Here is a 113,194-nt window from a genome sequence, read left to right on the forward strand (position 1 = left end):
AGCAGGTGCGCGCGTTCTGGTCGTTCCTGACCTTCCTGCTCAACGGCGCACTCTTCGTCCTGGTCGGCATCGAGGCGATGGTCGCCGCACGCGCGCTCGACCCCGCCGACCTGCTGCGCGGGACCGGCATCGTCTTCGCGGTCGCGGTGCTGCTCGTCATCGTGCGGTTCGCGTTCCTGAACGCCGCGGGCGGGACCATCTGGCTCGTCACCCGACGCACCGGCGGGGAACCCCGCGAGGGCCACCGCGACCGGCTCGTCAGCGGGTTCGCCGGGTTCCGGGGCGCGGTGTCACTCGCCATGGCCGTCGCCGTCCCGCGGACGCTCGAGTCCGGCGGTGACTTCCCCGAGCGCGACCTCATCGTCTTCGTCACCGCCGGCGTGGTCATCGTCACGATCGTCGGGCAGGCGCTCGTGCTGCCGGCCGTCCTGCGTCGGGCCGCGCTGCCCGAGGACGAGTCCGTCAGCGAGGAACGTCGCTACGCCGAACGCACCGCGATCGAGGAGGCGCTCGATGCGCTCCCCCGTCTCGCACGGTCGACCGGAGCCGATCGTGCGACCGTCGATCGCCTGCGGAAGGAGTACGAGGCGCATCTCGACGTGATCGAAGCCCGCGAAGGGGACGACGACGACCACCCGGCGCTGCAGCGGCACGACAACGCGGTCGCCCTCGAGCTCGCACTCGTCCAGCACAAGGCGAGGACCCTGTTGCGCCTGCGCGACGCCGACGAGATCGACGACCTGGTGCTGCGTCAGGTGCGCGCTGGGTACGACGCCGAAGAGGCGCGGCTGGGCGGCATCGAATCGGTGGCCTCACCGCCTTCGTCGTCGTAGGGCGAATCCGGGCACACCTGGTCGAATCGGGCGTACCCGGTCTGTCGTTCTGCCCAGGTACGCCCGTTTCCTGTTCCCATTGCAGCCGTGAGGGGAAGGAACGCTCTCGCTCGGCCGGTCGGTCAGGGCCGCGCGTCGAACCGTCGGCGGTAGCTCGAGGGCGTGCTGCCGAAGGCCACGGCGAAGTTCTGCCGCAGCGTGACCGGGTTGCCGAACCCGCACGCTGCGGCGATACGGTCGACGGGCAGGTCGGTGGTCTCGAGCAACCGACGGGCCTCGTCCAGACGGCGACTCCGTACCCAGGCTGCCGGGGTGGTGCCGGTCGACACCCTGAAGGCCCGGACGAAGCTGCGGCGGCTCATGTGGGCCGCCGCAGCGAGTCGGTCGACGCCGAGCTCCTCATCCAGGTGCTCGACCGCCCAGGCCGATGCCGTCGCCACCGGGTCGTCGCCCCTGTGCTGCACGACCGGCCGCTCGATGTACTGGGCCTGCCCGCCTTCGCGGTGCGGCGCGACGACCAGGCTCCGCGCGACCCGGTTCGCCGCCTCGGCGCCCAACCGCGTCCGCACGACGTGCAGGCACGCGTCCAGCCCGGAGGCCGTGCCCGCCGAGGTCAGCACGTCCCCGTGATCGACGTAGAGCACGTCGGCGTTAACGGTGACGTCGGGGTGCGCGGCGGTGAGCCGGTCGACCTCGCGCCAGTGCGTGACGGCGCTGCGTCCCGCGAGGAGCCCGGCACCGGCGACCGCGATCGACCCGAGGCACAGACCGACCACGACCGATCCCCGCGCGTGCGCCTCGACGACCGCCCGCTCCGTCGGTGTCGGCAGGCGGGTTCCGTCGTCGGTCCAGGACGGCACCACGACCAGGTCGGCGTCCGCCGCGGCGTCGAGCCCCTGAACCGGGCCGAGCGTCAGCCCCTCGGCAGTCCGGACCGAACCGGGCCGGTCGGAGAAGACGACGGTCTGCCAGTCGTCGAGCCCGAGGCGGGTGACCTCGTCGAACACCATCTGCGGGACCGACAGGTGGAACATCGTGATGCCGTCGAAGGCGTAGATGGCGATCCGCACGCGGGACTCCTCCGGTTTGGCCTGGATCCATCGTACCGTTGCACACGTGCCAATCGCACCGAGCGCATCGAAGGACGAGGATCGTCGAGTACGCCCACCGACCCAAGGAGCTCCCGTGTCCGATCCCCAGCGCGCCCTCGTCCTCGTCGACATCCAGCTGGAGTACTTCAGCGGTCCGCTCGAGGTCCGGTTCCCGCCCGTCCGCGACGCACTCGCGCAGATCACGACCGCGATCGACGCCGCGACCGCTGCCGGCACGCCGATCGTCGTCGTCCAGCACACCGCCGGCGACGCTGCGCCGGTGTTCAACCCGACGACGGAGGCGTTCGCCCTGCACCCCGAGATCGAGCGACGACGGACCCCCGAGTGGCACCAGGTCACGAAGCAGTTCAGCTCGATCTTCGCCCACACGGACCTGCTCGCCTGGCTGCAGGAGCGGTCGGTCGACACGGTCACCCTGGTCGGCTTCATGACGAACAACTGCATCATCGCCTCGGCCGCCGAGGCGGAGGCGCTCGGCGTCGCGGTCGAGGTGCTGTCCGACGCGACCGGGGCGATCAACATCGTCAACGCCGGCGGGGCCGTGTCCGCCGAGACGGTGCACCGCACGCTGATGGCACTGCTGCAGTCGAACCTCGCCGCCGTCGCACCGACCGCGGAGTGGACATCGGCGCTCGCCGCCGGAGTGGCGATCCCCCGTGACGCCCTGCCGACGTCGGCCACCGCGGGCGCCCAGCGCTTCCCCGCCTGACATCGGTTCTCATCTATAAATGTATTGCAACTTCTGCATGTGTGATCTACGCTGAGGGCATCCCAACCGACGATCAGCAGGAGGTCACCATGGCCGAGCACGAGAACAGCGCAGAGCACACCATCGCCGAGCACACCCACCAGGACGGCTGCGGCCACGAGGCGGTCCAGCACGAGGACCACGTCGACTTCGTCCACGACGGTCACAAGCACGCCCAGCACGGCGACCACTACGACGAGCACTGATCCTGATCAGCGCAGGCCCGTGATCAGCACCGATCAACGGACCTGCACGACGGCCCCGACGCACCGCGCCGGGGCCGTCGTGTTGCATGCACGTATGCGCGTGCGCTTACATGAGTCCATGTCAGACGGGATCGAAGCAGCGGCCGAACTCTTCAAGGCGCTGTCCTCGCCCGCCCGACTCCGGATCCTGTCGGCGTTGATCTCCCAGTCTTCCGACGTCGGCTCCCTCACCGAAGCGACCGGGCTCTCGCAGCCCCTGGTGTCCCAGCACCTCCGCACGCTGCGGCTCGCGGGCATCGTGCAGGTCGAGCGCCTCGGGCGGAACGCCGTGTACTCGCTGCACGACGAGCACATCGCCCACATCGTCGGCGATGCCGTCAGCCACGTGCGCGAGGCCGAAGCCGGCTGAGCTCCCGATCGCCGTCGGACACCGCTCAACAGCAGTCGCAGCCGTCGCCCTCGCGCTCCCCCGTCAGGGCCGAGACGGGCTGCTTGCACGAGTCTCCACGCCAGGCCTCGAGCCCCTCGCGCACGGCGAAGACCACCACGACGAGTCCGGCGAGCGGATCGGCCCACCACCAGCCGAACAGGCTGTTCGCCAGCAGGCCGAGCAGCACCGCCGCCGACAGGTAGCTGCAGATCAGCGTCTGCTTCGAGTCGGCGATCGCCGATGCCGAGCCGAGTTCGCGTCCGGTCCGCCGTTCGACCAGGCTCAGGAACGGCATGACCGCCAAGCTCACCGCCGCCAGGACGATGCCGACCGGACTGTGCTCCGGGGACCGGACACCCGTGAAGGTCAGGACGGCATCGACACCGACCACGACGGCGAGCCCGAAGAACGAGACCGCGATCACCTGCAGCGCCGTTCGTTCCCGGGCCTCCGGGTCGCGCCCGGCGAACTGCCATGCGACGGCCGCTGCCGACAGGACCTCGACGATCGAGTCGAGCCCGAAGCCGATCAGCGCGGTGGAGGAGGCAACCGAGCCGGCGGCGATCGCCACGACGGCCTCGATCACGTTGTAGGCGATGGTCGCCGCGACGATCCACCGGATCCGCCGCCGCAGCACCACGACGCGGACGGGCGAGAGCGACAGCGCAGCGGTGGTCACCGCTCGACCGCGCATCCGTCGTCCGCGGTCCGGCCGTCGTCGGCGACGTCCACCGCCAGCACCACGTCGACCAGGGACTCGAGCGCGCGGGTGAGGTTGCGGTCCGCGATCTCGTACCGCGTCCGACGCCCCTCGGGCACGGCGACGACGATCCCGCAGCCGCGCAGGCACGCCAGGTGGTTCGACACGTTCGTCCGCGTCAGCTCGAGTTCCTCGGCGAGCCGCGCCGGGTAGCCGGGTTCGTCGAGCAGCCGGAGCAGGATCCGCGCACGCGTGGGGTCGGAGAGGGCCCGCCCGAGACGGTTCAGCACGTCGTGCCGCGAGGCAATGGTCAGCATCTGCTGACCATACCCGTGCCGTGCCGTGCCCTGGACGCCACCGTTCGGGACGACGCGTGACGCACCCGGACAGCGCTCCGGCTCAGACGTCGGAGAGCCGCCGCCCGGTCAGCGCGTCGTTCCAACTCGTCCGGGCGCCGGGAGCACGCGACTCGTGCACGCCTTCGTGGCCGCGTGGTCGATCACACCGCCAGCGGTCGAAGACGCTGCGGCAGCGGTGGTCGGACTGGTGGTCGGTGTCGGGGTTGTCGTGCATCGCACCGATGAGACGTGACGACGCGCCATTTCGTCACGTACCGCCGCGGATCTTCCTGCACCGCGGACGATGGTGAGCAGGAACGGTCGAGTCCCCCTTCAGCACCCGACCGTTCCTGCTCACCAAGCGCCCGCGACGCGAGCGCCCGGCGACGCGATCCACGGCGCCTAGCGCTTCAGGTTCGTCAGCTCCTGCAACACCTCGTCCGAGGTGGTGATGATGCGGGCGTTCGCCTGGAACCCGCGCTGCGCGACGATCAGGTTCGTGAACTCCTGCGACAGGTCGACGTTCGACATCTCGAGCGTCCCCGCCGCGAGCGAACCGACGCCCGCCGAGCCGGGACCGCCGACCGTCGCGCCACCCGAGTTCGCCGTGGCACGGTAGCCCGACGCCCCGGTCTTCTCGAGGCCGGCCGGGTTGGCGAACGTGGCCAGCGCGATGCGGCCGAGGGCGAGCGACGCGCCGTTCGAGAACGTGCCGGTGACGGTGCCGTCCTTCGAGATCGAGTAGCCCTGCAGCGCCCCGGCCTCGCGGCCGTTCTGCGAGCCGATCGCCGCCGTGTTGAGCGAGGCGAACCCGGTCAGGTCGCCCATGTCGACCCGGATGCCACCGACGGCGAGGGTGCCGCCGGTGGTCAGCTTGCCGTCGGTGCCGAAGGTCAGCGAGGTCGTCGCCGTGGTGCCCTGGCCGTTGCGCCCGGTGACGTCCCAGCCGTCGGCGGTGCGCGTGTAGGCGAGCGACATCGTGTGCTTCGCACCCGAGGCGTCGTACACGGTGGCCTCGCGCGTGATGGTCTGGCCGACGGCGGTCTCGGACGGCAGGTTGCCGGCGACGGTGGCGGCGGTGGTGCGGACCGCCGGGGCTGCTGCTTCGAGCGGCAGCGTGATGTCGGACAGCTGGCCGTTCTCGTTGACGACGCCGTTCGTGGCCGGGTAGCCCTGCACGATCTTGCCGTCGGCGGTGACCAGGCGGCCGTCCGCGTCGAAGTCGAACGCACCCGCGCGGGTGTAGACGGTGTCGTTGCCCAGGCGGGTGACGAAGAAGCCGTCGCCCGAGATCATCAGGTCGGTCGCCTTGCCGGTGGCCTGCGCCGAGCCCTGGGAGAAGTTCGTGGAGACCCCGGCGACCTGCACGCCCAGGCCGATCTGGGCCGGGTTCGTGCCGCCGATGCCGGTCTGCGGTCCGCCGGCACCCTGGGTCATCTGCGACAGGGTGTCCTGGAAGACGGTGGTCGACGACTTGAAGCCGACGGTGTTGACGTTGGCGATGTTGTTGCCGGTGACGTCGAGCATCTGCTGGTGGGAGCGGAGGCCGGAGATCCCGGAGTAGAGCGAGCGGAGCATGGTGCGTCCTTTCGGAGAGGCAGGAAGTGCGAGGAAGTACGAGGAAAGAGGAGCGGGCGTCAGGACGCCGGAGCGGTGGTGGTGATGCCGGAGATCACGTCGAGAGCGACCTCCTTCCCGTTCACGGTGACCGTGGGGACGCTGTTCGCGTACGACACCGCCGAGGCGGTCCCGGTGACGGACTTGCCCGAGTCGGCGTCGGTGTAACTGACCTGCTTGCCGACGAGGTTCGCTGCGGCGATGCGCATCTGGAGCGAGAAGTTCTCGTTCCCCGTCGTGGTCTGGTTGGTGATCTGCTCCATCATCGCGAGCTGCGTCTGCTGGCCGATCATCTGGTTGGTGTCCATCGGCGACGACGGGTCCTGGTTGCGCAGCTGCGTGACGAGCAGCTTCATGAAGACCTCGGAGTCCATCGTCTGGGACTTCTGGGCGGTGGAGTTCGCGGCGAGGGCCGCGGCCTGCGCGGTCGGGTCCACGCTGCCGGTGATGCCGTCGATGGGCATGGTGCGTTCCTGTTCGTGAGCCGGATCAGGCGAGGACGTCGAGTCCCGCGGTGCGGATGGAGGGCGTGTGGGCGGTGGGCTGCGGACGCGGGGTGACCCGCGCCTCCAGGCCGGGGTCGCCAGGCAGTGCACGCGTACCCGGACGCTCGTCGCGACCCGGCGCGTCCTGCGGCTGGTTCTGCGACGACAGGTCGAGCGTGGTGCTCACGCCGGTGCCCGCCGCGTCGCGCCGCAGGTCCGGCAGGACCTGGCGGACGGCCTCGCGGCCGGCGTCCGACGCGGCGAACAGCTCGACGTGCATGCCGTGCGCGGTGACGTGCGCGCGGACCGTGACCGGGCCGAGGCTGTCCGGCACGACCTGCACGGTGACGACGTGCTCGCCGGGGCCGGCCTGTGCGAGCGAGAACACCGGTCGCGCCAGCTGCTGGGCGAGCGGTGGCGGAGTCGGCGTGGTCGTCGCGGCGGGCGCGGTGGTCGGCGTCGTCGACATGACGAACGGCGTCTCGCCACCGCGCGTCGGAGTGACGGCCGGGAGGCCCGGATCACCCGGCGTCGACGCCTGCTGCTCCGTCCCGTGGCCGGCTCGGGAGCCGGGGCCGGCCGCCGGGGCGGCCGTGACGACCGGCGCCTGGCCCGGCGTCACGGTGGCAGTGTCGCCGTCAGCGGTGCGCGTGGCGGCGGGGGCCGCGATGGCGGCAGCGGCCGTCGGGGTGGTGGTCGCCGCGTCGGTCGCGGCGGTGGTCGTCGAGACAGCGGTCGTCGAGACGGCGGTCGTCGCGGCGGTGGTGGTCGCGGGGGTGGCGCCCGCGACGATCGTCGCGGCGGCGACCGGAGACGCGGTGCCGGCGGGCGGCACGGCGGGGGTCGCCGCGGCCGTGGTCGCCATGCCCGTCGTCGCTCCGGCAGCGTTCTGCCGTGCCCCACCCGACGCCGGCGCCTGCTGCGGGGTCGCCCTGCCGAGGGCGGTGGTCGGTGCCGGGGTCGACGGGACCGGCGTCGAGGCGTCCTCGTTGACCGACGCCGGTGTCGCGGTCGTTCCGGCGGTCACCCCCGGGGCCACGACGACGTGCTGGTCGCCGGCGGGCGTCTCGGCGGCGCCGGTGACCGACTGGTCCCCCGTGCCACTCGCGAGGCCCGCCGGAGCGGTCGGTGCGGCCACGGCCACGAGTCGGGCGGCGAGCAGCGCCTGCGCGTCGCCCGACGGGGAACCGGTCGCGGGCATCGACTGGTCCGACGCGGACGCGGACGGCGTGGCGGCGGTGCTCGGCGTCGCGGCCGAGCCGTCCGCCGTGCGGCCGTCGGTGTCGTCCCGCCCGGCCGCACCGTCTCCGGGGCGCCGCTCGGTCGCGACGGCGGCGGTCAGTGCTGCGCCGAAGGACCCGGCAGCAGCGAGGTCGGACGATGCACCCCGGGTGGAGCCCGGTGCGGTGGGCAGGGACGGCTGGGTGGCGATGGTCAGGCTCATGCGGCGCTCCCGGACTGCATCATGGACAGCAGCGCGGCGGTCTGCAGGTCGGTCGCGGAGCGCGCTGCCGAGGCGCTCGGCGCGGCGACGGCCGCCGGGGCCGCCTGCGCGGGGACGATCCGGCGGATGGTCGCGATGTCGGCGTCGGAGTACCAGTTGTCGACGATCCGGACGTCCTTGCCGGGGCGCGGCGCGTGCAGCACCTTGCCGTCGCCGACGTAGATGACGACGTGGCCCTCGCCCTTCGGGATGATCAGGTCGCCGGGCTGCGCGTCCTTCAGGGAGCCGACCTCGACGCCCATCTTCGCCTGGTCCGGCACGACCCGGGGCATCGTGACCCCGAGGTCCTTGAAGACCGTCTGCACCAGGCCCGAGCAGTCCATGCCCGCGGTCGTCTCCCCGCCGAACACGTACGGCACGCCGAGGTACTTCTTCGCATCGGCCACCACGTCGGCCCCGGTCGCACCGCTGCCGGTGGCGAGGGTGCCGGCCCCGGCGTCGACCGAGGTCGCGGGGGCACGGGTGGCAGTCGGGCTCGCTGCGGCGGTCGCACCGGCAGCGCTCGCGGCGCCGGTCGTGCCGTCGGCGGTGGCGAGGGCGTCGGCGAAGGCCGAGGACCCTGCGGCGCCGCTGGTGGCCGAGGCGGTCGGGGTAGCCGTGGCCGTCCCGCCACGCAGCGTGTCGATCTGGGACCGGATCTCCGAGATCCGGGAGAGCACCGCTTCGACGCTCATCGGGCACCACCTTCCGTGCGGCGTCGTGCCGCGATCTCGTCGAGGGCGTTCTGTTCGGTTCGGAGTTCCTCGGCCGCCTGCTGCTCGGTGTGCTTGCCCTCGAGCTTCTCGAGGCCGACGGCGGCACGACGGGCGGCGGTGTACTCCTGCTGCGCCCGGTCGGCGTCGGCACGGCGGTTCTGCACCACGGCGTCGAGCTCCTCGAGCATCCCGCGGGTCGCGGCACGGGCTGCGGCGACGGCGCTCAGGGTGGCGGCGTCCTGGATGGGCTGGGCGTCCTCGCTGTCGGCGAGGCTGCGGCGTGCGGCGATCCGGGCGTCGGCCGCGTCACGGACGCGTTCGTTCGCGGCGGCCAGCGTGGCGGCGGCACGGTCCTGTTCGGTGTGGCGCAGGCGCAGGAGTCCGGCGAGCGGGAAACGGCGGGCCATCACGACACCCCCAGCTGCTGCACCAGGCCACCGAGGCGCTGCCAGGAAGCGTCGGCGGTCGCCCGCTCGTCCATGCCCTGGCGCAGGAACGCGTCGATCGATCCCTGGTGGTCGACGGCCGCGTCCACGAGCGGGTTCGATCCGCGCTGGTATGCACCGACGTCGAGCAGGTCCTGGGCGCCGGCACGGGCGGCCATCACCTTCCGCAGCGCGGTGGCGGCGGCACGCTGCTCGGGTCGGGTGACCTTCGAGGCGACGCGGGACACCGAGCCGAGGGCGTCGACCGACGGGAAGTGTCCGGTGATCGCGAGCGTGCGGTCGAGCACGACGTGGCCGTCCAGGATGCTCCGGGCTGCGTCGGCGATCGGCTCGTTGTGGTCGTCGCCGTCGACCAGCACGGTGTACATGCCGGTGATGCTGCCGACCCGGTCGGTCCCGGCGCGCTCGAGCAGTCCCGCGAGCACCGAGAACGTCGACGGCGGGTAGCCCCGGGTGGCCGGCGGCTCCCCCACCGACAGGCCGATCTCGCGCTGCGCCATCGCGACGCGGGTGAGCGAGTCCATCATGAGCACGACGTCCTGCCCGGCGTCGCGGAACGACTCAGCGATGCGGGTGGCCACGAACGCGGCGCGCAGGCGCATCAGCGCTGGTTCGTCGGAGGTCGACACGACGACGATCGAGCGGGCGAGCCCCTCGGGTCCCAGGTCGTCCTCCAGGAACTCGCGCACCTCACGGCCGCGCTCCCCCACCAGGGCGATGACGTTGACGGCCGCGTCGCTCCCGCGCGCGATCATCGACAGCAGCGAGGACTTGCCCACGCCGGACCCGGCGAACAGGCCCATGCGCTGCCCGCGGCCGACGGTGGTCAGGGTGTCGAGCACGCGGACGCCGAGCTGCATCGGGGTGTCGATGCGGGTCCGGGCCATCGCGCTCGGGGTGTCGTGGTCGAGCGGGACCCGGGTGACCGGTTCGCCGCCGGGGCCCGCGAGCGGGCCGCGGTCGTCGATCGGTCGGCCGAGTCCGTCGAGCACGCGGCCGAACAGACCGGGTCCGGTCGGCACGAGCACCGGACGGCCGGTCGGACGCGCCGGGGTGCCCGCGGTCACGCCGGTCAGGCGGCCGAGCGGCATGCAGCGGACGCCGGAGGCATCGGTGGCGACGACCTCGACCGCGGTCTGTTCGCCGTCCTCGGTGCCGACCGTGACGACCTCGCCGACGCGGGCGTCGAGTCCGGCGATCGTCAGCCCCAGGCCGACGGCGCTCGTGACGACACCGACCCGCTGGGGTGCGGCCCGCAGGAGCGCCTCGTCGAGACCCCGCGGACGGAGCAGCGTGGCGGTCACCGGCCGGCTCCCGACGCGTCGACTCCGAGGGCGGTGCGTGCGCGGTCGAGCGCTGTGGCGATGCGCGCGTCGAGCATGCCGTCCGGCAGGTCGACGACGGCGTCGCCGTCGCGCAGGGCGCCGTCCGCGACGACCGGCACCGGCAGCTCGAGGCCGGCGACGCGCGCGGCGTCCGCCGGGCTCAGCCGGACGGCCACCGGGACCGTGCGGTCCACGGACGCGAGCGCCCGCCGGACGGTGACTTCGGCGCCGGACGCGATCCGGGCCTCCCGGCTGCCCTGTCCGTCCGGACCGTCGGTGACGGTCGCGTCGTGGGCGGGCCTGGAGGCGCGGACCACGTTGCCGACGATCGCCTCGGCCAGGTCGACTGCCGCACTCGCGACGGACGCCTCGGCGTCCGCCAGGACGGGTGCGACCGTGGAGAGCATGGCGTTCGTGGCAGCGTCGAGGACCGCGATCCGGCGTGCCGTGTCGGCCTGCAGGGCGGTGATCCGCGCGGCGTGCTCGGCCTCGAGCCGGGCGCGCAGGGCGTCGGTCTCGGCCTGCGCGGCCCGCAGGCCGGCGGTGTAGCCGGCCGCGTGCCCGCGGACGTCCGCGCTCGACGCGCGCTCGCGGCCGGCGGCGTCGGCGAGCACCGGGAAGTCGACGCGGTGCACGACGGTGTCAGTCAACGAGCTCGTCCTCCTCGGCGCGGTGCACGGTGACGACGCCCTGTGCCTCGAGCTCGCGCACGGACCGGACGACCTCGGCGCGGGCTTCCTCGACCTGCGAGACGCGGACCGGACCCATGGCCTGCAGTTCGTCGTCGAGCAGTTCGCGGTTGCGCTCGGACACGTTCGCGCGGATGGTCTCGACGACCGGCCCGGGTGCGCCCTTCATGGCGGTCGCGAGGATCTTCGAGTCGATGCCGCGCAGCACCTGCTGGATGTCGCGGGACTCGAGCTTCACGATGTCCTCGAAGGTCAGCATGCGGGAGCGGATGTCCTCCGCGAGCTCCGGGTCGCGGGCTTCGAGTCCCTCGAGCACGGCCTTCTCGGTCGCGACGTCCGAGCGGTTGATGATGTCGACCAGGGGCGCGATGCCACCGACGACCTCGACGCTCTCGCGCGGCGACACGACCGCCCCGGCGCGCTGGCGCAGCACACCGGCGACGATGCCGACGGCCTCGGGGGTCGCGCTGCCCATGGTCGCGAAGGCCTGGGCGACGTCGGTGCGGACGCGCTCGTCGATCCCGGCGAGCACGGCACTGGCCTGCCCGGGGCCCAGGTGGGCGAGCACGAGCGCGATCGTCTGCGGCAGCTCGCCCTCGAGCAGGGAGATGACCTGGCCGGGTTCGGCGTCGTCGAGGAAGTCGAACGACTGGCCGGCGAGGTTCGAGGCCAGACGGTCCATCACGCCGGCGGCCCGCTCGGCGCCGAACGACGCCTCGAGCAGCCCGAGGGCGGTCTCCTTGCCGCCGCGCTTCTGCAGCCGGCCGCTCATCGTGATCCGGTGGAACTCCGACAGCGTCTGGTCGACGACGGTGTCCTCGACGCGGCGCATCCGGACGATCTCGGCGGAGATCTCCTCGGCCTCCATCTCGGTGAACTGCTTCATCACCTCGGCGGCGCGGTCGGTCTCCATCTGCATGAGGATGAGCGCGACCTTCTGCGCACCGGTCAGGGCACGGTCGCTCGGTCCGGAACCGCCGCCGGGGCTCGGCACGAGCGCGCTCACACCGGTGCCCGGTCGTCCAGCAGCCCGCGCAGGAGCTCGGCGGTGCGCTTCGGGTCGCGCTCGGCCAGGGCGGAGATGTCCTGACGGCGGCGCTCGGCGGTGATCTCCTCGGTCGTGAGCACCTCGGTGGGGGCGTCGCCGGCGGGCATCGCCGACAGCACGGCGGTCGGGGCGTCACCGGCGCCGAGCGTGGCGCGGTCGTCGACGCCGTCCATCGCGAGGGGCAGCTGGAACGTCTCGCCGGCGAAGGCGTCGAGCTCGCCGAGGTCGACGGCCTCGCGCTCCTGCTTCCGGTTGCGGCGGGCGACGAAGAACATGACCGCGATGACGGCGAGGACGATGCCGATCACGATCCCGGCGGTGCGGATCGACGACCACAGTGCTTCCTGCTGGTCGGCCTTCTGCTGCGCCTCGAGGGCCTTGGCGGCCTGGTCGGAGGCGCTCGTGTCGAAGTCCATCATCGCGACCTTGACCTGGTCGCCACGGTTCTGGTCGACACCCGCGGCGGCCGAGACCAGGTCGTTGATGCTCTGCAGGTTCGCGTTCTGCACGGCGGCGGCCTTCGAGTTCAGCGCGACCGAGATGGTCTGCCGGTCGAGCCCGCCCGAGGGGATCTGCGTGGTCTCGGTGGTGTGGTCGACGGCGTTGTTCTTCGTCGCCGACTCGTTCTTGTACCCGTCGTCGCCGGTGCCGCTCGTCGCGGTGCCGTTCGGGACGGCGATGTTGTCCGGGCCGAGGACCCCCGTCGCGCCGCTCCCTGCGCCCGAGCCCGCGCCGTACTCCTCGGTGGTGCTCGACTCGTTCAGTGCGACCGGGCCCGACGTGGGAGACGTGTAGCTCTCGGACGTCCGGGTGCCGGACTCCTGGTTCATCGTCCCGGAGACCACGACGGTCGCGTTGCCGACGCCGAGCGTGGTGTCGAGCAGGTCCTGGATCTTCTTGCTCGTCGCCGCGTCGTAGTCGGCGGCCTGGTCGGCGCCGCTGCCGGTCGCACCGGTGCCGACCGCGGACAGGGTCTGGCCCTTCGCGTCGACGACCGAGACGTCGGTGGGCTGCATGCCCTCGACCGAGGCGCTCGTCAGGTGCACGATGGCCTGCACCTGGTCGGTGCTCAGCTGCGTGCCGTTCTCGGTCGCGATGAACACCGACGCGGTCGGGTCCTTCTCCTCGGAGACGAACACCGACTTCTCCGGGATCGCGAGCTGCACGGTGGCGGTCTGCACGCCGTCCATCGCACCGATGGTCTTGGCGAGCTCGCCCTCCATCGCGCGCTTGTAGGTGACGTCCTGCTGGAACTCCGAGCTCGTCACGCCCATCTTGTCGAGCAGCGAGTAGCCACCCTCGTTCGACGACGGCAGGCCGTTCGACGCCGCCTTGAGCCGCTCCGAGTACACCTGCGCCTGCGGCACGAGGATCGTCGCACCGCCGTCGGTGAGCTGGAACGGCACGCCGTCGGTCTGCAGCTGGTCCGTGATGGAGCTCGCGTCGGCCGCGGCGAGCCCGGTGAAGAGCGGGGCGTAGGACGCCTTGCCGAGCCAGGACGCGAGGGCGATCCCACCGAGCACGAGCGCCGCGATCGCCAGGATCGCGATGGTGCGCTGGGCGGCGGAGAAGCCCTTCACGTAGGCGCTGAGGCGCGCGAAGACGTTCTTGACGGCGACGGGCATCAGGCCTGCATCCTCATGATCTCGTTGAAGGCGTCGACGCCCTTGTTGCGGACGGCGGAGACGAGCTCGAGCGTGACCTGCGCGCGGGTGGCGGCGATCGTGGCGTCGTGGATGTCGTCGAGGTTGCCGGTCACGGCCTTGAGCGCGAGGGTCTTCGAGTCGCTCTGCAGCGACTGCAGCCCGTCGACGGCGTTGCCGAGGCTCGCGGCGAACCCGCTGCCGTCGGTCGTCGCGCCGGCGGCTGCGGTGGCGTTCGTGCTGTCGCTGGACGTCCCCGACACACTCGTCAGGGCGTTCGTCATCGCGTTGGTGGTCACACCGTTCACGGCGTCGATGGGCATCAGTTCTTCCCGATCTGCAGTGCCGCCTCGTAGGCGGTCTTGGCACGGTCCACCACGGCGGCGTTCGCCTGGTAGCCGCGCTGGGCCATGATGAGGTCCGCCATCTGCGTGCCGAGGTCGATGTCGGGCATGCGGACGTAGCCCTCCTCGTTGGCGAGCGGGTTGTCCGGGTCGTAGGTCACACGGCCGGCGGCGCTGCCGAACGCGGCGCCCTTGACGTAGGCGCCCGAGACGCCGGCGCCCTCCTGCACCTCGACGTACCGCGCCTGGAACGCGGTGTCGTCCATCGACTTCACGGTGTTCGCGTTGGCGATGTTGTCCGAGACGGCGTCGAGCCACTTCCGGTGCACGGTCAGGCCGGTGCTCGCGATGCCGATCGCGTCGAAGGTCGTCACGAGTTCGTCCGCATCGCCGCACGGACGCTCGTGAGCTCGGAGTTCATCGCCTGCGTGGCGAACTGGTACCGCAGCACGGTGTCGATGTTCGACAGCGTCTCCTCGTCGAGGTTGACGTTGTTGCCGTTCGTGTTCGTCGGCTCGAGGCTGCGCGCCATCGTCGGCGTGGTGGCGCCGTCGCCGTCCACGATCGACTTCGCCAGGGCGTCCTCGAACTGGACCTTCTCGGCGTGGTAGTTCGTCGTGTTGATGTTCGCGATGTTGTTCGCGATCACCTTCTGGCGCATCGACAGACCGTCGAGTGCGCTCTGCAGCGCGACGCTCGTCACGGAATCGAACACGGGGGTCCCCTCGTCAGGCGTCGTCGGTGCGACGTCGCCGTGCGGTGGTGGCCGATCCCTGGCCGAACTGGTGAGCGATCCGTGCTCGAGTGGCGCTATCGGAGCCCGCCGTCCGCCGCGTTAGGCGTCGCCCCGAACGGGGGGCGGGTACTGCGGGGCGGAGCACTCGAGATGCGACAGAGCACCCGTCGATCGACGGGTGCTCTGTCGCAGAACTGGTGTGGGGGCGCGGGTCAGGCGGAAGCGTCGAGGTACACGGAGCCGCGGGGCTCGCGCGTGGCGTCGACGGCGCGCAGGGCACCGAGGTGCTCCAGCGTCGAGCGGCGGTCCGCCTCGAGCACCGTCATGCGGTCCCGCTGCGCGGCGAGCAGCCGGGAGGCCCGTCCCACCAGGTCACGCGGCAGCGGTCCCAGCCCGGCCGGCTCCGACCACCCGGCCACGGCCGTGGGATCGGCCGCCTGCCCGGCGGCGTCGTGCTCCATGGAGGTGAGGAGGGCCTCCCATGCGGCTCGTCCGTCCGTCTGCTCAGGCGACAGCTCTTCGGAGGGATCAGGCGACACCGAGGGCTCCCCCGGTCGGCTGCTGCGTGGCGGGCGTCGCGGGGAGCGACGCGGCCGCCTCGTGCCACGACTGGCGGAGCGGCTCGAGGATCCGGATGCAGTCGCGGGTGGCCTGCACGTCGCGGTGCACGTTCGCCGTGATGAGCGAGGTGGAGGCGTAGTTGTAGACGGCGAGCAGCCCCTCACCGCCGTCCCAGACGTCGATCCGGAGGGTGCTCGAGAGTTCGCCGACGATCGCCTGGGCGTGCAGGAGCTGCTCGCGGGCGGCCTCCCAGTCGGCGGCGACCTGCGCGGCCTCGGCACGGTGCAGGTCGAGCAGCAGCCGGTCGTAGAGCATCGTCACGAGCTGCGCCGGCGTCGCCGACAGCACGGCCTCGTTCGTGTACTGAGCGCGACGCTGGTCGGTGACGGTGCGCGGCTGGGCGGCCTGGCGGAAGGCGGCTGCCTGGAAGTCGAAGGTCATGGTCGTTCCCGTCAGCTCGACGTCGAGGCCAGCTGGCTGGCGAGCCAACTCGACTGCGACTGGAGCTTGCTGAGGCTGGTCTCGAGGGATGAGTAGAGGGTCTGCAGGGCGGCCCGGCGCATCGTCAGCCGGTCGGTCCAGCTGTCGATCTGGGTGTTGAGGTCCTTGGCGACGGCCTGTTGTCCGGTGATGGACGTGGTGACCGAGCCGTCGTACTTGTCGGAGGCGGCGGTGGCCGCGGCGCCGACGTTCGCGGCGACCCCGGAGAGCATCGCCTGGGTGGCCTTCGGGTCGGCGGCGAGTGCCTTCTGGAAGACCTCGGGGTCGAAGGTGAAGCTGCCGTCCTTAGTGATCACGATGCCGATCGTCGACGGCGACTTGCCGTCGACCGGGGCGGACATCGTGCTCGTGAGCCGCTGCACGGCATCGCGGGACGCACCGTCGCCGAGCAGGACGCCGGCCTTCGTCGTCGTGGTGCCGCTCGTCGCGCTGGTCGAGCTCGACACCGCGGTGTTCGTCTTGTAGTAGGCCGCGACCGCGTTCATCGCGTCGACGAGCCCGGAGGCCACGGACTGGGCCTTGGTGGTGTCCTGCGCGACCGTCACCGTGACCGGGTCGGTGGTGACCTTCGACACGGTGACGTCGAGCCCGGGGACGAGTCCGGTGAAGGTGTTCGTGGCGCTGGTGACCGTCTGCGCGGCGGCGGTGCCGGCCCAGAGGGTGACGCTGGCGTCGGTGGCCGCGGTGACGACGGCGGCACCGGTCTCGCTGAGGACGTTCGTCGCGGTGCCCGCTGCCACGTCGTCGGCGCCGCCCCGGTACACCTGGAAGCCACCGGCCGAGCCGGTCTTGGCGGACGTGAGCTGCAGGCGGTAGAGCTTGGTGCCGTCGGCGTCGGTGCCGGCGGAGACCTTCGTCGCGGTGACGCCCGCACCGGACTTGTTCAGGGCGGACACGGCGTCGTCGAGCGAACCGGACGCCGGTGTCACGGTGGTGGACTTGCCATCCGCGCCGACGATCGTGATCGGCTGCGCACCGGTCGACCACGACGACATCGCGGCCGTCACCCCGACCTGGGCCGAGGCGGTCGAACCGACGGTGAAGCTGATGGAGCCGGCGGTCGCCCCGGTCCCGGTGACGGCGGTGACGGTCGGCGCGGTGCTCGTCGCGGCGAAGAGGTCGAGCGACGAGGCCTTCGCGGCGTCCGCGGCCTTGGTGGCGAGGCCCTGGATCAACCCGTTGAGCGTCTGCAGTGACGAGATGAACGAGTTGGTGGTGGTCAGCTTGTTCTTGAGCAGGGTCTGCGGGACCCCCTCGACGCTCATCAGCGAGTTGATGAGGTCGGTCGTCTTGAGACCGCTGACCAGACCGTCGATCGCGAGGCTGGTGCTCGAGGACACGGACGAGGACATCGTCGACACTCCCTGGCGTCGTGGAGGTGGTCAGGACGGCGGGATTCGCCCTCCGCGCCCGAAGGGGCCCGGAGGGCGAACCACGTGATGGCTAGCGCAGGAGCGAGAGCACGCCCTGGGTGCTCTGGTTCGCCTGCGCGAGCATCGAGGTGCCGGCCTGGCTGAGGATGTTGTCGCGCGTGTACTTGACCATCTCCTCCGCCATGTCGACGTCGGTGATGCGCGAGGAGGCAGCGGTGAGGTTCTCCTTGGCCACGTTCGTCACGTTGATGGCGTGGTCGAAGCGGTTCTGGACGGCACCGATGCTCGAACGAGCCGAGGAGACGTACTTGATCTGCTCGTCGATCGCGGTGATGGCGGCCTGAGCGTTCGTCGCCGAGTCGAAGGTGAGCGCGCCGACCGCGGTCGACACGGACTCCACGTTCGACTTCGACAGGTCCACGTCGATCTGGCTCGCCGCGTCGCCGTTCGCGCCGACCTGGAACTTCAGGACGCCTGCGGTGCCGGCGGAGCCGTCGAGCAGGTTGATGCCGTTGAAGTTGGTCGACTCCGAGATGCGGGTGAGCTCCTTGGTGAGCTCGCCGACCTCGGTGGTGATCGCTGCGCGGGAGTCCTCGTTGTTCGAGTCGTTGCCGGCCTGCACTGCCAGGTCGCGCATGCGCTGGAGGATCGAGTGGGTCTCGGTGAGGCCACCTTCAGCGGTCTGCACGACGGAGATGCCGTCCTGCGCGTTGCGGGCGGCGACCGTGAGGCCACCGACCTGGGACTTCAGCCCCTCGGAGATCGACAGACCGGCAGCGTCGTCGGCAGCACGGTTGATGCGGAGACCCGACGAGAGCTTCTCGAGGGACTTCGACAGGTCGTTCTGCGTCGCGTTGAGGTTCCGGTACGTGTTGAGTGCCGAGAGGTTGGTGTTGATGGACATACCCATGGTGGTTTCCTCCGTGAATGTGGGTCGTGCGTCGGCCCGTCCGTGGGCTGACATGGATGACTCTCGACCGGTTGCCGGGAGTCGTTAGGGGATCGGCGGAGAAGTTTCCGCCGACGTCTCAACTCGCCGCGACGGCCGGGCCGGACGCGGCGTCGTGCACGGCACGGGCGACACCGGCGGCGGCGTTCGTGGCGACACGGGCGAGGTAGGCGCTCCGGCGGGCCGCGGTGGTGCGGCTCGCCGGCTCGACGGTCGTGCCGTCGCCGTAGTGGGCGGCGAGTCCGTCGTGCAGCAGGCGCATCGCCTCGGAGCGCTGCTGCGAGACGGCCGAGTGCGTGATGCCGAGCTCGGCGGCGACGTCGGTGACCGAACGGTCGCCGAAGTACACGGCCTCGACGATGAAGCGCATCCGCTCCGGCAGGGCCTCGACCGCGGCGCGGAGGTACCGGCGCTTCTCGGTCTCGAGCAGGTCGTCCCCGGGCAGCGGCAGGTCCGCGGCCACGAGGTCGTGGACGCTCTCGTCGAGCGGCGCGACCGTCCGGGCGGCGTCGCTCATCGCGTCCACGGCGGTCTGCTTGTCGACACCCATGGCGTCCGCGATCTCCTGCGCACCGACGCTCCGGCCGAGGCGTGCCGACAGCGCCTCCTGCGTGGCCAGGGTCTCGCGGATCCGCTTCCGGGTGCCGCGGGACGCCCAGTCGGCCGAGCGCATGTCGTCGGCCAGCGCACCGGCGATCCGGGTGCGGGCGTAGGCGCCGAACGGCACGCCGAGGGTGGGATCGAAGGCCTCGGCCGCTGCGACGAGTGCGAGCGAGCCGACGGCGGCGAGGTCGTCGCGGTCCAGGTGCGTCGCCCGGGAGCGGACGTCGGCCACGATGTAGCCCACGAGCGGGAGGTGCTCCACGATCATCGCGTTGCGTTCGGTGCGGTCCATGCTGTTCCCCTGGTCGACCTGACGTGTGTCGGCTCACCCGTCCGTGGGCGCGACGGACGCCGGCCTCGGATGGCCGGTACGTACGCCGAAGAGCCGCTCGGGTCCCTCCGAGCGGTGCACGCCGCATCGTTGCCGAGCGGTTCCGGGTGTCCCCCGGGGTGCGTTCCGAATGTATCGGCTGGCAATGCGCTGTACGGGGGTGGATCAGTCCCCAGTGCGGGGGTGTTCCCGGTGTTTCGCGGTCGGCATTTGTGGGGACTCCGGGAAGAGAACGGTCGTTCTCGTCCCCCAACTGGGGCCGTCGGGGCATGCGCGGGCCGATGTCCGGTCCACGCACTCCCCGGCGGGGCTTACGGCCCGTGCAGGGACGTCGATAGATCCCGTTGTCCGCAGGATGACGGACCGGGGACCACCCCCGACGAACCACCACCCGGGAGGAGCTGATGAGCGTGAACGACCTGTCCGCCGTGCTCTGGCGCGAACGCGAGCTGCTCGAACTGCTGACCTTCAAGCTCGAGGAGGAGCAGCTGCTGCTCACCGCGGGCCGCTCCCGCTGGGTGTCGCACGCCAGCCGCGAGGTCGAGCAGGTCCTCGACCGGCTCCGCAGCACCGGCCTCGAGCGTGCCGCGCAGAGCGCCGAGGTCGCCGAGGAGTGGGGCGTCCCCGCCGACGCTCCCCTGCGCGACGTCGTCGCCGCTGCACCGAACGGGCCGTGGGGCGAGATCCTGTCGTCGCACCTCACCGCGATGGTCGAACTGACCACTCAGATCGGCGCCCTGCGCGACGAGAACGACCGGTTCCTGCGTGCCGCCGCCCAGGCCACCGAGGAGACCCTGGCGGGGACCGTCACCGGCGCCGCCACCTACGACGCCAGTGGCACGTCCGGCGCGGGCCAGGACGGCGCACGCCTGTTCGAGGGGACGCTGTAGCACCGTGGTCAGCACCTTCGGATCCCTCGCGACCGCGTACTCCGGCCTCGCCGCGGCCCGTGCCGGCATCGACGTCACCGGCCAGAACATCGCGAACGCCGGCACCGCCGGCTACACGCGACAGCGCGTCACGCAGAACTCGATCCCCGCGACCCAGACCGGGTTCATGCGGGGCACCGCGGCCCTCGCCGGCCAGGGCGTCTCGGTCGACGGCATCGCCCGCCTGGCATCGCTGACCCTCGACGCCGGCCTCCGCGTCGCCGCCGGTTCGTCGGCCTACGCCGATGCCCGTGCCACGGCGCTCTCCGCCCTCGAGACCGGGTTGCACGAGCCCGGCAAGGACAGCCTGAGCGCCAAGCTCGACGCGTTCTGGTCGTCCTGGAGCGAACTCGCCAGCCACCCCGACGACCCGGGTGCCGCCAGTGCCGTGCTCGGGGCCGCCGGCACCGTCGTCGCCGCCCTGGCCGCCGGTTCGAAGGCCGTCGACGCGCAGTGGTCCTCGGTGCGCGGCACCCTGACCGGACAGGTCGCGCAGCTGAACGGCGCCGCGGAGCAGGTCGCCGACCTCAACGGCCGGATCCGCACCGCGCTCGCCTCGGGCGGCAACGCGAACGAGCTGCTCGACCAGCGTGACCAGCTCACGCAGCAGATCGCCACGCTCGCCGGCGGCACCACCCGGACGAACGCCGACGGCACCGTCGACGTGCTCCTCGGAGGCAACCCGATCGTGCAGGGCACCGACGCCCGCTCGGTCGCCCTCGGTGGCGGCGAGCGTCTGGCCGACGGCACAGCGGTCACCCTGACCTGGACCACCGGTACGGCCGGGGCGGTCGGGCTGAGCGGCGGGTCGATCGGTGGAGCACTCGCGGTCCTCGCACCCGCGTCCGGCACCGGTACCGGCGGCGCACTCGCCGAGGCCGCCGCGTCCTACGACGCCGTGGCCACGCGACTCGCCACCACCGTGAACGTCCTGCACGCCGCCGGGACCACCCCGGCCGGCACCACCGGCGCACCCTTCTTCTCCGTGGCGGCCGGAGTCCCCGCCGCCCAGGCACTCGGCGTCGTCCCCACGGACGCCAGCGGGCTGGCGACGCGGAACGCGGCGGGGGAACTCGACGACTCGTTCGCCGATGCGCTCGCGCGACTCGGGGCGTCGTCGGACGGTGCCGACCAGGTCTGGGCGACGTTCGTGGCGGGGGTGGGCACCGCCTCCAGGTCGGCGACGTCGGAATCGACGATGACCGGGCTCGCGCTCACCAACGCGCGCAACCAGCAGCAGTCGAACGCGGGCGTCGACCTCGACGAGGAGAACGTCAACCTGCTGAGCTACCAGCACGCGTACCAGGGCGCGGCGCGCGTCCTGACGGCGGTCGACGAGATGCTCGACACCATCATCAACCGCGTCGGACTCGTCGGGAGGGGCTGATCGTGATCACCCGTGTGACCACCCAGATGTCGATGGCGGCCGCCTCGGCCCGGCTGCAGGCCGGTGCCGCGCGGGTCGCCGAGCTCACCGACCAGGCCACGACGCTGCGTGCGATCCAGAAGCCCTCGGACGACCCGGTCGGCACCGCGTCGTCGATGCAGGTGCGCAAGGAGCAGGCCGCAGCCGCCCAGTACTCGCGGAACGCGAACGACGCCGCGGCGTGGCTCGCGACCACGGACAGCGCGCTGTCCGGCGTGTACTCGGTGCTCAACAACGTCCGCGACCTCACGGTGCAGGCCGCGAACTCGGGCACCATGAGCGACACCGACCGCGACGCGTTCATCACGCAGTTCCGGTCGCTCAAGGCCGACCTCGAGGCACGTGCCAACACCACCTACGGCACCCGTTCGGTGTTCGCGGGATCGTCGACCGCCGCTGTCGCCTACGACCCCGCGACGGGTTGGGCGGCATCGGGCACCGACGTGTCCCGTCGGGTCGGCGACGGCACCACGGTGCGGGTCGACACCGCCGGCACCGCGGTCTTCGGGCCCGGCGACGACTCGGTGTTCGGCATGATCGACTCCATCGTCAGTGACCTGCAGAACGGGGTGAACGTGAACGCTCGCATCGGGGACGTCGACACGGCGCTCGGGACCGTCCGCGGCGCCCAGGCCGACGTCGGCGTCCGGCACGCCGCCGCACTCGCGGCGCAGGACTCGCTGAAGTCCGCGACCGTCTCGCTCGAGACCCGCCGTGCGGGCATCGAGGACGTGGACCTCGCGAAGGCCGTCCTCGACCTGCAGGTGCAGCAGACCAACTACCAGGCAGCCCTCGCCGTCACCGCGAAGGTCCTGCAGCCGACCCTGATGGACTACCTCCGATGAGCATCTCCCTGACCTTCGCCGTCCCGCCGTTCGGGCTCGCCCCCGCCGCGGCCTTCGAGCTGTCGCCGGTCGACGGTGCCGAGGGGCTGTTCACGCTCGTCGGCGACGACGCACGGCTGTTCCTGCTCGACGCCGCGGTGCACCTGCCGACGTACGCGCCGGAACTCACCGACGAGCAGGCCGCCGGGCTCGGGCTGACCGACCCCGTCGACGCGATGCTGCTCGTCGTCGCGAACCCCGGCGCGTCCGGCACCACGGTGAACCTGCTCGCGCCGATCGTCGTGAACGCCCGGACGGCCGTGGGCGCGCAGGTCATCCTCGAGGAGCAGGACCTGCCGCTGCGGGCGGAGCTCGCGCGGGTGTAGCCGCGGGCGGTGCGGTGCGCTGCGCGGCGCTGCGCGGCTTCGCACGCGTTCTGCGACATTCCACCAGTCGTTCGACGCGTGGATCGTCGCAAGATGCACGCGCATTGCAGCTGATCAGTCCTGCACAGGTCATCGTCGCCGGCCGGCCCTCCACAGATCCGGCGATGGCGAGTGCTGGGCCACGAGGTTCGGCGAGCCTGGTGCCATGTCCAGAGCGAACGACGTCGAACTGATCCGCACGACGGGTGCGACCTCCGCCGAACGCCGTGCACTCGAGCGCGATGTCCGCCGCGGACGGTACGAACGCCTCCGCCCCGGCGTCCTCGTCCGCCCGGACGCACTCGACGGGATGCATCCCGGCGAGCAGCACCACGTGCTCGTCCGAGCCTCGGCGCACCGACTCCGAGCAACCGATGTCGTCTCACACCAGTCTGCGTGCGCAGTCCTCGGACTCCCGCTGGTCGGGACAGCACCACCCAAGGTGCACCTCGCCGATCCGACCACGACGCACACCCGCGTCACGGCGTGGTTCGTCCGGCACGGTGCACAGGGGCGGCCACCCGGAGTCCTCGTCGATCAGCAGGCGACACCCGTGACGACGGCCGCGAGGACCGCCATCGACGTCGCTGCGACGCGCTCCTTGCTCGAAGCACTCCCCGTCGTCGATGCCGTGCTCTCCCGTGGGCTCGCCGACCGTGAGGCGCTGGACGCGGAACACGCGTCGCTGGCCTCGGCCCGGACCAAGACGGGGATCGCGGTGGGGATGGGGTCGGCGCTGTAGGGGTCACCGGCGGAGTCGGTGTGCCGCGTGCGCTTCCGGGAACTCGGGGTGCCGGAACCGGTGCAGCAGCACGTGTTCGCCCGGGCCGGATCGATCACGGCGATCGTGGACTTCTGGTTCCCCGACCAGGGCGTCGTGGTCGAGGTCGACGGCCGCGCGAAGTACGAGGACCCCGCGCTGCTCGACGGGCGATCCACCTCCGACGCGCACTGGCGCGAGAAACGTCGTGAGGACTTCATCCGGTCGTTCCCCGAGGTCAGGGCGGTCGTGCGGCTCTCGTGGGCGGACCTGATGCAGCCCGACCGGGTGTGGGCTGCCCTCCGGCGCGCGGGCGTCCCGTGCTGAGGGTGCGTGCCCGACGATCAGCTCGGGCGGTGTGGCGCATCCGGGCGGTGCGGCGCATCCGGGTGGTACCTGCGCTGACGCTCGACCGTCGGCCGAGCGGACGATCCCCCGGTGTCCACCGCCCCGGTGCCCACCACCCCACCGACCACCACCTCGCCGACTCCCACGCGCACGCCGCGGATCGGCCCGGTGCCCTTGATAACACCGCCGCGGTGGTCCGGGTCGGGTTCGCGGTGGTCGCCGCCCTCCTCGAGCTCGACGTCCCGCACGGACACCGGCCCGAGCACCTGCGCCCCCGCGCCGATGCGAGCCGGCCCCTCGACGAGACACCCTGCGGTCAGGCGAGCCCGACCACCGACCAGGACGTCGGACCCGTCCGCGACGATGGTCACCGGTCCCGGACCGAGTTCGGCTCCCTCGCCGATGTGCACGGCCGCCGCCGACGCGACGACGGTCACGGATCCGGGGCCCAGGCGTGCCCCGGATGCCACCGTGATCGCCCCACCGTGCCGGGTCTCGAGCGTCGTGGACGGGTACAGCACCACGCCGGGCAGGACCGACACGCCCCTTCCGACCAGGACGGACGCCGGGTCGAGCACCCGGACCGCGGGCGCGAGGGCGGTGACCTCTGCGACGGGCAGGAACCCGGCTGCACGACGGGCATCGTCGAGGGCTGGCTGCGCGGGGTCGGTGTCCATCCAGCGACCCTCTCACGTGCGCGGCGTACGGTGAACCCATGGCCCGAGCCCCGAAGGACCAGTCGATCGTGCCCCTGCCGACCGCACCGGTCTCCCCCTCCCCGTCCGCCCCCCGTACGCAGCAGGTCCAGCCCACCGGCTGGGCGAAGTGGCTCGACCGGGTCATCAGCGTGCAGCGCCCCGTCGTGGTCGCGCACGTCAACGCGATCCGTCGTCGCAAGCCCGACGCGACCCCCGCCGAGGTGATCCAGATCCTCGAGCGGCAGTACCTGGCCGCGGTCACCACCGGTGGCGCCGCGGTCGGTGCGAGTGCGGTGATCCCCGGCGTCGGGATGGCCGCCGCGCTCGGCCTGAGCGGTGCCGAGACGGTCGGGTTCCTCGAGACCACCGCGCTGTTCGCACAGTCGGTGACCGAGGTGCACGGCATCGCGCTGGACGACCCGGAACGGGCCCGCACACTCGTGATGGCGATGATCCTCGGCGCGCCGGGCACGCAGCTCATCAAGCAGCTCGCCGGACAGGCGGCCGGCGGTCAGGCCCGGACGGCGTTCTGGGGGGAGATGGTGACGTCCTCGCTGCCGAAGCAGGTGGTCAACGGCATCGGCGGACAGGTCCGTGACCAGTTCATCAAGCGATTCGCCGTCCGGCAGGGCGGTTCCGTCCTCGGACGGGCGCTGCCGTTCGGCATCGGCGCGGCCGTCGGTGGACTGGGGAACCACGCACTCGGGCGCAAGGTGATCCAGGCGTCGCGGACCGGGTTCGGCATGCCGCCGGCGGAGTTCCCGATCGTCCTGACCGTGACCCCCGCGGCGGAGAAGACCCGCCGCGCCCTGCCGTGGAAGCGTGGCGCGGGCGGGGACCAGGACCTCTGGACCGAGCCGGGCCAGGACGACGCCCGCTCGAAGCGTTAGCCGAGACGACCGAGAGGGGCCCGGGCCCGGATGCTGAGCAGCCGAGCCCGGGCCGTTCGTGCAACGGCGCCTAGAAGGACCGCACCGGCGTCGTCACGACCTGGCCGGCGTGGGCGAACCCGCCACCGAACCCGAACAGCAGCGCAGGCACCCCCTCCGGCAGGTCACCACGCTCCCACGCCTTCGACAGCCCGAGCGGCACACTCGCCGCCGAGGTGTTGCCGGACTCGACGACGTCGCGGATGACGAACTTCGACTCCCCGCCGAGCGCGGTGACGAGCGGCTCGATGATCCGCAGGTTCGCCTGGTGGAACGCGAACACCTCGATCTCGTCCATCGAGAGCCCGGCGGCCTCGACGACCTTGCGGGCGTGCCCCTCGGCCTCGGTGATCGCCCACCGGTAGATCGAACGCCCCTCCTGGTTGAAGCGCCCCGGCGACCCCTCCACACGGACGGCGTCGAGCAGGTGCGGCACGCTCCCCCACGACACCGGGCCGATCTCCGGCGTCTCGGCGACCCCGAGCACGGCGGCACCGGCCCCGTCGCCGACGAGCACGCACGTCGACCGGTCGGTCCAGTCGGCGATCCCGGACAGCACCTCCGACCCGATGACCAGGGCGACGTCGGCCGAACCGGTGCGGATGGACTGGTCGGCGAGCCCGAGCGCGTACTCGAACCCACTGCACGCGGTGTTGATGTCGATCGGCGCCGGACCGTTCGTCATGCCCAGCGCGGCGGCCACCCGACCTGCCGTGTACGGTGCGCGGTCCTGGTGGGTCGTGGAGGCGACGATGACGAGTCCGACGGCCGAAGGTGACACCCCGGCGTCGGCGAGGGCACGGCGTCCGGCCTCGACGGCCATCGACGTGACGGTGTCGTCGGGCCCGGCGATCCGACGGGTCTGGATGCCGGTCCGTGTGCGGATCCACTCGTCGTTCGTGTCGACCATCGTCGAGAGCTCGTCGTTGGTCAGGACGCGTTCGGGCTGGTGGTGACCGAACCCGAGGATCCGGCTGCCGCGGAGTGCTGGGATGTTCATCGTCGGCACGTTACCCCCTCACGCCACCGCCGCATGCCGACCCGGGAATGGACGGGCCTCACCCGCCGTCACTTCCGCGCAGCAGCGGTCGCTCGGTCGTTCGCCCTGCCGATCGCCTCGACCAGCTCGTCCTTCGTCATCTTCGAGCGGCCGCTGACGTCGAGCCGTTTCGCGACGTCCATCAGGTGCGCCTTCGAGGCGTTCGCGTCGACACCGCCCTCGGTCTTGCCGGAACCGCGGGAGCCGGCGGCTCCGGAATCGGACGGCCCGGAGGACTCCTTCTCCTCCCAGTGGTCGCCGACCTTCTCGTACTCGTGCTTGACGGCGGCGAACGCTGTGCGGTGCGCCCGCTCGCCCGGGCCGTACGTCTCGTTCGCCGAGTCCAGGGTCTTCTCGAAGATCTCCTGCGCGTGCTCCGGGGACCGCTGCAGGGTGCTGGGGATCTCGTCCTTGGCTGGCATGGCTGCTCCTCTCGAGTGATCCCCCCTGACTACTCCGACCAGCACAACGAGCACCAAGCACGGACGAGCACGGGCACCGGGCACCGGGCACCGGCCACCAGCCACCAGCCACCAGCCACCAGCCGCCGACCGGTACTCCCAGGGCCTGGCGCCACCAGCGCGTCACGAGTAGACCCGTCTCATGGACTACACACACCTCGGTCGCACCGGTCTGTCGGTCTCCCGCGCCGTGCTCGGCACGATGAACTTCGGCCCGGAGACCAGCGAGGACGACTCGCACGCGATCATGGACCGGGCCCACGAGCTCGGCGTCAACTTCTTCGACACCGCCAACGGCTACGGCGGCTCGGTGGGCAAGGGTGCCACCGAGGAGATCATCGGACGGTGGTTCGCCAAGGGTGGCGGTCGCCGCGAGAAGACGGTCCTCGCCACGAAGGTCTACGGCGACATGACCGACTGGCCGAACGGCGGCAAGCTCAGCGCCCTGAACATCCGGCAGTCGCTCGACGCGAGCCTGCAGCGGCTGCAGACCGACCACATCGACCTGTACCAGTTCCACCACGTCGACCGTGCGACGCCGTGGGACGAGATCTGGCAGGCGATCGACGTCGCCGTCCAGCAGGGCAAGGTCCTGTACGTCGGCTCGTCGAACTTCGCCGGGTGGCACATCGCCCAGGCGCAGGAGGCCGCGAAGCGCCGGGACACCTTCGGCCTGGTCAGCGAGCAGTCGATCTACAACCTCGTGGTCCGCGACGTCGAGCGCGAGGTCCTGCCGGCCGCGCGTGCGTACGGCCTCGGCGTGATCCCCTGGTCGCCACTGCAGGGCGGTCTGCTCGGCGGCGTCATCGAGAAGACCGAGAACGGCTCGCGTCGCCTGTCCGGCCGCAGCGCCGAGTACGTGGACGCCCACCGCGACCAGCTGCATTCCTACGAGTCGTTCGCGAAGGAGCTCGGCCACACGCCGGGCGAGCTGGCCCTCGCCTGGCTGCTGCACCAGCCCGGCGTCACCGCGCCGATCACCGGCCCCCGCACGATGGAGCAGTGGGAGTCCGCGGTCCGTGCCGTCGACATCCGCCTCGACCAGCGTGCGCTGGACCGTCTCGACGAGATCTTCCCGGGGCACCAGACGTCACCGGAGGACTACGCCTGGTGACGGGACCGGCGGGACCACCGGAACCGACGGAACCGACGGAACCGACGGAACCGACGGGACCGACGGGACCGACGGGACCGACGGGTCGCTGACGCGACCAGCTGCCTGGAGGCGCGGGGGGGGGGCGCCCCCCCCCCCCCCCCCCCCCCCGTTGAGGTCCTCCCCTCCGGGTCCGGTCGCGCTTCTGGTGGCGGGTGCCCTCGTCGAGTGAGCAGAACGCGCCGAGTCGGGGCGGGTGATCCGACGTCTTCTGCTCACTCGGCGCACGACGCAGCCGTCCAGTGCGGTACCGTCCGTTCCCGAGCAGGACACCTCGACCCCCTAGGATCACGGGCCGGTCGTCCCGCACGCGACCGGGAAGAGGCCTCGATGACCACCGGCACCGGGAACGCGCAGCTCGAACTCGCCCGCGGCGGCGACGCACCCGCACCACGGACCCTGTTCGACGTCCTGGCGGCGACCGCGGCGACCCACCCGGACGCGACCGCCCTCGAGGACCCTGCCGGCAGCGTCGACTACGCCTCCCTGCTCGACCTCGTGCGCGCGCATGCCGACGACCTCGCCCGCCGCGGCGTCCGACGGGGAGACCGGGTCGGGGTGCGGATCCCCTCCGGCGGACGTGACCTGTACCTGTCGATCCTCGCCGTGCTCGCCGCCGGAGCGGCGTACGTGCCGGTCGACGCCGACGACCCCGAGGAGCGCGCCACCCTGGTGTTCGGCGAGGCCGGTGTCGTCGGGGTGATCGGCGCGGGCGGCGTCCTGCGAGACCGTGCCGGCGCCGAGCTGCCGGTGACGGACCCTGCGGCGAGCGCCGAACTCCCCCGCGAGACCGATGACGCGTGGATCATCTTCACGTCCGGGTCGACCGGGGTGCCGAAGGGCGTGGCGGTCACTCACCGCAGTGCAGCGGCGTTCGTGGACGCCGAGGCGCGGATGTTCCTGCAGGCGGCGCCGATCGGTCCGGGCGACCGGGTGCTGGCGGGGTTGAGCGTGGCGTTCGACGCGTCGTGCGAGGAGATGTGGCTGGCGTGGGGGCACGGCGCGGCGCTGGTGCCGGCGCCCCGGTCGCTCGTGCGGACGGGTGTGGACCTGGGGCCGTGGCTCATCGCGCACACGATCACGGTGGTGTCGACGGTGCCGACGCTCGCGGCCCTGTGGCCGGACGACGCGCTCGAGCAGGTGCGGCTCGTCATCTTCGGTGGTGAGGCGTGCCCGCCGGAGCTGGCGGCGCGCATCGCCTCGCGCGATCGGGAGCTCTGGAACACGTACGGTCCGACCGAGGCCACCGTCGTCGCGTGCGGCGCGCTGATGGACGGCGGGTCACCGGTGCGGATCGGGCTGCCGCTGGACGGGTGGGACCTGGCCGTCGTCGATGCGTCGGGAGCCCGTGTTGCGCCTGGGGACGTCGGTGAGCTGGTGATCGGTGGTGTCGGGCTGGGGCGGTACCTGGACCCGGCGAAGGACGCCGAGAAGTACGCGCCGTTCCCCGAGCTCGGGTGGGAGCGGGCGTACCGGAGCGGCGACCTGGTGCGGTACGACCCGGAGGGGCTGGTGTTCCAGGGCCGTGCGGACGACCAGGTCAAGCTCGGTGGTCGTCGGATCGAGCTGGGCGAGATCGAGGCGGCGCTGCAGGCGCTGGACGACGTCGCGGGCGGTGCCGCGGTGGTGCAGCGGACCCCGGCGGGCAACCAGGTGCTGGTCGGCTACGTCGCCCCGGTGGCGGGGGCGACGGTGGACGTGACTGCCGCGAACGCGCGGTTGCGTGAGGAGCTTCCGGCGGCGCTGGTGCCGTTGGTCGCGGTGGTGGAGTCGCTGCCGACGCGCACCTCGGGCAAGGTCGACCGGGCAGCGCTGCCCTGGCCGCTACCTGGAGCGTCCGAGGCGGCGATGCTGCCGGACACGGTCGCGTGGATCGCCGAGCGGTGGTCGGCGATCCTCGGGGTGCCGGTGGCGAGTGTCGACGACGACTTCTTCGCGCACGGCGGCGGGTCGTTGACGGCGGCGCAGCTGGTGTCGGCGATCCGGGAGCGGTTCCCGTCGACGACGGTGGCGGACGTGTACGACCATCCGCGGATCGGTGCGCTGGCGGCGGCGCTCGACGAGTCGGGTCCGGTGGCGGCGTCCTCGCGGGACGTCGCTCCGGTGCCTCCGGCGACCGGGCTGCTCATGACGCTGCTCGGGTTGCCGGTGCAGGTGCTCCGGGGGCTGCGTGTCCTGACGTGGACGGCCGTGGTGGCTGCGGTGCTGCACGCGACGACGCTGCCGTTCCTGCCGGTGCTGCCCTGGCCGGTGCTCGTGCTCGCGGTGCTGGTGTTCGTGACGCCGATCGGCAAGATGGCGCTGACGGTGGTGCTGGCGCGGCTGCTGCTCGCCGGGGTCCGGCCGGGGTCGTACCCCCGTGGCGGTCCGGTGCACCTGCGGGTGTGGCTGGCCGAGCGCATCGCCGAGGCCGTCGACGGCCCCTCGACGGCGGGCGCCCCGTGGATCAGCTACTACGCCCGGGCACTCGGTGCGCGGATCGGCAGGGACGTCGACCTGCACACGCTGCCACCCGTGACCGGGATGCTCACGATCGGCAAGCGTGCGTCGATCGAGCCCGAGGTCGACCTGGCCGGGCACTGGCTCGACGGCGACGTGTTCCACCTGGGGCACGTCCGCATCGACGAGGACGCCGTGGTGCGCAGCCGGACGACGCTGCTGCCCGGGGCGCACGTCGGTGCGGGTGCCGAGATCACCGCGGGTTCCGCCGTCGGCGGCCCGGTGCCCGCGGGCGAACGCTGGGCAGGGGCGCCTGCGGAGCGCACCGGGTCGGCTCGCGACGACCGGGAGGCCCGCCCCCCGACCCGCAGACGCTGGCTGCTCGCGTACGGGGCCGGGTCCCTGGCCGTGGCCGGGTTGCCGGTGGTCGGTGTCGCGGTCGGACTGCTGGTCGCCCTCGCCCTGGTCGGGCGGGCGTCGACCCTCGGGGACGCGGTGCTCCGCGCGCTGCTGACGGTCCCCCTGGCGACGGTCGTCGCCGGTGCGGTGTACGCGCTGCTGGTGGTGGTCGCGGTGCGGCTGCTCGGCATCGGCCTGCACGAGGGGCGGCACCCGGTGCGCTCCCGGATCGGCTGGCAGGTGTGGTCGACCGAGCGGGTGCTCGATGCGGCGCGCACCCTGCTGTTCCCGCTGTACGCCTCGCTCGTGACGCCGGTGTGGCTGCGGCTGCTCGGCGCCCGGGTCGGTCGGGACACCGAGATCTCGACGGTGCTGCTCATCCCCGCGCTGACGCAGATCGCTTCGGGAGCGTTCCTGGCCGACGACACGATGGTGGCGACGTACGAGCTCGGCGGCGGTCGGGTGCGGATCGGTCGCTCGAAGGTCGGCCGTCGGGCGTTCCTCGGCAACAGCGGGATGACGGGCGCCGGACGCTCAGTGCCGCGCGAGGCCCTGGTGGCGGTGCTGTCCGCGGTGCCGAAGAAGGCCAAGCGCGGCTCGTCCTGGCTCGGGTCGCCCCCGGTGCGGCTGCGACGTGCGGCGACGGAGTTCGACGAGGCGCGCACGTTCCGTCCGTCCAGGCGGCTGAAGGTCGCCCGCGGCTGCTGGGAGCTGCTGCGCCTGGTCGCCCCGATGGTGTCCGCCGCCATCGCGCTCGGCGTCGCCGGAGCCCTGCTGGCGCTGTGGTCGGCCGTCGGGATCGGGTGGACGGTGCTGCTCGCCGGGCCGGTGCTCATCGCCGCCGGTGCCGTCGCCGCCGTGGTCTCGACGATCGCGAAGTGGGCGTTCGTCGGCCGGATCACGGCCCGGGAGCACCCGCTGTGGTCGTCGTTCGTGTGGCGCAACGAGGTGCAGGACACGTTCGTCGAGACCGTCGCGCGCCCCTGGTTCGCCGAGCAGGCCACCGGCACCCCCGCGCTGGCCGTCTGGCTCCGGAGCCTCGGTGCGACGATCGGCCGCGGCACCTGGCTCGAGACGTACTGGCTGCCCGAGGCCGACCTCGTGACCATCGGCTCCGGGGCGTCGGTGGCGCGCGGCACGGTCGTCCAGACGCACCTGTTCCACGACCGCGTGATGCAGCTCGACACCGTCCGACTCGACGCGGGCGCGACGCTCGGGCCGCACAGCGTGGTCCTGCCGGCGGCCGGCATCGGTGCGGGGGCGACCGTCGGGCCGTCCTCGCTCGTCATGCGCGGTGAGCAGGTACCGACGGGCTCCCGCTGGTCCGGCAACCCGATCGCTCCGTGGACATCGGCAGCCCCCTCGGTGACCGCCCCACCGGCGCCATGAGGTTGACTGTCCCCGTGCCCTCCGATCCCGCCGCAGACCCGTACACCCCGCACAGCGGCGACCGACGGTGGAGCGCCGAGCACTACGAGCTCCGTCTCGACTACCGCGTCGCCACGAACCGGCTGGACGGCACCGCCACGATCACCGCGCGCGCCCTCGAGCCGCTCGACAAGGTCGTGATCGACCTGCACGGGCTCACGGTCGACCGGGTCGACGTCGACGGACGCCGGGCCAAGAAGGTCTCGACCGCGACGCACAAGGTGACGGTCACCCCGGCCGACCCCATCGCCGCCGACACCGTGTTCAGCGTGCACCTGCGGTACCGCGGCACCCCGCACCCCGTCCGGAGCGCATGGGGGCAGGTCGGCTGGGAAGAACTGTCCGACGGCGTCATCGTCGCCGCGCAGCCCACGGGGGCGCCCTCGTGGTTCCCGTGCAACGACCGCCCCGACGACAAGGCCACGTACCGGATCGAGATCGCGGCCGAGGCGGCGTACGACGTCCTGGCGAACGGGGAGCTGCTCGCCAAGGAGCGCGACCGTGTCGGCACCCGCTGGACCTACGCCACCACCGAGCCGATGGCGACCTACCTGGCGACCGTGCAGATCGGCCGGTACCGCACCACGAAGCTGCGCACGAGCGGGGTGCCCGTCACGCTGCACCACCCCGCCGACCTCGCCGCCGCCGCGAAGACCGACTTCGGACAGGTGCCGCAGATGCTCACGCTGTTCGGTGACCGGTTCGGCCCGTATCCGTTCGCGGCGTACGGCGTCGTGGTGACCGACGACGACCTGGAGATCCCACTCGAGGCCCACGGCCTGGCGGTGTTCGGCCGGAACCACGTCGACGGCGAGCACGGCACCGACCGCCTCATCGCCCACGAGCTCGCCCACCAGTGGTTCGGCAACTCCGTCACGGTCGCCCGGTGGCAGGACATCTGGCTGCACGAGGGGTTCGCCTGCTACGCCGAGTGGCTGTGGTCCGAGGACCGCGGCGACGACACCGCGGACCAGCTGGCCGAGCGGTACCGGCAGGGACTGCTCGAGCAGCCGGAGGACCTGGTGGTCGGTGACCCGGGCGCGGAGGACATGTTCGACGACCGCGTCTACAAGCGCGGCGCCCTCGCCCTGCACGCCGTCCGCCGCACGATCGGCGACGGCGCCTTCTTCACCGGGCTGCGGAGCATCACCGAGCGGCACCGGCACGGATCCGTCACCGTGCCCGACGTGCTCGGTGCGTTCGCGGATGCGGCCGGCAGTTCCGTCGCTCACGTCCGTGCGGTGGCCGGGCCCTGGATCGACGAGGCGTCGGTGCCGGCGCTGCCCGCTGGCGAGCAGGCTCCGCCGCGTCGGCTGGCAGGCTCCGCCGCCGCGTCGGCTAGCCGGCCAGCTCGCCGTCGACCGGGTCACAGCTGACCTCGGACCACACCGCGTCGAGCGACAGCCCGACCACACCGGCGACCGACGCGATGGTCGAGAACGCCGGCGTCGCGATGCGGCCGGTCTCGATCTTCCGGAGCGTCTCCGGCGAGATCCCCGCGGCCAGGGCGATGTCCACGATCGATCGCGGACCACGGGCACGACGGAGCAGCGCACCGAGGCGACGACCACGCGCGACCTCGTCGGGGCGGAGTGGGAGACGGACCATGACCACATAGTAATACCGGTATGATCATCCGCGTGATCGAGATCCTGACCCCCGCCGAGGTCGACAAGGGCCGCGCCACCGGAGCCCTCGTCGGCACGATCCTGCACACCCTGCGCGAACGCACCCGCGTCGGCACGAACCTGCTCGAGATCGACCGGTGGGCGAAGCAGATGATCGAGGCCGCTGGCGCCGACTCCTGCTACGTCGACTACGCACCCTCGTTCGGCCGCGGTCCCTTCGGCCACCACATCTGCACGGCCGTGAACGACGCCGTCCTGCACGGGCTGCCGCACGACCAGGCGCTGCAGGACGGCGACCTGCTGACCCTCGACCTCGCGGTGTCCCTGGACGGCATCGCCGCGGACGCCGCGATCAGCTTCGTCGTCGGCACCGCACGCCCCGAGGACCTCGCACTCATCGACGCCACCGAACGCGCGCTGGCCGCGGGCATCGCCGCCGCCGGACCGGGCGCCCGCATCGGTGACCTGTCCCACGCGATCGGCACCGTGCTCAAGTCCGCCGGCTACCCGGTGAACGTCGAGTTCGGCGGACACGGCATCGGCTCGACCATGCACCAGGACCCGCACGTGTCGAACACCGGGCGCGCCGGTCGCGGCTACACGCTCCGGCCCGGGCTCCTGCTCGCGCTCGAACCGTGGGTGATGGCGGACACCGACGTCCTGGTCACCGACGCCGACGGCTGGACCCTGCGGAGCGCCACCGGAGCGCGGACCGCCCACACCGAGCACACGATCGCGATCACCGAGGACGGCGCCGAGGTGCTCACGCTCCCCCGCTGACCGTCCCGACGACCTCGACGGGCAGGCCACCCGCCGCGACGACGAGCACCACGTCCGGCGCGGGGTACAGCACGGTGAGCGGTCGTTCGACGCCCTCGAACCGGGCCGTGCCGGCGGCCACGTCGACCTCCACCGCGATCGGGTCGACGCGCAGCCCGCGTCCGTCGCGTTTCAGCACGGCCTCCTTCGCCGCCCACGCTGCGGCGAGGAGCGCCGGATCCCCGTCGGCTCGACGGAGTTCGTCCGGAGTGAAGACGTCGAGCGGCGCAGCGGCGACCCGCGACACCCGTTCGACGTCGACGCCGAGCGCCGACGGACCGACCGCGAGGGCGACGACCCCCGGCGCGCGCGACAGGCTCACGCCGACCGGGACGCCCGCGGCGGTCGCCCACGGACGACCGTGGTCGGTCCCCGCACAGTGCGGGCAGACGCGCCCCGCGCGCACCACGACCGGGTCGACGCCGGTCGCCGACGCGACGGCAGCGAGCAGCGCCTCCCGGTCGTCCGCGCGGTCAGCAGCCGACGTCCGGAGCGTCACCGTGACGGTCTGGAGGCACGACCCGTCGACCGGGGCAGCGCCCGTCGGTCGCGTGGTCGCGCCCAGGGCGGATCAGGCGTGCGTCAGCGCGATGAGCGCGACGTTCATGGTGCTGTACAGGCCTTCGGAGCGGGTCGCCTGGCGAACTCGTCCGCGCAGGACCTCGTAGCGACCGTCGTGCTCGCGCACGAAACCGATCACGCCCGTCGCCGGAGTCGACACCCGGTGGTAGCCGTCCTCGAGCGGGACGACCTCGGTGCTCGTGGTGCGTTCCATCGTTCTTCCCCTTCCGTTCATCCTCGAACAGTGGCGCCAGCATACCCCGGTCCGGGGGACAAGACGTCCACAGGAAGCACGGTCCGGAGCGTTCCCCCAGAGTCTGTCCGTGCCCCTGCGTGGCCTGGATAGACTCCGGGCGACAGCGCACTCGTGGCGCGGTCCGGGGCGGTGCCACGGGGTACCGACCGGCGACGGACGGAGGACGGATGCGAGCGGTCCAGCACGGATCGGGCACGGACGGATCGATCGGGCGCAGGGGGACAACGCGGCTGTGGAGCCGCGTGACGGCCGCCCTCGTCGCCATGCTGATCGTCCTGGCTCCGGCAGCGACCGCCCACGCCACGGCACCCGTCGACCTGGGCGGCGCGTACGTCCTCGACGAGGCCGACGCGTTGACCGCATCCCAGCAGGCGCGGGTCGAGCAGGCCGTGCAGGACCTGTACTCCGACACCCAGACGCAGCTGTTCGTCGTGTTCGTACCGTCCTTCACCGACCCCACCGACCACACCGAGTGGGGTCGGGCCGTGCTCGAGCAGAACCAGATCGACACCGACGGCATCCTGCTCTCGGTCGCGGTCGACGAGCGGAACTACGACGTCCAGCAGACGAACGAGACCGCGATCTCCTCGTCCGACGTCGAGAACGCCGTCAACGACTCGCTGCTCCCCGAGCTCAAGCAGGGCGACTGGTCCGGAGCCGCCGTGGCCTTCGCCGACGGGCTGACCCAGTCGCAGGCCCCGGTCGACCTCACCTGGCTGTGGATCCTGCTGCTCGTCGTGGTCGTCGGGCTCATCGTCGTGGTCCTGGTCATCCGGACCCGGAACAAGCGCCGCACCGCCGCAGCCACCGAGGCGCAGGAGGCCTCGCTCGCCGACCTCGAACGCACCGCCGGCGGCGCCCTGGTCACCATCGACGACGAACTCCGCACCGCCGAGCAAGAGGTCGGGTTCGCGAGCGCGCAGTTCGGCCCGGACGCCGCCAAGCCCTTCGCCGACGCCGTACAGGCCGCCCAGCGCGAGGTCCGCAAGGCCTTCGCGATCCGGCAGCAGCTCGACGACGAGGTCCCCGACACCCCGCAGCAGCGCGCTGAGTGGGCGAACCAGATCATCGTCATCTGCGAACGCGCGCACGCCGCGATCGAGGAGCAGACCGAGGCGTTCGACCAGCTCCGCTCGCTCGAGGACGGCATCGAGGACGCAGCCGCGTCGCTCGCCCAGGCCGTGGCCGCCGCACCGGCCTCGGTCGGCGCCGCCGCCGCTGCCCTCGACCGCGTCCGCGCCCGCTACACCGGTCGCACCCTCGCCACCGTGTCGGACAACGTCGATCAGGCCCACCAGGTGCTCGCCTTCGCCACCGAACGGTCGAACGCCGCCACCGCGTCGATCGCCGCCGGTGACAAGGGCGAGGCGGTCGTCGCCGTCCGCGACGCCCAGCACGCGCTCGCCCAGGTGCAGCAGCTCACCGACGGCGCACTCGCCGCCGAGCAGTCCTTCGACGAGGCCACCGCCCGCGCCGAGGCGATGCGCATCGACATCCAGGGGGACGTCGCCGCCGCCCGCAGCCTGCGCTCGGGCGGGCCGGACCTCGCCGCCGCGGTCACCCGTGCCGAGGCCGTGCTCCGCCAGGGGCTCGACCCGAGGGACCCGGTGGCGGCCGTCGACGCGCTGACCCGGGCGAACACCGAGATCGACCAGGCCATCGCCGCGGCGCGGGGTGCCGAGGAACAGCGCCAGCGCGCCACCCAGGCGCTCGACGCGGCCCTGCGCGACGCCCGCAACCGCATCAGCCAGGCCCGTGACTACGTGTCCCTGCACCGCGGCGGCATCGGACCGACCGCTCGGACCCGGCTGTCCGAGGCCCAGCGTGCCTACGACGACGCCGTCGAGCTCGCCCCGAGCAACCCCGGACAGGCGCTCAACGCCGCCCGCGCGGCCGAGCAGTACGCGGCCGCAGCGATGGACGCCGCGAACGACGACCTCGGCGGCTGGGGTGGCGGCCAGGGCGGCGGCGGTGCCCAGCTGGGTGGTCTCGTCACCGGACTCGTCCTCGGCGGCCTGCTCGGCGGTCGCGGCGGCAGCTACGGCGGCGGCTCCTTCGGGGGCGGGGGCTTCGGCGGAGGCGGGGGCTTCAGCGGCGGGGGCGGCTTCGGCGGAGGCGGCGGCGGGGGTGGCGGCGGCTTCTCCGGCGGCGGCCGCTTCTGACCCGACCGGCTTCCCCGGCACCCCAGAACCAGACCAGACCCGACCCGACCACACCGTCCACAGGACTTCCACGAAAGGGAACAGCAATGGCCAAGCAGACCATCTTCGGACGCATCTCCACCCTCGTGCGCGCGAACATCAACCAGATCATCGACGACGCCGAGGACCCGCAGAAGATGCTGGACCAGCTCGTCCGCGACTACACGAACAACATCGCCGACGCGAAGACCGCGATCGCGCAGACCATCGGCAACGTGCGCCTGCTCGAGCAGGACCACGAAGAGGACAAGAAGGCCGCGGTCGAGTGGGGCCAGAAAGCCGCCAACGCCTCCGCCGCAGCCGACAAGTACCGCTCCGAGGGCAAGTCGGCCGAGGCGGACAAGTTCGACAACCTCGCGAAGATCGCGATCGGCAAGCAGATCGCCGCCGAGCAGGAGGTCAAGGACGCGGAGCCGAACCTGGCGTCGCAGAACGAGGCCGTCGAGAAGCTCAAGTCCGGTCTCGCCGGCATGGAGCAGAAGCTCGAGCAGCTCCGCGCGAAGCGGGACAACCTCGTCGCCCGCTCGAAGACCGCCGAGGCGCAGTCCCGCGTCAACGACGCTCTCGGCAACATCGACGTGCTCGACCCGACGAGCGACCTCGGCCGCTTCGAGGAGAAGGTCCGCCGCGAAGAGGCGAAGGTGCTCGGCCAGCAGGAGCTGCAGTCGTCCAGCCTCGACGCCCAGTTCGAGAGCCTCGAGGACGTCGGCAAGGACGCCGAGGTCGAGGCACGACTCGCCGCGCTGAAGTCCGGCGGATCCTCGAGCATCTGACGAACGCCCTGACGACGCCGGACCCCAGCTGACAGACTGAGACGATGCACTTCCTCGTGGTCGGTCAGTGGCAGGGTTCGGCGTCGTCGCGCGCGATGCGACTCGGGGACGGCGCGTCGGCGATCGCGGCCGACCTCCCCCGGGCGTCCACCACCGTGGTCGACGTCCCGGCCGGAGCAGGTGACCGCCTCGAGACCGCCGTCGCCCGCTACACCTCGGTGCTCGCCGTCGCCGAACGCGTCGCGGAAGAGACCGCCGTCGCCACGGAACCGGTGCTCGTCGTCGGCGGTGACGGCGCCAGTGTCCTCGGCGCGACCGCCGCCCTCGCACCGGACACCGCGTTCGTCCGCATCTCCGGCTCCGGCGGGTACCGCGCGCTCAACCGGGCCCAGCCCGTCGCCGCCGAGACGGCCGCCCTGCGCCTGCTGGTCGACCGCCCCGACGACCTGTTCCCCGGCCTGCCGGTGGTGCCGGCGTCCTCGGTCGTCGTCGCCGGGGTCCGCGGCGTCGAGGACGCCGAACGGGCCGCCCTCGACAAGGCCGGGATCGTGCACCTCGACGTCGACGCCGCCACCCCGGACGCCCTCGCCGCAGCGGTCGAACGGACCGGTGCCGCATCGGTCTTCGTGCACGTCGACCTGGACGTCCTCGACCCGTCCGAGGTCGACGGACTCCTCGAACCCGTCCCGTTCGGCCTCGACGGCGCAGCGCTCGTCGAGCGCATCCAGGCCGCGACCCGCGGCCGGCGCCTCGTCGGCGCTGCGCTCACCGGGTTCGCCCCCGTCGACCCGGACCGGGCGGTGGACGACCTCGGCGTGATCCTGCGCGTCGTCGGAGCGGTGACCAGCGCCTCCCGGGTGGGCTGACCACCGGCACGACGCAACCGGCGGACCCCCTGCCGTTCCGCGTACGCTCGGGAGCATGACGGACTACGACCTCATCGTGATCGGAGCCGGCGCTGTCGGCGAGAACGTGGCGGACTACGCCAGGAAGCGCGACCTGTCGGTCGCGATCGTGGAGGCCGAGCTCGTCGGCGGCGAGTGCTCCTACTGGGCGTGCATGCCCTCGAAGGCGCTCCTGCGCAGCGGACACGCCCTCGCCGCGGCGAAGCGGCTCGACGGTGCGAAGCAGGCCGTGACCGGCACGCTCGACGCCGCCCACGTGCTCGCCCGACGCAACTCGTTCACCTCGGACTGGAAGGACGACAGCCAGGTCTCGTGGCTCGAGTCCGCCGGCATCGACCTGATCCGCGGGCACGCCCGCATCACCGGCCCGAAGACCATCGACGTCGACGGTGCGACGCACACCGCGCGCGCCGCCGTCGCGGTCGTCACCGGTTCCCTGCACACGTTGCCGCCCGTGCCCGGTCTCGCCGACGCGAAGCCGTGGGGCACCCGCGAGGGCACCAGCGCCCAGCAGGTCCCCGAGAGCCTGCTCGTCATCGGCGGCGGCGTCTCCGGCACCGAGCTCGCGACAGCGTGGGCATCCCTCGGCGCGAAGGTCACCCTCGTCGCCCGGCACGGTCTGCTCGGCGGCATGGAGCCCTTCGCCGGAGAACTCGTCGCCGACTCCCTGCGCGAACTCGGCGTCGACGTCCGCACCGGCGTCAACCCCGTCCGGGTCGACCGCGACGAGCACGGTCTCGTCACCACGGAGCTCGACGACGGCACCACGGTGATCACGAGCGAGGTGCTCGCCGCCACCGGTCGTGCCGCACACACGCGTGACCTCGGGCTCGAGACCGTCGGCCTGACCGCGGGCGACTGGCTCGACGTCGACGACACCATGCTCGTGCACGGCACCGACTGGCTGTACGCGGTGGGTGACGTCAACCACCGCGTCCTGCTCACGCACCAGGGCAAGTACCAGGCGCGTGCCGCCGGTGAGGCGATCGCCGCGCGGTACCAGGGCACGCCGCTCCACACCGAGCCGTGGGGTGCACACGTCGCCACCGCCGACCACGCCGCTTCGCCGCAGGTCACCTTCACCGACCCCGAGGTCGCGAGCGTCGGACTCACCGAGGCGAAGGCCCGCGAGCAGGGGCTGAACGTCCGCGCGGTCGAGTACGACCTCGGTGCGATCGCCGGGTCCGCCCTGCAGGCAGACGGATACGCGGGCCGCGCGAAGATGGTCGTCGACGAGGACCGCGGGGTCGTCGTCGGCGTCACGTTCGTCGGCCAGGACGTCGCCGAGATGCTGCACGGAGCCACCGTCGCCGTCGTGGGCGAGGTCCCGATCGACCGGCTGTGGCACGCCGTGCCGGCCTACCCGACGATGAACGAGATCTGGCTCCGCCTGCTCGAGACGTACGGCCGCCCGGCCTGAGCGTGCGCAACCCGCTGCTCGACTCCCCCGTGTCCCGTGCGGGGTGGGTGTTCGCGACGGCCGTCGGGCTCGCCGTGGGCGTCCCCCTGTCGACCGGGCGGATCCGGGTGGAGGACGGGCTCGTGGTCTGCACGGGGCTGCCGCGCTGGGTCTTCCGGCGCGGCGGCACCTGCGTCGGGTCGGTGTACCTGACCCGCGACAACGACGGCCCGCGGGTGCTCCGGCACGAGCGGGTGCACGTCGAGCAGTGGCGCCGGTACGGGATGCTCATGCCGCTGCTCTACGCCGTCGCCGGGCGGGATCCCCTGCGGAACCGGTTCGAGGTCGAGGCTGGCCTGGAGGACGGCGGCTACCGCTGACGGGTGCGGGTGCGGGTGCGGTCGCACGACACGCCACTCGCGCATCGTCGTGGTCGCACGAACTGTCGCCCCGACGCCGTTCGGGCGGCGGTTCGTGCGACCTCGGCAGGCCTGCCGGCCGGCGGCGGTCGGTCGCAACACCCCGCCTACCCCGCGGCGAGCGGTCGCAGACCGTCGCCTGCGGCACCGCCAGCCGACACTTCGTGACCGCTCGACGCGCGCGTCACGACGCGTCGTGACCAGCCTCCGCGCGTCAGGCCGCGCGCCGCCGCGGCACCACGAGGGGCGTGCCGGTCTCGGGGTCGGGCACGACGACGCACGGCAGGCCGAAGACGTCCTCCACGAGGTCCGCGGTGAGCACCGACGACGGCTCCCCCGCCGAGACGATCGCCCCGTCGCGCATCGCGATCACGTGAGTGGCGTAGCGCGCGGCCTGGTTCAGGTCGTGCAGCACCGCGACGACCGTGCGACCGGCGGCGTGCAGCGTGGAGGCCAGTTCGAGCACGTCGTACTGGTGCGCGATGTCGAGGAACGTCGTCGGCTCGTCGAGCAGCACGATGTCGGTCTGCTGCGCGAGCACCATCGCGATCCACACCCGCTGCCGCTGCCCGCCGGAGAGCTCGTCGACGCTGCGATCGGCCAGCTCCACCGTCGACGTCTGCTCGAGTGCGGCCTGCACGGCCTGCCGGTCGGACCCGGACGACGGGTGCAGCAGGTCCTGGTGCGGGAAGCGGCCCCGCGACACCAGGTCGCGCACGGTGATGCCGTCGGGGGCGATCGGGGTCTGCGGGAGCATCCCGACCCGCCGGGCGACGGCCTTCGGGCGGTACGAGTCGATCGCCGCACCGTCGAGGAACACCGTGCCGGCGCGGGGCTTCAGGGTGCGGGCGAAGGACTTCAGCAGCGTCGACTTGCCGCAGGCGTTCGGCCCGACGATGACCGTCAGTTCGCCGTCGGGGATGTCGACGTCGAGCGTGTCCACCACGACCCGGTCGTCGTAGGCCAGGGTCAGCCCACGGGCCCCCAGCGCGGTGGTCGGGACCGGACCGAGCGCGGTGCCCGCGGCCGGCATCAGTGCTCGGCCTTGCCGTGCCGCCAGTACCCCATGAACGCGACCTGCTTGCGGTCGATGCCGACGCCGCGCACCAGGTGGCGGCGGAGTTCCTTGACGCAGCCGGCCTCACCGGCGATCCACGCGTAGACGGGACGCTCGTCGACCGGAGCGGGGACGTCCCACAGCACCTGCTCGTCGACGTCGACGTCGGTGAGCTCGGCGGCCGGCTCGCACGCGGCGGCGGACGCCGGCGCGACGGTGGAGGCCCAGGCGTGCACCTGGTCGGTCATCCGGACCCCGTGGCTGGCGCCGTTGCGGGCGATCCAGCGGACCTCGACCCCGGCGGGCGCGGTCACCGGCAGCCGGTCGGCGTCGGTGGGCACCTCGATGAAGACGTGGCCGACGGTCGAGACGTCGAGGGCTTCGAGGATGGCGCAGATGGCCGGTGCGGCGGTCTCGTCCCCGGCGAGCAGGATGCGGTTCGCGTGCCCGGGGGCGAACTCGGCGGCACCGGTCGGCAGGTCCTCCGGCGACTCGGGGACGCGCGGCCCGACGATGCGGAGCTCGTCGCCGATGCGGCAGGCCGACACCCAGCGCGACGCCGGACCGGTGTCGCCGTGGGCGACGAAGTCGATGTCGAGCTCACGGGCGTCCGGCCGGAACGAGCGGACCGTGTACGTGCGGAGCGGGTTGCGGGCGTCGTCCGGCAGCGCACGCCAGGCGGCGTACCAGTCCTCGTCCTCCGGCAGTTCCGAGAAGCCGATGCCGGGCAGGGGCAGCACGATCTTGATCCGCTGGTCGAGACCGACCGAGGAGAAGTCGGCGAGCGCGTCGCCCGTCAGCGTGACCCGGACGAAGTTCGGGGTGAGTGACGTGACGGCGGCCACGCGGACGGAGAAGACGCGATACCGGGTTGCCACGGAATCGAGTATGGCATGCCTTACCTAACGTCTCCAGGCCTCCGGACGGTGCGAGGATCGTCCCCGTGTCCGAAGCCCCCGACGACGAATTCGCCGACCTGCCCGCCCTCGCCAGCGCGAGCGGCGTGACCAGGCCGCTCCGCGCCTCCAGGCAGGTGGTCCGCACCGCGGACGGGCAGGAGATCTCCGCGATCCGGTGGGGTGACGACGGCCAGGAGGCCCGGATCACCTACCTGCACGGGCTCGGCATCGACGCCCACAGCTTCGACACCACGGCACTCGCCGTGGGAGAGCCGGCGGTCGCCCTCGACCTGCCCGGCCACGGCCGGTCGTCGTGGCGGGAGGACGCGGACTACGCGGCGGCCGCGACGGCGCCGAGCGTGCTCGCCGCGCTCGACGCGCTCGCGGTGCCGCCCGGGATCGTCGTCGGCCACTCGCTGGGTGCCATCCTGTCTGCTCGACTCGCAGCCACGGCACCGGAGCGGGTCACCGGACTCGTACTCGTCGACATGTCGCCGGACTTCGCGCAGCGTGCGGTCGACCGGATCGCCCGCGCGCTGGAGGCCGAAGAGCCGTTCGAGTCCCTCGAGCAGGTCGTCGACCGGGCGATCGAGGCGCGGGTCGGCGACGACCGGCAGGTGCTGCTGCGCGAGGCTCGGCACACGACGGCCCTCGGTACGGACGGGCGACTCGTGCGCCGCCACCACTTCCCGCACCTGCCCGCCGGGCGGACGTCGTCGGTGGGGCGCTTCGCCGACGCGTGGCCGGACCTCGAGGCGCTGCGCGTGCCGATCCTGCTCGTCCGGGGTGACCGCGGGTACGTCTCCCCGAAGCTGCACGCCGGGTTCGCCGAACGCCTGCCGGACGCCGAGATCGTGACGGTGACCTCGCGGCACGCGGTGCAGAACCAGGCACCCCTCGAACTGGCTTCGGCGATCCGGGCATGGGCGGAGCGGCACGGATTGTTGCACCCGATCGAAGAACCGTCGCCGGACGGCACCAGCCGCCGGTACCCTCGTGCGAGCGCGAGGCCCGATCCCAGCCCTCGCGCCCGGAAGGAACCCACAACCCCATGAGTCCGCTCCTGCCCCGTCGCACCGCGCGCACCTCGCGCATCGGGCGCGCCGCCCTCGCCGCCACCGCGGTCGCCGTCGTCTCCGCACTGGCGCTGACCGGCTGCTCCGGTTCGTCCGACACCACCGGGGGCAAGGACGCCACGGTGCGCGTCGGGCTGGTGCTCGAGCCGACGAGCCTCGACATCCGCACCCAGTCCGGGGCGGCGCTCGACCAGGTGCTCATCGACAACGTGTACCAGGGGCTCGTCGGCCGGACCGCCGACGGCGAGATCCGTGACGTGCTGGCCTCGTCGCACGAGGTCTCGGACGACGGGCTGACCTACACGTTCACGCTGCGGGACGGCACGACGTTCCAGGACGGCAAGCCGGTCACCGCGGCCGACGTCGTGTGGTCACTCGAGCAGGTCAAGTCGAACGACTCGTACGTCGACTCCGCCAAGCTCGCGGGCGTCACGTCGATCACCTCGCCGTCGGACGACTCCGTCGTGCTGCAACTCGCGAAGCCCGACTCCGACCTGCTCTGGAACCTGACCGGCCGCTCGGGCCTGGTGCTCGAGAAGGCCGCGGACAACGACCTCTCGGACAGCGCCAACGGCACCGGCCCGTTCGAGGTGGCCGACTGGAAGCAGGGCGACTCGCTCACCTTCGACCGCAACGAGGACTACTGGGGCACGAAGGCGAAGGTCGCGAAGATCGTCTTCCGGTACATCACGGACCCGTCGACCGCCGTCAACGCGATGGCGAACGGCGACCTCGACGTCCTGAACCCGGTCGACGGCACGCTGCAGAGCCAGCTGCAGGGCAACGCCGACATCGCGCTCCACAGCGGCAAGACGACCGACAAGTACACACTGGCGTTCAACGACCGCAAGGAACCCTTCACCGACGAGCGCGTGCGCCGGGCGATCCGGCAGGCGATCGATGCGAAGGCGCTCATCAAGGCGATCGGCGGCACCGGCGTGGAGCAGGGCGGCCCGATCCCGGAGCTCGACCCGGGCTACGAGGACCTGACCGACATCGACGCGTACGACCCCGCGAACGCGAAGAAGCTCCTGGCCGCCGCCGGGCAGCAGGACCTGAAGCTGACGCTCACCTACGCGAACATCTACCCGACCACGATCGGCGACGTGCTGAAGTCGCAGCTCGCCGATGTCGGCATCACCCTGACGGTCGAACGCGTCGACTTCGCCACCTGGCTGTCCTCGGTGTTCCAGGCACCGAAGTCCGGCGAGCGGGACTTCGACCTGTCGATGGTCGACCACGTCGAGGCCCGTGACTTCGGCAACTGGGCGAACCCGGACTACTACTTCGGCTACGACAACGCGAAGGTGCAGGCGCTCTACGCCCAGTCGATCGCGGCGACCGACGAGGCCACGAAGACCGAGGCACTCCGGAAGGCGGCACGCATCGTCAGCGAGGACGCGGCCGGCGAGTGGCTCTACACGGCGACCGAGATCACCGCGGTGCGCTCCGGCGTGACGGGCTTCCCGGTCGACGGCGGGAACTCACGCCTCGACCTGGCGAAGCTCGCGGTCAAGTGACCCGGAGCGGCCGCGGCGGGGTGTCCGTCCCCGTAGCATCGGTGTCGTGACCCGGTTCCTCATCGGGCGGGTGCTCCTGCTCGTCGTCGGCCTGCTCGTGGCGAGCGTCATCATCTTCGCCACGCTCCGCGTGCTGCCCGGTGACGTCGCCCAGGTCGTCGCCGGCACGCAGTCGACCCCCGCGCAGGTGGAGCAACTCCGGCAGCAGCTCGGACTCGACCGGCCCGTCGTGGTGCAGTACCTCGACTGGATCGGCGGGGTGTTCCGCGGTGACCTCGGCCGCTCCCTGGTGACGAACGGCGCCGTCGCACCGGAGATCGCCCAGAAGCTCGCGATCACCCTGCCGCTCGCCGCGATGTCCCTGGCGACCGCGCTGGTGATCGGCGTCCCGCTCGGGGTGGTCGCCGCGGTGCTCCGTCGCCGACCGGGCGGTGCGGTGATCGGGTTCGCGGCGCAGGCGGTCGCCGCCGTGCCCGTCGTGTGGGCCGGCATGCTCCTGGTCGCCCTGTTCGCGGTGACGCTGCACTGGCTGCCGACGCAGGGCTTCCCGCTCGACGGCTGGTCGGAACCCGGCCGGGCGTTCGCGTCGCTCGTGCTGCCCGCGCTGACGATCGGTGCCGTCGAGGGCGCCGTGATCCTCCGGTTCACCCGGTCCGCCACGCTCTCCGTGCTCGATGCCGACCACCTGCGCACCGCCGCCGCCGTCGGGCTCACCCGCACGCAGGCGCTGCTCCGACACGGCCTGCCGAGCGTCGCCCTCACGGTGCTCGCCGTGCTCGGGGTGCAGATCGCCGGGCTGCTCGTCGGGGCCGTCGTCGTCGAGCAGCTGTTCTCCCTGCCCGGAGTGGGCCGGATGCTCGTGACCGACGTCGGCCGCCGCGACATCACGAAGGTGCAGTCGGAGCTGCTCGTGCTCACCGGACTCGTGCTGCTCGTCGGGTTCGCCGTCGACGTCGTGCACCGCGCCCTCGATCCCCGACAGCGCGAGGTGCAGGGATGATCCGCCGCCTGGTGTCCCGGCCGACCGGGGTCTTCGCCGTCGTCGTGCTCGGACTGCTGCTCGTGCTCGCCGCCGTGTCGCTCGTCTGGACGCCGCAGGACCCGTTCCGCGCCGACCCGTTCCACCAGTGGGAGGGTCCGAGCGCCGCCCACTGGTTCGGTACCGACGCCGCCGGCCGCGACATCGCGAGCTACCTGCTCGCCGGCACCCGCACCACCGTGCTCGTCGCCGTCGGCTCCGGGGTGATCGCGAGCTTCGTCGGGATCGTCCTCACGGCGATCGGTTCGCTCACCGCCCGCTGGGTGCGCGAGGGCACGGCGGTCCTGCTCGACATCCTGGTGGCGTTCCCGACCCTGCTCACCGCGATGCTCCTGACGGCGGTGTTCGGCGGGTCGCTCGGTGTCGTGATCGTCAGCGTCGGGCTGTCCTTCGGCGTGACGATCGCCCGCGTGGCCCGCGGCGAGATCCGGCGGATCGCCCGGAGCGACTACGTGACCGCGGCCCGGGCGTCCGGCGTCGGCGGCGCCGGGGTGCTCTTCCGTCACCTGGTGCCGAACGCGGCGCCGCTGTTCACCGTGCAGCTGTCGCTCGCGATGGCCACGGCCGTGCTCGCCGAGGCCGGGCTGTCCTACCTGGGCTACGGAGCCGGGTCGGACACCGCGTCCTGGGGCAGCCTGCTCTCCGACCTGCAGACCTACATCGGGGTCCACCCGTGGAGTGCGACCTGGCCGGGAGCCGCCATCGCCCTCGTCGTCGCGGCACTGTCGTTGCTCGGCGACGCGGTGCGTGACGCCTCCGACCCGCGGCTGACGACGAACGACCGCGGCGCCGACGACCGTCGGACCGATCCCGCCACGACGACCCCGGGGCTGACCGCATGACCGTCCACGCAGTCGGCACCGCCCACGCAACCGCAGCCTCCGGGCTCGAGGTGCGCGGGTTGTCGGTCCGCATCACGGGGCGGACGATCCTCGACGACGTCAGCTTCACCGTGCCTCCCGGCCAGCGCGTCGGCGTGATCGGCGCGAGCGGATCCGGCAAGTCGATGACCTCGCTCGCCCTTATGGGGCTGGAGCCCACCGGCGCCGTCGTGACCGGCAGCGTCCGCCTGGACGGCACCGAACTCGTCGGGCTGCCCGACCGCGAGCGCGCACGACACCGCGGATCGGGCATCGCGATGGTGTTCCAGGAGCCGGGCACCGCCCTCGACCCGCTGCGCCGCGTCGGCGCGCAGATCGCGGAGCCGCTCCGGCTGCACCGCGGGCTCGACCGGCGTGCGGCCCGCGCGGCAGCCGTCGACCTGGCGGCGTCCGTGGGCCTGCCCGACCCGGAGTCGCTGCTGCGGCAGTACCCGCACCAGCTGTCCGGCGGGCAGCGGCAGCGGATCTGCATCGCGATGGCGATGGCGGGCGAGCCGTCGTACCTGGTCGCCGACGAGCCGACCACGGCGCTCGACGTCACGACCGAGGCCCGCATCCTCGACCTGTTCGAGCACCTGCAGGCGGGCATGGTGTTCGTCACCCACGACCTCGCCGTGCTCGCGCGCATCGCCGACACCGCGGTCGTCCTCGACGCCGGCCGGGTGGTCGAGCAGGGCCGCGTCGCGGACCTGCTCGCCGCACCCCAGCACCCCGCCACGGCCGCGCTCGTCGACGCCGCACGTGCCACTGCCAGGAGGACCGCCCCGTGACCCTCCCCGTCCTCGAGGCCACCGGTCTCCACCGCACCTACCGACTCCCCCGCCGCGGCCCGTTCGAGCCCGGTCCGGTCCGCACCGCCGTCGACGGGGTCGACCTGACCGTCGCCCCCGGCGCACGGCTCGGCATCGTCGGCGGATCGGGATCCGGCAAGTCGACGCTGGTCCGGTTGCTCGCTGGCCTGGAGGCCCCTTCCGCCGGCACCGTCGCCGCCTCCGGCCGTCCGGTGGTCGCGTCCCGGTCCGCGCGTGCGTTGCGCTGGTTCCGTCGCGAGACCGGGGTGGTGTTCCAGGACCCGTACGCGTCCCTCGACCCGCGGATGCGCGTCGGCGCGATCGTCGCCGAGCCGCTGCGTGCCCTGCGGGTCCCGGGGTCGCACGCGTCGCTCGTGCGCGAGGTGTTGGAGCGCGTCGACCTGCCCGCCGACACGGTCGACCGGTTCCCGCACGAGTTCTCCGGCGGGCAGCGACAGCGGATCGCGATCGCCCGCGCCGTCGTGCACTCGCCGCGGATCCTGTTCGGCGACGAGCCGATGAGCGCCCTCGACGTGGTCGTCCGCGCCCGGGTGATCGAGCTGTTCCGGTCGCTCGCCGACGACCTCGGGCTGACGCTCGTGCTGGTGTCGCACGACATCGGTGTCGTGCAGCGGCTGTGCGACACGGTCGCGGTGATGTCCGACGGCCGGATCGTCGAGCACGGGCCGGTGTCGCTCCTGGACGCGCCGCAGCACCCGGTGACGCGGGCATTGGTGGCGGCGGCGCCGACGCTGCCGTAGGCGGGCTGCGCGGGGCGGCGCGGAGCGGGCGGAGCGGAGCGGGCGGAGCGGAGCGGAGCGGAGCGGAGCACCGTGCGCCTCCCGCCGCACCAGCCTGACTACGCCGCACGGTGCGCCCAGCGCCCGCACCCCGCGCACCGGTGCGCGGAGCAGCCACGGGCCTCCCGTCAGGCGGTCCAGGCGGCCGGGTGCCGCCGCTGCCAGCGCAACCGGCGCTCGAGCTGCGCGCCGATCGCGAGCAGGACGCGCTCGCCGCCGGGGCGTCCGATCAACTGCACGCCCATCGGCAGGCCGCCGCCGTCCGGGTGGTCGTCGTCGGTCACGCCGACCGGCAGGGTGATCGCGGGGAGCCCGGACACGTTCGCCATCGACGTCCACGGCGAGTACGCGCACTGGCGGCGGAAGTCCTCGTCCGGGTCGTCGCCGTACCAGCCGAGGGGCCTCGGCGTCATCGCGAGGGTCGGCGTGAGCACCGCATCGAACCGGTCGAACGCGCCGATGAGCGTCGTCGAGAAGGTGTCGAGCGTCGACATCGCGTCGAGGACCTGCGTGCCGGGCAGCGCCTGTCCGCGGGCCACGAGCCAGGCCACGAGCGGGGTCAGCGACGACAGGTCGATGCCGGGCACCTGCGGCAGTCGGGCGGCCGAGCTCTCCCACGCCACCCGGAACGCGTCCGCGTACGGCACGCGGGGCATCCGGACGTCCTCGACGCCGTGCCCGACCTCGCCGAGCACCCGCACGGCGGTCTCCACGGCGGCCCGGGCCGCGGGGTCGACGACCACGTCGACGGTGTCGTCCCACGGCGAGCCGTCGAGCACCCCGACGACGAACCGGCCCTCGCCGCGGACGGCGGCTGCGGTGAACGGCCCCTCGCCGACGTCGGGGGTGACGAGTGCGTAGGGCGAGGGCTCCGGCAGCCCGGTCGGCGCGACCAGCGCGTCGAGGAGCATGCCCGCGTCGGCGACGGAGCGGGTGAGCGGCCCGGCCACGGACAGGCCGCCGACTCCGGAGCGGCCGGGCATCGACGGCACGCGTCCGCGGCTCGGCTTCAGGCCGACGAGTCCGGTCGCCGCGGCGGGGATCCGCACCGATCCGCCGCCGTCCGACCCGACCGCGGCGGGCACGAGTCCGGCGGCGACGGCGACGGCCGCACCACTCGACGACCCGCCCGGCGCGCGCGTGGTGTCGTAGGGGTTCCGCGTCAGGCCGAGCCGGGTCTCGGACGACGAGGACATGCCGAACTCCGGTGACGCGGTCTTGCCGAGGCTGACGGTGCCGGCAGCGTCGAGCGCGGCGACGAGCGGGTGGTCGGCCGACGCGGGCCGCTCCGGCAGGCTCGCGGTGCCGTTCCGCGTGGGGACCCCGGCGCGGTCGTACAGGTCCTTGTCGGCGGACGGGAGGCCCCACAACGGTCTCGACGTCGGCACCAGGTGGCCCAGACGATCGGCTCGGGCCCGGGCAGCGTCCGCGGTGACCGTCACGAAGGCGCCGAGTCCGGCGTCCAGGCGTTCCACGCGGGACAGGTAGTGCTCGGTGACCTCGAGGGCGGTCGCCTCGCCCCGGCGGATCCAGTCCCAGAGTTCCTGTGCGGAGAGGTGGTGGAGTTCGAACACGGCTCCGAGCCTAGGCGGCGGTGGCCCGTATCCTTCGACGGTGGACACCACTCTCCCCTCCGGCACGACGAAGCGCCGGATCGAACTCCGGCTCGTCCGGCCCCTGTTCGCCTGGTTCGCCCGGCCGACCGTCACCGTCGACGGGGTGGGGCACCCGGCCCAGTGGGGCACCGGCACGTGGGCGGTGCCGGACGACGGCGACACGGTGATCGGTGTGTACCTGTTCAACCGAGCGTGGCGGTTCGGGGCGGCCTCGGTGTCGGTCGGCGGCGCGACGGCGCTGGACTACCGGGGTGGGCTGCTGCCGGTCGGTGCGGGTCGGCTGGTGCCCCGGGGCTGATCCCGCTTCTGCCGCGGCGGTTGCCTGCGCTGCGTCCGGCTACTCGAACATCTCGGCGAGGAGCGCGTGCGGGTCACCGTCGACCACGTGCGCCGATCGTCGCTCCGGCCAGTGCGTCGTGGCGTCGTCCGGCCAGCACGGCACGACGTGGAGGTGCAGGTGCGGCACGCTCTGACCGGCGTCCGCACCCGATGCCTGCAGCACGACGGTCCCGGTCGCACCGAGCGCCCCCTTCATCGCACGGGCGACACGCTGCGCCAGGGCCGTGGTGGCGGCGAGTGCCGTGGGCCCGGCGGTGAGCAGATCTGCGGTGTGCTCGACCGGTACGACCAGGGTGTGGCCGGGAGCCAGCGCCGAGTCGGGCAGGGGTGCGAAGGCAACGGCGTGGTCCTCGCGTTCGACCCACACGGCGGGTTCGTCACCGGCGATCACGGCACAGAAGACGCAGGAGTCCATCGGCCCAGTCTGCTGCACCCGGGGTGCCCGCTCCGCGTGGGACGATGGGCGCATGACCGCCACGCTCGTCGCCAAGGGCCTGTCCGGCGGGTACGCCGCTCGCACGCTGTTCGACTCCCTCGATCTGACGGTGGCGCCGGGCGACGTGATCGGGGTCGTCGGTGTGAACGGTGCCGGCAAGTCGACGCTGCTCCGGCTGCTGGCCGGGGTCGACGAGCCGCTGGCCGGCACGGTGTCCCTGGCGCCGACGGACGCGTTCGTGGGGTGGCTCCCCCAGGAGCACGAGCGCATCGCGGGCGAGACCGTCGCGGCGTACCTCGGGCGGCGGACCGGCTGCACCGAGGCGACCGTGTCGATGGACGCAGCGGCGGCGGCGCTCGGGGACCCCGATGCCGGCGACGCAGCGGCCGACCGGTACTCGGCGGCGCTCGACCGCTGGCTCGCCGCGGGAGCCGCTGATCTGGAGGACCGGATCCCGGCGGTGCTCGCGGACCTCGGGCTCGAACCCGGCACCGGCGACTCCGCGGCGGACGGCGTCGGCCCGGACTCCCTGATGACCGCGCTGTCCGGCGGGCAGGTCGCCCGGGTCGGGCTCGCCGCGCTGCTGCTGTCGCGGTTCGACATCGTCCTGCTCGACGAACCCACCAACGACCTCGACCTGGACGGCCTCGACCGGCTCGAGGCGTTCGTGCGCGGGCTGCGCGGCGGGGTGGTGCTCGTCAGCCACGACCGTGAGTTCCTGGCGCGCTCGGTGACCTCGGTGCTCGAGCTCGACCTGGCGCAGTCGTCGAACCGGCTGTTCGGCGGCGGGTACGACTCGTTCCTCGAGGAGCGCGAGATCGCCCGGCAGCACAAGCGGGACGCGTACGACGAGTTCGCGTCGACGAAGGCCGACCTGGTCGCACGGGCACGGACGCAGCGCGAGTGGTCGAGCCAGGGTGTCCGGAACGCCATGAAGAAGAGCCCGGACAACGACAAGATCCGCCGCCGTGCCGCCTCGGAGTCGAGCGAGAAGCAGGCGCAGAAGGTCCGGCAGATGGAGTCCCGCATCGCCCGGCTCGACGAGGTCGAGGAGCCGCGCAAGGAGTGGCAGCTCGAGTTCACGATCGGCAGCGCACCGCGGTCGTCGGCCGTCGTCGCGACGCTGTCGGACGCCACGTTCACCCAGGGCGACTTCACCCTCGGCCCGGTCTCGCTGCAGGTCGACGGCGGTGACCGGATCGGGATCACCGGCCCGAACGGTGCCGGCAAGTCCACCCTGCTGCGGGCGCTGCTCGGCAAGCAGGCGCCGACGACGGGCACGGCCTCGCTCGGCTCCAGCGTCGCGGTCGGCGAGGTCGACCAGGCGCGTGCGGCGTTCACCGGTGACCAGCCCCTGGCGGCGGCGTTCGAGGCGATCGTCCCCGAGTACACGACCGCCGACGTCCGGACGCTGCTCGCGAAGTTCGGGCTGAAGGCGGACCACGTCGGCCGGCCGGCCTCGGCGCTCTCCCCCGGCGAGCGCACCCGGGCAGGCCTCGCGCTGCTGCAGGCCCGCGGGGTGAACGTGCTCGTGCTCGACGAGCCGACCAACCACCTCGACCTGACCGCGATCGAGCAGCTCGAGCAGGCGCTGGAGTCCTACGACGGGACCCTGCTGCTCGTCACACACGACCGGCGCATGCTGGAGACCGTCCGACTCGACCGGCAGTGGCGGGTCGAGGGCGGCACCGTCACCGAACGCTGACGGGTCGACCGGACGCTGACGCATCGACCGAGGGGGACGCACCATGCGACGCAACACCTGGATCGCGACGACCGCCGGGGTGGTGGTGCTCGCCGTCGCCGTGGTGGTGGGGGTGACCGTCGGGTCGCCGGCACCGGAGCCGACCCGCGCGGCCCGGGCCACGACGACACCGGCCCCGACCCCGAGCGCCACGCCGAAACCGAAGCCGACGCTCGCGGCCGTCCCCTCCGCGCCGTCCGACGCGACCCTGGCCGCGCTGCCGTTGGCGTTCCACGACGCCGTCGTACCGCAGTTGCTCGACGGCGGGGACGTCGACCCCGAGGACACCTGGCAGATCGCGACCCCGCGCACGCCGCTCGTCGCCCTGTACGCGAGCCCGTCGAGCCGCGCCCGGCCGGTGGCGACCCTGTCCCACCTGGTGTCGACGATCAACCGGCCCGCGGCGACCGCGGTGTGGGGTCGTTCCCCCGGCCGGGACGGCGGGATGCTCCTGGTGTCGACGCCGTCCCGCAACCGCACCCCCGGTGACGGCGGCGACCCGGACGCCCCGAGCGCGACGTTCGCCTGGGCCCGGGCCGCCGACTTCACCGTGACGCGCACCGACCGGATGATCACGGTCGACGTCGCCGCCAGCACGGTGTCCGTCGTCACCCGGTCGGGAAAGGTCACCGCCACCGAGACCGCGCGGCTCGGCACCCCGGAGGATCCGACACCGACCGACACCGCCACCTACGTCGAGGCGGCGTACGTCGACACCCGCGTCGCGTACACGCAGGGCAACCCGATCATCCTGACCGGGGCGCACTCGTCCCGGATCCCGTCCTACGGCGGCAACGCCGCGCTGACCGCGCTGCACTACTACCCGGACCCGACCGGCAGCTCGCACGGCTGCGTCCGGATCTCGGCGGAGATGACCCGCACCCTGGCGGCGCTGCCCGTCGGTACGCCGATCCGGTTCAGCTGAGGACCGGCGCCGCCCGATCAGTCGCTCGGAGTCCGCACCAACCCGAGTCGTTCCACGACCTCGGCGCTCTCCTCTTCCGGCGTGCGGTCGGCGGCGATCGTCACGTGGGCCTCGTCAGGCTGCGGCGGCTCGAGCGTGGCGAGCTGCGACCGCAGCAGCGACGTCGGCATGAAGTGCCCGGAACGCTGTGACATCCGCTCCTCGATGAGGGCACCGTCACCGGCCACGTGCACGAACACCACCCCGGGCGCCCGCAGCACGTCGCGGTACGAACGCTTCAGCGCCGAGCAGGTCACGACGCCGTTCGTCCCGGCGTCCAGGTGCCCGCGGATCCACCCGGCGACGACGTCGAGCCACGGCCAGCGGTCCTCGTCGGTGAGCGGGGTGCCGGCACGCATCTTGTCGACGTTCACCTGTGGGTGCATCGCGTCGCCCTCGGCGAACTTCCACCCGACCTGCTCCGCCACCATGGCGGCGACGGTGGACTTGCCGGACCCGGAGACCCCCATCACGACCAGGACGCGGGCATCCAGCCCGGTGTCGGCCGCCCGGGCAGCACCGGCCCCGCCGGCACCTCCTGCGCCGCTCATCGGATGAACACCCCGGCCAGCAGGACCCCGAGCAGCCCGAACACCGAGATGAGGCACTCGAGCACCGTCCACGTCTTGAACGTCTGCCCCACCGTGGTGCCGAGGTACCCCTTCACCAGCCAGAAACCGGCGTCGTTGACGTGCGACAGGAACACGGAGCCGGCACCGATCGCGAGCACGAGCAACGACGTCATCGGGGTCGACAGGTCGGCGGCGATCGGCGCCATGATGCCGGCGGCGGTCACGGTGGCGACCGTGGCCGACCCGGTCGCCACGCGCACCAGGGCCGAGACGACCCAGGCGACGAGCAGTACCGAGACACCGGAGTCCTTGACGGCGTCGGCGATCACGCCGCCGATCCCGGTGTCGATGAGCACCTGCTTGAAGCCGCCGCCGGCGCCGACGATGAGCAGCACCCCGGCGATCGGGGGCAGCGCGCTCTCGAGCGACTTCGACACCGCCGAGCGGTCCATCCCGCCACCGATCGCGAAGAAGACCATCGCGTAGACGGCCGCGATGCCGATGGCGATCATCGGCGAACCGAGGAAGTCGAGCAGGCTCACCCACGAGCCGGCGGCGTCGGGGGCGGTGGCCTCACGGATCGCCTGGGCGAGCATGAGCACGACCGGCAGCAGGATGCCGATCAGGGCGACGGTGAACGACGGGCTGCGCGGCTCGCTGATGACGCGCGTGAAGTCGCTCTTGCCGTTGGGCAGGGACGCGGTGTCCTGCGTTGCGGCGCGACGGCGTGCCTGGCGTCCGGAGTGTGCCGGGTCGTCGGCGAAGGCGGCGGACCCGGAACCCGACCCCGAACCCGGCCCGGCGGTGGCGACCGCCCCGCGCGACCCGAACATGTCGGGGACGGGGATGTCGACCCAGCGGGCTGCGAACCGGGCGAAGAGCGGCCCGGCCAGGATGATCACCGGGATCGCCAGCACGATGCCGAAGGCGAGCGTGGTGCCGAGGTTCGCGCCGACGGTGGAGATCGCCACGAGCGGGCCGGGGTGCGGCGGGACGAACGCGTGCATCGTCGACAGGCCGACCAGGGCGGGGACGGCGATCTTCATGATCGGCACCTCGCTGCGCTTGGCGACCAGCACGATGATCGGGATGAGCAGGACGAGGCCGACCTCGAAGAACATCGGCAGTCCGATGAGCGCACCGATCAGGGCCATCGTCCACGGCAGCGCCGCCTTCGACGACTTCCGCACCAGGGTGTCCACCACGCGGTCCGCTGCGCCCGAGTCGACGAGCATCTTGCCGAACATCGCCCCGAGCCCGACCAGGATCCCGACGCTCGTCATGGTCGCACCGAAGCCGTCACCGAAGCTCGTGACGGCCTTGTCGGGAGCGAGCCCCGCGCCGATGCCGACGCCGAGCGCGCCGATCGTGAGCGCGATGAACGGGTGCACCTTGAGCCAGGTGATGAGCGCGATGATCACCACGATGCCGACGAGTGCCGCGATGACCAGCTGCGGGATCGAACCGGACGGGTCGACCGTCTCGGTGGTGCCACCCGCGGCGAGCAGGTGGTCCGGGAGAGCGTGAGGCATCAGCGCCCCTTCCTGGAGTCGCTGCTGCGCGGCTCCGTCGCCTTCGTGTCGAGGGTGGACTGGCGCGAGGAACGCCGACCCTCAATAATCTGATTAATCAGACTATACGACGTCCTCCCGCGCGCCAACCGCCCGTCCCCGGAGTCTGCCGCTTCGATGGGACCGGCGTCACGGCGACCGCGTGACCCGTACTGCACGGAGGAAACGATGCCCACCGCACGCGGACTGCACGCCCACGTGCTCGACACCCTGGGCCAGCGGATCGTCGACGGCGACCTGGCCACGGGTTCCGTCGTGCGACCCGAACTGGTCGCCGACGAGTTCGGGGTGTCCCGTTCGGTCGTCCGCGAGGCCCTGCGCGTCCTGCAGTCCCTCGGCCTGGTCGAGCCCCGGCAGCGAGTCGGCACGCTCGTCCGCGACATCACCGCGTGGGAGCTGCTCGCCCCCACGGTGATCCGGTGGCGCGGTACCTCACCGGCGTACTTCGTGCAGCAGCGGGAGCTCGTCGAGCTCCGGCTCGGCGTCGAACCGGTCGCGGCGTCCCTGACCGCCGGCACCGATGGTGCGGACGCCGTGCTCGCCGCCGCCGAGGACATGCTCGATGCCTGTGGACGCGACGACAGCCGCGCCTACCTGGAGGCGGACGTCCGCTTCCACCGTGCACTGCTCGGCGGCTCGGGGAACGCCGTGTTCGAGCACTTCGCCGGCACGGTCGAGGCGCTGCTCCGCACCCGCACGTCGGAGTCGCGCGACCCCATCACGCGCTGGACGCGCGAGGCGGCGCTCCGGCACCAGGCGGTCGGGCGCGCAGCGGTCGACGGTGACGCGGACGCCGCGGCGGCGGCGGCCACCGCGCTGCTCCGCGTGACGCGCGACGAGTTCATCACCGAGGCGCCGGCGGACTGACGCGACCGGGCGACGGCTTGGAGGCGCGTGCCGCGGCCGCCACGGGCCTCCCGTCCGCCCCGCGGCCGCGGCTCGAGCGTGACGGACGTCCGTCAGGTCCGTCGCGTCGGTACCGGCGCCGCTGCCGGCTCGGTCAGCGTCGACGCGCGAACAGCCGCGGGCCGCGCAGGCGGAGCCGCATCGTGACCGTGCCGAGCCAGCGGTCGTACTTGTAGCCGACCTTGCCCATCCGGCCGACCTCCTCGAAGCCGAGCCGCTCGTGCAGCCGGATCGACGCCTCGGCCTGCCGGTCCGCGATGACGGCGACGACCTCGCGCACGCCGGCCGAGCGGCACTCGTCGAGCAGCGCCTCCATCAGCGCGCGGCCGAGCCCCTTGCCACCGGACGCGGCGCCGAGGTAGATCGAGTCCTCGACGACGTGGTTCGAGCGGTCCCGCGGGTTCCACGCGTCGACCAGGGCGTACCCGAGGATATGGCCGGCGGGGTTCTCCGCCACCAGGAACGGCAGGCGGCGCTTCCGGATGTCGTCGTAACGCTTCTTCCACGCGGCGTACGTGAACGCCGCCGGGTCGAAGGTCACCGACGAGTTGCGGACGTAGTGCGTGTGGATCTCGCGCACGTGGGGCAGGTCCCCCACCTCGGCCGCACGGATGCGGTACTCGAAGGCCGTCTCGGTCGCCGCCGGGGCACGCAGGTGTCGCGGCAGGACCCGCCGTCGCTGGTATTCCTCCTCGAGCACGTGCCGAGCCTACTGAGCGGGCAGCGTCCAGTCGACGGGCGGTGCGCCCTGCGACTCGAGCAGCGCGTTCACCTGCGAGAACGGGCGACTGCCGAAGAACCCGCGCGACGCGCTCAGCGGGCTCGGGTGGGCCGACGCGACGACCGGGGTGTCGCCGAGGAGCGGCCGCACCGACCCGGCCTGGGCACCCCAGAGCACGGCGACGAGCGGGGTGCCACGGGCGACGAGCGCGCGGACGGCCTGGTCGGTCACCGCCTCCCAGCCCTTGCCACGGTGGCTGCCTGCCTCGCCCGCCTGCACGGTGAGCACCCGGTTGAGCAGCAGGACGCCCTGGTCGGACCACGCCCGCAGGTCGCCGTGCGGGGGCGGCGTCACCCCGAGGTCGTCGGACAGCTCGCGGTAGATGTTCGCCAGGCTCCGCGGCACCGGACGGACGGCCGGGTCGACCGCGAAGGACAGACCGATCGGGTGGCCGGGCGTCGGGTACGGGTCCTGCCCGACGACCAGCACCCTGACGGCATCGAACGGGGTCGTGAACGCGCGCAGGACGTCACTGCCGGCGGGCAGGTAGTGCCGGCCCGCGGCGGTCTCGTCGCGCAGCCACGCACCGATCCGGTGCACGTCGGGCTCGACCGTTGCGAGGGCATCGGCCCAACCGGGGTCGACCAGGTCGGCGAGCGGCCGTGGTTCCATGGCGGCTACGCGCCCATGGTGGCGACGGCCACCGACTCCTCGCCGGCCATCACGCGCCAGACGCTGCCGGTCCCCCGGACCTCGAGCGCGCCCTCGCCGACGACGAGCGTGGTGTCCTCGTCGATCGCGAGTCCGGCGGTGACGAACTCGGCCTCGGCGCTGGCGATGAGCCGCGCGAGTGTGCCGGCCTGCACCGCGTGCACGTCGATGGTCAGGTCGACCAGGCCGAGGCCCTCGCGGAGCTCGACCTCGTCCAGACCCTCGGACGCCGCCTCGGGGCAGATCTCGACGCCGCCGATGCGCCAGCCGCCCACCAGGGCACGGTCGGCGGCGATCATCGCACCGGCCGAGTAGCCGAGGTAGGGCAGACCGTCGGAGACGAGCAGCCGGAGCTGGTCGACGAGCGGGGCGATCGCCGCCAGGTAGTCGGGGGTGACGCCGCCACCGACCACCAGGGCGTCGACGTCGCTCAGGACGGTGGTGTCGAAGACCTGACCGGCCGCGACCTCGGTGACGAGCACCTCGGCCGTGCGCGCACCGCCGAGGACCTCGGCGATGTCGGCGGTCGACGACGGACTGCCGCCGTCCGTGCCCGCCACGGAGAGCAGGGCGATGCGCGGGACGCTCCGACCGACCGCTGCCGAACGGGCGGTCGCCTCGGCGAGGAACGGTGCAGCGGCGTCCGAGGCGGCGAAGAGACCGCCGCCGACCAGGTGGATGCTCACGACTCGGCCGTCACGGGGGCGAGGGCGCTCCACGGGAACGTGATCCAGCCGTCGACCCGGCGCCACACGTGGTCGGGCTCGAGGACGGTGCCGGGCTTCGAGTACAGGCAGGCGCTCCGGACGTCGGCACCGGCGTTCCGGATGATGTCGACCACCAGGCGCAGGGTGCGGCCGGAGTCCGACACGTCGTCGACGACGAGGACCCGCTTGCCGGCCAGGCTCGGGGCGTCGAGGGCGGGGGCCAGCACGACCGGCTCCTCCAGCCGCTGCTCGACGTCGGTGTAGAACTCGACGTTGATCGAGCCGCACTCCTTGGTGCCGAGGGCGTACGCGACGGCGCCGGCGATGATCAGTCCGCCGCGGGCGACGGCGACGACGACCTCGGGCTCGAAGCCGCTGGACAGGACGTCCTTGGCGAGCAGTCGTGCGGCGTCACCGAACTCCAGCCAGCCGAGTACCTCGGGCCCACTCGTCACGGTCACGGTGGACGGAGCCGCGGGCTCGGGTTCGCTGCTGATCGGCATCCGACCACGGTACCGGCAGGGAGCCCGCGCCCGCGACCCACGCCCGCCGCCCGGGCGCTGCGCGGGTCCGGCGCGGGCACTGCGCGGGTCCGGCGCCGGTGCGGCGCGGCTGCGGCGGGGGTCCCGCGGGGGTCCCGCGCGCGTCGGCTCAGCGGGGCGTCAGCGGGCCGCGCGCCAGCTTGTGCTGCGCCGACTGCGCCACCGGCCGGATCGTCACGAGGTCGAGGTTCACGTGCGCCGGCAGCTCCACCGCGTGCACGATCGCCTCGGCGACGTCGTCGGCCACGAGCGGCTCCGGCACGTCGTCGTACACCGCGGCGGCCTTCTGCTGGTCCCCGCGGAACCGGGTGAGCGCGAACTCGTCGGTCTTCACCATGCCCGGCGCGATCTCGACGACGCGGATCGGCTCGCCGTTCAGCTCGAGCCGGAGTGCGCCGACCAGGGCGTGCTCGGCGAACTTCGCGGCGTTGTAGCCGCCACCGTTCTCGTACGCGACGAACCCTGCGGTACTGGTCACCGTGACGATGTCCGCTCCCCCGGACGCGCGAGCGCGGTCACGCAGATGCGGCAGCAGCGCGGAGACGACACGCTTCGTGCCGATCACGTTGACCTCGAACATGGCGCGCCAGTCGTCGACGTCGGACTCCTCGACGCTCGCCGAACCGAACGCCCCACCGGCGTTGTTCACGAGCACGTCGGCGCCGCCGAGGTCCGCGACCCGCGCGGCGAGCGCCGCGACGTCGTCGGCGGCCGTGATGTCGGCGACCAGGGTGTCGGCCCCGGTCTCCGCGGCGAGCGCCTCGAGCTTCGCGGCGCGGCGGGCCACGGCGAGCACGTCCCAGCCCCGCGACCGGAACAGCCGGACGGTGGCCGCCCCGATGCCCGAGCTCGCTCCGGTGACGACTGCGCGCCGTGCTGCCATGTGATCTGCCTCCTGCGTCGGTGACCGGAGCGCGTGGTGGCCCGGTCCGTCCACCGTACCGAGCGGGACGCTTCCGGCACCGCACCGGGCCGTCCAGGTCACGATCCGGTAACGTGACCGGCGATGACGACGGATGCCGCCCCTCCCGCCCCCTCGGCCCCGGCGACGCAGCTCGAGCCCGGCCGAGCCCCGCGCCGGATCCCGATGTGGGACACCGCGCGGTTCGTCGCGGTCACGCTGGTGGTCATCGGCCACGCGATCCAGCGGCAGACGCCGGCGAGCGAGCACGCCCTGGCCCTCTACACGTTCGTCTACGCGTTCCACATGCCGGCGTTCGGCGTGATCAGCGGCTACTTCTCGTCGGCGGACACCCCGACGGCGAAGCGGATGCGCCGGACGATCACGGACATCGTCGTGCCGTACATCATCATGCAGACGATCTGGACCGTGGTGCAGGGCATCGTCGAGGGCGGCAAGGACTTCAACCCGACGAAGCCGACGTGGACCCTGTGGTTCCTGCTGGCCCTGGGCATCTTCAAGCTGATCCTGCCGTACCTTGCGCAGCTGCGGTGGCCGCTGTTCTGGGCGGTCGTGTTCAGCATCGGGGTCGGCTACTTCGACAACGTCGACTCGACGCTCTCGCTGTCCCGCGCGATCAGCCTGCTGCCGCTCTTCCTGCTCGGGTGGCAGGTCAAGCAGTGGGGCGTCTTCGACCGCTGGTACGAGGCGTCCCGCCGAACGGTCGTCCGGGTACGGATCGCCGCCGTGGTGGTGTTCGCCGCGTGGGCGGTGTCGTGCGCGGTCTGGATCCCGCAGTTCAAGGAGTTCGACCTGCACCACTGGTTCTTCTACGACGACTCCTACTCGGGGCTCGGCGAGGACGCCTGGTGGGCGGGTGCGGTGCGCTTCGGCCTGATGCTGCTCGCGACCCTGCTGACGGCGTCGTTCCTGGTGCTCATCCCCCGTCGGAACATCTGGATCACCCAGTTCGGCGCGGCGACGATGTACGTGTACCTGCTGCACACGTTCGTGCTCTACCCGATCCGGGAGTCCGGCGTCCTGGCCGGCGAGCACTCGGCCTGGCCGTTCGTGCTCCTCATGGTCGTCATCGCGTGTGCTGTCAGCCTCTTCCTGGCGCAGCCCTTCGTGCGGCGCGGGATGCGGTGGTTGCTCGAGCCGAAGGTCGGCTGGCTGTTCCGCCGCGACGCGTGACCCCTTCCCCCTTCCTCGCACCGTGCGAGGCCCATCCGCGAACGGTGCGAGGTTCCGTCCGTGGTGCAGGGGACCGAGGCTTGCACCGAGTCCGGAACCTCGCACCACAGGTGACCTCGCACGGTGCGACCCAGCGTCGCGCTCCGCGGACGGGAGGCGCGGGGCGCGTCGGGCGGGTGCGTTACGTCCCGAGGCGGGTGCGGTGGTGCGGGCCCGGCCACCTGCGTACCGTGACACCCGACGCACAGCCGCGCCGCGCCTCCAGCCCGAGCGCAGGGCGACCCGACGACCAGCCGCACCGGACAGGAGCACCAAGATGACCGAGCACGACGCCGCGCAGTGGCAGTTCGAGACCACCCAGGTCCACGCCGGCGCGCAGCCGGACCCGACCACGGGCGCCCGGGCGACGCCGATCTACAAGACGACCTCGTACGTCTTCGCGAACTCGGACGAGGCACGCGACCTGTTCGCGCTCGCCAAGCCGGGCAACATCTACTCCCGGATCATGAACCCGACGAACGACGTCGTCGAGCAGCGGGTCGCCGCGCTCGAGGGCGGCTCCGGGGCCCTGCTCGTCGCGTCCGGCCAGGCGGCCGAGACCTACGCGGTGCTGAACATCGCCGGTGCGGGTGACCACATCGTGTCGTCGTCGTCGATCTACGGCGGCACGTACAACCTGTTCAAGTACACGCTGGCGAAGCTCGGCATCGAGACGACGTTCGTCGAGGACCAGGACGACCTCGAGGAGTGGCGCCGCGCGGTCCGACCGAACACGAAGCTGTTCTTCGCCGAGACCATCGGCAACCCGAAGATCAACGTCCTCGACATCACGGGCGTCAGCGACGTCGCCCACGAGTCCGGCGTCCCGCTCATCGTCGACAACACGATCGCGACGCCGTACCTGATCCGTCCGTTCGAGCACGGCGCCGACATCGTGGTGCACTCGGCCACGAAGTTCCTCGGCGGCCACGGCACGGTCATCGGCGGGATCATCGTCGACGGCGGGACGTTCGCCTGGTCGCAGCACGCCGACCGGTTCCCGGAGTTCAACACGCCCGACCCGTCGTACCACGGTGCGGTCTTCGCCGAGGCGGTCGGCAACGAGCTCGCGTACATCGTGAAGGCCCGGGTGCAGCTGCTCCGCGACCTCGGTGCATCGAACTCGGCGGACACGGCGTTCGCCCTGCTCCAGGGCATCGAGACCCTGTCGCTCCGCATCGAGCGGCACGTGTCCAACGCGCAGGAGATCGCGGAGTGGCTCGACCAGCACCCCGACGTCGCCACCGTCGCCTACGCCGGACTGCCGACGTCCCCCTGGTACGCGGCTGCGAACCGGTACGCGCCGAAGGGCGTCGGTGCCGTGCTGTCGTTCGAGCTCAAGGGCGGGGTCACCGCGGGCAAGGCGTTCGTCGACAACCTGCGGCTGTTCTCGCACCTGGCGAACATCGGCGACGTCCGCTCGCTCGTCATCCACCCGGCGTCGACCACGCACTCGCAGCTCACCCCCGAGCAGCAGCTCACCACCGGGGTCACCCCCGGCCTGGTCCGCCTGTCGGTCGGCATCGAGAACATCGCCGACCTGAAGGCCGACCTCGAGGCCGGGCTCGCCGCGGCCCGGGCGATCACGCAGGAGAGCCAGCGCGCCTAGGGGGAGAGCCAGCGCGCGGAGGGGTGGTACGCCACCGGCTGCGTGCTCGCCTGCCGATGCGCGCGCATGTTGCGACGTCCCACGTGTCGATCGACGCGTGGGACGTCGTTCGTTGCACACGCATCCGGTACCTGCGCATGGTGCGACGATCCACGAGTCGAACGACGCGCACGATGTCGGAAGATGCGCACACACGGAACGGCGAGCGCGTTCCGAGCGCGGCCCGGAGGCCGGCCACGCGGCGGGCGTGACGTAACACGGCGGCGGCGACCCGCGCCTCCCGGCAGACTGGACGCACGATGGACTGGCAGACGACCCCCGAGGACTCCGTGCCGTCCACCCTGGTGCCCGGCACCGAACTCGGCACCCTCGGCAAGCCGCCCGTGACCGGTGCCTGGCGTCCCGGTGACCACCCGGGTGCACGCCGGTTCGAGTCCCTCGGCGAGCAGTGGGTGCGCGGCGGCCGCCTGCCGTCCGTGCGCGTGGCGTACGAGACGTGGGGCACGCTCAACGCCGCTCGCGACAACGCGGTGCTCGTCCTGCACGCACTGACCGGGGACTCGCACGTCGCGGGTGCCGCCGGCCCTGGCCACCGCACCGCCGGATGGTGGGGCGACGTCGTCGGCCCGGGGCGGGCGATCGACACCGACCGGTGGTTCGTGATCGCGCCGAACATGCTCGGCGGGTGCCAGGGCACCACCGGGCCGTCGTCGGTGTCGCCGTCGGGCGCGGAGTGGGGCGCACGGTTCCCGTTCGTGACGGTGCGCGACCAGGTCGAGGTGCAGGCGCAGCTCGCCGACCGGCTCGGCATCGAGACCTTCGCGGCCGTCGTCGGGGGGTCGATGGGCGGGATGCACGCCCTCGAGTTCGCGGTCTCGCACCCCGCGCGCGTGCAGCGGCTGGCGGTCCTCGCGTCGACGGCGCAGACCACCGCCGACCAGATCGCGGCGAACTCGCTGCAGCGGGCGGCGATCCAGATGGACCCGGCGTTCGCCGGCGGCGACTACTACGAGGCCGATGTCGGCGAGGGCCCGCACCGCGGACTGTCCCTGGCCCGGCGGATGGCGCTCATGACGTACCGCGCCTCGGACGAGCTGAACAGCCGCTTCGCGCGGTCCTGGCAGAGCGACGTCTCCCCGCTCGGCGACGACGGGCGGTTCTCAGTGGAGAGCTACCTCGACTTCCACGGCAACAAGTTCACCCGGCGGTTCGACGCCTCGAGCTACGTCACGCTGACGTACGCGATGGACTCGCACGACGTCGGTGCCGGGCGTGGCGGGGTGTCGGCCGCCCTCGGGCTGGTGACCGCACGGACCCTGGTCGTGGGGATCTCGAGCGACCGGCTGTTCCCCGTCGAGGACCAGCACCGGATCGCCGCGGGCGTGCCGGACGCACTCGACGGGGACACCGCAGCGGTGATCGAGAGCGAGTTCGGACACGACGGGTTCCTCATCGAGCACGAGCAGGTCGGGGCGCACCTGCGGCGGCTGCTCGAGTCCTGATCGGGCGCGCCGGCCACCACGGCGCGCCGAAGACCCCCCAACGGGTGGCGCGCGTGGAATGATGGCGTGGAGCCCGGCACTGACCGACGCTCGGTTTCCCGCACCACCCAGATCGTCACCAACCAGGACATCGATGGACTTCATCGCACAGGAACGCGACCGCTTGCTGCGGTCGGCGACCCGTGTCGTGGGCATCGTCTGCGCGCTCGTCAGCGTCGTGGGCATCCTCTCCGCCGCCGCCGTGCCCACGCTGCCCCTCGTCGGCGCGCTCCTCTGCATCGCCGCGATGATCACCGCGCTCGTGTGCTTCGGCCGCGGCGGCGAGGTGTGGTGGACCGCCGCCATCGTCGTCGCCGGACTCGCCGCGATGGTGCTGCTCTTCACCGGCGTCGACGACTCGGCACGTCCGCTCGTCGCCAGCGCCGTCATGCCCCTCGCCGCCGGCGGGCTCTCGGCACCGCTGATGGCGCAGCGCGGGCACCCGGTCGGTCTCGGCATCACCATCGCCGGGGGCGGCGCCGTGGTGGTGCTCATGGTCTGGGGGTCGGGCTCACTCCTGTCCACCCCCGTCAGCGGCGCACTGCTCGGGTGGGTCCTGATGGCCGTCGTGGCGATCTGGATCTCGCGCAGCATCCCCCGCGTCGCCCGACGCATCTACAGCATCGGCACCGCCCACCGTGCCGAACGGCAGGCCAGCGAGACCGAGGCGCAGCGCCGCCAGGGTGCCCGCCTCCTGCACGACACCGTGCTCGCGACCCTGACGCTGCTGGCGCACTCCGGCGTCGGCGTCTCCGAGCAGGCGATGCGCGAGCAGGCCGCCGAGGACGCCCGACTGCTGCGCCACCTGCGCCTCGGTGCGACCCCGCAGCCCTCGCAGTCCGGTGACTACTCACTCACCCGTGAAGAGGAATCGCCCCTCGGGCAGACCCTGGAGTCGGTCAAGCAGCGCTTCGGCCGCATGGGACTCGAGGTCAGCTGGCACGGCACCGGTCAGGTCCTGCTGCCGTCGAACGTGCTCGACGCGTTCTTGCTCGCGCTCGGCGAGTGTCTCGAGAACGTCCGTCGGCACGCCGGCGTCGGCGAGGCGCACGTCACGATCGTCCACGACAACGAGGTCGTCCGTGCGATGGTCACCGACTCCGGCGTCGGCTTCGACCTCACCACCGTCAGCGCCGAGCGACTCGGCTTCAAGGAGAGCGTCGTCAACCGCCTGCGCGAGGTCGGCGGCGATGCGAAGCTCTTCTCCGCGCCGGGCTCCGGCACCACCGTCGTCCTGGAGGCACCGCGATGACCCGGGTCCCCGAGGACACCATCGGCCGCAGCCTGCCCGGCGAGACGGCTCCGCCCGCACCCCGCACCCGCCGCGAGGCCCGCGAGCGGTACCGGACGAGCGAGCGCCGACAGGCCAGAGGGCTCCCGTCGACGTCGACCGGCGCCCGGTCCCTGCGGCAGGCCGCGAAGCCCGGTGCCTCGCTCGGCGCCGGTTACCTCGGACTCGGCGCCGCGGTCCTCACCGCGATCGAGGCCGCCGCCGGCATCGCGTTCTTCCTGGTGCGCTGGAACGAGTACTCCGACCCGTGGCTGCCCGCGGTCGCGTGGGCCCTCTACGTCGTCGCCGCCGTCGGCGTCGGGCTCAGTGTCCTGACGTACGGCGAACGACTGACGGGCCCGGCCTTCGCGTTGATCTGCGTCGTGCTGGCCTGCGTGGTCACGCTCGACTTCATCGGCATCTGGCCGGAGCACGACATCGCGCACACCGCAACGGCGTCGATGGCCGCGGGGTTCGCCCTGCTGCCGATCGCCACGCTCCGGCCTGCCCGGGAGGTCGCAGCCGCCATCGCTGTGCTCGGCCTCGCATTCGTCGTGATGGCTGTTGCGTCGACGCCGATCACGAACGACACCATGCCCGGCATCGTGTCCCTGCTGTCGCTCGTCGTCGTGCCGCCGGCGCTCGCGCTGTACGTCGTGCAGCGGTTCCGCCAGCTCGTGCAGCGCGAACTCGACCGGGTGCTCGTGCAGAGCAACGTGCAGGCACCGCAGTTCGCCGTCGGCATGCTCGCCTCGGACGAACTCGCCCGGCTCGACCTGGCCGCCGAGAAGCTGCTCGACGCCGTCGCCAACGGCACCGACCCGCTGCCGTTGTCCGACGCCTCGAGCTCCGTCGCCGCGTCGCTCGCCACCGAGCTCCGCCTGCACCTGATCGAGGGCCGCCGCGAGACCTGGCTCTACCACGCGATCACCGAGTCCGACCACCTCGGTCGCTCGGTGAGCGTCGCCGACCCGACCGCCCTGGCGGGGCACCTCTCCCCCGCCCAGCGCGATGGGCTGCTGCAGGCGATCTGGCAGATGGTCGGCGACGGCCGCACCGCGCAGCCCGGCATGCCCGTCGTCTCCGTCACCCTCGGCCCGATCGGCTCCGACGGCCACCCGGTCAGCGACGACACGATGGACGTGCCCGTCGTCATCGAGTCCCGCGGCGTGCCCCGGCGCAGCCTCGGTCCGACGGCCTGGAGCGCCCTGCAGCGCATCGGCCCGTACACCGAGACCGTCCGGGACGGCACGCTGCACATCGTCGCGCACTGCGTCGTGAACCGACATCCGTCGATGTAGCCGCCGGACACCCGCACGCCTCACCGACTTCCAGCCCGCATCCTCCTAGGATCGGCCGAGCAACCGCACCGAGAAAGGACGCCAGCATGGCGACTCCAGAGGAACCGATCCGACTCGCACTGGTCGACGACCACAGGATGCTCCTCGGCGCGCTCACGGAGTGGATCCGGAACGCCGCCGACGACATCACCCTGGTGGCCGCCGTCACGACCTGGCCCGAGCTGCTGACGAGCCCGGCGTTCCCCGTCGACGTGGTGCTGCTGGACCTGGACCTCAAGGACTCCATCCCGGTGTCGCTGAAGATCTCGACGCTCAAGACCGCGGGCGTCAAGACCGTCGTGATGAGCACCTACTCGGAGCCGAACGTCGTGCGCGAAGCCCTCGGCGCCGGCGCCCTCGGGTACCTCGTCAAGAGCGAGGACGCCGACATGATCGTCGAGGCGATCCGCTCCGCCCAGCGCGGCGAGCAGTACGTCTCGGCCGAGCTCGACCTCGCCATCAACAGCGGCGACGTCGGCGGCGTGCCGAAGCTCAGCGCCCAGGAGCGTCGCGTGATGGCCCTGTACGGCGGTGGCGAGCCCGTCAAGAGCGTCGCCTACCAGCTCGGCATCTCCGAGGAGACCGCGAAGAGCTACCTCAAGCGCATCCGCGAGAAGTACCGCGTCGCCGGCTTCGACGTCGGCACGAAGGTCGCACTCCGGAAGCGTGCGATCACCGACGGCATCATCGTGCAGGACGGGAGCCCGCTGGGGCTCTAGCGCGCGCGTTGCGTTGCGCTTCGTGAGCACAAATGGTCGGGTTCCGTCACGGAACCCGACCATTGCTGCTCACCATGTGCAGTGGCCGCGCCACGAGACGGACGGGAGGCCCGTGGCGGCGGCGCCACGGGCCTCCCGTCCGGTGGGTGCGTGCGCGCACCCCGCGCGGTCAGTGGATCGGGACCGGTGCGGTGATCGGACCGGTGGACGGTGACGAGGAGCGGACCGCGGCACGACGGGTGCTCCGCCGCTCGACCGCGTAGCTGACCATCGTCACCAGGACGCCGAGCAGCGCCAGGCCGATGCCGAGCCAGCCCGGTGCGAGGAACCCGAAGCCGGCCGCGATGACGGCGCCGCCCAGGGCCGCACCGATCGAGTTGCCGATGTTGAACGCCGAGTGGTTCAGCGCCGCCGCGATCGTGCGGGCGTCCCCGGCGACGTCCATCAGGCGCGACTGCACCGCCGGCGGGATCGCCGACGAGGTCGCCCCGAGCAGGAACGCGCCGAGCAGCATGCCCCAGAGCCACTGCGCCGTCAGGACAGTGATGAGCAGGGCGCCGATGAGCGCGAACATCCCGACGTAGATCGTGCGCTTCACGCTGTGGTCGGCCAGGTGTCCGCCGAGCACCCCGCCGACGACCATGCCGATGCCCACGACGACGAGCACGATGGGCACGAACGACTCGGGCATCCCGGTGACGTTCTGCACGAGCGGCGAGATGTACGAGTACACCGCGAAGAACCCGCCGAACCCGACGGCGCCGAGGCCCATCACGATCCACATCTGCGGGACGCGGAACGCCCGGAGCTCGCGACCGATCGTGGCGTGCTCGTCGCGAGCGCTCTTCGGCACGAAGGCCGCGACGGCCAGGAACGTCACGGCGAACAGCGCGGCGACGACGCCGTAGGCGACCCGCCACCCGGCCACCTGTCCGACCCAGGTGATCGCCGGGACCCCGACGACGTTCGCGACCGACAGGCCGAGCAGCACCATCGCGATGCCCTTGCCGCGCTTGCCTGGACCCATCATGTCGCCGGCGACGATCGACGCGATGCCGAAGTAGGCGCCGTGCGGCAGACCCGCGACGAAGCGGGCGACGAGCACCAGACCGAACGAGGGCAGCAGCGCGCTCGCGATCGTCGCGACGACGAACCCGACGAGCAGCACGAGGATCAGGCCCTTGCGCGGGAACCGGGCCGACATCGCCGCGATGGTCGGCGCACCGACGACGACCCCGAGGGCGTACGCGCTGACGAGCCAGCCGGCGTGGGCGATCCCGGCGTCGGGATCCATGCCGTACTGCTCGGGGAGCAGGGCCTGCGCGATGTTCGGCAGCAGGCCCATCGCAACGAACTCGGTCGACCCGATGGCGAAGCCACCGAGGGCGAGCGAGATGAGCGCGGCGGTGCGACGCGCAGGCGTGAGCTGTGACATGAGGCCTGTTCTCGGACGACGTCCTGCACGGACGGCGTCGGATCGGGGTGTCGGCTGGACGGTGTCGGCGGGGCGGTCCGCGATCGTGGCGGTCCACGTGCCGATCGGCAGCGCGGCCACGCCCGAACGGGGTGCCGGTCCGGATTCAGCAGCGAACGGGACGGTCCGGGTGGCGACGACCATCCGGTCCGAGCAGTGTAGACCGCTCCAAAGGCCGAACGGAAGTCGCCATGCGCGGCCGACACGGGTCGTGCCCGGGCTGAAGCGGCCCGCTGACGTGGCCGCACCCCGAGCGGGTCCGGTCAGGCCGCCCGACGCTCCGTGTGGGCGGGACGCGTGGATGCGGGAGCGAGTTCGGGCAGCTCGTCCCGGTGCGTCCAGCCGACGCCGCACTCGGCGCACGTGGCCCAGGCGTTCTCGCCCTGTTCGTCCGTGTCGATGACGACCGTTTGCAGGTCGCAGTCAGGGCACCAGCCGTCGTGGGTCATCACGCACTCCTCGTCGTCTCGGGGCCACCGGATGTGGCTCGACACGGGCCATGAGACACCCGACCACCGACATCCGTGGGAGGGCGTCGGCGTGTCGCGCGGGCCATCGTTGTTCAATGACCACGTGACCCTCACGACGACCGTGCTCGCCTCGTGCCCCGCCGGTGCGCCCGCGAACTGCGAGGACGCCACCGACCCGATGGGCATGGTCATCGTGCTCGTCGCCGTGCTCGCCGGCATCGCGCTGCTCACCGTGCTCGTGGTGCTCGGGCCGGACCCCCGCCGTCGAACCCGGGCACGGCGACGCGACAAGCGCTGAGCGCGAGCACCGAGCGACAGCGCCGAACGCCGAACGCCGAACGCCGAACGCCGAACGCCGAACGCCGAACGCCGAACGCCGAACGCTACTCTCCTAGTGCCGCCTCGAGCCGCTCGAGCTTGCCGTCGATCTCGCCGGTGTGGCCCGGTCGAATGTCGGCCTTGAGCACGAGCGACACCCGCGTGCCGTAGGCGCTCACGGCCTCGGTCGCGCGCTTGACGACGTCCATGACCTCGTCCCACTCCCCCTCGAGCTCGGTGAACATCGACGAGGTGCGGTTCGGCAGCCCGCTCTCGCGTACCACGCGCACGGCGGCCGCGACGGCGTCGTGCACGGACCCGTCGGACGTTGCAGCGGGACCACCGGACGGAGCGACGGAGAAGGCGACGATCATGCGTCCATCCTGCCCGGCTCGGGCTGGTCGCGCACGGACGGCGACGAGCGCGCCGACACCCGTCCGGACCTCGCAACCAGTCCCATCCGCACCAGCACGACCACGCTCCACACCAGGATCGCCACCTCGAGCACGTTCCGCAGCGTGAGCACCACGAGGATCCACGGCTGCACGGTGAGCACCTGGTCGTAGTACCCCGGGTAGATCAGCTGCGTGAGCAGGGCCATCGGCAGCGCGAGCACGGCGATCGGCACGAACCGACGCGCACTCGGGGTGCCCGCGGAGAGCCCCCACACGATCGGCACCGCGAACCAGCCGATGTACTGCGGCGACCCCACCTTGTTCGTCGCGATGAGCGCCGCGACGAACAGGAGCGCGAGGACCGGCGCGAGCTCGGCCCGACGGGCGCCGCGGCGGGCGGCCCAGAGCGCGAGCACGACCCCGGCCACCACGACGACGGCCATCAACGGCGTCGACACCGCGGCGGCGGCGGACGTGCCGGCACCGGACACCTCGAAGGTCAGGATCTCCTGGTCGTAGAACACCGCTGCCCCCGGAACGCCGAAGGCTGCGGCCCACATGAACGGCGTCGCGAGCGGTGACTCGATCTGCAGCGCACGGCCGGTCTGCTCACCGATGAAGGACAGCAGGAACGGCGCACCGCCCCACAGCACGTCGACGAGCACGATCAGGGCGCTCAGCACCAGGGCTCCGGCGAGCACACCCCGGCGGTGTCCGCGTCGCAGGAGCAGCAGCACCGCGACGAGCGCCGCGGGCCACACCTTCGTCCAGGCGCCGGCGGTGAAGAGCGCGGACGCGACGGCCGGCCTCGAGGCCACGAACGCCACGCCCACCAGCGCGAACACCGTCGCGACGGTGTCGATCCGACCGAGCGCGATCGGCCCGAGCGCGAGCAGGAACAGCAGCCACCACCAGACGACCCGCACGCCGTGCACATCGAAGCGGTCGGACGACCCCACACGCGCCCGGAACCGCCACAGGAAGGCGCACGCCACGGCGTCGAGCAGCACCATCAGCAGCAGCCACCCGGAGCCGATCGACGCGATCCCCCCGAGCGCCGCGGCGGCCATCGGCACGATCGCCAGGATCGGGTACACCCACGCGCCGTCGATGCCGACCCAGAAGTCCGCGGTCCGCCCGGTCTCGATCCAGCGGCTGTAGGTGATGGTCACGTCACCGAGCGGCAGGTTCGCCGACACGAGGGTCAGCCACCACAGGAACCCGTGCACGGCGACGAACGCCAGGACGAATCCGGCGAGTTCGAGCCACCGGGTCGAGGTCCTCTGCACCGGACGAGCGTAGCGGCCGGACCGGGGGCGATCGCTGCCACGATCTCAGGCTCTCCCGAGCATGACGTGTCACCGTTCAGCTCGTGACCTCCGACACCCCGCGCAAGCGCCGCAAGGCCGTCATCTGGATCTCCGTCATCGCCGTCGTCGTCGTCCTCGGCGTCGTGGGTGCGGTGGTCTTCACGAACGTCTACACGAGCACCGAGAACGCGAAGGCCTCGGCCGCGCCGTCCGTGGCCGCCACCCGCGAGGCCTCCACCCTCGACGACACGGACCTGTCCGGCGAGTGGACGGTGGGCGGCGACTCCGAGGCCGGGTACCGCGTCCACGAGGTCCTGAACGGCTCCGACGTCACCGTCAGCGGCCGCACCGACAGCGTCTCCGGCACCGCGACCGTCGACGGCACGAGCATCACCGCCGCGAAGATCGCGGTGCAGGTCGCCGACATCACCACCGACTCCGACCAGCGCGACGCCTACTTCCGCGACTCCGCGATGGACGCAGCGGCCTTCCCCGAGGCCACGTTCGAACTCACCGAGCCGATCGCCGACGCGGTCCCGAGCGGTTCCGACACGACGACCGTGACGGCTCCGGGGAAGCTCACCCTGCACGGCGTCACGAAGGACGTCACCGCGAAGCTGCAGGTCGGCCTGAACGGCGACGGCGTCGACATCTCCGGTTCGGTCCCGATCACCTTCTCGGACTACGGCGTGCAGGCCCCGAGCCTGGGGTTCGTCAAGGTCGACGACGCCGGTTCGGTCGAGTTCCTCGTGCACGCAACCCCCGCGAGCTGACGTCCGCGACGCGCGTCGCGCCCGTGACGTGACCGCCGACGGCCTGGAGGCGCGGTGTCGGCTGGCCCCGCACCTCCCGTCCGTCGTCGTGTCCGGGGCTGCACTCGCTGCCCGATGCGTGCGCATGTTGCGACCTTCCACCTGTCGAACCCGTGGTGTCCCGTCGGAACATGCGCACGAACCCATTGCGTGCGCATCCTCCGACGGAACACGCGTCGATCACCTCGTGGATCGTCGGAAGGTGCACGCGCACCGGCCGCTACCCGCGCGCGTCGCCGTCCACGACCAGGTCGCGCACGACGCCGGGCAGCTCGGCGACGAGCCTCGTCATCGGGAACGGCCCACCGCCGGACGCCCGCCGGGCCGCGAGCCCGTGCACCACCGCGGCCGACGCGGCCAGGTGCGCGAGGTCCGACGGCGTCAGCGACGACCCGGCCGCCTCGACGGAACCCTGCCGCGCGGCGACGAGCGCCCCGAGCACCCCGCCCAGCACGTCCCCGGCCCCGGCCGCCGCGAGCCACGGCGTCGCCGACGACGCCACGAGCCGCACCGCCCCGTCCGGGGTGACCACGTGGGTCCGCTCCCCCTTGAGCAGCACGACGCTGCCGGTCTGCTCGGCCGCACGGAGCGCCGCGGCGGCCGGGTCCTGCTCGATCTCGGCGCGGTCGGCCCCCAGGAACGAAGCGAGCTCACCGGCGTGCGGGGTGAGCACGGCGAGCGGCCCGAGGTCGACGAGCGGGATCGCCCCGGCGTCGACGACGACCGGCACGCCGTCGTCGGACGCGTGCGAGAACCCCGATGCCGTCGTCTCGTCCAGGTCGCCGAGCGACGGTGCCGAGATCCCGCTGCCGACCAGCCAGGTCTGCACGCGGCCGACGCCGGACACGACCTCGGGGCGGCGGGTGAGCACGTGGTCGGTGGCGCGTGCGGGTCCGACGTACCGGACCATCCCGACGCCGGTGTGCACGGCGGCGTCGACCCCGAGCACCGCGGCGCCGGGGTACTGGTCGGAGCCGGTCACGACGCCGAGCACCCCGCGGCGGTACTTGGTGGACTCCCCCGTCGGCGCGGTGACCCACGCGGCGGCATCGGACGGTCGGACGGGCACGAAGTCGTTCACCGGCCCCACGTTACGGTGGAGCACATGAGCCTGTTCCTGCCTGGTCGCGTGGTGGTCTTCGACTACGGCGAGGTGATCAGCCGGACGCCGCACGCCTCGCGGGACGCCCTCGTGGCCGCCACCGGGGTCCCGGCGGACGAGCTGTTCCCGGTCTACCAGGAGCTCCGGCACGACCTGGACCGTGGGGACCTGTCCGTCGTGGCGTACTGGCGTGCCATCGCGGAGCGGACCGGACGGACCTGGAGCATCTCCGAGATCCACCGGTTCTGGGCGATCGACTTCACCGGGTGGTTCGAGGTCGAGCCGGAGACCCTCGAGATCGTCGAGGAGCTGCACGACGCCGGCACCCGGCTGGCCCTGCTCTCGAACGCGGGCTTCGACTTCGGCGACCCGTACCGCCGCTCCCCGATGGGCTCGCTGTTCGAGACCGTCGTGGTGAGCGCCGAGGAGCACGTCCTGAAGCCCGCGGCATCCATCTACCGCGACACCTGTGCGCGCTTGGGAATCGACCCGGGTCAGATGGTGTTCGTGGACAACAGGGCCGAGAACGCCACCGGTGCGGAAGCGATCGGGGCGGTCGGCCACCACTACACGTCGCCGGCGTCGCTGCGGTCGTTCCTGACGGAACTGGCCGATGCGCCGGCACCCGTCCTCTGAGGAGCCCGCGTGACGCACGCCCTGTTCGACCCGATCACCGTCCGTGACCTGACCGTCCGCAACCGCATCTGGGTCTCCCCGATGTGCCAGTACTCGGTGGACCAGCAGGACGGCGTGGCGACCCCGTGGCACCTCGTGCACCTGGGCGGGTTCGCCAAGGGCGGCGCGGGCGCGGTCGTGGTCGAGGCGACGGGGGTCGTGCCCGAGGGACGGATCACCCCGCAGGACCTCGGGCTGTGGAACGACCAGCAGCGCGACGCGTTCAAGCCGATCGTCGACTTCCTGCACGAGCAGGGGGCCGCAGCGGGCATCCAGCTGGCGCACGCCGGCCGCAAGGCGTCGACCTACCGCCCCTGGGACACCACGCACGGCACGGTCCCCGCCGACCAGGGCGGCTGGACCACGGTCGCTCCGTCGGCCGTGGCATTCGACGGCTACGACGTCCCGCGTGCGCTCGCGGTCGAGGACGTCCGCGTCGTCGCCCTCGCCTTCGCGCAGTCCGCCCGGCGCGCGGTGGAGGCCGGGTTCGACCTGGTCGAGATCCACGCGGCCCACGGCTACCTGCTGCACCAGTTCCTCTCGCCGCTGAGCAACCAGCGCACCGACCAGTACGGCGGCTCGCTCGAGAACCGTGCGCGCGCGCTGCTCGAGGTCGTCGACGCCGTGCGCGCCGAGGTCGGCGAGGGCTTCCCGATCGTCGTCCGGTTCTCGGCCACCGACTGGGTCGACGGCGGGCTCACGCTCGACGAGACCACCGTCGTCGCCCGCTGGGCCGCGGAGCACGGTGCCGACCTGGCCGACGTGTCGACCGGCGGCAACGTCGCGAGCGCGCCGATCCCGGTCGGCCCCGGCTACCAGGTGCCGCACGCGGCGGCGATCAAGCGCGACGCCGGCATCCCGACGATCGCCGTGGGCATGATCTCCGAGGCGTTCCAGGCCGAGCAGATCGTCGCGACCGGCCTCGCCGACGTCGTGATGATCGGTCGTGAGATGCTCCGCGACCCGTCGTTCGCGCTCCGTGCCGCCGTCGAACTCCGCGTGCCGGTCGACTACGAGCCGCAGCAGTACCACCGCGCGCGGATCACGGCGTAGGCGCGGTCGGTTCTGTACGGATTCACGGCCCAGCGACCGCGCAGGCAGTACGATTGGCAGCACTGTGGACGATCCCCCGAATAGTTCTTCGCCTCACTCATCCGCCGCTCACTCGGTGAGCTGCACGTCATCCCTGTGCGCGAACGGGGGTGAATCATGAGTCCGATCGACATCGTCATGCTGATCGGCGGCATCCTGCTGACCCTCGGCACGGGTGTCTTCGTCGCGTCCGAGTTCGCGCTGGTCAACCTCGACCGCGCCGACGTCGAAGCGCGGCGCGACCGCGGTGAAGCCGGCCTCGCACCGGTCATCGGCGCGCTGAAGGTCACCTCGACGCACCTGTCCAGCGCGCAGCTCGGCATCACGCTGACCACGCTGCTGACCGGCTACCTGCTCGAACCCTCGATCGCGACGCTGCTCGAGGCGCCGTTCTTGGCGATGAACCTGCCGGAGGGCATCGTCGAGACCGTCGGCTCGATCGTGGCGCTCGTCATCGCGACCCTGCTGTCGATGATCCTCGGCGAGCTCGTGCCGAAGAACTTCGCGCTCGCGCTGCCCCTGCAGACCGCCAGGCTCGTGGTCCCGCTGCAGATCGCGTTCACGACGGTCTTCAAGCCCGCCGTCGCGCTGCTGAACGGCACCGCGAACGCCGTGCTCCGGTCGCTGGGCATCGAGCCGCAGGAGGAACTCTCCGGTGCCCGCAGCGCCGAGGAACTCACCTCGCTGCTGCGCCGCTCGGCCTCCGAGGGATCGCTCGAACAGGACACCGCGACGCTTCTCGAGCGCACCATCTCGTTCTCCGAGCTGAGCGCCAGCGACGTGATGACCCCGCGCCCGAGGCTCTCCACCATCCGCGTGTCCGAGTCCGCCGAGGACGTCATCGCCCTCGCCCGCAAGACCGGCTTCAGCCGCTTCCCCGTCATCGAGGAGGACGCGGACGACGTCGTCGGCATCGTGCACGTCAAGCAGGCCGTCGCCGTGCCGCGCGAGAAGCGTCCGGAGGTCCCCGTCGGGGCCCTCATGACGGACGCCGAACGCGTGCCGGAGACCATGCCCGGCGACACCCTGCTCGCCGAGGTCCGGGGTCGCGGCTACCAGATGGTCATCGTCGTCGACGAGTACGGCGGCACCGCCGGGGTCGTCACGCTCGAGGACCTGATCGAGGAGATCGTCGGCGAGGTCTCGGACGAGCACGACCGCGCCCGCATCGACGTGGTCCGCTCCCGTGACTGGCTGACCTTCCCCGGTCTGCTGCGTCCCGACGAGCTCGAGGACCGCGCCGGCGTGAAGGTGCCCGAGGAGGGCCCGTACGAGACCGTCGGCGGGTTCGTCATGTCGACGCTGGGCCGTCTGCCCGTCGTCGGCGACGAGGTCCCCTTGGACGGCGGCGTGTTCCGGGTCGAGCGGCTGGACGGCCGTCGGATCGACCGCATCCGCTGGACCCCGACGCGCCCGTCGACCGACACGGCGGCGACCGCGATCATCATCCCGTCCACCGGGAGCACCCCGACCACCACGAAGGCCGCGACCACCACGACGAAGGGCAGCACCCGATGAGCTCCGATTCGGTGATGGGCGCAGCGGGATCTTCTGGCTGCAAGGAGGGACTGCGATGAGCTCCGACTGGTGGGGTATCTTCTGGCTCGTCGTCCTGTTGATGGGCAACGCGTACTTCGTCGCGGCGGAGTTCGCGGTCATCTCGGCTCGCCGCTCCCAGATCGAGCCCCGCGCCGAAGAGGGCTCGAAGGCCGCGCAGATGACGCTCTGGGCGATGGAGCACGCCACCCGCATGCTCGCGACCACCCAGCTCGGCATCACGGTCTGCTCGCTGCTCATCCTGAACGTGTCCGAGCCGGCGATCCACCACCTGCTCGAGGTCCCGCTGCACCTGACCGGCTGGAGCGCCGAGGTGATCGGCACCGTGGCCTTCGTGTTCACGCTGCTGCTCGTGTCGTTCCTGCACGTGGTGTTCGGCGAGATGGTGCCGAAGAACATCTCGTTCTCGATGCCGGACCGCGCCGCGCTGCTGCTGGTCCCGACGCTCTGGTACATCGGTCACGGCCTGCACTGGGTCATCGTCGGCCTGAACGAGGTCGCGAACGCCGTGCTGCGGCTGTTCCGCGTCGAGCCCAAGGACGAAGCGGTGAGCGCGTTCACGGTGGAGGAGGTGCAGACCATCGTGGAGCAGTCCCGGCGGGAGGGCACCCTGACCGACGACGGCAAGCTCGCCCTGGCGTTCGAGTTCACCGAGAAGAAGGTCCGTGACGTCGCCGTGCCGATGGCCGAACTCGTCACGCTGCCCGACGACGCGACCCCGGGTGACGTCGAGCACGCCGTGGCACAGCGCGGGTTCTCCCGCTACGTGCTCGTCGGCGAGGACGGCTCCCCCACGGGCTACGTGCACGTGAAGGACGTCATCGACCTGCGTCCGGACGAGTTCGACGACCCGGTGCCGCCGAAGCGGATCCGCCAGCTCATCTCGCTGTACACCGAGATGGACCTCGAGGACGCGCTCGCGACCATGCGGGCCGCCGGGCGCCACGTGGCCCGCGCCTTCGACGCGGACGGCCGTACGATCGGCGTGCTGTTCCTCGAGGACATCCTCGAAGAACTGGTGGGCGAGGTCGAGGACGCGACTCGACGCCGGTAGACGCACCGAAGAGCGGACGGGAGGCGCGGTGCCAGCTGGCACCGCGCCTCCCGTCCGTCCGTGGTCGCGACCAGGGCGACGCGCGCCCCGTCCGCGCTACCAGCTGACGGGCAGGGGCTTGCCTTCCTCGTACCCGGCGGCGGACTGGATGCCGACCAGCGCGCGCTCGGAGAACTCGGCGAGGGACGACGCGCCCGCGTAGGTCGCGGAGCTGCGGACGCCGGTGGTGATCATGTCGAGCAGGTCCTCGACGCTCGGGCGCTCCGGGTCGAGGTAGATCGTCGACGACGAGATCCCCTCGGCGAAGAGCGCCTTGCGGGCACGCTCGTACGGGTCGAGCCGCTCGAACCGCTCACGCACGGCCTTGGCCGAGGCCATGCCCCAGCTCTCCTTGTAGGCCTTGCCTGCGTCGTCGCGGCGGAGCACGCCGGGCGCCTCGAGCGTGCCGGCGAACCACGAGCCGATCATGACGGCGGACGCCCCTGCTGCCAGGGCGAGTGCGACGTCGCGCGGGTAGCGCACCCCGCCGTCCGCCCAGACGTGGGCGCCGAGCGAGCGGGCTGCCGCGGCGGTCTCGAGCACGGCGGAGAACTGCGGACGACCGACGGCCGTCATCATGCGGGTGGTGCACATTGCACCCGGGCCGACGCCGACCTTGATGATGTCCGCTCCGGCCCCGACCAGGTGCGCGACGGCGTCGGCGGTGACGACGTTGCCGGCGACGAGCGGGATGCCGAGCTGCAGCGACGCGACCGTGCGGAGTGCGCGGAGCATGCCGTCCTGGTGGCCGTGCGCGGTGTCGAGGACCAGGACGTCCACGCCCGCGGCGGCCAGCGCCTTCGCCTTCGCGGCGACGTCGCCGTTGATGCCGAGCGCGGCGGCGACCCGGAGCCGGCCGGAGGCGTCGACGGCGGGCGTGTAGATGTCGGAGCGGATCGCGCTCGTCTGGCTCGTGGTGCCGACGACCCGGCCGTGCCGCACCACCGGCGCGAAGTCGACCTCGGCGGCCGAGAGCACGTCGTAGACGTGGCGGGGCGTACCGGCGTCCTCGGCGTCGATCGCGGTCGAGGCGCCGTGCAGCAGGTCACCGAGGACGGCGTCGGGGCCGGCGGTGCCGAGGCGGGACGCGGGCACGCAGCCCAGGTACTCGCCGTCGGCGTCGCGGACGACCACACCACGGCCGGCCACGGGCAGGAGCTGCTCGAGGGCTTCGGCGACGGTGGTCTGGGCACCCATGTCGTAGGCGGTGTCGAAGTCGACCGGCTGGTCCTTGACCCAGCGGATCGCGGCGTCGAGGTCCTGCAGGTGCATGTCCTGCGGCAGCACGCCCAGACCACCGCGGCGGGCCAGGGTGGCGGCGAGCCGAGGGCCGGTGACCGAGTTCATGTTGGCGCTGACGATCGGGATCGTGGCACCGCTGCCGTCGTTCGCGGCGAGGTCGACGTCGAAGCGGCTCGTCACGCCGGAACGGCTCGGGACGAGGAAGACGTCGGAGTAGGTCAGGTCGTGCGTCGGCCGCGTCTCGTAGAACCTCATGCGCTCCACTGTACGGCTCCCGTCAGGGCCCCGACCGGGTGCTCGGGGGCTGCCGACTCGCGCCGCGGCTGACACGGAACGGACATGTCGGAGCGGCTAGGCTTGGCACCTGTGCGGCGCAGGGTTGCTCCGCACGACACACACGAGCATCTATCGACGGAGAGTGGGCGATCGGCTGTGTCGAGCCATCTGACCGGAACGGACGAGACCGCGGGCGAATTCGGGGCGAACGAGTGGCTCGTCGACGAGCTCTACGAGCAGTTCGTCGCGGACAAGGAGTCGGTCGACAAGTCCTGGTGGCCGGTCCTCGAGAGCTACCACCGCACGCAGGTCGGTGACGCTCCGGCTCCGGCGGGATCCCCCACACCACAGGCGGCGGCTGGGCAGCAGGCAGCGGCGGCGCAGCAGGTCCCCGCTTCGCAGCAGCAGTCCTCGACGCAGCAGCCGGCCACCGGGGACACCCCGGGCGAGGCGAAGTCGGGCCCCATCCAGGCGAAGACCACCTCGCGCCAGCCGGCACCGCAGCCGATCCCGGCCGAGGCGAACGACGCGGCCGACGACCACGAGGAGACCCACGAGGACGTGGCGACCCCGCTCCGGGGCATGGCCAAGACGCTGGCGTCGAACATGGACGCCTCGCTGACCGTCCCGACCGCCACGAGCGTCCGGACCATCCCGGCGAAGCTGATGATCGACAACCGGATCGTCATCAACAACCACCTCCGACGCGCCCGCGGCGGCAAGATCTCCTTCACGCACCTGATCGGGTGGGCGATGGTGCAGGCGCTCAAGGACTTCCCGAGCCAGAACGTCTTCTACGAGGAGCGCGACGGCAAGCCGTTCGTCGTCGCCCCGGCACACGTGAACCTCGGCATCGCGATCGACGTCCCGAAGAAGGACGGCACCCGCTCGCTCCTGGTGCCGAGCATCAAGCGCGCGGAGACCCTGACGTTCGGCCAGTTCCTCTCCGCCTACGAGGACCTCGTCAAGCGCGCCCGCGACAACAAGCTCACCCCGGCGGACTTCCAGGGCACGACGATCTCGCTCACCAACCCGGGCGGCATCGGCACCGTGCACTCGGTCCCGCGCCTGACGAAGGGGCAGGGCTCGATCATCGGTGCCGGCGCCCTCGAGTACCCCGCGCAGTTCCAGGGCTCGGCGTCGAAGACCCTGGTCGAGCTCGGCATCGGCAAGACCATCACCCTGACGAGCACCTACGACCACCGCGTCATCCAGGGCGCCGGCTCGGGCGAGTACCTCAAGCACGTGCACGAGCGCCTGATCGGCGAGCACGGTTTCTACGACGGCATCTTCGCCGCGCTCCGGATCCCCTACAAGCCGATCCAGTGGGCGAACGACATCAACGTCGACCTGGCGCACCGGGTGAACAAGACCGCCCGCGTGCAGGAGCTCATCAACAGCTTCCGCGTCCGTGGGCACCTGATGGCCGACATCGACCCGCTCGAGTACCGCCAGCGCACGCACCCGGACCTCGAGATCGAGAGCCACGGGCTGACCTTCTGGGACCTCGACCGCGAGTTCGTCACCGGCGGGCTCGCCGGCACCACCTCGGCACCGCTGCGCGACGTCCTCGGGATCCTGCGCGACGCCTACTGCCGCACGGTCGGCATCGAGTACATGCACATCCAGGACCCGGAACAGCGTCGCTGGGTGCAGGAGCGCATCGAGGTGCCCTACTCGAAGCCCTCGAAGGAGGAGCAGCTCCGCGTCCTCGGCAAGCTCAACGAGGCCGAGGCGTTCGAGACCTTCCTGCAGACCAAGTACGTCGGCCAGAAGCGCTTCTCGCTCGAGGGCGGCGAGTCCACCATCGCCTTCCTCGACACCCTGATCCAGCACGCCGCCGGAGCCGGGCTGGCCGAGGTCGCGATCGGCATGGCCCACCGCGGCCGCCTGAACGTGCTGACGAACATCGCCGGCAAGACCTACGGGCAGATCTTCCGTGAGTTCGAGGGGTCCTCCTTGCCGGGCACGGTGTCCGGTCAGGGCTCCGGCGACGTGAAGTACCACGTCGGCACCGAGGGTGTGTTCCGCACGTCCGACGGCTCGAGCATCCCGGTGACGATCGCCGCGAACCCCTCCCACCTCGAAGCCGTCGACGGCGTGCTCGAGGGCATCGTCCGAGCCAAGCAGGACCGCGAGGCCCCCGGCAGCTTCGGTGTGCTCCCCGTGCTCGTGCACGGCGACGCGGCGATGGCCGGCCAGGGTGTGGTCGTCGAGACGCTGCAGATGTCGCAGCTCCGCGGCTACCGCACCGGCGGCACGGTCCACCTCGTCATCAACAACCAGGTCGGGTTCACCACCCCGCCCGAGTCGGCGCGCAGCTCGGTGTACTCCACCGACGTCGCGAAGACGATCCAGGCGCCGATCTTCCACGTGAACGGTGACGACCCCGAGGCCGTCGCGCGCGTCGCCGAACTCGCCTTCGCGTACCGCGAGGAGTTCCACCGCGACGTCGTGATCGACCTGATCTGCTACCGCCGTCGCGGGCACAACGAGGGCGACGACCCCTCGATGACGCAGCCGCTGATGTACAACCTCATCGAGGCGAAGCGCTCCGTCCGCACGCTGTACACCGAGGCGCTCGTCGGCCGCGGTGACATCACGCAAGAGGAGTACGACGAGGCGCACCGCGACTTCCAGGACCGCCTGGAACGCGCCTTCGCCGAGACGCACGAGGCACAGACCGGCACCATCCCGGTGATCGAGGTCGACGACGACGGGGCGGTGCAGGGTCTCGAACGCCCGGCCGCGCAGCGCGACGACGCCGAGGTCGAGGTGCACGAGACCGCCGTGTCCGAGGAGCTCGTCCGGGCGATCGGTGACGCGCACAGCAACCCGCCCGCCGGGTTCTCCATCCACCCGAAGCTGCAGCAGCTGCTCACCAAGCGCACCGAGATGACCCGCAACGGCGGAATCGACTGGGCGATGGCGGAGCTCATGGCGATCGGGTCGATCCTGGTCGAGGGCAAGCCCGTCCGCCTCGCCGGACAGGACGCCCGCCGCGGCACCTTCGTCCAGCGCCAGTCGGTGTTCCACGACCGGGTGAACGGCCAGGAATGGCTGCCGCTGTCGAACCTCACCGAGGACCAGGCGCGGTTCTACGTGTACGACTCGCTGCTGAGCGAGTACGCGGCGATGGCCTTCGAGTACGGCTACTCGGTGGAGCGCCCCGAGTCGCTCGTGCTCTGGGAGGCGCAGTTCGGCGACTTCGCCAACGGTGCCCAGATCGTCATCGACGAGTTCATCTCGTCCGCCGAGCAGAAGTGGGGGCAGCGCTCCGGCCTCGTCCTGCTGCTGCCGCACGGGTACGAGGGTCAGGGGCCGGACCACTCGTCGGCGCGCATCGAGCGCTACCTGCAGCTGTGCGCCGAGGACAACATGATCGTCGCGCGCCCGTCGACCCCGGCCTCGTACTTCCACCTGCTCCGCCGGCAGGCCTGGGCCCGTCCCCAGAAGCCGCTCATCGTGTTCTCCCCGAAGGCGATGCTCCGGCTCCGCCAGGCGACGAGTGCGGTCGAGGACTTCACGACCGGGACGTTCGAGCCCGTGCTGGACGACGCGCGGATCACCGACAAGCGCGCCGTCCGTCGCGTGGTGCTGCACTCCGGCAAGGTGCACCACGACCTGCGTGCCGAGGTCGACAAGCGCGGCGTCACCGACGTCGCACTCGTCCGGCTCGAGCAGCTCGCCCCGCTCCCCCTCGACCGCATCCTCGAGGTCCTGGCGGGCTACCCGGACGCCGACGTCGTGTGGGCGCAGGAGGAGCCGGAGAACCAGGGCGCCTGGCCGTTCGTCTGCATGAACCTGTCGCCGCACCTGGGTGGCCGACCGTTGTCCGTGGCGGCCCGCTCGGCGAGTGCCGCACCGGCCACCGGTTCCTCGAAGCGCTCCGCGCAAGAGGCCACCGACGTCATCGACACGGCGCTGCGCGCGTCGGCCTGACCACGAGGAAGCGCCCCGTGCCGGAGTCCGACGGACTCCGGCACGGGGCGCTTCGACGTTGGCGGGGAAGGCGGCGGCGCTACGCGATCTTCGTGTAGCGCACCCCGGCGTCGTGGTACCCGCGCTTCTGGTAGAAGCGGTGCGCGCTGTCCGTCGCGGCCGCACTGACGGCACTGAGGCGACGCGCGCCCTGCTCGACCGCCCATGCTTCGAACGTGTCGATGAGCGCGGAACCGGTGCCGTGCCTCCTGGCCGTGTCATCGACGACCAGCAGCAGCAGCTGCGCCGTCGGCTCGTCGCTGGCGTACGCCCACGTGACCTGTGCGCCGGCGACGGCGACGACCCGTCCGTCGTCTCTCCGGACCACCCAGGTGCGGTGCCCGGCTTCGGGGGTGAGCCGGTCGAGGCGGTCGCGCATCGACGCGTCGTCGACGTCATGACCGAGCAGGCGGACGAGGGCGGCGACGTCGGCGACGTCCGTGTCGGACCAGGTGGTGGTTGACTCGACGGAGAGGGTCATGTCGGCCAACCTACCCGGGCCGTCGGTCGTGTTGCGACGGGCTCCCACTGCGCCCTCGTGTCCACACGTCGTCGCGCGCGACGGCGAGCAGCCGAGCCGTCCAGGTCCGGGCTGACGAGCCCGCACCCCTGCAGCGTCAGTGCGTCGCCTGCTCCACCCGGATGCGCGCGAGGATCTCGCTGCGCAGCTGGTCGGGAGCGGTCTCCTTGCAGGCACGGCGCACGGTCTCCATGAGCACGACGCCGACGCGGTGCTCGGTCTGGCAGTCCTCGCACCCGTCCATGTGCTCGCGGATGTCCGCGGCGTCCTCGTGGCGGAGCTCGTCGTGCAGGAACTCCTCGAGCTCGGCCTTCGCCTTCGAGCAGTCGCAGCCGCTCATCGTGCGTCCTTCCGTCCGGTGCGACCCGTGGCCGCGGTTGCCTTCGTCGTCTGTGCCGCGCCTCGTCCCCGTCCACGCATCGTCGCCGTCGACGCTGCGTCCGGGACGATGCCGGTCTCACGGGCGTGGTCCGCCAGGAGCCCACGGAGGAGCCGGCGGCCACGGTGGAGGCGGCTCATGACCGTCCCCACGGGGGTCTTCATGATGTCGGCGATCTCCTGGTACGAGAAGCCTTCGACATCGGCGAAGTACACGGCCATCCGGAAGTCCTCCGGGATGGCCTGCAGGGCGTCCTTCACGGCGGAGGACGGCAGGTGGTCGATCGCGTCGGCCTCGGCGGACCGGGCGGAGATCGACTGGGTCACGCTCTCCGCGCCGCCGAGCTGCCAGTCCTCGAGCTCGTCGATGGTGCCCTGGTACGGGTTCCGCTGGTTCTTGCGGTACGTGTTGATGAACGTGTTCGTGAGGATCCGGTACAGCCAGGCCTTCAGGTTCGTGCCCTGCTTGAACTGGCGGAACGCGGCGAAGGCCTTGACGAACGTCTCCTGCACCAGGTCCGACGCGTCGGCCGGGTTGCGGGTCATCCGCATGGCCGCACCGTAGAGCTGGTCCATGAAGGGCAGCGCCTGGTCCTCGAACAGGGACCGCAGCTCCCCCTCGGAGACGGTCTTCGCGTCCACCGGCTCGTCTGCTGCGTCGTCGAGGGTTTCATGTTCCTCTTCGACGGCGTCGAGCTGCACCTCGGTCTCGTCGACCAGGTGGTGCGGAGCTGCCTGCGGTTCGTCGGTCGTCATCGCCGCCAAGTCTAGGCCGAGCGTGCCGAGCGTCGTCGGCACCGCGGTCAGCACGGTCGCCGTGCCGGTCCGCACTCGTGCGAGTGTTGCTGTCGCCACTGATCCTCCCGGTGCGTTCAGTACCCTGGTGAACCGATGGCAGACACGACGCATTCCCACAGCGGGGACCAGCCCGCCGACCCCTGGATCGCCCCGGTCGCAGGGGGTCCGCTCCGCGGCGACGTCGCGCTGCCCGGGTCGAAGTCACTGACGAACCGGGAGCTCGTGCTCGCGGCCCTCGCGGACGGCCCCTCGACGATCCGGCTCCCGCTGCACTCCCGTGACTCGGCGCTGATGATCGCGGGCCTCCGGGCGCTCGGCGTCGGCATCGAAGCGCTCGAGCCGGCGGCCGGCACCGCCCCGAACCCGTACGGCCCGGACCTCAGGATCACGCCCGCCCCGATGCACGGCGCCGTCCGCCTGGACTGCGGACTGGCCGGCACGGTGATGCGCTTCCTGCCGCCGCTCGCCGCCCTGGCCGTCGGGCCCGTCACGGTCGACGGCGACCCCTACGCCCGCAAGCGGCCGATGCACGCCATCGTGCGGGGACTCGTGGACCTCGGTGTCGACGTCACGGACGACGGCGGCGGTTCGATGCCGTTCTCGTTCACCGGCACAGGCTCGGTCCGCGGCGGCGCCCTGACGATCGACGCGTCGGCGTCCTCGCAGTTCGTCTCCGGGCTGCTGCTGTCGGCCCCCCGCTTCGACGAGGGCCTGCACCTCACCCACGTGGGCGAACGCCTGCCGAGCATGCCGCACATCGAGATGACCGTCGCGGCACTCCGTGCCCGCGGCGTCCGCGTCGAGGAGCCGGCGGTCGGCGAGTGGGTCGTGCACCCCGGCCCGATCGGCGCGCGTGACGTCACGATCGAGCCCGACCTGTCGAACGCCGCGCCGTTCGCGGTCGCCGCGCTCGTCGCCGGCGGCACGGTCCGCATCCGCACCTGGCCCAGCGAGACGACGCAGGTCGGCGCCGACCTCGAGACGCTCCTGCCCCTGTGGGGGGCGAGCGTGGCCCGTGACGGTGACGACCTGGTCGTCGACGGCGGCGTCGGGATCCGGGGTGGGGCCTCCTTGCCGGGTCTCGAACTCGACCTGAGCCGCGGCGGCGAACTCGCACCGGCACTCGTCGCGCTGGCCGCGCTGGCGGACGGACCGAGCGAGATCACCGGGATCGGGCACCTGCGCGGGCACGAGACCGACCGCCTGGCCGCGCTGGCGGCGGACCTCAACCGGTCTGGAGGCGCGGTGCACGAACTCGACGACGGCCTGCGGATCGAGCCGGCGCCGCTCCACGGCAGCGCCTGGGGCGCGTACGACGACCACCGGATGGCGACCGCGGGGGCGATCGTGGGCCTCGTCGTCGACGGCGTCGCCGTCGACGACATCGGGTCGACCGCGAAGACGCTGCCGCAGTTCCCGGAGCTGTGGGCGGCGCTCGTGGCGTCCTCGGTGGCCGCTGCACCGGTGAGCGGGGACTGACGCATGAGCTGGTGGGACGACGTCGACGGCGACGACTCCGACGCGGACGAGCCGTACGGGCAGTACGACGAGTCGAGCGTGCGGGTGCGCCCGAACCCGAAGGGCAACCGACCGCGCACGAAGACCCGTCCGACGTACGACGACGCCCCGGTCGGCTGGGTGACGAACGTCGACCGCGGGCGGTTCGGCGTGCTGATCGACGACCACGTCATCACCGCGACGAAGGCCCGCGAGCTCGGCAAGAAGTCCGTCGTCACGGGCGACCACGTGTCGCTCGTCGGGGACGTCTCCGGCGACCCGGGCTCGCTGGCACGCATCGTGAAGGTCGCCGAGCGCACCACCCTGCTGCGGCGGAGTGCCGACGACTCCGACGAGGTCGAGCGCGTCATCGTGGCGAACGCCGACCAGATGCTCATCGTGGTGGCCGCCGCCGACCCCGAGCCGCGCACCCGCCTGATCGACCGGTACCTGGTGGCCGCGTTCGACGCCGGGCTCGACCCGATCCTCTGCATCACGAAGACCGACCTCGCCGACCCGGCCCCGTTCCTGGCGCACTTCGCGTGCCTGGACCTTCGGATCGTGACGAGCCGATCGGACGACGTCCCGTTCGAGGCGCTGCACGAGCTCCTCGACGACAAGGTGACCGTGACCGTCGGGCACTCCGGTGTGGGCAAGTCGACCCTGGTGAACGCCCTGACCGGGTCGACGCGCGCGATCGGCGTCGTGAACTCCGTGACCGGCCGCGGGCGGCACACGTCGTCGTCGTCGATCGCGCTGCGGGTCCGTGACGGCGGGTGGATCATCGACACGCCGGGTGTGCGGTCGTTCGGCTTGGGGCACGTCGACCCCGCGAACGTCTTCCGGGCGTTCGCGTCGCACGCCGTGCCGGTGCTGCCCGCGCGGGACGGCATCCCGCTGGCGCAGGCGCACGACTGGGAGATCGTCGACCGCGTGCAGGACGGGGAGCTCGGGCCGACCGGCGTCGAGCGGCTCGACTCGTTCCGGGCACTGCTCACCGGGATGGGCGCGTCCGACCCCGGTTCCGAGTAGCCCGCCGGGCGATGGTGGCCGGGCGGTCGGTGCTGATCGGCGCTGGTCGGCGCTGGTCGGCCGACTGGTCACGACACCTCGCGGTGTGTGCGTCGAGGGGTCACGAACTGTCGGCTGGCGCGGCGGCACCCGACAGTTCGTGACCATTGGGGCATCGGCGCGCGGTGCGTCGTGCGTCGTGCGTCGTGACCACTCCGGACGGGGCCCCTCGCACCGTGCGAGGGGCGCACGAATGGTGCGAGGTTGTGCACTCCGTGCGGGCTCGCGCGCCTCGCACCGAGTGGGCAACCGCGCACCGGACGACGCCTCGGGCCCGGGTCGGCGTCGACAAGCGCGCATCGGGGTTGTACTGTTGCGGTCGTGTCTGAAGTTGCAAAGTACAACTTTGCGCCGACCCCCGCGGTCGACGCCCCGTCCCCGAGCACGACGACGACGTCGCACGCGCACCACTCCCCCACCCACAAGTCCGCACGAGCCCCGAAGCCGCAGCGGTCCGACAGCGTCCTGCGCCCCGCCGGGCTCGGTCGCGTGCTGCTGACGTTCGCCTCGCACATCCTCGTGCCGCTGTTCCTGGCCGCAGGCATGGGCCTGGCCTACCTCGGTGCCTTCCACGCCCCGGCACCGCGGGAACTGCCCGTCGGCATCGTCGGCCAGGGCGCGGCCACCCAGGTGTTCGCCCAGACCGTGACCGACCAGTCGAACGGCGCCCTCGTGGCCCACGTCGTGGCCTCGACGAAGGCGGCCGAGCAGCAGGTGCGCGACCGCGACCTCGCCGCCGTGTACGCGCCGACTGCGGCGGGTGCCACGCTCTACGTCTCGACCGCCGCGTCGGAGACCACCGCGAGCGCAGCGCAGAAGGTGTTCCTGCCGATCGCCTACGACCAACACGTGCCGTTCCGGGTCGTCGACGTCGTGCCGACGGGCGACCAGGACACCACCGGCCAGGGGCTGTTCTTCCTGCTCGTGGCGCTGAGCGTCGGTGGGTACGCGTCCGCGATCGCCGTGGCCTCGGTCGCGCCGAAGCTCCGTGCCGTGTGGACCGCGGTCATCGGGCTCGCCACCGCGGGGGTCGTCGCCGGCATCGGCGTGATCGTCGCCGGACCGATCTACGGCGTCATCACCACCCACCACTGGCAGGTGTTCCTGTTCGCCTGGTTCTACGACGCGATCATCGTCGCGCTCGGCGTCGGGCTCCACCCCGTGCTCGGACGGTGGACCACCCCGATCCTCACGATGCTGTTCGTGATGCTGAACTTCACGTCGTCCGGCGGGATCTTCCAACCGGCGTTCCAGCCCGGGTTCTTCGCCGCCCTGCACACCTTCTGGAGCGGTGCCGCGTGGCTGCAGGCCGCTCAGGACCTGCAGTACTTCCCGGACGCCTCGCTCGGCCGGTCGTCGCTCGTGCTCGCTCTCTGGCTGGCCGCCGCGCTCCTGCTCTGCGTCGTCGTGCACGGACTCGTCGCCCGCCGGACCCGCATCGCCCGTGAGCGCGAGGTCACCCGGCTCGAGGAAGAAGAGGTCGTCGCCGCGTAGCGACGGTAGGTTGGGCGACGTGGACCTCAGCGCCGACCTGGACTTCGCCCGCTCCCTCGCCGACACCGCCGACGCGATCAGCCTCGAGCGCTTCCGTGCCGCCGACCTGCACGTGACGAAGAAGGCCGACAGCACGCACGTCACCGACGCCGACCAGGCCGTCGAACGGGCCCTGCGCGAGCGACTCGCCGCCGAGCGACCGGACGACGCGTTCCTCGGCGAGGAGACGACGGCGGACACCGGTGCCGAGGCCGTCAGCGAAGGGCACCGGCAGTGGGTGGTCGACCCGATCGACGGCACCGCCAACTACCTGCGCGGCGTGCCCGTGTGGGCGACCCTCATCGCGCTCGCGGTCGACGGCCGCCCGGTGCTCGGCGTCGTGAGCGCGCCCGCCCTCGGCAAGCGCTGGTGGGCGGCCGAGGGCTCCGGCGCGTTCTCGCTGGACGGACCGCTCCGGGTCTCCGGGGTGGCCGAGCTCGCGGACGCGAGCCTGAGCTACAACAGCATCCAGCAGTGGGACGTCGACGACCGCCTCGAGCCACTCGTCGACCTGTCGCGCCGGGTCTGGCGCACCCGGGCCTACGGCGACATGTGGTCCTACATGATGGTGGCCGAGGGCGTCCTCGACGTCGCCGGCGAACCGGACCTGAAGCCGTGGGACATCGCGGCACTCGTCCCCATCGTCGAAGAGGCCGGCGGCCGCTTCACCTCGCTCGACGGCGATCCCGGGCCGTGGCACGGCAGCGCGCTCGCCTCGAACGGCCTGGTGCACGATGCCGTCGTCGAGGTCATCCGTCGCGACTCCTAGGCCCGGTCGGCGGGCCGGTCAGCCCCGCTCGGCCGACCCCGGCGCCTCGGTCTGCTCTGCGCCGGTCCGGTCGGCGGACTCAGCAGCGGCGTCCGAGCCCTCGGACTCCCCGTCCGACCGCCGCGCCGCGCGTCGACGCGCCACCAGGTCCGCGCCGGCCAGCGCGAGCGCGAGTGCCATCAGCGACACCGTGAACGTCGTGCCGCTGCGGAAGGCGTCGTGGTAGGCGTCGAGACGCCCGCCCGACCCGCCCGAACCCGAGCCCGCCGCCTCGCTCCGCACGATCCCGTAGAAGATGCTGGTCGCGACCGCGGTGCCGATCGCCGTGCCGACCCGCTGGCCGAGCTGCTGCATCGACCCCGCCACCCCGGACTGCTCGACGGGGATCTCGGCCAGGGTCAGGGTCTGGTTCGGCGACACCACGAACCCGCCACCGAGTCCGCCGACCAGGAACGCGCCCGCCATCGCCCACGGGGTGACCTCCGGCGGGGTGGCGACGGCGGCGACCATGAGCAGCAGGAAGCCGACGACGACCATCCCGAGCCCGGCGACGACCAGCGCCCGCCCGACCCGGTCGACGATCCGTCCGCCGATGTACGAGCCCACCGCACTCGTCGCGGCGAAGGGGATGCTCACCATGCCGGCGAACAGCGGTGCGAGCCCGAGGCCCTCCTGCAGGTACAGCGTGACCATGAGGAACGACGCCGGCAGCGCGGCGAAGTAGACGGCCACGATCGACAGGCCGTTGCGGTACGACGACAGCCGGAACAGCTCGAAGTGCACCACGGGCGACTTGCCCTGCCGCTTGAACCGCTGCTCCCAGAGCACGAACAGCACGAGGAACACCGCGAAGCCGACGAGCCAGAACCAGCGGGTCGCGGAACCACCACCACCGCTGGTCAGCACGAACGGCAGCATCAGGGTGACGATGGCGGCTCCGAGCAACAGGATGCCGACGACGTCCAGTTCGCGGTCCTGCGCCCTCCCCTGGGCGCCCTTCGGCAGCAGGCGGACGGCGAAGAGCAGTGCGGCGATCCCGAGGGGCACGTTCATCCAGAACAGCAGCCGCCAGCCGGACTCCTCGCCGCCGATCGCGATGAGGCCACCGCCGATGGTCGGCCCGAGGGCGGTGGAGATGCCGATCATCGCCCCGAAGAGCCCGAACGCGCGGCCACGCTCCGGCCCGCGGAACAGCTGCTGCACGAGTCCGATGACCTGGGGCATCTGGATCCCGGCGGCGAAGCCCTGCAGGATCCGGGTGACGATCAGGACTTCGATGTTCGGTGCGACGGCGCACAGCAGGCTCGATCCGGTGAACGCGCTGAGCCCCACGATGAACATGACGCGCCGGCTCTGCAAGTCCCCGAGCCGACCCGCGGGCACGAGGGCGAGGCCGAACGCCAGCGCGTACCCCGCGACGATGAGCTGGAGCGACGAGCTGGTGGCCCCGAGGGACTGCTCGATCGAGGGCAGCCCGACGTTCACCTTGGACAGGTCGAGGATCGTCAGGGCCGCCACCGCCACACACACGCCGAAGGCCCGCCACCGGGTGCGGTCATCGAGGCGGGCGTCGGTCGGTTCGGCGTTGGACATCCCGTCCTGGCTACACCTGCGACGACGAACGAGGTCCGGACAGCCCTGTACCCCGGTTGCGTCCGGAGGACCCGGATCGGGGTCAGGGGGGCCGGTGCCACTCCCCCATCGTGGCCCCCCGTACTGGGGGCACCGTTCTGGACATCTGCTCGCGGGAGTCCGCCTCGTGGACCGGTACCTGAGTTATCGTGCTCCAGACGGCAGGTCACGTGATGCGCTCGGATTCCCTAGATCCGGACGGCAGAACAGACCGGTCGTGTTCGTCCGAAGACCCTAACCCGAGGGGTGATACAGACGATGACATCATCGTTCCCGAGCGGAACCGAGTGCACCCACACTCGTCGACCGCATCCAATCCACGACAGTTCCGGCGCGCGCTCAGTCGCCGCCGCTCGTCCGCACTCCGCCACGGTCACCCGCCGTGCAGCAGTCCGGTCCGCCGCAGTGCGCCCCGTCGCCGCGACCCCCGTGTTCGCCGACGCCCTCCTCGCAGCATCCGCCTCCGGACCCGGAGGCCGGTGAGTCATGGCACTCACCGGTCGACGTCTCGAGGTCGACCGGATCGCGACCCTCGCAGTGCTCCCACGGGAGTCCGCGATGGTCGTGGTCGGCGACCCTGGTTCCGGACGCAGCAGCGTCCTCGACGCGGTCTCGAACCGCGTTTCCCTCCCCGTCGTCCGGGTCGGTGTCAACGGGAGTGAATCCCGTTGGCCACTGGCCGGGGTGACCTCCCTGTTCACCGCGCTCGACGACCCTCGAGCGACCGCACACATCGCCCACCTGCTGCAAGCCGGCGGGACAGCGGCCGCCGTGACGGCCGGGCTGGCGGCGGCGCACGACTTCCTCGACGCCGTGCACGCTCTGACCCTCCCGCCGACGCTCGTCCTCATCGACGACCTCGACCGGATGGACGCGGAGAGCCAGGAACTCATCGCGTTCCTCGCCGGACGGCTCGCGGGCACCGCCTTGCGCGTCGTGGCGACGGTCCGCTCGGTGCCGTCGGACGGTCCGCTCGCGGCTCTGCCGACCCTGCGCATCGAACCGCTCGCCGCGGACGAGGCCCTGGTCCTCGCCCGGGACATGGCACCGGCCGAGGCGAACGACGGCGTCCTCGCCGTCCTCGCCGCGGAGACCGGTGGCAACCCCGGCGCGCTCCGCGAACAGCTCGCGGTGCTCACCCGGGAGCAGCTCACCGGCGCGGAGCCGATCGTGCTCCCGCTCCGACCCACTCCGACGACCGAGGCCATCGCGGCACTCGCGCTCGGGCCCGCCGCGGGACGCGATCTGGACGTCCTCGCGAAGCTCGCCCTGGTGCCCGTCGCGAAGACCACGGCGTGGGACCGGGACGAGCTGGACGACCTGGTCGGGGCCGGTCTCGCGACCGTCCGCGGGCAGAGCGTCACCGTCCGGCACCCACTCGTCCGTTCCGCGCTCTACTGGCGGATGCCCGCCCGTGACCGTCGTGCGGCACACGCCGAGCTCGCCGCGGCGAGCGCGGAGACCGACCCGCGGTCGGCCGCGTGGCACCGGAGCTTCGTCGACGACGTCCCCGACGTGGTCGCGCTGCTCCAGGCCGCACGGTCGTACGTCGTGGACGGCAACGTGCACGCCGCGATCGCGCTGACCGAGCGTGCCCTGCACATCGGCGGCGGAACCGAGGACGAGCACGTCGCGCTCCTCGGGGTCGCGGAGGCCATGCTCGGCAAGCGCCTGCTCGGCTTCGCCGCGCGGTACCTCGCGGCGCTCCGTCCGTTCCGGACGACGCCGAACGAAGTCCGCCGGCTCCGGCTGCAGTACTCGGCCGAGTACCTCAGCGGTGACGCCGTGCACGCGGACGAGCTGCTCGTCCCCGTCGACGCGACCGACCCGGCCGAGGTGGACGCCGTCGCCGGGCTGATGGCCATGGTGGCGTGCTTCCGCGCCGAGGCGTGGGAGCTCGACCAGGCCAAGGACCTGCTGCACCGGATCGAACCGCTCGAGAGGTCGGCGTCCGCGCACACCCTCGAGATCGCGACGACCGCGCGGGAGCTCATCGCCGCCGTGGACGGCGCACTGCCGCCCGACACCGAGCTGCACGACGGGCTCGCGACGTCGGAGCTCGTGGCGATGTCGGACCCGGCCCTGCTGCTCCTCGCCCACGCGCTGAGCATCGGCGAGCGCTACCGGAGCGCGCGACGAGTGTTCGCACTCGTGCTCGCCCGGGGGCAGGAGACCGCGGCGGTGTGGACCGAGGCGGCCCGCTACCTGACGGCCGAGAACGAGGTGCGCTCCGGCAACTTCCGGCAGGCGCTCCGCGCGATCGACGTGTGGGAATCCGGTTCGTCCGTCGCCGAGCGGTTGCGTGAGCCCTCCCGGGCGATCGCCGTCGCGTGGCGGCACTTCGCCGAGGGCCGTTCCGCCGAGGCGCTCGACGTCGTGGACCGGTGCCTCGAGCACCGATCGACGAGTCGTCTCTGGGGAGCGACGGCGAAGCTGCACGCGCTCCGCGGCAAGGTCCTGCTGCTCGACGGCCGCCTCGACGAGGCCGCCACCGCGCTCGAGGCCGCCGACGCCGTCGGTCGGTCGCTCCGGAACCCCGCGGTGCTCCGACACCTCGGCGACCTCGTCGAGGCGTACGTGCGCCTCGGACGGATCGACGACGCGCGCACGATCACGGCCCGCCTGGCGGCGGACCACCATGCCCGTCCCGGGCGCTGGGGTGCCCTGGTGCTGGCGCGGAGCCTCGCACTCGTCGCCGACGACACCACCCGCGAGCCGGCCCGTCGCCGCGCGCTGGAGCTGTTCCAGCCGCACGACTCGCAGTACGAGCGGGCTCGCACGTTCGCCGCGCTGGCCGCGGTCGGCAACCCGGCGGAACGTCCGCGTCTCGGCGCGGCGGCCGCAGCGGCGTACGAGGCGGCCGGCCTGCGTCGACCGCTGGTGACGCCGGCACCGGCTGCGGCGATGCCGCAGTTCGGCACGGGCTCGTCGTCGATCCGGTCCGCACCGGCGCTCTCGCCGGCGTTCCCCGGGACGCCGCGCAGTGCCCCCGACGCGTCGGCGGTGCTCACGTCGCTGACCGCCGAGGAGCGTGCGGTGGTGCAGAAGGTCACCGAGGGGTACCGCAACCGCGAGATCGCCTCGTCGCTGTTCATGTCGCAGCGCACGGTGGAGCTGCGGCTCACGCAGATCTACCGCAAGGTCGGCGCGCGGTCGCGATCGCACCTGGTCGCGCTGCTCACGTAGGAGACGCACCACAGGACGCACAGGAGGCCCGGTACCAGCTGGTACCGGGCCTCCTGTCCGCGCGCCCTCCGCTCGCTGTCACGGCGGTTGCGGGAGTCCGCACGCGACCGCAGCGCGGAGTGCCCCGCACGCGGGGAACCGCAAGAGCGTCCGACGGGTGTTGCCGTGCGGTCGGCGGCGGGTGAGGCTTCTCCTGCACCGACCGCCGTGCCCCTCCCCCGGGGGCCAGCCCGCGCTACCCGAGTCCGGTACCCGAACCCCTCGGCCCAACGACACCGACGTCCGTCCTCGCCTGATCCGAGGACGGGCGTCGGTTCCCGGGCCGGGAGGCCCCGGACGCGCGGCAGACCCGACGGCGGTCGGTGCCGCACCAGTCCCGACCTCCCCGTTCCACCCACCCTCGTTCCCCCGAAGGGACAGCCGATGTGCGGCATCATCGCGGCCCGCGTGTCTGACGACGCGACCCCCTACCTGCTCGACGGACTCGAACGACTCGAGTACCGCGGGTACGACTCCGCCGGCATCGCCGTCCGGACGGCCGTCGGCCGCACCGAGACCATCCGCTCGGTCTCCCGAGTCGGCGACCTGCGCACGCTCGTCGCGGCACGCTCGGGTGACGCGCTCACCGGCGTCGGCATCGGTCAAACCCGCTGGGCCACACACGGTGCCGTGCGCGAGGCGAACGCGCACCCGCACGCCGACTGCACGGGCCGGATCTCGATCGTGCACAACGGCATCATCGAGAACGCGGAGCGGCTGCGGCAGACGCTCGAGGCCCAGGGCCACCGGTTCCGGTCCGACGTCGACTCCGAGGTCATCGCGCACCTGGTCGAGCGGGCCCTGGCGGTCGACCCGGACCTGATGCTCGCGGTGCAGATCGCGACGGCGCAGCTCGAGGGCTCCTGGGCGATCGTGGTCCTGGACGCCCGCGACGGCCGCATGGTCGTGGCGGCGGATCGTTCGCCGCTCGTCGTCGCCCGCTCCGGCCGCGGTGACTTCGTGGCGAGCGACATCGGCGCGATCGCCGAGTGGTGCGAGACGTTCGTGGCGCTGCGCGACGGCGACGTCGTGGAGCTCGGTGAGGCCTGGACCTGGTCGTCCGACGGCATCACGGTGCCGGTGCCGTTCCCCACGCCGTCCCCGTTCGCCGCCGCCGCGCTCGACCTCGGCGACCACACCGACCACATGGCGAAGGAGATCGACGAGCAGGCCGACGTCGTCGCGACGATCCTGGACCGGGTGACCCGCCGCACCGCCGACGGCAGCATGTGGGTGGGCCTCGGCCTGGCCGGCTTCCACCGGCTGGCGATCGTCGCCTGCGGCACGTCGCTGAACGCGGGCCAGGTGATCGCAACCGCACTGCGCGGGATCGGCGGCGTGCCGACCGACATCGTCGTCGCGAGCGAGGCCGACCAGGCCGTGCTCGGTCCGGGCACCCTGGTCGTCGCGATCAGCCAGTCCGGAGAGACCGCTGACGTGCTCCGCGCCCTGGACCGGTTCGAGGACCGCCACCCGGTGCTCGCGCTGACGAACAACATGCACTCCTCGCTCGCCCGACGGGCCGACGCCGTGCTGAACTGCCACGCCGGTCCGGAGATCGGCGTCGCCGCAACGAAGACGTTCACGGCGCAGGTCGTCGTCGGCGTCGCGGCGATGATCTCCGCGATGGTCGCCTCCGGCCGGATCGAACCGTCGCGCGCGCAGGTGCTCGTCGACGAGCTGCTCGACCTGCCGGCACGGATCGAGCACGCCGCGCGGGTGTCAGCCGAGCGGATGCCGCTGCTGGTGTCGAGTGTCAAGGAGGCGACGGGCTTCCTGTTCCTCGGCCGCGGCGCCGGACTGCCGTACGCCGCCGAGGGCGCCCTGAAGCTCAAGGAGCTCAGTTACCGCTGGGCCGAGGCCTACCCAGCCGGCGAACTCAAGCACGGGCCGCTCGCGCTGGTGGACGACGGCACCCCGGTGGTCGTCATCGACCACGGTGAACCGAAGATCCGGTCGGCGATCGCCGAGGTCCGGGCCCGTGGCGGCTTCGTCATCACGATCGGCGGCGAGTCCGCGGACATCCCCGCGCTCGGCCGCCGTGGCACCGGCGACCTGGCCTGGGGTGCGATGACCGCGCCGTGGGGTCCGCTCGAGGCCGTCGTACCGCTGCAGATGCTGGCCCGCGAACTGGCCCTGCAGCTCGGGTGCGACGTCGACAAACCCCGGAACCTCGCGAAGTCGGTGACGGTCGAATAGCCGGGCGCCGACGCGTGAACCGCCTGACGGTCTTCCTCGCCGTCCTCACCGCCCTGGCGATCGCCGGCACCGTGGTCCTGGTCACGGTGGTGCTGACGACGCCCGTGCTCCCCTGACGCCGATCCCGCAGGGTCTTCCTGGGCGGGGCTGCGATGCTGGTCACTTGACCACCGCAGCCCCGCCCCTCGTCTTCGTCGCGCTCCTCGTCGGCGCCGTCCTGCCGTTCGTGCCGTTCGTCGGCCGGGTGGCCCGCATCGCCGCGACCATCGCGCACGAGGTCGGGCACGCGATCGTCGTCGTGCCGTTCGGCGGGCGGATCCAGCGGATCGAGCTGCACCCGGACGGGTCCGGCGAGGCCTGGGTCCAGCTCGGCCGGGTGCCCGGCGGCATCCGGTGGCTCGTCCGGATCCTGAACCTGTACGCCGGCTACAGCGCACCCCTGTGGGCGGGGGTGCTCCTGGTGACCGGGGTGCTGCACGGCTCCCGCTGGCTGCCCGTGGTGGTGCTGGCGATCATCGGGCTCGTGGCGCTGGCGTTCGTCCGGAACTGGTTCGGCCTGCTCGTCGTGCTCGGCTTCGACGCGCTCGCCCTGTGGGTGGCCTTGCGCCCGTCCGAGGCCACCGTCCTCGTGGTCGCCGCAGTCGGGGCGTTCTTCGTCGTCGACGGCCTGCGCTCGGTGGTGCAGGTCGGTCGCTGGCTGGTCACCGGCGCCCGGGTGCAGACCGACTTCCACATCGCCGCGGCCGAGATGCGGGTGCCGGCGTCCATGTGGTTCGTGCTGTTCGTCGTCGTGAACGCCGTCGCCGTGTGGCTGGCGCGCGAGCCGCTGCTCCAGGTCTGGGACACCGTCGCCACCGGGGTCCGCTCGCTCGTCTGAGGCTGCTCGCGTAACCGGGGGCCGCAATCGCCTGTCCGCGCCGAGGGGCTGCGAGGCTACCGCCAGACGACCCCCGGAGGTGTCCCATGGCGACCGACGACCACGGCTTCGCGACCGAGCAGGTACACGGCGGCTTCGTGCCCGACGCCGGGCACGGCGCCCGCGTCCCCGCGATCCACATGTCCTCCGGGTTCCTGTTCGACGACTTCGACCAAGCCCGCGACCGCTTCGCCGACACCGACGACGGCTACACCTACACGCGCCTCGGCAACCCCACGAACGCCGACGTCGAGCGTCGCGTGGCGCTGCTCGAACGCGGCGTCCAGGCGATCCTGGTCGGCAGCGGTCAGGCGGCGGCGACCGTGGCGTTCCTCGGTCTACTGCAGGCCGGCGACCACGTCCTCAGCGCCCGGAGCATCTACGAGGGCACCCGCGGGCTGCTGCTGCAGAACCTCGGCCGGCTCGGCATCGAGGTCGACTTCGTCACCGACGCCCGCGACCTCGACGCCTGGGCCGCCGCGGTCCGACCGAACACGAAGGCGTTCTTCGCCGAGACCATCCCGAACCCGAAGAACGACGTCCTCGACATCACCGGCGTCGCGGAGACCGCGCACCGCGCCGGCGTCCCGCTGATCGTCGACAACACCCTCGCCACGCCGTACCTGGTGCGCCCGGTCGAGCACGGTGCCGACATCGTCGTGCACTCGGCGTCGAAGTTCCTGTCCGGGCACGGAGCCGGACTCGGCGGCGTGGTCGTCGACGGCGGCCGGTTCGACTGGACCGCCGCCCCCGAGCGCTGGACGCACCTGACCAACCCCGAACGGTCCCTCGGCGGCGAGAGCTACGTCGAGCGGTACGGCAACCGGGCGTTCGCCGTGTTCGCCCGCGACGTCGTCGCCGCACGCATCGGTCCGGCGCCGTCCCCGTTCAACGCGTTCCTGCTGCGGCAGGGCATCGAGACGCTGTCGCTGCGTGTGGAACGCCACTGCGCGAACGCGCTGGCCGTCGCGTCCTGGCTGGACCAGCAGCCGGAGGTGACGAGCGTCGACCACGCGGGCCTGGCCTCCAGTCCCTTCCACGACCTCGCCCGACGCTACCTGCCCCGAGGGGCCGGGTCCGTCTTCGCCTTCACGCTCGCCGGTGGCGAAGCCGCCGCGCGGGCGTTCATCGACGCCGTGCAGCTGTTCAGCCGGATGACACACCTGGGCGACGTCCGCTCGCTGATCCTGCACCCGGCGACCACCACGCACGCCGGCCGCACGCCGGAAGAGCGAGCCGAGCAGGGCATCGACGACGGCCTGATCCGCCTGTCGGTCGGCATCGAGGACGTCGCGGACCTGCTCCGCGACCTGGAACGCGGGCTCGCCGCGGTGCGGTCCGCAGACGCAGCCACCGGCCTGGAGGCGCGAGGAGCGTCGGACGCGCACCGCACCGCAGTCGGTGGGCAGGCCCTCGACCGGCAGGAGCGCTGAATGGCCGAGCTGCAGCACTTCGGGTACTTCTTCTCGCGCGGCTTCGGCCCGCAGGCGTGGGGACGGTCCGACTGGGACTGGGGGCACGACTGGACGAAACCGGACCTGTACCAGCAGTCCGTCCGGACGCTCGAGCAGGCCGGCATGGACCTGGTCATCGCCGAGGACGCCGTCTCGCTCGGCTCCCCCGCGACCCTCGACCTGCGCATCCGGCAGGCGTACGGCGGCCCGAAGCACGACCCCCTGCTGCTCGCCCCGTACCTGTTCGCCGCCACCTCGCACATCGGCATCGCTCCGACCGTCAACGCGGGGATCACCCCGCCGTACCTGGCGGCCCGGCAGTTCGCGACCCTGGCGCACCTGTCCTCGGACCGGCTCGGGATCAACGTCGTCACCGACGTCGGCAGCGCACGGCACGCCGGCCTGCCGCCGCTGCCGCACGACCAGGCGTACGACCGCGCCGAGGAGTGGATCACCCTGCTCCGCCGGCTCTGGCACTCGTGGGGCGACGCGTACGTCGGCGCACCGGACTCCTGGCACTTCGCGGACGGCGACGCCCTGGACGCGTTCCACCACGAAGGCGCCCACTTCACCGCGGACGGTCCGCTCAACGCCCTGCCGCTGGCGTCGGACCCCGTGGTCGTCTCCCCCGGTGGCTCGGGTCGAGGGCTCGCGTTCGCCGGCACCCACTCGGACGTGCAGCTCGCGCTCGCGCCGCTGTCCGCCGACGCGGTGACGGACTACCGCGCCCGGGTGATCGCGGCAGCGGAAGCCGCAGGGCGGTCGACCGCGGACCTGCGGATCCTGTTCGTGCTCAAGCCCGTGATCGTGTCCTCGCCGGAGGAGGCCGACCGCATCGTCGCGGCGTCCGAGCACCCCTCCGACGACGCGCTGCGTGCGGCGGCGATCGCGTGGTCGAGTGACTCCGAGACCGACCTGCTCGCGCTCGACCTGGACGCACCGGTGCCCGACGGGACCTTCGGCGAGCACGTCTCGGCAGGCACGATCCGCGGGCTGCTCGGGGACACCCCGGACGCACCGCTGCGCGAGCTGCTCACCCGCAAGGCGCGGCAGGGGCGGATCCGGTCACGCTCGGGTTTCGTGGGGACCGCCGATGAGTTCGCGGACTTCATCGAGGAGCTCGGCAGCGACGCCGACAACGACGGCATCATCTTCTCGGGCGACCTGCACCCGGCGCAGATCCACCGGATGCTCGGCGACCTGGTGCCCGTGCTCCGGCGCCGTGGGCTCCTGCGACGGGAGTACGGCGCCGGAGGGATCCGGGCGAACCTGTTCGACTTCTAGCGGGGCGGCTGCGAGCTACTGCTTCTTGGACTTCTTGGAGTCGTCCTGCTTCTTGGACTTCTTCTTGACGTCGTCCTGCTTCTTGGACTTCTTCTTGACGTCGTCCTGCTTCTTGGACTTCTTCTTGACGTCGGCCTTCTTCTTGGACTTCTTCTTCTCGTCGTCCTGCTTCTTCGACTTCTTCTTCTCGTCGTCCTGCTTCTTCGACTTCGCCTTGCTCGCACCCGCCGGCAGCGGCAGGACGGCCGACACGGCCTCCGGCGACTCCACCCCGTCGATCGGCTCGACGACCACTGCCGAGCCGGTGTCCAGCTCGACGTCGACCGCGTGCTCCTCGAGCACCGGTGCCAGGGCATCGGCGACCCGCTCGACCGACAGGACCGCGTCCGCCTCGGCCAGTCGGAGCAACGCCTGGGCGGTCCGCACCCGGGTGGTCGTCTTGCGCTCGAGGACGTCGGACCGCGCCCCTTGAAGGAACGTGCGCAGCGCGCGTTCCACGGTGGAACGTCCGCGCGGGGCAGCGCGGTCGAGCCGATCGAGTTCCCCGGCGACGCCGGAGACGTCGTCGGCGACGTGCTCGTGGCGGACCGACTCGATGAGCGCGGCGATGGCGGCCGCGGCACGTTCGACCCCGGCGGAGTGCTGGTCGAGCACGACGAGCATCTCGACCACCGAGCCGTACGTCACGGTCTCGAGCCGCACCGGTTCGGCACCACGACCGCGCACGACCAGGCGGGTGTCGGGGTTCGGCAGCCATGCGGCGAGGGCGGCGACCGTGGCGACGGAGCCGACGATCCGCTCGTACTCGCTGAGCACCACTCGTTCCTGCTCCCGCAGACGGACACGGATCGCGATCTCCTGCACCACGTGCTGACCTCTCGTTCGGGTTCGACGCGAGCGTGTTCTGCGCGCCTGTTCCGGAGCGTAGTCCTCGGACGTCGCGGAACAGCGAACGCCCCGGCACTGTCCAGGGGACGGTGCCGGGGCGTTCAGGTGGCGCAGCATGACAGCGGCTCGTCGTCCGGCGAATGGTGGAGATGGGGGGAATCGAACCCCCGTCCATCGCTGCAATTCGACGTCTTCTACGGGCGTATCCGGATGGTTCGTTCTGCTCGGCCCCGTCCTTTGCTACCGGCTTCTAGGACGACGGGCCCAGTCTCAGTGCAAGTCCCGCACGGCCCTGAGGCGCAACCGTGCAGCAAGTCCTCTGGATGACGCCGGGATCAGGTTAGAAGACGGTCACCTGGCCGACGGACTTCATGTGCTGGGCTGCTTACGCAGCGAGAGCGAAGTCAGTGCGCTTGGAATTGGCACTTGTTGTTTTCCACGGATCGTTAACGAGATAACCGTGGGTCCTCGGCCCGCTTCCCGTCGGCACACAGGCAATGTCGAAACCGATCATCCCCATGCGGGCCGGACGTGCGAGCCGCTGTCACGCTGTTCAGTTGCCAATGCTCCTGTCGGAGCAGTCCCTCAGTCTAGCCGAGGAGGCGCATCGGCGCTACTCGCCGACGCGGTTCCGGGTGCGCATGGCCCGCTCGGCCTCACGCTTGTCGGTCTTCTCGCGCAGGGCCTGACGCTTGTCGAACTCGCGCTTGCCCTTCGCCACGGCGATCTCGATCTTGGCGCGACCGTCGTGGAAGTAGATCTGCAGCGGCACGAGGGTGTAGCCGCCCTGGGCGGTCTTGTGCGAGATCTTCACGATCTGCTGCTTGTGCAGGAGCAGCTTGCGCTTCCGTCGGGGCGAGTGGTTGTTCCACGTGCCCTCGGTGTACTCCGGGATGTGTACGGCGTCGATCCACGCTTCGCCACCGTCGATGTAGGCGTACCCGTCGACCAGGGACGCGCGCCCCATCCGCAGCGACTTCACCTCGGTGCCGGACAGGACCATGCCCGCTTCGTACGTGTCCTCGATGAGGTAGTCGTGCCGGGCGCGACGGTTCGTCGCGACGATCTTCTCCCCGCGTTCCTTCGCCATGACGACTCCTCTCGATGGTGACCGGTGCAGTGCGCTGCACGGGTGGTTCCGCGCAGCCCCACAGACTACTCAACACGAAGCGGGCGGCGCACCTTCCCGGCGCGCCGCCCGTTCGCGGATGCTGGCTGCGTCAGACCTTCAGGTACCGGCGGATGGCGATCGACGCCGACGCCGCGGCGAGGAGCACCCCGATCACGATCACCGCCGGGACCACGATGGCCGCGTCGCCCATGCCGATGAACGCCGTGCCGGTGAAGCGCTCCGCCAGGAAGTTCCGGACGAAGAACCAGACCACGGCGGTGATCGCGCCTCCGGCCAAGACGGCTCCGATGGCGGCGGCGATCACCCCCTCGAGCACGAACGGTGTCTGGATGAACCGGTTCGACGCACCGACGAGCCGCATGATGCCGAGCTCTCGCCGTCGGCTGAACGCCGACAGGCGGATCGTCGTCGCGATGAGCAGCACCGCCGCCACGAGCATGAGCGCCGCGATGCCGATCGCCGTGTACGACGAGGCGTTGAGCAGGTTGAAGATCGGCTGCAGGTACCCGCGTTGATCGACGACGCTCTGCACGCCGGCGACCTTCGACAGGCTCTCGACCAGGACGTCGGCCTGCGAGGGGTTCTTCAGGTTCACCCAGAAGGTCTCGTTCAGGTACTCCGGCTTGACGAACTCCGTCGCCGCCGAGTCCTTGAACTGCTCCTTGAACCGGGTGAATGCCTGGTCCTGGTTCTCGTAGTAGGTCTTCTCGATGTACGGCTTGAGCGTCGACGAGTCGAGCTGCGCCTGGACCTGCTCGCGCTGGTCCGCGGTGGCCTTCGCGCCGGTGCAGTTGCCCGTGGTGTCGGTGTCGGTGCACAGGTAGACGGCGACCTGCGCCCGGTCGTACCAGTACCCCTTCATCTGGTTGATCTGCATCTGGAGCAGGATCGCCGTACCGACGAACGTCAGGGAGATGAAGGTCACGAGGACGACCGAGACAACCATCGACGCATTGCGCCGCAGGCCCGAGCCGACCTCGGACATGACGAGCCCGAGCCTCATCGGATGAGCCCCGGGATCGTCTGGATGCCGGTGGTGTTGGACACGGTGCCTCGCTGGATCGGGACGGCCTGGGTCTGGTAGCCGCCGGACTGTTCATCGCGCAGGACGGTGCCGTTCGAGAGCTCGATGACCCGACGCTGCATCTGGTTCACGATGCTGGCGTCGTGGGTCGCCATCAGCACGGTGGTGCCTCCCTGGTTGATGCGTTCGAGGAGCGCCATGATGCCGGCGGACGTGGTGGGGTCCAGGTTCCCGGTGGGCTCGTCGGCCAGCAGGATCGCCGGCTTGTTCACGACGGCGCGGGCGATGGCCACACGCTGCTGCTCACCACCGGAGAGTTCGTGCGGCATGCGGGTGGCCTTGCCGGCGAGACCGACGAGCTTCAGCACGTCGGTCACGGCCTCACTGATGAAGCCCTTGCTCTTGCCGATCACCTGCAGCGAGAACGCCACGTTGTCGAACACGTTCTTGTTCGGCAGCAGACGGAAGTCCTGGAAGACCACGCCGAGGTTCCGGCGGAAGTAGGGGACCTTCCGCGATGCCAGGGACCCGAGGCGCTGCCCGAGCACGTGGATCTGCCCGCTGGTGGGCTTCTCCTCCTTGAGCACGAGGCGCAGGAAGCTGGACTTGCCGGAACCGGACGCGCCCACGAGGAACACGAACTCACCCTTGAGGATCTCGAGGGTGAGGTTGTCGAGCGCCGGACTCGGGTTGCCCGAGTAGACCTTGGTGACCTGGTCGAATTTGATCATGACCGGATCAGGGTAGGTCGCCCCGCTCGGAAAGCAAGCGAGGCGCGCGGCTCACGAACCCCTACTCGGCGGCGGATTGCTTGCGCCAGCGGATGCCCGCGTTGATGAAGCCGTCCAGATCGCCGTCGAACACGGCTGAGGGGTTGTTCACCTCGTGCTCCGTCCGGAGGTCCTTGACCATCTGGTACGGCGCAAGGACGTAGGAGCGGATCTGGTCGCCCCAGCTCGCCGTGATGTTGCCGGCGAGTTCCTTCTTCTTCGCGTTCTCCTCTTCCTTCTTGAGGAGGAGCAGGCGTGACTGCAGCACGCGCATGGCGGCCGCACGGTTCTGGATCTGCGACTTCTCGTTCTGCATCGAGACGACGGTGCCGGTCGGGATGTGCGTCAGGCGCACCGCGGAGTCGGTCGTGTTGACGGACTGCCCGCCGGGGCCCGACGAGCGGAACACGTCGACGCGGATGTCGTTCTCGGGGATGTCGATGACCGCGGTCTCCGGCATGAGCGGGATGACCTCGACCGCGGCGAAGGACGTCTGGCGCTTGCCCGCGGCACCGAACGGCGACATCCGCACCAGGCGGTGGGTGCCGGCCTCGACCGACAGCGTGCCGAACGCGTGCGGGGCGTCGATCTCGAACGTCGCGGACTTGATGCCAGCTTCTTCGGCGTACGAGGTGTCCATCACGGTGGTCTTGTAGCCGTGCTGTTCGGCGTACCGGAGGTACATGCGGAGGAGCATCTCGGCGAAGTCCGCCGCGTCGACGCCGCCGGCACCGGCCCGGATCGTGATGACCGCTGGACGGTCGTCGTACTCGCCGTCGAGGAGCGTCTGCACCTCGAAGTCGCCGATCATCTTCTGGATCGCCTTGAGCTCGGCGAGCGCTTCGTCGGCGGACTCCTGGTCGTCGCCCTCGTTCGCCATCTCGACCAGCACCTCGAGGTCGTCGATGCGCTGCTCGGTGTCGGTGATCTTCTTCAGCTCCGACTGGCGGTGCGAGAGCGCGCTCGTCACCTGCTGCGCGTGGTCGACGTCGTCCCAGAGGTCCTGGGCCCCGGCCTGCTCGCTGAGGTCGGCGATCTCACGCTGCAGGCGGTCGACGTCGACCACCGAGCGGATGTTGCCGAAGGTCTCGCGAAGGGCGGAGAGCTGCTCGGTGAAGTCCAGTTCGACCATGGTCATCGATCCTACCGGCGCGAGTCCGACTCGGCCGACCGGGAGGCCCGGTGTGGGCCCGCCCCGCTGGTCACGGTCCCTCTCCGCGTGCCTCGCACCCCGCCCCGGCCCCGGGTGAGCGGCGCTTCGTCATCCGGGCCTCCGGTGCGACCTGGCGATCGCGTACCGTCGCAGCCGCACGCCCCCGCGGCACTCGGTCGACAACAGGACGGCGTCGTAGTGCTCCAACACTCCGATGGAGCCGTCGTCGTCATCGCGGCAGACGGCGACCACCGGGTCGATCCCGACGCGCGAGGCGTGCGCGAGCACCTGGCCCAGCGCCCACGTCGCCACGCCCCGGCCCCTCGCCGACGGGCGGATCCCGTACCCGACGTGGCCGAACCGCTGCACGCCGGCCGCGTCTCCCGGGGCCCGGAGCGCGATCCCGCCCAGGACGCGGCCGTCCTCGACGATCCACCAGAGCGCCCCGGGTCTGGCGTGCAGTCGGCCCACCCAGGTGCGGAAGCCGTCCTCGTCGCCGACGTCGTCGTGGGCGGTGATCCCGAAATAGTCCTCGTGCACGCCCGACCCCCACTCGGCATGCGCTTCGGCCCATGCCTCGTACAACGCCGTCTGCGGTCTCACCAACTCGAGCATGTCCAAGTATCACAACGATGCGGGTCGGTGGCGATCCCCTCGTGCGGATCCGACGCCGGTCGCTTCCGGGGTCGCGCCCGCGACCCGTTCCGACCGTGACCCGTAGAGTCGAGAGACTCTCGACGTCAGGACCAGAACGATGACCAGCCCCACCACCGACCCAGCCGGAGCCGAGCGGTGGGCAGCCGCCGCCCGGCTCGCCGACGGCCAGAGCGACGACGGGCTCCGCCGTCGCCGGACCCGCGTGTTCGTGTGGGTCGGGGCACTCGTCCTGGTGTCGTGGGCGGTCGGGGTGGTCCTGGCGCTGGTGCTGGCGCCGACCACCGGGAGCAGTGACGCGAGTGGCGGCGACGGCGTGCAGCTGCTCGTCCAGCTCCTGCTGTTGCTACTCGGGCTGGTCGTCGGCACCGTCGGTTTCGTGTGGGCCTTCCGCTCCGGTCACTACGTCACTCGCTGGCGTTCAGTGAGCAGCCCGCTCTCCCGCGCGGAGCAGCGGTCGGTGCGGCGTCAGATCGCCGGCAAGGAGCCGATCGACGACGAGCACGCGGACATCGTCTTCGCGGTGGCCGTGCAGAACCGTCGAGCCACCCTCGGCATCCTGCCGGTCGTCGGCGCGGTGATGCTGTTCGCCGCGTCGACGGCGGTGAGCACGGACAGCCTGCCCATCAAGCTGGTCGAGCTCGTCGCGTCGCTCGTGGCGGTGCTCGGGCTCGTCCAACTGCTCGTGCAGTACCGACGAGCCGGGCGGTTCCTCTCGGAGCACGCCCTCAGCTGACGCCGTCCGACTGGCCGTCCCGAACGCTCGGCTGTCGGCGGCGTCGGTCCCTCAGGACCAGCAGGAGACCGACCAACGACGCGGCGCTCCCGAGGAACACCCCCGCTCCGACCCACGTCGTGACGGACGCGCCGTGCCCGAACACCGCGTTGATGAGCATGCCGAGTCCGACCGCCACGCCCGTGAGCAACACCGCGCACGTCGGTTCGAGCCACGGAGGCGACAGGAGCGAGCGTCGATCGACGGGGAGGCCGCGGTCCAGTCGAGCGCGCGCCGCGCGGTCACGGTCCTGGATCGCGATCCCGATCGTCGGCCCCCAGAACGCCACCGTGGCCTGGCTGCCGCCTGGATCGACCAGGATCAGGATCGCCATCGTCGCCACCGCACCGCCGAGGTACCACCAGGGGAAGACCCGACGGAGCGGGACAGCCCAGCGGCTGTCCCGCCGGGCGCCGTTCCGAGGATGGTGCTCGCCGCTGCTCGTGGCCACGGTCATCGCTCCCGGCGCAGCCCTCGGATGAGCAGGGCGGTGCACACCAGCATCGTGCCGGAGACCAGCACCGCGCCTCCGAGGACGGCCGTCGGTGTCCTTCCTGCGGCCACGAGCAGGACGATCCCGATGAGCGCGAGCGGAGCACCGACGAGCAGCCCCACCAGATCGGCGCTGCCCTGTGATTTCGGAGTGGTCACGAGCTCAGGCTACTGGCGGACGTCAGTCCACTTCGCCGCTCCCGGTGACGACTTCCGCAGCGCGGTCGCGTGTCCGAGACCTCGCGACCGCCAGTGCCTGCTCAGCCGACGCGAGGAGCACCGGGTCACTGGCCTGTCTGAGCGCGACGGCGAGTGTGAAGTCCTCGACGGCACGGTCGACGATCCCGGCTGCGAGCAGCGCCTTGCCTCGGTGTTGCCGCATCGCGGCCTTGCGAGTCGTGCCGATGCACTCGGCGACGAGGAAGTCGTACTCGTGCACGGCGGTGCAGGTGTCGCCGAGGTCACGGTGGCAGTCGGCCCGTGATGCTCGGACACGCTGCGTCGGGGCGACCCGTTCGAGACGACGAAGCGCGTCGTCCGCCTTGCCGGTCCACAGCAACTCGATCTCCTCACGGAGTGGGTCGTCTGCCAATCCTGCGCGGAACGCAGCGAGGTCGGTGATGACCGGACGGAGATCGGCGGACCGGATCCGCCAACCGGGGCCGCCCTCGACGTCGTGCGTGGTGGCTGTCCCCCGGGTGTTCGGCGTTCGAGGCTCCGGGATGCGCGCCGTCACGGGCGTCCCTTCCGGAACGGAAACCGGAACGACCGTCGCCGAGCCGCCACGGGCCGGAGCCCCTGCGCCAAGCGCGTCAGCTCCGCTCGTAGGTCCGCATCGACGGTCGGCACCCCGACACCTGGATGCCGAGGGAACGGGTTGCCCTCGACCCCGATCACGGTCAGTGCGGCGTGGGCGTGTCCGGATGCCGATTCCGGGTCGCCGAGCCGGCTCGCGACGCGGGCCCGCGCTGTCAGGTACCGGACGACACGGTCGCGGAAGAACGCCGTCCTCCGGACCGAGTCCTCGGCGCCGGCGAGCAGTGCGTCCGCCTCGGCGAGCGACGAGGGATCGCCGAGCTGCAGGAGCACCTCGGCCAAGAGGACCTCCGACATGCCGGTGGTGAACGAGTCGGAGCCGCACTCGGCGATGCGCCGGAGGACCCTCCGGTACTCGTCAACGGCGTCACGCAGACGTCCCGACAACGCCAGTGACATCGCGAGCATCTCCCCGCCGCCGTTCACGCGCGCCTGCGATCCGCCGACGGCCTCGATCTCCGCCATGAACCGGACGAGCAACCCCCGACCGACTTCTCGCACGCCCTCGTCCGCGTCGCCCTCCAGGGCGAGGGTCACCCCCTGGATACGGAGGTACTCGACCCTGGACGATCTCGTCCGTGCGAGCTTCGCTTCGAACGCCGCAGCGATCTCGTCGCTCCACTCGCTCGAGCGGTACCAGTTGTCGTCCCGCGGCGGTCGGACGCGCACTGGACGGCGGACGTCCCCTGCGTCCTGTCCGTCTTCCGGCCGCGGCACCACGAGCAGCAGTATGCCCTGGAAGGGGCCCTGCGTCAGCGTCGCAACCGAGATCGCCGGTGTCCCACCCAGGCACTGGTCAGGACGACGACCGCACAGAGGAAGGTGACGAACCCGAAGGGCCGGGATCCCGGCTGGGCGAACAGCGCGACCGAGACCCCGACGAACACGATGCCGAGCAGGGCGACGACGACCCACACGGCGGACGAGCGAAGCATGCCCGGAGACGACCACTACCGCCCGAGCAGCGGCTCCCGCGATGCCATCCCCGCGGCACCAGCCCGTGCGACGGCGTCCGGCAGCGCCGCCAGGAACGCGTCGACGTCGGCATCGGTCGTCGTGTGGCCGAGCGTGATCCGGAGCGCGCCACGGGCGTCCTGCTCCGACAGCCCCATCGCGAGCAGCACGTGCGACGCCTCGGGCACGCCGGCCTGGCACGCCGACCCCGTCGAGACCGCGACCCCGGCGGCGTCGAGCAGGAACAGGAGCGAGTCGCCCTCACACCCGGGGAACGTGAAGTGCGCGTTGCCCGGCAGGCGGTCGACGGGGTCCCCCATCAACATCGCGGCGGGGACGGCCGCACGGACCCCGGCGACCAGACGGTCCCGCAGGGCGACGAGTGACGGGTGCGGCATCGGCTCGGCGACGACCGCGCTGGCCGCCACGCCGAAGGCCGCAGCCGCCGGGGCGTCCTGTGTGCCGCTCCGCACCTGCCGCTGCTGCCCACCACCGTGGATGAGGGGCTCGACGGTGGCCTTCCGTCCGAGCACGAGCGCACCGATGCCGACGGGCCCGCCGACCTTGTGCGCGGAGACGCTGAGGGCGTCGAGGCCGGACGCGGCGAACGACACCGGCACCTGCCCGTAGGCGGCGACCGCGTCGCTGTGCACGGGCACGCCGGCGGCGTGCGCGAGCTCGACGATCCGTGACACGGGCTGGATGGTGCCCACCTCGTTGTTCGCCCACAGGAACGTGACCAGGGCGACGTCCGAGGCGTCGGCGAGCCGTGCCTCCAGTCCGGCGAGGTCGACGCGACCCTGCGCGTCCAACGGGACCACGTCGATCACGGCGCCCTCGTGGGTCTCCAACCAGGTCAGGGTGTCGACCGTGGCGTGGTGCTCGCCGCCCGGGACGACGATGCGGGGCCGCTGGCGGTCGCGCTGGCGAGCCCAGAACAGGCCCTTCACGGCGAGGTTGATGCTCTCGGTGCCGCCGGAGGTGAACACGACCTCCACCGGGTCGGCGTCGAGCGAGCGGGCGACGGCGGCGCGACCGTCCTCGAGCAGCATCTTGGCGCGTTGACCGGCGCTGTGGATGGACGACGGGTTGCCGACGGTGCCCAGGGCATCGGTGAAGGCGGCGAGCGCCTCCGGCAGGATCGGCGTCGTCGCGGCGTGGTCGAGGTAGACCGACAAATGCACCCCCTGGATCGAGCAGTGTCCAGGATACGCGCCGGTCCTCGTACCCTTGTCGCGTGCACGAGACAGCGATCGACCTCACGCCGGGGTTCTCCCTGGGCGGGACCGTCCCCCGGTTCACCCTGCGGTCCGCGACGGCGACGAGCATCGTCCTGGTCGTGGCGAGCGCGGGGAGCGCCGAAGGCGCGGACGGGCACGACCGCTCCGACGGCCGGCCGACCCGGCACCCGCTCGAGCGCGTCCCCGACACGGACGTGTGGACCGGCGAGGTCCCCGGGGTCGTGCCCGGCGACCGCTACCACCTGCTCGTCGACGGGCCGGTCGGGCCGCGGCACGAGTTCGACCCGACGCGTCCGCTGCTCGACCCGTACGCTCGTGGCATCCTGCCGACCGGCGACGACGAGGCCGCCGGACCACGCTGGACCAGCGTGGTCGTCGACGACGCCTTCGACTGGGGCGGCGTCGTGAAGCCGCAGGTCCCGCTCGACCGTGCCGTCGTGTACGAGGCGAACGTCCGCACCCTGACGGCCGCGAACCCGCACCTGCCGGAACACCTGCGCGGCACGTACGCCGGGGTCGCCCACGAGAGCACGATCGCGCACCTGCACCGCATCGGCGTCACCACGCTCGAGCTGCTGCCCGTGCAGGCCTTCGACACCGAGCGGTGGCTCCGCGACGCCGGCCGGCAGAACGCCTGGGGCTACAACACGCTCGGGTTCTTCGCCCCGCACGCCGCGCACGCCTCGGCACCGGCGCAGCAGGAGGGCGCCGACGCCGTCCTGCGCGAGTTCAAGGGCATGGTCCGGCTGCTGCACGAGGCCGGCATCCAGGTCGTCCTGGACGTCGTCTACAACCACACCGCGGAAGAGGGCCTGGGTGGTCCGACGACGAGTCTGCGCGGCATCGACGGCGCGAACCGCTACCGCTGGGCGCAGACCGACCCGCCCCGCCGGGACACCTACTACGACACCACCGGGTGCGGGAACACGCTCGACACCTCGGTCGAGGCGACGGCGGACCTCATCGTCGACAGCCTGGTGTACTGGGCACGCGAGGTGCAGGTCGACGGCTTCCGCTTCGACCTGATGGCCGCCCTGGCCCGCGACGGCGAGCACCGGTTCGACCCGTCGCACCCGCTGCTCGGGCGCATCCGGAACCACCCCGACCTGCAGGACACCCTGGTGATCGCCGAGCCGTGGGACGTCGGCCCGGACGGCTGGAAGACGGGTGCCTTCGGCGCGGCCGGTCACCGCACGAGCGAGTGGAACGACGGGTTCCGCGACACGGTCCGCCAGTTCTGGCTCACCGACATCGCCGAGGAGCGCCGCACCGGCCTGCCGC

The 113,194-nt window shown here is 72.0% G+C and carries 114 protein-coding genes and 1 other RNA gene (2 of these 115 running past the window's edge); 54 read left to right on the top strand and 61 right to left on the bottom strand.

The window, feature by feature from the left end; genetic code table 11:
- Positions 1–833: the 3' portion of a Na+/H+ antiporter gene (locus tag Q9R26_RS08430; protein WP_311227009.1), read on the top strand. 769 nt of this gene lie to the left of the window's left edge; 833 of the gene's 1,602 nt are visible here — the last part of the coding sequence; the start codon falls outside the window, past its left edge; its stop codon occupies positions 831–833.
- Between the two features lie 122 nt (positions 834–955).
- Here Q9R26_RS08430 and Q9R26_RS08435 read toward each other — a convergent pair whose 3' ends face one another.
- Entirely contained in the window at positions 956–1,903 is a 948-nt protein-coding gene (locus Q9R26_RS08435; RefSeq protein WP_311227010.1) for a helix-turn-helix domain-containing protein, read from the bottom strand.
- A gap of 115 nt (positions 1,904–2,018) precedes the next feature.
- Here Q9R26_RS08435 and Q9R26_RS08440 point away from each other — a divergent pair, with 115 nt between their 5' ends.
- The 3 genes from Q9R26_RS08440 (at position 2,019) to Q9R26_RS08450 (ending at position 3,308) form a co-directional block, all read left to right on the top strand.
- A complete protein-coding gene (locus Q9R26_RS08440; RefSeq protein ID WP_311227011.1) occupies positions 2,019–2,654 on the top strand; it encodes an isochorismatase family protein in 636 nt (211 codons plus the stop codon).
- A gap of 89 nt (positions 2,655–2,743) precedes the next feature.
- Positions 2,744–2,899 (top strand): zinc transporter permease, encoded by a 156-nt coding sequence (locus tag Q9R26_RS08445; RefSeq protein ID WP_262138046.1) that lies wholly within the window; start codon positions 2,744–2,746, stop codon positions 2,897–2,899.
- A gap of 118 nt (positions 2,900–3,017) precedes the next feature.
- Positions 3,018–3,308: a metalloregulator ArsR/SmtB family transcription factor gene (locus Q9R26_RS08450; protein ID WP_311227012.1), complete on the top strand. Its 291-nt coding sequence runs from the start codon at positions 3,018–3,020 to the stop codon at positions 3,306–3,308.
- A gap of 25 nt (positions 3,309–3,333) precedes the next feature.
- On the opposite strand, the gene Q9R26_RS08455 is transcribed toward Q9R26_RS08450, so the two are convergent.
- The 20 genes from Q9R26_RS08455 to Q9R26_RS08550 all read right to left on the bottom strand — a co-directional run bounded on the left by Q9R26_RS08455 (position 3,334) and on the right by Q9R26_RS08550 (position 19,178).
- On the bottom strand, positions 3,334–4,008 hold the full coding sequence (locus Q9R26_RS08455; protein WP_374222218.1) for a cation diffusion facilitator family transporter: 675 nt from the start codon (positions 4,006–4,008) through the stop codon (positions 3,334–3,336).
- The gene (locus Q9R26_RS08460; protein ID WP_182065415.1) at positions 4,005–4,346 is read right to left on the bottom strand and encodes a helix-turn-helix transcriptional regulator; all 342 of its coding nucleotides are present in this window, start codon (positions 4,344–4,346) and stop codon (positions 4,005–4,007) included. Before Q9R26_RS08460 ends, Q9R26_RS08455 begins: the two co-directional genes overlap by 4 nt.
- A gap of 82 nt (positions 4,347–4,428) precedes the next feature.
- On the bottom strand, positions 4,429–4,602 hold the full coding sequence (locus tag Q9R26_RS08465) for a hypothetical protein (protein WP_311227013.1): 174 nt from the start codon (positions 4,600–4,602) through the stop codon (positions 4,429–4,431).
- A 167-nt stretch (positions 4,603–4,769) separates the two neighbouring features.
- Positions 4,770–5,945, bottom strand: a complete 1,176-nt coding sequence (locus Q9R26_RS08470; protein WP_311227014.1) for a flagellar hook protein FlgE — start codon at positions 5,943–5,945, stop codon at positions 4,770–4,772.
- Between the two features lie 59 nt (positions 5,946–6,004).
- A complete protein-coding gene (locus tag Q9R26_RS08475) occupies positions 6,005–6,448 on the bottom strand; it encodes a flagellar hook assembly protein FlgD (RefSeq protein ID WP_071403921.1) in 444 nt (147 codons plus the stop codon).
- A 25-nt stretch (positions 6,449–6,473) separates the two neighbouring features.
- Entirely contained in the window at positions 6,474–7,913 is a 1,440-nt protein-coding gene (locus Q9R26_RS08480) for a flagellar hook-length control protein FliK (protein ID WP_311227015.1), read from the bottom strand.
- Positions 7,910–8,647: a C40 family peptidase gene (locus Q9R26_RS08485; RefSeq protein WP_311227016.1), complete on the bottom strand. Its 738-nt coding sequence runs from the start codon at positions 8,645–8,647 to the stop codon at positions 7,910–7,912. Before Q9R26_RS08485 ends, Q9R26_RS08480 begins: the two co-directional genes overlap by 4 nt.
- The gene (locus Q9R26_RS08490; RefSeq protein WP_182065409.1) at positions 8,644–9,075 is read right to left on the bottom strand and encodes a flagellar FliJ family protein; all 432 of its coding nucleotides are present in this window, start codon (positions 9,073–9,075) and stop codon (positions 8,644–8,646) included. Before Q9R26_RS08490 ends, Q9R26_RS08485 begins: the two co-directional genes overlap by 4 nt.
- Positions 9,075–10,418, bottom strand: a complete 1,344-nt coding sequence (locus tag Q9R26_RS08495; protein ID WP_311227017.1) for a FliI/YscN family ATPase — start codon at positions 10,416–10,418, stop codon at positions 9,075–9,077. The genes Q9R26_RS08490 and Q9R26_RS08495 overlap by 1 nt, the downstream gene beginning before the upstream one ends.
- Positions 10,415–11,089 carry a hypothetical protein gene (locus Q9R26_RS08500; protein ID WP_311227018.1) on the bottom strand — a complete coding sequence of 225 codons (675 nt, stop codon included), beginning with the start codon at positions 11,087–11,089 and terminating at the stop codon, positions 10,415–10,417. The genes Q9R26_RS08495 and Q9R26_RS08500 overlap by 4 nt, the downstream gene beginning before the upstream one ends.
- Positions 11,082–12,134 carry a flagellar motor switch protein FliG gene (gene fliG, locus Q9R26_RS08505; RefSeq protein ID WP_311227019.1) on the bottom strand — a complete coding sequence of 351 codons (1,053 nt, stop codon included), beginning with the start codon at positions 12,132–12,134 and terminating at the stop codon, positions 11,082–11,084. The genes Q9R26_RS08500 and fliG overlap by 8 nt, the downstream gene beginning before the upstream one ends.
- On the bottom strand, positions 12,131–13,801 hold the full coding sequence (gene fliF, locus Q9R26_RS08510) for a flagellar basal-body MS-ring/collar protein FliF (RefSeq protein ID WP_182065403.1): 1,671 nt from the start codon (positions 13,799–13,801) through the stop codon (positions 12,131–12,133). Before fliF ends, fliG begins: the two co-directional genes overlap by 4 nt.
- Positions 13,801–14,142 carry a flagellar hook-basal body complex protein FliE gene (gene fliE / locus Q9R26_RS08515; protein ID WP_071244597.1) on the bottom strand — a complete coding sequence of 114 codons (342 nt, stop codon included), beginning with the start codon at positions 14,140–14,142 and terminating at the stop codon, positions 13,801–13,803. Before fliE ends, fliF begins: the two co-directional genes overlap by 1 nt.
- Entirely contained in the window at positions 14,142–14,537 is a 396-nt protein-coding gene (locus tag Q9R26_RS08520) for a flagellar basal body rod protein FlgC (protein WP_017886136.1), read from the bottom strand. Before Q9R26_RS08520 ends, fliE begins: the two co-directional genes overlap by 1 nt.
- Positions 14,534–14,878 carry a flagellar basal body protein gene (locus Q9R26_RS08525; protein WP_017886135.1) on the bottom strand — a complete coding sequence of 115 codons (345 nt, stop codon included), beginning with the start codon at positions 14,876–14,878 and terminating at the stop codon, positions 14,534–14,536. The genes Q9R26_RS08520 and Q9R26_RS08525 overlap by 4 nt, the downstream gene beginning before the upstream one ends.
- Before the next feature lie 233 nt (positions 14,879–15,111).
- Entirely contained in the window at positions 15,112–15,360 is a 249-nt protein-coding gene (locus tag Q9R26_RS08530; protein WP_182065401.1) for a hypothetical protein, read from the bottom strand.
- Positions 15,361–15,427: 67 nt separating this feature from the next.
- Positions 15,428–15,901, bottom strand: coding sequence for a flagellar export chaperone FliS (gene fliS / locus Q9R26_RS08535; protein WP_084740422.1), 474 nt, complete (start codon positions 15,899–15,901; stop codon positions 15,428–15,430).
- A gap of 11 nt (positions 15,902–15,912) precedes the next feature.
- Positions 15,913–17,301 carry a flagellar filament capping protein FliD gene (fliD, locus tag Q9R26_RS08540; protein WP_262138030.1) on the bottom strand — a complete coding sequence of 463 codons (1,389 nt, stop codon included), beginning with the start codon at positions 17,299–17,301 and terminating at the stop codon, positions 15,913–15,915.
- 103 nt (positions 17,302–17,404) lie between these two features.
- Positions 17,405–18,244 carry a flagellin gene (locus tag Q9R26_RS08545; RefSeq protein WP_182065398.1) on the bottom strand — a complete coding sequence of 280 codons (840 nt, stop codon included), beginning with the start codon at positions 18,242–18,244 and terminating at the stop codon, positions 17,405–17,407.
- A 118-nt stretch (positions 18,245–18,362) separates the two neighbouring features.
- On the bottom strand, positions 18,363–19,178 hold the full coding sequence (locus Q9R26_RS08550) for a sigma-70 family RNA polymerase sigma factor (protein WP_311227020.1): 816 nt from the start codon (positions 19,176–19,178) through the stop codon (positions 18,363–18,365).
- Positions 19,179–19,621: 443 nt separating this feature from the next.
- Here Q9R26_RS08550 and Q9R26_RS08555 point away from each other — a divergent pair, with 443 nt between their 5' ends.
- The 6 genes from Q9R26_RS08555 (at position 19,622) to Q9R26_RS08580 (ending at position 23,908) form a co-directional block, all read left to right on the top strand.
- Positions 19,622–20,107, top strand: a complete 486-nt coding sequence (locus tag Q9R26_RS08555) for a flagellar protein FlgN (protein WP_071403931.1) — start codon at positions 19,622–19,624, stop codon at positions 20,105–20,107.
- A 4-nt stretch (positions 20,108–20,111) separates the two neighbouring features.
- Entirely contained in the window at positions 20,112–21,533 is a 1,422-nt protein-coding gene (gene flgK, locus Q9R26_RS08560) for a flagellar hook-associated protein FlgK (protein WP_311227021.1), read from the top strand.
- A 2-nt stretch (positions 21,534–21,535) separates the two neighbouring features.
- The gene (locus Q9R26_RS08565; RefSeq protein WP_311227022.1) at positions 21,536–22,417 is read left to right on the top strand and encodes a flagellin; all 882 of its coding nucleotides are present in this window, start codon (positions 21,536–21,538) and stop codon (positions 22,415–22,417) included.
- Positions 22,414–22,782, top strand: coding sequence for a flagellar assembly protein FliW (gene fliW, locus Q9R26_RS08570; RefSeq protein WP_311227023.1), 369 nt, complete (start codon positions 22,414–22,416; stop codon positions 22,780–22,782). The genes Q9R26_RS08565 and fliW overlap by 4 nt, the downstream gene beginning before the upstream one ends.
- Before the next feature lie 205 nt (positions 22,783–22,987).
- Positions 22,988–23,563 (top strand): hypothetical protein, encoded by a 576-nt coding sequence (locus Q9R26_RS08575; RefSeq protein WP_311227024.1) that lies wholly within the window; start codon positions 22,988–22,990, stop codon positions 23,561–23,563.
- A 27-nt stretch (positions 23,564–23,590) separates the two neighbouring features.
- A complete protein-coding gene (locus tag Q9R26_RS08580; RefSeq protein WP_311227025.1) occupies positions 23,591–23,908 on the top strand; it encodes a hypothetical protein in 318 nt (105 codons plus the stop codon).
- Positions 23,909–23,925: 17 nt separating this feature from the next.
- On the opposite strand, the gene Q9R26_RS08585 is transcribed toward Q9R26_RS08580, so the two are convergent.
- Positions 23,926–24,606, bottom strand: a complete 681-nt coding sequence (locus tag Q9R26_RS08585; protein WP_311227026.1) for a hypothetical protein — start codon at positions 24,604–24,606, stop codon at positions 23,926–23,928.
- Between the two features lie 38 nt (positions 24,607–24,644).
- Between Q9R26_RS08585 and Q9R26_RS08590 the strand changes: the two genes are divergently transcribed.
- Positions 24,645–25,517 carry a hypothetical protein gene (locus Q9R26_RS08590; RefSeq protein ID WP_262138026.1) on the top strand — a complete coding sequence of 291 codons (873 nt, stop codon included), beginning with the start codon at positions 24,645–24,647 and terminating at the stop codon, positions 25,515–25,517.
- 70 nt (positions 25,518–25,587) lie between these two features.
- On the opposite strand, the gene Q9R26_RS08595 is transcribed toward Q9R26_RS08590, so the two are convergent.
- Positions 25,588–26,556 (bottom strand): beta-ketoacyl-ACP synthase III, encoded by a 969-nt coding sequence (locus Q9R26_RS08595; RefSeq protein ID WP_259577732.1) that lies wholly within the window; start codon positions 26,554–26,556, stop codon positions 25,588–25,590.
- Positions 26,557–26,624: 68 nt separating this feature from the next.
- Positions 26,625–27,017, bottom strand: a complete 393-nt coding sequence (locus Q9R26_RS08600; RefSeq protein ID WP_209135675.1) for a ChaB family protein — start codon at positions 27,015–27,017, stop codon at positions 26,625–26,627.
- Positions 27,018–27,198: 181 nt separating this feature from the next.
- On the opposite strand from Q9R26_RS08600, the gene Q9R26_RS08605 reads away from it, so the two are divergent.
- From Q9R26_RS08605 to Q9R26_RS08615, 3 genes are all read left to right on the top strand, one after another.
- On the top strand, positions 27,199–28,170 hold the full coding sequence (locus Q9R26_RS08605; protein ID WP_262138024.1) for an aldo/keto reductase: 972 nt from the start codon (positions 27,199–27,201) through the stop codon (positions 28,168–28,170).
- A gap of 369 nt (positions 28,171–28,539) precedes the next feature.
- Positions 28,540–32,436, top strand: a complete 3,897-nt coding sequence (locus Q9R26_RS08610; RefSeq protein WP_311227027.1) for a Pls/PosA family non-ribosomal peptide synthetase — start codon at positions 28,540–28,542, stop codon at positions 32,434–32,436.
- Between the two features lie 14 nt (positions 32,437–32,450).
- Positions 32,451–33,851 carry a M1 family metallopeptidase gene (locus tag Q9R26_RS08615; RefSeq protein WP_259362813.1) on the top strand — a complete coding sequence of 467 codons (1,401 nt, stop codon included), beginning with the start codon at positions 32,451–32,453 and terminating at the stop codon, positions 33,849–33,851.
- Here Q9R26_RS08615 and Q9R26_RS08620 read toward each other — a convergent pair.
- Positions 33,814–34,083 carry a helix-turn-helix domain-containing protein gene (locus tag Q9R26_RS08620; protein ID WP_311227028.1) on the bottom strand — a complete coding sequence of 90 codons (270 nt, stop codon included), beginning with the start codon at positions 34,081–34,083 and terminating at the stop codon, positions 33,814–33,816. The genes Q9R26_RS08615 and Q9R26_RS08620 overlap by 38 nt on opposite strands.
- A 32-nt stretch (positions 34,084–34,115) precedes the next feature.
- Here Q9R26_RS08620 and map point away from each other — a divergent pair, with 32 nt between their 5' ends.
- A complete protein-coding gene (gene map / locus Q9R26_RS08625) occupies positions 34,116–34,883 on the top strand; it encodes a type I methionyl aminopeptidase (RefSeq protein ID WP_311227029.1) in 768 nt (255 codons plus the stop codon).
- Here the strand turns inward: map and Q9R26_RS08630 are convergent.
- Positions 34,867–35,421: a 4'-phosphopantetheinyl transferase superfamily protein gene (locus Q9R26_RS08630; RefSeq protein ID WP_209134289.1), complete on the bottom strand. Its 555-nt coding sequence runs from the start codon at positions 35,419–35,421 to the stop codon at positions 34,867–34,869. The genes map and Q9R26_RS08630 overlap by 17 nt on opposite strands.
- A gap of 72 nt (positions 35,422–35,493) precedes the next feature.
- The gene (locus Q9R26_RS08635; RefSeq protein ID WP_071255966.1) at positions 35,494–35,697 is read right to left on the bottom strand and encodes a hypothetical protein; all 204 of its coding nucleotides are present in this window, start codon (positions 35,695–35,697) and stop codon (positions 35,494–35,496) included.
- Positions 35,698–35,981: 284 nt separating this feature from the next.
- Between Q9R26_RS08635 and Q9R26_RS08640 the strand changes: the two genes are divergently transcribed.
- The 5 genes from Q9R26_RS08640 (at position 35,982) to Q9R26_RS08660 (ending at position 41,397) form a co-directional block, all read left to right on the top strand.
- Complete coding sequence (locus tag Q9R26_RS08640; protein WP_311227030.1) at positions 35,982–37,901, top strand: TPM domain-containing protein; 1,920 nt, start codon at positions 35,982–35,984, stop codon at positions 37,899–37,901.
- Positions 37,902–37,987: 86 nt separating this feature from the next.
- The gene (locus tag Q9R26_RS08645; RefSeq protein WP_182065772.1) at positions 37,988–38,713 is read left to right on the top strand and encodes a PspA/IM30 family protein; all 726 of its coding nucleotides are present in this window, start codon (positions 37,988–37,990) and stop codon (positions 38,711–38,713) included.
- Between the two features lie 44 nt (positions 38,714–38,757).
- Positions 38,758–39,579 carry an arginase family protein gene (locus Q9R26_RS08650; RefSeq protein ID WP_311227031.1) on the top strand — a complete coding sequence of 274 codons (822 nt, stop codon included), beginning with the start codon at positions 38,758–38,760 and terminating at the stop codon, positions 39,577–39,579.
- 55 nt (positions 39,580–39,634) lie between these two features.
- Positions 39,635–41,038 (top strand): NAD(P)/FAD-dependent oxidoreductase, encoded by a 1,404-nt coding sequence (locus Q9R26_RS08655; RefSeq protein WP_311227032.1) that lies wholly within the window; start codon positions 39,635–39,637, stop codon positions 41,036–41,038.
- 2 nt (positions 41,039–41,040) lie between these two features.
- Positions 41,041–41,397, top strand: coding sequence for a Fe-S oxidoreductase (locus tag Q9R26_RS08660; RefSeq protein ID WP_175330772.1), 357 nt, complete (start codon positions 41,041–41,043; stop codon positions 41,395–41,397).
- Positions 41,398–41,650: 253 nt separating this feature from the next.
- Here the strand turns inward: Q9R26_RS08660 and Q9R26_RS08665 are convergent, their stop codons facing one another.
- Positions 41,651–42,469 (bottom strand): ABC transporter ATP-binding protein, encoded by an 819-nt coding sequence (locus Q9R26_RS08665; RefSeq protein WP_311227033.1) that lies wholly within the window; start codon positions 42,467–42,469, stop codon positions 41,651–41,653.
- Entirely contained in the window at positions 42,469–43,371 is a 903-nt protein-coding gene (locus Q9R26_RS08670; protein ID WP_311227034.1) for a siderophore-interacting protein, read from the bottom strand. The genes Q9R26_RS08665 and Q9R26_RS08670 overlap by 1 nt, the downstream gene beginning before the upstream one ends.
- A 65-nt stretch (positions 43,372–43,436) precedes the next feature.
- Here Q9R26_RS08670 and Q9R26_RS08675 point away from each other — a divergent pair, with 65 nt between their 5' ends.
- Genes Q9R26_RS08675 through Q9R26_RS08700 form a run of 6 tightly spaced genes read left to right on the top strand, consistent with a single transcriptional unit; the run spans position 43,437 to position 49,460 of the window.
- Positions 43,437–44,447: an alpha/beta hydrolase gene (locus Q9R26_RS08675; RefSeq protein WP_311227035.1), complete on the top strand. Its 1,011-nt coding sequence runs from the start codon at positions 43,437–43,439 to the stop codon at positions 44,445–44,447.
- Positions 44,444–45,988, top strand: coding sequence for an ABC transporter substrate-binding protein (locus Q9R26_RS08680; RefSeq protein WP_311227036.1), 1,545 nt, complete (start codon positions 44,444–44,446; stop codon positions 45,986–45,988). Before Q9R26_RS08675 ends, Q9R26_RS08680 begins: the two co-directional genes overlap by 4 nt.
- Before the next feature lie 46 nt (positions 45,989–46,034).
- Complete coding sequence (locus tag Q9R26_RS08685; RefSeq protein WP_311227037.1) at positions 46,035–46,988, top strand: ABC transporter permease; 954 nt, start codon at positions 46,035–46,037, stop codon at positions 46,986–46,988.
- Positions 46,985–47,869, top strand: a complete 885-nt coding sequence (locus Q9R26_RS08690) for an ABC transporter permease (protein WP_311227038.1) — start codon at positions 46,985–46,987, stop codon at positions 47,867–47,869. Before Q9R26_RS08685 ends, Q9R26_RS08690 begins: the two co-directional genes overlap by 4 nt.
- Positions 47,866–48,678 (top strand): ABC transporter ATP-binding protein, encoded by an 813-nt coding sequence (locus tag Q9R26_RS08695; RefSeq protein WP_209134277.1) that lies wholly within the window; start codon positions 47,866–47,868, stop codon positions 48,676–48,678. The genes Q9R26_RS08690 and Q9R26_RS08695 overlap by 4 nt, the downstream gene beginning before the upstream one ends.
- On the top strand, positions 48,675–49,460 hold the full coding sequence (locus Q9R26_RS08700) for an ABC transporter ATP-binding protein (protein WP_311227039.1): 786 nt from the start codon (positions 48,675–48,677) through the stop codon (positions 49,458–49,460). Before Q9R26_RS08695 ends, Q9R26_RS08700 begins: the two co-directional genes overlap by 4 nt.
- Positions 49,461–49,627: 167 nt before the next feature.
- Here Q9R26_RS08700 and Q9R26_RS08705 read toward each other — a convergent pair whose 3' ends face one another.
- Entirely contained in the window at positions 49,628–51,073 is a 1,446-nt protein-coding gene (locus Q9R26_RS08705; protein WP_311227040.1) for an amidase, read from the bottom strand.
- Positions 51,074–51,113: 40 nt separating this feature from the next.
- Between Q9R26_RS08705 and Q9R26_RS08710 the strand changes: the two genes are divergently transcribed.
- On the top strand, positions 51,114–51,413 hold the full coding sequence (locus Q9R26_RS08710) for a hypothetical protein (protein WP_209134275.1): 300 nt from the start codon (positions 51,114–51,116) through the stop codon (positions 51,411–51,413).
- A gap of 39 nt (positions 51,414–51,452) precedes the next feature.
- Here Q9R26_RS08710 and Q9R26_RS08715 read toward each other — a convergent pair whose 3' ends face one another.
- On the bottom strand, positions 51,453–51,869 hold the full coding sequence (locus tag Q9R26_RS08715; RefSeq protein WP_311227041.1) for an HIT domain-containing protein: 417 nt from the start codon (positions 51,867–51,869) through the stop codon (positions 51,453–51,455).
- A 52-nt stretch (positions 51,870–51,921) separates the two neighbouring features.
- On the opposite strand from Q9R26_RS08715, the gene Q9R26_RS08720 reads away from it, so the two are divergent.
- Positions 51,922–53,595 (top strand): ABC-F family ATP-binding cassette domain-containing protein, encoded by a 1,674-nt coding sequence (locus tag Q9R26_RS08720; protein WP_259578062.1) that lies wholly within the window; start codon positions 51,922–51,924, stop codon positions 53,593–53,595.
- Positions 53,596–53,638: 43 nt separating this feature from the next.
- Positions 53,639–54,559, top strand: coding sequence for a L,D-transpeptidase family protein (locus Q9R26_RS08725; protein ID WP_311227042.1), 921 nt, complete (start codon positions 53,639–53,641; stop codon positions 54,557–54,559).
- Positions 54,560–54,576: 17 nt separating this feature from the next.
- Here the strand turns inward: Q9R26_RS08725 and Q9R26_RS08730 are convergent, their stop codons facing one another.
- Positions 54,577–55,149, bottom strand: a complete 573-nt coding sequence (locus Q9R26_RS08730) for a gluconokinase (RefSeq protein ID WP_311227043.1) — start codon at positions 55,147–55,149, stop codon at positions 54,577–54,579.
- Positions 55,146–56,702: an SLC13 family permease gene (locus tag Q9R26_RS08735; RefSeq protein WP_311227044.1), complete on the bottom strand. Its 1,557-nt coding sequence runs from the start codon at positions 56,700–56,702 to the stop codon at positions 55,146–55,148. Before Q9R26_RS08735 ends, Q9R26_RS08730 begins: the two co-directional genes overlap by 4 nt.
- Before the next feature lie 207 nt (positions 56,703–56,909).
- Between Q9R26_RS08735 and Q9R26_RS08740 the strand changes: the two genes are divergently transcribed.
- A complete protein-coding gene (locus tag Q9R26_RS08740) occupies positions 56,910–57,608 on the top strand; it encodes an FCD domain-containing protein (RefSeq protein ID WP_311227045.1) in 699 nt (232 codons plus the stop codon).
- A gap of 133 nt (positions 57,609–57,741) precedes the next feature.
- On the opposite strand, the gene Q9R26_RS08745 is transcribed toward Q9R26_RS08740, so the two are convergent.
- The 5 genes from Q9R26_RS08745 to Q9R26_RS08765 all read right to left on the bottom strand — a co-directional run bounded on the left by Q9R26_RS08745 (position 57,742) and on the right by Q9R26_RS08765 (position 61,211).
- Positions 57,742–58,347 (bottom strand): N-acetyltransferase family protein, encoded by a 606-nt coding sequence (locus Q9R26_RS08745; protein ID WP_311227046.1) that lies wholly within the window; start codon positions 58,345–58,347, stop codon positions 57,742–57,744.
- Between the two features lie 9 nt (positions 58,348–58,356).
- Positions 58,357–59,040: a uracil-DNA glycosylase gene (locus Q9R26_RS08750; protein ID WP_311227047.1), complete on the bottom strand. Its 684-nt coding sequence runs from the start codon at positions 59,038–59,040 to the stop codon at positions 58,357–58,359.
- Between the two features lie 5 nt (positions 59,041–59,045).
- The gene (locus Q9R26_RS08755; protein ID WP_311227048.1) at positions 59,046–59,765 is read right to left on the bottom strand and encodes a Type 1 glutamine amidotransferase-like domain-containing protein; all 720 of its coding nucleotides are present in this window, start codon (positions 59,763–59,765) and stop codon (positions 59,046–59,048) included.
- Positions 59,762–60,289, bottom strand: a complete 528-nt coding sequence (locus tag Q9R26_RS08760; RefSeq protein ID WP_051596753.1) for a phosphoribosyltransferase — start codon at positions 60,287–60,289, stop codon at positions 59,762–59,764. The genes Q9R26_RS08755 and Q9R26_RS08760 overlap by 4 nt, the downstream gene beginning before the upstream one ends.
- Before the next feature lie 148 nt (positions 60,290–60,437).
- A complete protein-coding gene (locus Q9R26_RS08765; protein ID WP_311227049.1) occupies positions 60,438–61,211 on the bottom strand; it encodes an SDR family oxidoreductase in 774 nt (257 codons plus the stop codon).
- A 123-nt stretch (positions 61,212–61,334) separates the two neighbouring features.
- Between Q9R26_RS08765 and Q9R26_RS08770 the strand changes: the two genes are divergently transcribed.
- From Q9R26_RS08770 to Q9R26_RS08795, 6 genes are all read left to right on the top strand, one after another.
- A complete protein-coding gene (locus tag Q9R26_RS08770) occupies positions 61,335–62,423 on the top strand; it encodes an acyltransferase family protein (RefSeq protein ID WP_311227050.1) in 1,089 nt (362 codons plus the stop codon).
- Positions 62,424–62,739: 316 nt separating this feature from the next.
- A complete protein-coding gene (locus tag Q9R26_RS08775) occupies positions 62,740–64,071 on the top strand; it encodes a bifunctional o-acetylhomoserine/o-acetylserine sulfhydrylase (protein WP_311227051.1) in 1,332 nt (443 codons plus the stop codon).
- 299 nt (positions 64,072–64,370) lie between these two features.
- Complete coding sequence (locus Q9R26_RS08780) at positions 64,371–65,573, top strand: homoserine O-acetyltransferase (RefSeq protein WP_311227052.1); 1,203 nt, start codon at positions 64,371–64,373, stop codon at positions 65,571–65,573.
- A gap of 133 nt (positions 65,574–65,706) precedes the next feature.
- A complete protein-coding gene (locus Q9R26_RS08785; RefSeq protein WP_182066483.1) occupies positions 65,707–66,864 on the top strand; it encodes a sensor histidine kinase in 1,158 nt (385 codons plus the stop codon).
- Positions 66,861–68,183, top strand: coding sequence for a hypothetical protein (locus Q9R26_RS08790; RefSeq protein WP_311227053.1), 1,323 nt, complete (start codon positions 66,861–66,863; stop codon positions 68,181–68,183). Before Q9R26_RS08785 ends, Q9R26_RS08790 begins: the two co-directional genes overlap by 4 nt.
- An 86-nt stretch (positions 68,184–68,269) precedes the next feature.
- The gene (locus tag Q9R26_RS08795; protein WP_017888182.1) at positions 68,270–68,941 is read left to right on the top strand and encodes a response regulator transcription factor; all 672 of its coding nucleotides are present in this window, start codon (positions 68,270–68,272) and stop codon (positions 68,939–68,941) included.
- 169 nt (positions 68,942–69,110) lie between these two features.
- Here the strand turns inward: Q9R26_RS08795 and Q9R26_RS08800 are convergent, their stop codons facing one another.
- Both Q9R26_RS08800 and Q9R26_RS08805 read right to left on the bottom strand, forming a co-directional pair.
- Positions 69,111–70,376: an MFS transporter gene (locus Q9R26_RS08800; protein ID WP_311227054.1), complete on the bottom strand. Its 1,266-nt coding sequence runs from the start codon at positions 70,374–70,376 to the stop codon at positions 69,111–69,113.
- A gap of 302 nt (positions 70,377–70,678) precedes the next feature.
- On the bottom strand, positions 70,679–70,864 hold the full coding sequence (locus Q9R26_RS08805) for a hypothetical protein (protein ID WP_259578086.1): 186 nt from the start codon (positions 70,862–70,864) through the stop codon (positions 70,679–70,681).
- 124 nt (positions 70,865–70,988) lie between these two features.
- On the opposite strand from Q9R26_RS08805, the gene Q9R26_RS08810 reads away from it, so the two are divergent.
- Positions 70,989–71,183 carry a hypothetical protein gene (locus Q9R26_RS08810; protein WP_259578088.1) on the top strand — a complete coding sequence of 65 codons (195 nt, stop codon included), beginning with the start codon at positions 70,989–70,991 and terminating at the stop codon, positions 71,181–71,183.
- Positions 71,184–71,268: 85 nt separating this feature from the next.
- Here the strand turns inward: Q9R26_RS08810 and Q9R26_RS08815 are convergent, their stop codons facing one another.
- Both Q9R26_RS08815 and Q9R26_RS08820 read right to left on the bottom strand, forming a co-directional pair.
- Positions 71,269–71,577 (bottom strand): thiamine-binding protein, encoded by a 309-nt coding sequence (locus tag Q9R26_RS08815; protein WP_262138348.1) that lies wholly within the window; start codon positions 71,575–71,577, stop codon positions 71,269–71,271.
- Entirely contained in the window at positions 71,574–72,887 is a 1,314-nt protein-coding gene (locus Q9R26_RS08820; RefSeq protein ID WP_311227055.1) for a glycosyltransferase 87 family protein, read from the bottom strand. The genes Q9R26_RS08815 and Q9R26_RS08820 overlap by 4 nt, the downstream gene beginning before the upstream one ends.
- Positions 72,888–72,970: 83 nt before the next feature.
- On the opposite strand from Q9R26_RS08820, the gene Q9R26_RS08825 reads away from it, so the two are divergent.
- Positions 72,971–73,681: a YceI family protein gene (locus Q9R26_RS08825; RefSeq protein ID WP_311227056.1), complete on the top strand. Its 711-nt coding sequence runs from the start codon at positions 72,971–72,973 to the stop codon at positions 73,679–73,681.
- A 259-nt stretch (positions 73,682–73,940) separates the two neighbouring features.
- Here the strand turns inward: Q9R26_RS08825 and Q9R26_RS08830 are convergent, their stop codons facing one another.
- Positions 73,941–74,801 carry an ADP/ATP-dependent (S)-NAD(P)H-hydrate dehydratase gene (locus Q9R26_RS08830; RefSeq protein WP_311227057.1) on the bottom strand — a complete coding sequence of 287 codons (861 nt, stop codon included), beginning with the start codon at positions 74,799–74,801 and terminating at the stop codon, positions 73,941–73,943.
- Between the two features lie 24 nt (positions 74,802–74,825).
- On the opposite strand from Q9R26_RS08830, the gene Q9R26_RS08835 reads away from it, so the two are divergent.
- From Q9R26_RS08835 to Q9R26_RS08850, 4 genes are all read left to right on the top strand, one after another.
- Positions 74,826–75,458 carry an HAD family phosphatase gene (locus Q9R26_RS08835; RefSeq protein ID WP_311227058.1) on the top strand — a complete coding sequence of 211 codons (633 nt, stop codon included), beginning with the start codon at positions 74,826–74,828 and terminating at the stop codon, positions 75,456–75,458.
- Positions 75,459–75,467: 9 nt separating this feature from the next.
- A complete protein-coding gene (locus Q9R26_RS08840; RefSeq protein WP_311227059.1) occupies positions 75,468–76,550 on the top strand; it encodes an NADH:flavin oxidoreductase/NADH oxidase in 1,083 nt (360 codons plus the stop codon).
- Positions 76,551–76,706: 156 nt separating this feature from the next.
- Positions 76,707–78,107, top strand: coding sequence for a hemolysin family protein (locus Q9R26_RS08845; protein ID WP_182066475.1), 1,401 nt, complete (start codon positions 76,707–76,709; stop codon positions 78,105–78,107).
- Positions 78,108–78,162: 55 nt separating this feature from the next.
- Positions 78,163–79,200: a hemolysin family protein gene (locus Q9R26_RS08850; RefSeq protein ID WP_182066474.1), complete on the top strand. Its 1,038-nt coding sequence runs from the start codon at positions 78,163–78,165 to the stop codon at positions 79,198–79,200.
- Positions 79,201–79,296: 96 nt separating this feature from the next.
- On the opposite strand, the gene Q9R26_RS08855 is transcribed toward Q9R26_RS08850, so the two are convergent.
- A complete protein-coding gene (locus tag Q9R26_RS08855; protein ID WP_182066473.1) occupies positions 79,297–80,736 on the bottom strand; it encodes a GuaB1 family IMP dehydrogenase-related protein in 1,440 nt (479 codons plus the stop codon).
- A gap of 177 nt (positions 80,737–80,913) precedes the next feature.
- On the opposite strand from Q9R26_RS08855, the gene Q9R26_RS08860 reads away from it, so the two are divergent.
- Positions 80,914–84,699 (top strand): multifunctional oxoglutarate decarboxylase/oxoglutarate dehydrogenase thiamine pyrophosphate-binding subunit/dihydrolipoyllysine-residue succinyltransferase subunit, encoded by a 3,786-nt coding sequence (locus Q9R26_RS08860; RefSeq protein WP_311227060.1) that lies wholly within the window; start codon positions 80,914–80,916, stop codon positions 84,697–84,699.
- A gap of 79 nt (positions 84,700–84,778) precedes the next feature.
- Here Q9R26_RS08860 and Q9R26_RS08865 read toward each other — a convergent pair whose 3' ends face one another.
- The 3 genes from Q9R26_RS08865 to Q9R26_RS08875 all read right to left on the bottom strand — a co-directional run bounded on the left by Q9R26_RS08865 (position 84,779) and on the right by Q9R26_RS08875 (position 86,446).
- Positions 84,779–85,219, bottom strand: a complete 441-nt coding sequence (locus Q9R26_RS08865) for a GNAT family N-acetyltransferase (RefSeq protein WP_311227061.1) — start codon at positions 85,217–85,219, stop codon at positions 84,779–84,781.
- 136 nt (positions 85,220–85,355) lie between these two features.
- On the bottom strand, positions 85,356–85,598 hold the full coding sequence (locus Q9R26_RS08870) for a zf-HC2 domain-containing protein (RefSeq protein WP_027465838.1): 243 nt from the start codon (positions 85,596–85,598) through the stop codon (positions 85,356–85,358).
- Positions 85,595–86,446: a sigma-70 family RNA polymerase sigma factor gene (locus Q9R26_RS08875; RefSeq protein WP_209135518.1), complete on the bottom strand. Its 852-nt coding sequence runs from the start codon at positions 86,444–86,446 to the stop codon at positions 85,595–85,597. The genes Q9R26_RS08870 and Q9R26_RS08875 overlap by 4 nt, the downstream gene beginning before the upstream one ends.
- A gap of 81 nt (positions 86,447–86,527) precedes the next feature.
- On the opposite strand from Q9R26_RS08875, the gene aroA reads away from it, so the two are divergent.
- From aroA to Q9R26_RS08895, 4 genes are all read left to right on the top strand, one after another.
- The gene (gene aroA / locus Q9R26_RS08880) at positions 86,528–87,913 is read left to right on the top strand and encodes a 3-phosphoshikimate 1-carboxyvinyltransferase (protein ID WP_311227062.1); all 1,386 of its coding nucleotides are present in this window, start codon (positions 86,528–86,530) and stop codon (positions 87,911–87,913) included.
- Positions 87,914–87,916: 3 nt separating this feature from the next.
- A complete protein-coding gene (gene rsgA / locus Q9R26_RS08885; RefSeq protein ID WP_209135498.1) occupies positions 87,917–88,963 on the top strand; it encodes a ribosome small subunit-dependent GTPase A in 1,047 nt (348 codons plus the stop codon).
- A gap of 360 nt (positions 88,964–89,323) precedes the next feature.
- Positions 89,324–90,496 carry a hypothetical protein gene (locus Q9R26_RS08890; protein WP_311227063.1) on the top strand — a complete coding sequence of 391 codons (1,173 nt, stop codon included), beginning with the start codon at positions 89,324–89,326 and terminating at the stop codon, positions 90,494–90,496.
- A gap of 19 nt (positions 90,497–90,515) precedes the next feature.
- The gene (locus Q9R26_RS08895) at positions 90,516–91,304 is read left to right on the top strand and encodes an inositol monophosphatase family protein (RefSeq protein WP_311227064.1); all 789 of its coding nucleotides are present in this window, start codon (positions 90,516–90,518) and stop codon (positions 91,302–91,304) included.
- Between the two features lie 18 nt (positions 91,305–91,322).
- On the opposite strand, the gene Q9R26_RS08900 is transcribed toward Q9R26_RS08895, so the two are convergent.
- On the bottom strand, positions 91,323–92,897 hold the full coding sequence (locus Q9R26_RS08900; protein WP_311227065.1) for an MFS transporter: 1,575 nt from the start codon (positions 92,895–92,897) through the stop codon (positions 91,323–91,325).
- A 525-nt stretch (positions 92,898–93,422) separates the two neighbouring features.
- On the opposite strand from Q9R26_RS08900, the gene Q9R26_RS08905 reads away from it, so the two are divergent.
- The 5 genes from Q9R26_RS08905 to Q9R26_RS08925 all read left to right on the top strand — a co-directional run bounded on the left by Q9R26_RS08905 (position 93,423) and on the right by Q9R26_RS08925 (position 102,014).
- Positions 93,423–96,122 (top strand): LuxR C-terminal-related transcriptional regulator, encoded by a 2,700-nt coding sequence (locus Q9R26_RS08905; RefSeq protein ID WP_311227066.1) that lies wholly within the window; start codon positions 93,423–93,425, stop codon positions 96,120–96,122.
- Between the two features lie 423 nt (positions 96,123–96,545).
- Complete coding sequence (gene glmS / locus Q9R26_RS08910) at positions 96,546–98,360, top strand: glutamine--fructose-6-phosphate transaminase (isomerizing) (protein WP_311227067.1); 1,815 nt, start codon at positions 96,546–96,548, stop codon at positions 98,358–98,360.
- Positions 98,361–98,523: 163 nt separating this feature from the next.
- A complete protein-coding gene (locus tag Q9R26_RS08915; protein ID WP_209135487.1) occupies positions 98,524–99,237 on the top strand; it encodes a M50 family metallopeptidase in 714 nt (237 codons plus the stop codon).
- 86 nt (positions 99,238–99,323) lie between these two features.
- On the top strand, positions 99,324–100,709 hold the full coding sequence (locus tag Q9R26_RS08920) for a PLP-dependent transferase (protein ID WP_311227068.1): 1,386 nt from the start codon (positions 99,324–99,326) through the stop codon (positions 100,707–100,709).
- Positions 100,710–102,014, top strand: a complete 1,305-nt coding sequence (locus Q9R26_RS08925; protein ID WP_311227069.1) for an LLM class flavin-dependent oxidoreductase — start codon at positions 100,710–100,712, stop codon at positions 102,012–102,014.
- Positions 102,015–102,029: 15 nt separating this feature from the next.
- Here the strand turns inward: Q9R26_RS08925 and Q9R26_RS08930 are convergent, their stop codons facing one another.
- From Q9R26_RS08930 to Q9R26_RS08960, 7 genes are all read right to left on the bottom strand, one after another.
- Positions 102,030–102,881, bottom strand: coding sequence for a hypothetical protein (locus Q9R26_RS08930; RefSeq protein ID WP_311227070.1), 852 nt, complete (start codon positions 102,879–102,881; stop codon positions 102,030–102,032).
- 162 nt (positions 102,882–103,043) lie between these two features.
- Positions 103,044–103,420, bottom strand: a transfer-messenger RNA (tmRNA) gene (gene ssrA / locus Q9R26_RS08935).
- A gap of 95 nt (positions 103,421–103,515) precedes the next feature.
- Positions 103,516–103,992 (bottom strand): SsrA-binding protein SmpB, encoded by a 477-nt coding sequence (smpB, locus tag Q9R26_RS08940; protein WP_027465851.1) that lies wholly within the window; start codon positions 103,990–103,992, stop codon positions 103,516–103,518.
- A 130-nt stretch (positions 103,993–104,122) separates the two neighbouring features.
- Entirely contained in the window at positions 104,123–105,037 is a 915-nt protein-coding gene (gene ftsX / locus Q9R26_RS08945; protein ID WP_027465852.1) for a permease-like cell division protein FtsX, read from the bottom strand.
- Entirely contained in the window at positions 105,034–105,789 is a 756-nt protein-coding gene (gene ftsE / locus Q9R26_RS08950; protein WP_017888215.1) for a cell division ATP-binding protein FtsE, read from the bottom strand. The genes ftsX and ftsE overlap by 4 nt, the downstream gene beginning before the upstream one ends.
- A gap of 61 nt (positions 105,790–105,850) precedes the next feature.
- Complete coding sequence (gene prfB / locus Q9R26_RS08955) at positions 105,851–106,960, bottom strand: peptide chain release factor 2 (RefSeq protein WP_182065640.1); 1,110 nt, start codon at positions 106,958–106,960, stop codon at positions 105,851–105,853.
- Between the two features lie 129 nt (positions 106,961–107,089).
- Positions 107,090–107,584 carry a GNAT family N-acetyltransferase gene (locus Q9R26_RS08960; protein WP_311227071.1) on the bottom strand — a complete coding sequence of 165 codons (495 nt, stop codon included), beginning with the start codon at positions 107,582–107,584 and terminating at the stop codon, positions 107,090–107,092.
- A 151-nt stretch (positions 107,585–107,735) separates the two neighbouring features.
- On the opposite strand from Q9R26_RS08960, the gene Q9R26_RS08965 reads away from it, so the two are divergent.
- Positions 107,736–108,371: a hypothetical protein gene (locus Q9R26_RS08965; protein WP_311227072.1), complete on the top strand. Its 636-nt coding sequence runs from the start codon at positions 107,736–107,738 to the stop codon at positions 108,369–108,371.
- On the opposite strand, the gene Q9R26_RS08970 is transcribed toward Q9R26_RS08965, so the two are convergent.
- The 6 genes from Q9R26_RS08970 to Q9R26_RS08995 all read right to left on the bottom strand — a co-directional run bounded on the left by Q9R26_RS08970 (position 108,364) and on the right by Q9R26_RS08995 (position 111,850).
- Positions 108,364–108,861 (bottom strand): hypothetical protein, encoded by a 498-nt coding sequence (locus Q9R26_RS08970; protein WP_311227073.1) that lies wholly within the window; start codon positions 108,859–108,861, stop codon positions 108,364–108,366. The genes Q9R26_RS08965 and Q9R26_RS08970 overlap by 8 nt on opposite strands.
- Positions 108,862–108,863: 2 nt before the next feature.
- Entirely contained in the window at positions 108,864–109,061 is a 198-nt protein-coding gene (locus Q9R26_RS08975) for a hypothetical protein (RefSeq protein ID WP_311227074.1), read from the bottom strand.
- Positions 109,062–109,083: 22 nt separating this feature from the next.
- Positions 109,084–109,638 (bottom strand): hypothetical protein, encoded by a 555-nt coding sequence (locus Q9R26_RS08980; RefSeq protein ID WP_311227075.1) that lies wholly within the window; start codon positions 109,636–109,638, stop codon positions 109,084–109,086.
- A complete protein-coding gene (locus tag Q9R26_RS08985) occupies positions 109,635–110,387 on the bottom strand; it encodes a hypothetical protein (RefSeq protein WP_311227076.1) in 753 nt (250 codons plus the stop codon). The genes Q9R26_RS08980 and Q9R26_RS08985 overlap by 4 nt, the downstream gene beginning before the upstream one ends.
- A gap of 83 nt (positions 110,388–110,470) precedes the next feature.
- Positions 110,471–110,653, bottom strand: coding sequence for a hypothetical protein (locus Q9R26_RS08990; RefSeq protein ID WP_182065621.1), 183 nt, complete (start codon positions 110,651–110,653; stop codon positions 110,471–110,473).
- Positions 110,654–110,668: 15 nt separating this feature from the next.
- On the bottom strand, positions 110,669–111,850 hold the full coding sequence (locus Q9R26_RS08995) for a cysteine desulfurase family protein (protein ID WP_182065638.1): 1,182 nt from the start codon (positions 111,848–111,850) through the stop codon (positions 110,669–110,671).
- A gap of 59 nt (positions 111,851–111,909) precedes the next feature.
- Between Q9R26_RS08995 and Q9R26_RS09000 the strand changes: the two genes are divergently transcribed.
- Positions 111,910–113,194: the 5' portion of an alpha-amylase family glycosyl hydrolase gene (locus Q9R26_RS09000; RefSeq protein ID WP_311227077.1), read on the top strand. It continues 824 nt past the right edge of the window; the window shows 1,285 of its 2,109 coding nt (coding positions 1–1,285); its start codon is at positions 111,910–111,912; the stop codon falls past the right edge of the window.

The organism is Curtobacterium sp. BRB10, from assembly GCF_031844325.1.
Lineage (GTDB): Bacteria > Actinomycetota > Actinomycetes > Actinomycetales > Microbacteriaceae > Curtobacterium > Curtobacterium poinsettiae_A.

Bases quoted from the DNA above. Each gene is read 5' to 3' on its own strand.
- Q9R26_RS08445 (WP_262138046.1), top strand. From the start codon at position 2,744: ATGGCCGAGCACGAGAACAGCGCAGAGCACACCATCGCCGAGCACACC.
- Q9R26_RS08450 (WP_311227012.1), top strand. From the start codon at position 3,018: ATGTCAGACGGGATCGAAGCAGCGGCCGAACTCTTCAAGGCGCTGTCC.
- Q9R26_RS08460 (WP_182065415.1), bottom strand. From the start codon at position 4,346: ATGCTGACCATTGCCTCGCGGCACGACGTGCTGAACCGTCTCGGGCGG.
- Q9R26_RS08465 (WP_311227013.1), bottom strand. From the start codon at position 4,602: ATGCACGACAACCCCGACACCGACCACCAGTCCGACCACCGCTGCCGC.
- Q9R26_RS08470 (WP_311227014.1), bottom strand. From the start codon at position 5,945: ATGCTCCGCTCGCTCTACTCCGGGATCTCCGGCCTCCGCTCCCACCAG.
- Q9R26_RS08475 (WP_071403921.1), bottom strand. From the start codon at position 6,448: ATGCCCATCGACGGCATCACCGGCAGCGTGGACCCGACCGCGCAGGCC.
- Q9R26_RS08480 (WP_311227015.1), bottom strand. From the start codon at position 7,913: ATGAGCCTGACCATCGCCACCCAGCCGTCCCTGCCCACCGCACCGGGC.
- Q9R26_RS08485 (WP_311227016.1), bottom strand. From the start codon at position 8,647: ATGAGCGTCGAAGCGGTGCTCTCCCGGATCTCGGAGATCCGGTCCCAG.
- Q9R26_RS08490 (WP_182065409.1), bottom strand. From the start codon at position 9,075: ATGGCCCGCCGTTTCCCGCTCGCCGGACTCCTGCGCCTGCGCCACACC.
- fliF (WP_182065403.1), bottom strand. From the start codon at position 13,801: ATGCCCGTCGCCGTCAAGAACGTCTTCGCGCGCCTCAGCGCCTACGTG.
- fliE (WP_071244597.1), bottom strand. From the start codon at position 14,142: ATGCCCATCGACGCCGTGAACGGTGTGACCACCAACGCGATGACGAAC.
- Q9R26_RS08530 (WP_182065401.1), bottom strand. From the start codon at position 15,360: ATGGAGCACGACGCCGCCGGGCAGGCGGCCGATCCCACGGCCGTGGCC.
- fliS (WP_084740422.1), bottom strand. From the start codon at position 15,901: ATGACCTTCGACTTCCAGGCAGCCGCCTTCCGCCAGGCCGCCCAGCCG.
- Q9R26_RS08545 (WP_182065398.1), bottom strand. From the start codon at position 18,244: ATGGGTATGTCCATCAACACCAACCTCTCGGCACTCAACACGTACCGG.
- Q9R26_RS08550 (WP_311227020.1), bottom strand. From the start codon at position 19,178: ATGGACCGCACCGAACGCAACGCGATGATCGTGGAGCACCTCCCGCTC.
- Q9R26_RS08555 (WP_071403931.1), top strand. From the start codon at position 19,622: ATGAGCGTGAACGACCTGTCCGCCGTGCTCTGGCGCGAACGCGAGCTG.
- fliW (WP_311227023.1), top strand. From the start codon at position 22,414: ATGAGCATCTCCCTGACCTTCGCCGTCCCGCCGTTCGGGCTCGCCCCC.
- Q9R26_RS08575 (WP_311227024.1), top strand. From the start codon at position 22,988: ATGTCCAGAGCGAACGACGTCGAACTGATCCGCACGACGGGTGCGACC.
- Q9R26_RS08585 (WP_311227026.1), bottom strand. From the start codon at position 24,606: ATGGACACCGACCCCGCGCAGCCAGCCCTCGACGATGCCCGTCGTGCA.
- Q9R26_RS08590 (WP_262138026.1), top strand. From the start codon at position 24,645: ATGGCCCGAGCCCCGAAGGACCAGTCGATCGTGCCCCTGCCGACCGCA.
- Q9R26_RS08595 (WP_259577732.1), bottom strand. From the start codon at position 26,556: ATGAACATCCCAGCACTCCGCGGCAGCCGGATCCTCGGGTTCGGTCAC.
- Q9R26_RS08600 (WP_209135675.1), bottom strand. From the start codon at position 27,017: ATGCCAGCCAAGGACGAGATCCCCAGCACCCTGCAGCGGTCCCCGGAG.
- Q9R26_RS08605 (WP_262138024.1), top strand. From the start codon at position 27,199: ATGGACTACACACACCTCGGTCGCACCGGTCTGTCGGTCTCCCGCGCC.
- Q9R26_RS08610 (WP_311227027.1), top strand. From the start codon at position 28,540: ATGACCACCGGCACCGGGAACGCGCAGCTCGAACTCGCCCGCGGCGGC.
- Q9R26_RS08620 (WP_311227028.1), bottom strand. From the start codon at position 34,083: ATGGTCCGTCTCCCACTCCGCCCCGACGAGGTCGCGCGTGGTCGTCGC.
- Q9R26_RS08635 (WP_071255966.1), bottom strand. From the start codon at position 35,697: ATGGAACGCACCACGAGCACCGAGGTCGTCCCGCTCGAGGACGGCTAC.
- Q9R26_RS08645 (WP_182065772.1), top strand. From the start codon at position 37,988: ATGGCCAAGCAGACCATCTTCGGACGCATCTCCACCCTCGTGCGCGCG.
- Q9R26_RS08650 (WP_311227031.1), top strand. From the start codon at position 38,758: ATGCACTTCCTCGTGGTCGGTCAGTGGCAGGGTTCGGCGTCGTCGCGC.
- Q9R26_RS08655 (WP_311227032.1), top strand. From the start codon at position 39,635: ATGACGGACTACGACCTCATCGTGATCGGAGCCGGCGCTGTCGGCGAG.
- Q9R26_RS08665 (WP_311227033.1), bottom strand. From the start codon at position 42,469: ATGCCGGCCGCGGGCACCGCGCTCGGTCCGGTCCCGACCACCGCGCTG.
- Q9R26_RS08680 (WP_311227036.1), top strand. From the start codon at position 44,444: ATGAGTCCGCTCCTGCCCCGTCGCACCGCGCGCACCTCGCGCATCGGG.
- Q9R26_RS08690 (WP_311227038.1), top strand. From the start codon at position 46,985: ATGATCCGCCGCCTGGTGTCCCGGCCGACCGGGGTCTTCGCCGTCGTC.
- Q9R26_RS08695 (WP_209134277.1), top strand. From the start codon at position 47,866: ATGACCGTCCACGCAGTCGGCACCGCCCACGCAACCGCAGCCTCCGGG.
- Q9R26_RS08715 (WP_311227041.1), bottom strand. From the start codon at position 51,869: ATGGACTCCTGCGTCTTCTGTGCCGTGATCGCCGGTGACGAACCCGCC.
- Q9R26_RS08720 (WP_259578062.1), top strand. From the start codon at position 51,922: ATGACCGCCACGCTCGTCGCCAAGGGCCTGTCCGGCGGGTACGCCGCT.
- Q9R26_RS08725 (WP_311227042.1), top strand. From the start codon at position 53,639: ATGCGACGCAACACCTGGATCGCGACGACCGCCGGGGTGGTGGTGCTC.
- Q9R26_RS08730 (WP_311227043.1), bottom strand. From the start codon at position 55,149: ATGAGCGGCGCAGGAGGTGCCGGCGGGGCCGGTGCTGCCCGGGCGGCC.
- Q9R26_RS08735 (WP_311227044.1), bottom strand. From the start codon at position 56,702: ATGCCTCACGCTCTCCCGGACCACCTGCTCGCCGCGGGTGGCACCACC.
- Q9R26_RS08740 (WP_311227045.1), top strand. From the start codon at position 56,910: ATGCCCACCGCACGCGGACTGCACGCCCACGTGCTCGACACCCTGGGC.
- Q9R26_RS08750 (WP_311227047.1), bottom strand. From the start codon at position 59,040: ATGGAACCACGGCCGCTCGCCGACCTGGTCGACCCCGGTTGGGCCGAT.
- Q9R26_RS08760 (WP_051596753.1), bottom strand. From the start codon at position 60,289: ATGCCGATCAGCAGCGAACCCGAGCCCGCGGCTCCGTCCACCGTGACC.
- Q9R26_RS08765 (WP_311227049.1), bottom strand. From the start codon at position 61,211: ATGGCAGCACGGCGCGCAGTCGTCACCGGAGCGAGCTCGGGCATCGGG.
- Q9R26_RS08770 (WP_311227050.1), top strand. From the start codon at position 61,335: ATGACGACGGATGCCGCCCCTCCCGCCCCCTCGGCCCCGGCGACGCAG.
- Q9R26_RS08775 (WP_311227051.1), top strand. From the start codon at position 62,740: ATGACCGAGCACGACGCCGCGCAGTGGCAGTTCGAGACCACCCAGGTC.
- Q9R26_RS08780 (WP_311227052.1), top strand. From the start codon at position 64,371: ATGGACTGGCAGACGACCCCCGAGGACTCCGTGCCGTCCACCCTGGTG.
- Q9R26_RS08785 (WP_182066483.1), top strand. From the start codon at position 65,707: ATGGACTTCATCGCACAGGAACGCGACCGCTTGCTGCGGTCGGCGACC.
- Q9R26_RS08790 (WP_311227053.1), top strand. From the start codon at position 66,861: ATGACCCGGGTCCCCGAGGACACCATCGGCCGCAGCCTGCCCGGCGAG.
- Q9R26_RS08795 (WP_017888182.1), top strand. From the start codon at position 68,270: ATGGCGACTCCAGAGGAACCGATCCGACTCGCACTGGTCGACGACCAC.
- Q9R26_RS08800 (WP_311227054.1), bottom strand. From the start codon at position 70,376: ATGTCACAGCTCACGCCTGCGCGTCGCACCGCCGCGCTCATCTCGCTC.
- Q9R26_RS08805 (WP_259578086.1), bottom strand. From the start codon at position 70,864: ATGACCCACGACGGCTGGTGCCCTGACTGCGACCTGCAAACGGTCGTC.
- Q9R26_RS08815 (WP_262138348.1), bottom strand. From the start codon at position 71,577: ATGATCGTCGCCTTCTCCGTCGCTCCGTCCGGTGGTCCCGCTGCAACG.
- Q9R26_RS08835 (WP_311227058.1), top strand. From the start codon at position 74,826: ATGAGCCTGTTCCTGCCTGGTCGCGTGGTGGTCTTCGACTACGGCGAG.
- Q9R26_RS08845 (WP_182066475.1), top strand. From the start codon at position 76,707: ATGAGTCCGATCGACATCGTCATGCTGATCGGCGGCATCCTGCTGACC.
- Q9R26_RS08850 (WP_182066474.1), top strand. From the start codon at position 78,163: ATGAGCTCCGACTGGTGGGGTATCTTCTGGCTCGTCGTCCTGTTGATG.
- Q9R26_RS08855 (WP_182066473.1), bottom strand. From the start codon at position 80,736: ATGAGGTTCTACGAGACGCGGCCGACGCACGACCTGACCTACTCCGAC.
- Q9R26_RS08865 (WP_311227061.1), bottom strand. From the start codon at position 85,219: ATGACCCTCTCCGTCGAGTCAACCACCACCTGGTCCGACACGGACGTC.
- Q9R26_RS08870 (WP_027465838.1), bottom strand. From the start codon at position 85,598: ATGAGCGGCTGCGACTGCTCGAAGGCGAAGGCCGAGCTCGAGGAGTTC.
- aroA (WP_311227062.1), top strand. From the start codon at position 86,528: ATGGCAGACACGACGCATTCCCACAGCGGGGACCAGCCCGCCGACCCC.
- rsgA (WP_209135498.1), top strand. From the start codon at position 87,917: ATGAGCTGGTGGGACGACGTCGACGGCGACGACTCCGACGCGGACGAG.
- Q9R26_RS08900 (WP_311227065.1), bottom strand. From the start codon at position 92,897: ATGTCCAACGCCGAACCGACCGACGCCCGCCTCGATGACCGCACCCGG.
- Q9R26_RS08905 (WP_311227066.1), top strand. From the start codon at position 93,423: ATGGCACTCACCGGTCGACGTCTCGAGGTCGACCGGATCGCGACCCTC.
- glmS (WP_311227067.1), top strand. From the start codon at position 96,546: ATGTGCGGCATCATCGCGGCCCGCGTGTCTGACGACGCGACCCCCTAC.
- Q9R26_RS08920 (WP_311227068.1), top strand. From the start codon at position 99,324: ATGGCGACCGACGACCACGGCTTCGCGACCGAGCAGGTACACGGCGGC.
- Q9R26_RS08925 (WP_311227069.1), top strand. From the start codon at position 100,710: ATGGCCGAGCTGCAGCACTTCGGGTACTTCTTCTCGCGCGGCTTCGGC.
- smpB (WP_027465851.1), bottom strand. From the start codon at position 103,992: ATGGCGAAGGAACGCGGGGAGAAGATCGTCGCGACGAACCGTCGCGCC.
- ftsX (WP_027465852.1), bottom strand. From the start codon at position 105,037: ATGAGGCTCGGGCTCGTCATGTCCGAGGTCGGCTCGGGCCTGCGGCGC.
- ftsE (WP_017888215.1), bottom strand. From the start codon at position 105,789: ATGATCAAATTCGACCAGGTCACCAAGGTCTACTCGGGCAACCCGAGT.
- prfB (WP_182065640.1), bottom strand. From the start codon at position 106,960: ATGGTCGAACTGGACTTCACCGAGCAGCTCTCCGCCCTTCGCGAGACC.
- Q9R26_RS08965 (WP_311227072.1), top strand. From the start codon at position 107,736: ATGACCAGCCCCACCACCGACCCAGCCGGAGCCGAGCGGTGGGCAGCC.
- Q9R26_RS08990 (WP_182065621.1), bottom strand. From the start codon at position 110,653: ATGCTTCGCTCGTCCGCCGTGTGGGTCGTCGTCGCCCTGCTCGGCATC.